Source organism: Maritalea myrionectae DSM 19524 (genome assembly GCF_000423365.1).
GTDB lineage: Bacteria > Pseudomonadota > Alphaproteobacteria > Rhizobiales > Devosiaceae > Maritalea > Maritalea myrionectae.
The window spans coordinates 781667-896736 of the sequence record NZ_AUHV01000002.1; the positions used below are offsets into that span (position 1 = coordinate 781667).

The 115070-nt window shown below is 53.7% G+C and carries 110 protein-coding genes, 1 other RNA gene and 2 riboswitches (2 of these 113 running past the window's edge); of the genes, 39 read left to right on the forward strand and 72 right to left on the reverse strand.

Annotated features, from left to right (window positions below; all coding sequences use genetic code 11):
* The 3 genes from G549_RS0104105 to G549_RS0104110 form a co-directional block, all read right to left on the reverse strand.
* Positions 1–491: the 5' end (the start) of a DNA polymerase III subunit gamma/tau gene (locus G549_RS0104105; RefSeq protein ID WP_027833950.1), read on the reverse strand. Its footprint begins 1279 nt before the window's first position; the window shows 491 of its 1770 coding nt (coding positions 1–491); it begins with the start codon at positions 489–491; its stop codon lies beyond the left edge, outside the window.
* A 92-nt stretch (positions 492–583) separates the two neighbouring features.
* Positions 584–679: signal recognition particle sRNA small type (gene ffs / locus G549_RS21640), an RNA gene on the reverse strand.
* A 69-nt stretch (positions 680–748) separates the two neighbouring features.
* Positions 749–1579, reverse strand: a complete 831-nt coding sequence (locus G549_RS0104110; RefSeq protein WP_027833951.1) for a prephenate dehydratase — start codon at positions 1577–1579, stop codon at positions 749–751.
* Between the two features lie 282 nt (positions 1580–1861).
* Here G549_RS0104110 and G549_RS0104120 point away from each other — a divergent pair, with 282 nt between their 5' ends.
* Positions 1862–2575: a c-type cytochrome gene (locus G549_RS0104120; protein WP_027833952.1), complete on the forward strand. Its 714-nt coding sequence runs from the start codon at positions 1862–1864 to the stop codon at positions 2573–2575.
* A 92-nt stretch (positions 2576–2667) separates the two neighbouring features.
* Positions 2668–3612, forward strand: a complete 945-nt coding sequence (locus G549_RS0104125) for a 2-hydroxyacid dehydrogenase (RefSeq protein ID WP_027833953.1) — start codon at positions 2668–2670, stop codon at positions 3610–3612.
* A gap of 2 nt (positions 3613–3614) precedes the next feature.
* Here the strand turns inward: G549_RS0104125 and G549_RS0104130 are convergent, their stop codons facing one another.
* Positions 3615–4967, reverse strand: a complete 1353-nt coding sequence (locus tag G549_RS0104130; protein ID WP_084633962.1) for a leucyl aminopeptidase family protein — start codon at positions 4965–4967, stop codon at positions 3615–3617.
* Positions 4968–5163: 196 nt separating this feature from the next.
* Between G549_RS0104130 and G549_RS0104135 the strand changes: the two genes are divergently transcribed.
* A complete protein-coding gene (locus tag G549_RS0104135) occupies positions 5164–5925 on the forward strand; it encodes a tetratricopeptide repeat protein (protein WP_027833955.1) in 762 nt (253 codons plus the stop codon).
* Between the two features lie 85 nt (positions 5926–6010).
* Here G549_RS0104135 and G549_RS0104140 read toward each other — a convergent pair whose 3' ends face one another.
* The 8 genes from G549_RS0104140 to G549_RS0104175 form a co-directional block, all read right to left on the reverse strand.
* Positions 6011–6994, reverse strand: a complete 984-nt coding sequence (locus tag G549_RS0104140) for a type II secretion system F family protein (protein ID WP_027833956.1) — start codon at positions 6992–6994, stop codon at positions 6011–6013.
* A 20-nt stretch (positions 6995–7014) separates the two neighbouring features.
* Positions 7015–8004 carry a type II secretion system F family protein gene (locus G549_RS0104145; RefSeq protein WP_027833957.1) on the reverse strand — a complete coding sequence of 330 codons (990 nt, stop codon included), beginning with the start codon at positions 8002–8004 and terminating at the stop codon, positions 7015–7017.
* Between the two features lie 4 nt (positions 8005–8008).
* Positions 8009–9508, reverse strand: coding sequence for a TadA family conjugal transfer-associated ATPase (locus G549_RS0104150; RefSeq protein WP_027833958.1), 1500 nt, complete (start codon positions 9506–9508; stop codon positions 8009–8011).
* 30 nt (positions 9509–9538) lie between these two features.
* Positions 9539–10798 (reverse strand): CpaE/TadZ family protein, encoded by a 1260-nt coding sequence (locus tag G549_RS18995; RefSeq protein WP_036220964.1) that lies wholly within the window; start codon positions 10796–10798, stop codon positions 9539–9541.
* A gap of 34 nt (positions 10799–10832) precedes the next feature.
* Positions 10833–12266 carry a type II and III secretion system protein family protein gene (locus tag G549_RS0104160; RefSeq protein WP_027833959.1) on the reverse strand — a complete coding sequence of 478 codons (1434 nt, stop codon included), beginning with the start codon at positions 12264–12266 and terminating at the stop codon, positions 10833–10835.
* 5 nt (positions 12267–12271) lie between these two features.
* Positions 12272–13213: a Flp pilus assembly protein CpaB gene (gene cpaB / locus G549_RS19000; protein ID WP_051213334.1), complete on the reverse strand. Its 942-nt coding sequence runs from the start codon at positions 13211–13213 to the stop codon at positions 12272–12274.
* 140 nt (positions 13214–13353) lie between these two features.
* Positions 13354–13896 carry an A24 family peptidase gene (locus G549_RS0104170; RefSeq protein WP_246778331.1) on the reverse strand — a complete coding sequence of 181 codons (543 nt, stop codon included), beginning with the start codon at positions 13894–13896 and terminating at the stop codon, positions 13354–13356.
* A gap of 97 nt (positions 13897–13993) precedes the next feature.
* Positions 13994–14164 carry a Flp family type IVb pilin gene (locus G549_RS0104175; RefSeq protein ID WP_027833961.1) on the reverse strand — a complete coding sequence of 57 codons (171 nt, stop codon included), beginning with the start codon at positions 14162–14164 and terminating at the stop codon, positions 13994–13996.
* A gap of 394 nt (positions 14165–14558) precedes the next feature.
* On the opposite strand from G549_RS0104175, the gene G549_RS19005 reads away from it, so the two are divergent.
* The 4 genes from G549_RS19005 (at position 14559) to G549_RS0104200 (ending at position 16914) form a co-directional block, all read left to right on the forward strand.
* On the forward strand, positions 14559–15041 hold the full coding sequence (locus G549_RS19005) for a pilus assembly protein N-terminal domain-containing protein (RefSeq protein WP_051213336.1): 483 nt from the start codon (positions 14559–14561) through the stop codon (positions 15039–15041).
* Positions 15042–15130: 89 nt separating this feature from the next.
* Complete coding sequence (locus G549_RS19010) at positions 15131–15679, forward strand: TadE/TadG family type IV pilus assembly protein (protein WP_051213338.1); 549 nt, start codon at positions 15131–15133, stop codon at positions 15677–15679.
* A gap of 10 nt (positions 15680–15689) precedes the next feature.
* A complete protein-coding gene (locus G549_RS21185; protein WP_169449601.1) occupies positions 15690–16247 on the forward strand; it encodes a TadE/TadG family type IV pilus assembly protein in 558 nt (185 codons plus the stop codon).
* Between the two features lie 46 nt (positions 16248–16293).
* The gene (locus tag G549_RS0104200) at positions 16294–16914 is read left to right on the forward strand and encodes an HAD family hydrolase (protein ID WP_027833962.1); all 621 of its coding nucleotides are present in this window, start codon (positions 16294–16296) and stop codon (positions 16912–16914) included.
* A 27-nt stretch (positions 16915–16941) separates the two neighbouring features.
* Here the strand turns inward: G549_RS0104200 and upp are convergent, their stop codons facing one another.
* The 16 genes from upp to G549_RS19020 form a co-directional block, all read right to left on the reverse strand.
* Positions 16942–17571: a uracil phosphoribosyltransferase gene (upp, locus tag G549_RS0104205; RefSeq protein WP_027833963.1), complete on the reverse strand. Its 630-nt coding sequence runs from the start codon at positions 17569–17571 to the stop codon at positions 16942–16944.
* Between the two features lie 10 nt (positions 17572–17581).
* Positions 17582–18799 carry a phosphopentomutase gene (locus tag G549_RS0104210; protein ID WP_027833964.1) on the reverse strand — a complete coding sequence of 406 codons (1218 nt, stop codon included), beginning with the start codon at positions 18797–18799 and terminating at the stop codon, positions 17582–17584.
* A 10-nt stretch (positions 18800–18809) separates the two neighbouring features.
* On the reverse strand, positions 18810–20126 hold the full coding sequence (deoA, locus tag G549_RS0104215) for a thymidine phosphorylase (RefSeq protein ID WP_027833965.1): 1317 nt from the start codon (positions 20124–20126) through the stop codon (positions 18810–18812).
* Positions 20127–20140: 14 nt separating this feature from the next.
* Complete coding sequence (locus tag G549_RS0104220; RefSeq protein WP_027833966.1) at positions 20141–20434, reverse strand: DUF6958 family protein; 294 nt, start codon at positions 20432–20434, stop codon at positions 20141–20143.
* Between the two features lie 11 nt (positions 20435–20445).
* Positions 20446–22815, reverse strand: coding sequence for an aldehyde dehydrogenase family protein (locus tag G549_RS0104225; RefSeq protein WP_027833967.1), 2370 nt, complete (start codon positions 22813–22815; stop codon positions 20446–20448).
* Between the two features lie 9 nt (positions 22816–22824).
* Entirely contained in the window at positions 22825–23814 is a 990-nt protein-coding gene (gene deoC / locus G549_RS0104230) for a deoxyribose-phosphate aldolase (RefSeq protein WP_051213342.1), read from the reverse strand.
* Complete coding sequence (locus G549_RS0104235) at positions 23811–24611, reverse strand: purine-nucleoside phosphorylase (RefSeq protein ID WP_027833969.1); 801 nt, start codon at positions 24609–24611, stop codon at positions 23811–23813. The genes deoC and G549_RS0104235 overlap by 4 nt, the downstream gene beginning before the upstream one ends.
* A 6-nt stretch (positions 24612–24617) precedes the next feature.
* Positions 24618–25019: a cytidine deaminase gene (locus tag G549_RS0104240; RefSeq protein WP_036220966.1), complete on the reverse strand. Its 402-nt coding sequence runs from the start codon at positions 25017–25019 to the stop codon at positions 24618–24620.
* Between the two features lies 1 nt (position 25020).
* Positions 25021–25989 carry an ABC transporter permease gene (locus G549_RS0104245; RefSeq protein ID WP_027833971.1) on the reverse strand — a complete coding sequence of 323 codons (969 nt, stop codon included), beginning with the start codon at positions 25987–25989 and terminating at the stop codon, positions 25021–25023.
* A gap of 3 nt (positions 25990–25992) precedes the next feature.
* Positions 25993–27111 carry an ABC transporter permease gene (locus G549_RS0104250; protein ID WP_027833972.1) on the reverse strand — a complete coding sequence of 373 codons (1119 nt, stop codon included), beginning with the start codon at positions 27109–27111 and terminating at the stop codon, positions 25993–25995.
* A gap of 23 nt (positions 27112–27134) precedes the next feature.
* Positions 27135–28712, reverse strand: coding sequence for an ABC transporter ATP-binding protein (locus tag G549_RS0104255; protein WP_051213344.1), 1578 nt, complete (start codon positions 28710–28712; stop codon positions 27135–27137).
* Between the two features lie 31 nt (positions 28713–28743).
* Positions 28744–29760 carry a BMP family lipoprotein gene (locus G549_RS0104260; protein WP_027833974.1) on the reverse strand — a complete coding sequence of 339 codons (1017 nt, stop codon included), beginning with the start codon at positions 29758–29760 and terminating at the stop codon, positions 28744–28746.
* 210 nt (positions 29761–29970) lie between these two features.
* A complete protein-coding gene (locus G549_RS0104265) occupies positions 29971–30615 on the reverse strand; it encodes an ATP-binding cassette domain-containing protein (protein ID WP_027833975.1) in 645 nt (214 codons plus the stop codon).
* Entirely contained in the window at positions 30616–32334 is a 1719-nt protein-coding gene (locus G549_RS0104270; RefSeq protein ID WP_246778332.1) for an ABC transporter permease, read from the reverse strand.
* Entirely contained in the window at positions 32334–33587 is a 1254-nt protein-coding gene (locus G549_RS0104275; protein ID WP_051213346.1) for an ABC transporter substrate-binding protein, read from the reverse strand. The genes G549_RS0104270 and G549_RS0104275 overlap by 1 nt, the downstream gene beginning before the upstream one ends.
* Positions 33588–33709: 122 nt before the next feature.
* Positions 33710–34207 carry an SRPBCC family protein gene (locus G549_RS19020; protein ID WP_051213347.1) on the reverse strand — a complete coding sequence of 166 codons (498 nt, stop codon included), beginning with the start codon at positions 34205–34207 and terminating at the stop codon, positions 33710–33712.
* Between the two features lie 144 nt (positions 34208–34351).
* Here G549_RS19020 and G549_RS0104285 point away from each other — a divergent pair, with 144 nt between their 5' ends.
* Genes G549_RS0104285 through G549_RS0104295 form a run of 3 tightly spaced genes read left to right on the forward strand, consistent with a single transcriptional unit; the run spans position 34352 to position 37992 of the window.
* Positions 34352–35539 carry an ATP synthase subunit B family protein gene (locus tag G549_RS0104285; protein ID WP_027833978.1) on the forward strand — a complete coding sequence of 396 codons (1188 nt, stop codon included), beginning with the start codon at positions 34352–34354 and terminating at the stop codon, positions 35537–35539.
* A gap of 37 nt (positions 35540–35576) precedes the next feature.
* Complete coding sequence (locus G549_RS0104290) at positions 35577–36506, forward strand: DUF6384 family protein (RefSeq protein WP_027833979.1); 930 nt, start codon at positions 35577–35579, stop codon at positions 36504–36506.
* 10 nt (positions 36507–36516) lie between these two features.
* Positions 36517–37992 (forward strand): hypothetical protein, encoded by a 1476-nt coding sequence (locus G549_RS0104295; RefSeq protein WP_027833980.1) that lies wholly within the window; start codon positions 36517–36519, stop codon positions 37990–37992.
* Positions 37993–38111: 119 nt separating this feature from the next.
* On the opposite strand, the gene G549_RS0104300 is transcribed toward G549_RS0104295, so the two are convergent.
* The 5 genes from G549_RS0104300 to G549_RS0104320 all read right to left on the reverse strand — a co-directional run bounded on the left by G549_RS0104300 (position 38112) and on the right by G549_RS0104320 (position 43764).
* Entirely contained in the window at positions 38112–38693 is a 582-nt protein-coding gene (locus G549_RS0104300; protein ID WP_027833981.1) for a hypothetical protein, read from the reverse strand.
* Between the two features lie 62 nt (positions 38694–38755).
* Positions 38756–40582 (reverse strand): phosphogluconate dehydratase, encoded by a 1827-nt coding sequence (edd, locus tag G549_RS0104305; RefSeq protein WP_027833982.1) that lies wholly within the window; start codon positions 40580–40582, stop codon positions 38756–38758.
* Between the two features lie 63 nt (positions 40583–40645).
* A complete protein-coding gene (gene pgl / locus G549_RS0104310) occupies positions 40646–41347 on the reverse strand; it encodes a 6-phosphogluconolactonase (RefSeq protein WP_027833983.1) in 702 nt (233 codons plus the stop codon).
* Between the two features lie 8 nt (positions 41348–41355).
* Positions 41356–42849: a glucose-6-phosphate dehydrogenase gene (gene zwf / locus G549_RS0104315; protein ID WP_027833984.1), complete on the reverse strand. Its 1494-nt coding sequence runs from the start codon at positions 42847–42849 to the stop codon at positions 41356–41358.
* Positions 42850–42897: 48 nt separating this feature from the next.
* Positions 42898–43764, reverse strand: coding sequence for a glucosamine kinase nucleotide-binding domain-containing protein (locus G549_RS0104320; protein WP_169449602.1), 867 nt, complete (start codon positions 43762–43764; stop codon positions 42898–42900).
* Between the two features lie 190 nt (positions 43765–43954).
* Between G549_RS0104320 and G549_RS22140 the strand changes: the two genes are divergently transcribed.
* Both G549_RS22140 and cobU read left to right on the forward strand, forming a co-directional pair.
* Complete coding sequence (locus G549_RS22140; protein WP_051213350.1) at positions 43955–44332, forward strand: DUF1636 family protein; 378 nt, start codon at positions 43955–43957, stop codon at positions 44330–44332.
* Positions 44325–44849: a bifunctional adenosylcobinamide kinase/adenosylcobinamide-phosphate guanylyltransferase gene (gene cobU / locus G549_RS0104330; protein ID WP_027833987.1), complete on the forward strand. Its 525-nt coding sequence runs from the start codon at positions 44325–44327 to the stop codon at positions 44847–44849. Before G549_RS22140 ends, cobU begins: the two co-directional genes overlap by 8 nt.
* A 16-nt stretch (positions 44850–44865) precedes the next feature.
* Here the strand turns inward: cobU and cbiB are convergent, their stop codons facing one another.
* The 4 genes from cbiB to cobA are packed head-to-tail and all read right to left on the reverse strand — an operon-like array spanning position 44866 to position 49440.
* A complete protein-coding gene (gene cbiB, locus G549_RS0104335; RefSeq protein WP_027833988.1) occupies positions 44866–45822 on the reverse strand; it encodes an adenosylcobinamide-phosphate synthase CbiB in 957 nt (318 codons plus the stop codon).
* 10 nt (positions 45823–45832) lie between these two features.
* Positions 45833–47314, reverse strand: a complete 1482-nt coding sequence (locus G549_RS0104340; RefSeq protein ID WP_027833989.1) for a cobyric acid synthase — start codon at positions 47312–47314, stop codon at positions 45833–45835.
* A gap of 6 nt (positions 47315–47320) precedes the next feature.
* Positions 47321–48610, reverse strand: a complete 1290-nt coding sequence (locus G549_RS0104345; protein WP_027833990.1) for a cobyrinic acid a,c-diamide synthase CobB — start codon at positions 48608–48610, stop codon at positions 47321–47323.
* Positions 48610–49440 (reverse strand): uroporphyrinogen-III C-methyltransferase, encoded by an 831-nt coding sequence (gene cobA / locus G549_RS0104350; protein ID WP_027833991.1) that lies wholly within the window; start codon positions 49438–49440, stop codon positions 48610–48612. Before cobA ends, G549_RS0104345 begins: the two co-directional genes overlap by 1 nt.
* Positions 49441–49486: 46 nt before the next feature.
* On the opposite strand from cobA, the gene G549_RS0104355 reads away from it, so the two are divergent.
* Together G549_RS0104355 and G549_RS0104360 are read left to right on the forward strand one after the other, a co-directional pair.
* Positions 49487–50590 (forward strand): cobalt-precorrin-5B (C(1))-methyltransferase, encoded by a 1104-nt coding sequence (locus G549_RS0104355; RefSeq protein WP_027833992.1) that lies wholly within the window; start codon positions 49487–49489, stop codon positions 50588–50590.
* A 21-nt stretch (positions 50591–50611) separates the two neighbouring features.
* On the forward strand, positions 50612–51352 hold the full coding sequence (locus tag G549_RS0104360) for a cobalt-precorrin-6A reductase (protein WP_027833993.1): 741 nt from the start codon (positions 50612–50614) through the stop codon (positions 51350–51352).
* On the opposite strand, the gene cobM is transcribed toward G549_RS0104360, so the two are convergent.
* The 7 genes from cobM to G549_RS0104395 are packed head-to-tail and all read right to left on the reverse strand — an operon-like array spanning position 51331 to position 57885.
* On the reverse strand, positions 51331–52137 hold the full coding sequence (cobM, locus tag G549_RS0104365) for a precorrin-4 C(11)-methyltransferase (RefSeq protein WP_027833994.1): 807 nt from the start codon (positions 52135–52137) through the stop codon (positions 51331–51333). The genes G549_RS0104360 and cobM overlap by 22 nt on opposite strands.
* Complete coding sequence (locus tag G549_RS0104370; RefSeq protein ID WP_027833995.1) at positions 52134–53930, reverse strand: bifunctional cobalt-precorrin 5A hydrolase/precorrin-3B C(17)-methyltransferase; 1797 nt, start codon at positions 53928–53930, stop codon at positions 52134–52136. Before G549_RS0104370 ends, cobM begins: the two co-directional genes overlap by 4 nt.
* Positions 53918–54622 (reverse strand): precorrin-2 C(20)-methyltransferase, encoded by a 705-nt coding sequence (gene cobI / locus G549_RS0104375; protein WP_027833996.1) that lies wholly within the window; start codon positions 54620–54622, stop codon positions 53918–53920. Before cobI ends, G549_RS0104370 begins: the two co-directional genes overlap by 13 nt.
* Positions 54619–55836, reverse strand: coding sequence for a precorrin-6y C5,15-methyltransferase (decarboxylating) subunit CbiE (cbiE, locus tag G549_RS0104380; RefSeq protein ID WP_027833997.1), 1218 nt, complete (start codon positions 55834–55836; stop codon positions 54619–54621). Before cbiE ends, cobI begins: the two co-directional genes overlap by 4 nt.
* Positions 55833–56570, reverse strand: a complete 738-nt coding sequence (locus tag G549_RS0104385) for a precorrin-8X methylmutase (protein ID WP_036220972.1) — start codon at positions 56568–56570, stop codon at positions 55833–55835. The genes cbiE and G549_RS0104385 overlap by 4 nt, the downstream gene beginning before the upstream one ends.
* On the reverse strand, positions 56570–57697 hold the full coding sequence (locus tag G549_RS0104390; RefSeq protein WP_027833999.1) for a sirohydrochlorin chelatase: 1128 nt from the start codon (positions 57695–57697) through the stop codon (positions 56570–56572). Before G549_RS0104390 ends, G549_RS0104385 begins: the two co-directional genes overlap by 1 nt.
* Complete coding sequence (locus G549_RS0104395) at positions 57697–57885, reverse strand: DUF6732 family protein (protein WP_027834000.1); 189 nt, start codon at positions 57883–57885, stop codon at positions 57697–57699. The genes G549_RS0104390 and G549_RS0104395 overlap by 1 nt, the downstream gene beginning before the upstream one ends.
* Positions 57886–58181: 296 nt before the next feature.
* Here G549_RS0104395 and G549_RS19025 point away from each other — a divergent pair, with 296 nt between their 5' ends.
* The gene (locus tag G549_RS19025) at positions 58182–58925 is read left to right on the forward strand and encodes a GGDEF domain-containing protein (RefSeq protein WP_169449603.1); all 744 of its coding nucleotides are present in this window, start codon (positions 58182–58184) and stop codon (positions 58923–58925) included.
* Between the two features lie 4 nt (positions 58926–58929).
* Here the strand turns inward: G549_RS19025 and G549_RS0104405 are convergent, their stop codons facing one another.
* From G549_RS0104405 to G549_RS0104415, 3 genes are read right to left on the reverse strand one after another with little or no spacing between them, the layout of a single operon-like run.
* Positions 58930–59460: a hypothetical protein gene (locus tag G549_RS0104405; RefSeq protein WP_036220975.1), complete on the reverse strand. Its 531-nt coding sequence runs from the start codon at positions 59458–59460 to the stop codon at positions 58930–58932.
* A 24-nt stretch (positions 59461–59484) separates the two neighbouring features.
* Positions 59485–59904: a MerR family transcriptional regulator gene (locus G549_RS0104410; protein ID WP_036220977.1), complete on the reverse strand. Its 420-nt coding sequence runs from the start codon at positions 59902–59904 to the stop codon at positions 59485–59487.
* A 59-nt stretch (positions 59905–59963) separates the two neighbouring features.
* The gene (locus G549_RS0104415) at positions 59964–60500 is read right to left on the reverse strand and encodes a DUF1697 domain-containing protein (protein ID WP_027834003.1); all 537 of its coding nucleotides are present in this window, start codon (positions 60498–60500) and stop codon (positions 59964–59966) included.
* Between the two features lie 28 nt (positions 60501–60528).
* Between G549_RS0104415 and G549_RS0104420 the strand changes: the two genes are divergently transcribed.
* Positions 60529–61263 (forward strand): HAD family hydrolase, encoded by a 735-nt coding sequence (locus tag G549_RS0104420; protein ID WP_084633970.1) that lies wholly within the window; start codon positions 60529–60531, stop codon positions 61261–61263.
* A 42-nt stretch (positions 61264–61305) separates the two neighbouring features.
* On the opposite strand, the gene G549_RS0104425 is transcribed toward G549_RS0104420, so the two are convergent.
* The 8 genes from G549_RS0104425 to paaG all read right to left on the reverse strand — a co-directional run bounded on the left by G549_RS0104425 (position 61306) and on the right by paaG (position 68672).
* On the reverse strand, positions 61306–62619 hold the full coding sequence (locus G549_RS0104425) for a TRAP transporter large permease (protein WP_027834005.1): 1314 nt from the start codon (positions 62617–62619) through the stop codon (positions 61306–61308).
* A complete protein-coding gene (locus G549_RS0104430; RefSeq protein ID WP_027834006.1) occupies positions 62612–63118 on the reverse strand; it encodes a TRAP transporter small permease in 507 nt (168 codons plus the stop codon). Before G549_RS0104430 ends, G549_RS0104425 begins: the two co-directional genes overlap by 8 nt.
* Before the next feature lie 71 nt (positions 63119–63189).
* Positions 63190–64206 (reverse strand): TRAP transporter substrate-binding protein, encoded by a 1017-nt coding sequence (locus G549_RS0104435; protein ID WP_027834007.1) that lies wholly within the window; start codon positions 64204–64206, stop codon positions 63190–63192.
* A 70-nt stretch (positions 64207–64276) separates the two neighbouring features.
* Positions 64277–64879 carry a TetR/AcrR family transcriptional regulator gene (locus G549_RS0104440; protein WP_027834008.1) on the reverse strand — a complete coding sequence of 201 codons (603 nt, stop codon included), beginning with the start codon at positions 64877–64879 and terminating at the stop codon, positions 64277–64279.
* Positions 64880–64883: 4 nt separating this feature from the next.
* Entirely contained in the window at positions 64884–66194 is a 1311-nt protein-coding gene (paaK, locus tag G549_RS0104445; protein WP_027834009.1) for a phenylacetate--CoA ligase PaaK, read from the reverse strand.
* 20 nt (positions 66195–66214) lie between these two features.
* On the reverse strand, positions 66215–67417 hold the full coding sequence (pcaF, locus tag G549_RS0104450; RefSeq protein ID WP_027834010.1) for a 3-oxoadipyl-CoA thiolase: 1203 nt from the start codon (positions 67415–67417) through the stop codon (positions 66215–66217).
* Positions 67414–67848 carry a hydroxyphenylacetyl-CoA thioesterase PaaI gene (paaI, locus tag G549_RS0104455; RefSeq protein ID WP_027834011.1) on the reverse strand — a complete coding sequence of 145 codons (435 nt, stop codon included), beginning with the start codon at positions 67846–67848 and terminating at the stop codon, positions 67414–67416. Before paaI ends, pcaF begins: the two co-directional genes overlap by 4 nt.
* Positions 67848–68672 (reverse strand): 2-(1,2-epoxy-1,2-dihydrophenyl)acetyl-CoA isomerase PaaG, encoded by an 825-nt coding sequence (paaG, locus tag G549_RS0104460; protein WP_210162391.1) that lies wholly within the window; start codon positions 68670–68672, stop codon positions 67848–67850. The genes paaI and paaG overlap by 1 nt, the downstream gene beginning before the upstream one ends.
* A 103-nt stretch (positions 68673–68775) precedes the next feature.
* Between paaG and G549_RS0104465 the strand changes: the two genes are divergently transcribed.
* The 4 genes from G549_RS0104465 to G549_RS19030 are packed head-to-tail and all read left to right on the forward strand — an operon-like array spanning position 68776 to position 74942.
* Positions 68776–70809 carry an FAD-dependent oxidoreductase gene (locus G549_RS0104465; RefSeq protein WP_210162392.1) on the forward strand — a complete coding sequence of 678 codons (2034 nt, stop codon included), beginning with the start codon at positions 68776–68778 and terminating at the stop codon, positions 70807–70809.
* A complete protein-coding gene (locus G549_RS0104470) occupies positions 70806–72023 on the forward strand; it encodes a cytochrome P450 (RefSeq protein ID WP_027834014.1) in 1218 nt (405 codons plus the stop codon). The genes G549_RS0104465 and G549_RS0104470 overlap by 4 nt, the downstream gene beginning before the upstream one ends.
* 10 nt (positions 72024–72033) lie before the next feature.
* Positions 72034–74073, forward strand: coding sequence for a phenylacetic acid degradation bifunctional protein PaaZ (gene paaZ, locus G549_RS0104475; protein WP_027834015.1), 2040 nt, complete (start codon positions 72034–72036; stop codon positions 74071–74073).
* Positions 74074–74078: 5 nt separating this feature from the next.
* Entirely contained in the window at positions 74079–74942 is an 864-nt protein-coding gene (locus tag G549_RS19030; RefSeq protein WP_051213354.1) for a PaaX family transcriptional regulator, read from the forward strand.
* 501 nt (positions 74943–75443) lie between these two features.
* Here G549_RS19030 and G549_RS0104485 read toward each other — a convergent pair.
* Positions 75444–75878 (reverse strand): PaaI family thioesterase, encoded by a 435-nt coding sequence (locus tag G549_RS0104485; protein ID WP_036220979.1) that lies wholly within the window; start codon positions 75876–75878, stop codon positions 75444–75446.
* A gap of 86 nt (positions 75879–75964) precedes the next feature.
* Here G549_RS0104485 and paaA point away from each other — a divergent pair, with 86 nt between their 5' ends.
* The 6 genes from paaA to G549_RS0104515 all read left to right on the forward strand — a co-directional run bounded on the left by paaA (position 75965) and on the right by G549_RS0104515 (position 80194).
* Complete coding sequence (gene paaA, locus G549_RS0104490; protein ID WP_027834017.1) at positions 75965–76966, forward strand: 1,2-phenylacetyl-CoA epoxidase subunit PaaA; 1002 nt, start codon at positions 75965–75967, stop codon at positions 76964–76966.
* Between the two features lie 12 nt (positions 76967–76978).
* Entirely contained in the window at positions 76979–77263 is a 285-nt protein-coding gene (gene paaB / locus G549_RS0104495; RefSeq protein ID WP_027834018.1) for a 1,2-phenylacetyl-CoA epoxidase subunit PaaB, read from the forward strand.
* A complete protein-coding gene (gene paaC / locus G549_RS0104500) occupies positions 77263–78015 on the forward strand; it encodes a 1,2-phenylacetyl-CoA epoxidase subunit PaaC (RefSeq protein WP_027834019.1) in 753 nt (250 codons plus the stop codon). Before paaB ends, paaC begins: the two co-directional genes overlap by 1 nt.
* A gap of 5 nt (positions 78016–78020) precedes the next feature.
* Positions 78021–78533, forward strand: coding sequence for a 1,2-phenylacetyl-CoA epoxidase subunit PaaD (gene paaD, locus G549_RS0104505; RefSeq protein ID WP_027834020.1), 513 nt, complete (start codon positions 78021–78023; stop codon positions 78531–78533).
* A 12-nt stretch (positions 78534–78545) separates the two neighbouring features.
* Positions 78546–79625, forward strand: a complete 1080-nt coding sequence (locus G549_RS0104510; RefSeq protein WP_027834021.1) for a 2Fe-2S iron-sulfur cluster-binding protein — start codon at positions 78546–78548, stop codon at positions 79623–79625.
* 65 nt (positions 79626–79690) lie between these two features.
* Positions 79691–80194 (forward strand): AAA family ATPase, encoded by a 504-nt coding sequence (locus tag G549_RS0104515; protein ID WP_027834022.1) that lies wholly within the window; start codon positions 79691–79693, stop codon positions 80192–80194.
* A gap of 341 nt (positions 80195–80535) precedes the next feature.
* Here the strand turns inward: G549_RS0104515 and G549_RS19035 are convergent, their stop codons facing one another.
* Positions 80536–83925, reverse strand: coding sequence for an indolepyruvate ferredoxin oxidoreductase family protein (locus tag G549_RS19035; RefSeq protein WP_156905474.1), 3390 nt, complete (start codon positions 83923–83925; stop codon positions 80536–80538).
* A gap of 110 nt (positions 83926–84035) precedes the next feature.
* Here G549_RS19035 and G549_RS0104525 point away from each other — a divergent pair, with 110 nt between their 5' ends.
* Positions 84036–84521: an Lrp/AsnC family transcriptional regulator gene (locus G549_RS0104525; RefSeq protein WP_027834023.1), complete on the forward strand. Its 486-nt coding sequence runs from the start codon at positions 84036–84038 to the stop codon at positions 84519–84521.
* A 12-nt stretch (positions 84522–84533) separates the two neighbouring features.
* On the forward strand, positions 84534–85376 hold the full coding sequence (locus G549_RS0104530; protein WP_027834024.1) for a GNAT family N-acetyltransferase: 843 nt from the start codon (positions 84534–84536) through the stop codon (positions 85374–85376).
* Here the strand turns inward: G549_RS0104530 and G549_RS0104535 are convergent.
* The 10 genes from G549_RS0104535 to G549_RS19040 all read right to left on the reverse strand — a co-directional run bounded on the left by G549_RS0104535 (position 85373) and on the right by G549_RS19040 (position 96699).
* Positions 85373–85762, reverse strand: a complete 390-nt coding sequence (locus tag G549_RS0104535) for a rhodanese-like domain-containing protein (protein WP_027834025.1) — start codon at positions 85760–85762, stop codon at positions 85373–85375. The two genes, G549_RS0104530 and G549_RS0104535, sit on opposite strands and share 4 nt — an antisense overlap.
* A gap of 10 nt (positions 85763–85772) precedes the next feature.
* The gene (locus G549_RS0104540) at positions 85773–86066 is read right to left on the reverse strand and encodes a GNAT family N-acetyltransferase (RefSeq protein ID WP_027834026.1); all 294 of its coding nucleotides are present in this window, start codon (positions 86064–86066) and stop codon (positions 85773–85775) included.
* Between the two features lie 74 nt (positions 86067–86140).
* Entirely contained in the window at positions 86141–87037 is an 897-nt protein-coding gene (locus G549_RS0104545) for an ornithine cyclodeaminase family protein (protein ID WP_036220982.1), read from the reverse strand.
* A 331-nt stretch (positions 87038–87368) separates the two neighbouring features.
* Positions 87369–87998 (reverse strand): cob(I)yrinic acid a,c-diamide adenosyltransferase, encoded by a 630-nt coding sequence (gene cobO / locus G549_RS0104550; protein ID WP_036220984.1) that lies wholly within the window; start codon positions 87996–87998, stop codon positions 87369–87371.
* Entirely contained in the window at positions 87995–91708 is a 3714-nt protein-coding gene (gene cobN / locus G549_RS0104555) for a cobaltochelatase subunit CobN (protein ID WP_027834029.1), read from the reverse strand. The genes cobO and cobN overlap by 4 nt, the downstream gene beginning before the upstream one ends.
* On the reverse strand, positions 91708–92757 hold the full coding sequence (cobW, locus tag G549_RS0104560) for a cobalamin biosynthesis protein CobW (protein WP_027834030.1): 1050 nt from the start codon (positions 92755–92757) through the stop codon (positions 91708–91710). Before cobW ends, cobN begins: the two co-directional genes overlap by 1 nt.
* A 45-nt stretch (positions 92758–92802) precedes the next feature.
* Positions 92803–93018, reverse strand: a riboswitch (cobalamin riboswitch).
* Between the two features lie 22 nt (positions 93019–93040).
* Positions 93041–93748 carry a tRNA (5-methylaminomethyl-2-thiouridine)(34)-methyltransferase MnmC2 gene (gene mnmC2 / locus G549_RS0104565; RefSeq protein ID WP_036220987.1) on the reverse strand — a complete coding sequence of 236 codons (708 nt, stop codon included), beginning with the start codon at positions 93746–93748 and terminating at the stop codon, positions 93041–93043.
* A gap of 132 nt (positions 93749–93880) precedes the next feature.
* Positions 93881–95185, reverse strand: a complete 1305-nt coding sequence (locus G549_RS0104570) for a TRAP transporter large permease (protein WP_027834032.1) — start codon at positions 95183–95185, stop codon at positions 93881–93883.
* Positions 95182–95679 (reverse strand): TRAP transporter small permease, encoded by a 498-nt coding sequence (locus G549_RS0104575; RefSeq protein WP_027834033.1) that lies wholly within the window; start codon positions 95677–95679, stop codon positions 95182–95184. The genes G549_RS0104570 and G549_RS0104575 overlap by 4 nt, the downstream gene beginning before the upstream one ends.
* A gap of 3 nt (positions 95680–95682) precedes the next feature.
* Positions 95683–96699 carry a TRAP transporter substrate-binding protein gene (locus tag G549_RS19040; protein ID WP_051213355.1) on the reverse strand — a complete coding sequence of 339 codons (1017 nt, stop codon included), beginning with the start codon at positions 96697–96699 and terminating at the stop codon, positions 95683–95685.
* A gap of 116 nt (positions 96700–96815) precedes the next feature.
* On the opposite strand from G549_RS19040, the gene G549_RS19045 reads away from it, so the two are divergent.
* Genes G549_RS19045 through G549_RS0104595 form a run of 3 tightly spaced genes read left to right on the forward strand, consistent with a single transcriptional unit; the run spans position 96816 to position 101590 of the window.
* The gene (locus tag G549_RS19045) at positions 96816–97265 is read left to right on the forward strand and encodes a MarR family winged helix-turn-helix transcriptional regulator (RefSeq protein WP_051213357.1); all 450 of its coding nucleotides are present in this window, start codon (positions 96816–96818) and stop codon (positions 97263–97265) included.
* Positions 97266–97294: 29 nt separating this feature from the next.
* Positions 97295–98362 carry a threonine aldolase family protein gene (locus tag G549_RS0104590; protein ID WP_027834034.1) on the forward strand — a complete coding sequence of 356 codons (1068 nt, stop codon included), beginning with the start codon at positions 97295–97297 and terminating at the stop codon, positions 98360–98362.
* Positions 98363–98374: 12 nt separating this feature from the next.
* Positions 98375–101590 (forward strand): 2Fe-2S iron-sulfur cluster-binding protein, encoded by a 3216-nt coding sequence (locus G549_RS0104595; protein WP_210162393.1) that lies wholly within the window; start codon positions 98375–98377, stop codon positions 101588–101590.
* A gap of 74 nt (positions 101591–101664) precedes the next feature.
* On the opposite strand, the gene G549_RS0104600 is transcribed toward G549_RS0104595, so the two are convergent.
* On the reverse strand, positions 101665–102342 hold the full coding sequence (locus tag G549_RS0104600; RefSeq protein WP_027834036.1) for an energy-coupling factor ABC transporter permease: 678 nt from the start codon (positions 102340–102342) through the stop codon (positions 101665–101667).
* Between the two features lie 80 nt (positions 102343–102422).
* Positions 102423–102657: riboswitch (cobalamin riboswitch) on the reverse strand.
* A gap of 55 nt (positions 102658–102712) precedes the next feature.
* Here G549_RS0104600 and G549_RS0104605 point away from each other — a divergent pair.
* Positions 102713–103828 carry an NAD(P)/FAD-dependent oxidoreductase gene (locus tag G549_RS0104605; protein ID WP_036220992.1) on the forward strand — a complete coding sequence of 372 codons (1116 nt, stop codon included), beginning with the start codon at positions 102713–102715 and terminating at the stop codon, positions 103826–103828.
* Between the two features lie 61 nt (positions 103829–103889).
* Positions 103890–104732: an IclR family transcriptional regulator gene (locus tag G549_RS0104610; protein ID WP_051213359.1), complete on the forward strand. Its 843-nt coding sequence runs from the start codon at positions 103890–103892 to the stop codon at positions 104730–104732.
* Between the two features lie 80 nt (positions 104733–104812).
* Here G549_RS0104610 and G549_RS0104615 read toward each other — a convergent pair whose 3' ends face one another.
* From G549_RS0104615 to murQ, 3 genes are all read right to left on the reverse strand, one after another.
* Positions 104813–106447 (reverse strand): peptide ABC transporter substrate-binding protein, encoded by a 1635-nt coding sequence (locus G549_RS0104615; protein ID WP_027834039.1) that lies wholly within the window; start codon positions 106445–106447, stop codon positions 104813–104815.
* Positions 106448–106672: 225 nt separating this feature from the next.
* Complete coding sequence (locus tag G549_RS19050; RefSeq protein WP_051213360.1) at positions 106673–107551, reverse strand: glucosamine kinase nucleotide-binding domain-containing protein; 879 nt, start codon at positions 107549–107551, stop codon at positions 106673–106675.
* A 6-nt stretch (positions 107552–107557) separates the two neighbouring features.
* Positions 107558–108508 carry an N-acetylmuramic acid 6-phosphate etherase gene (murQ, locus tag G549_RS0104625; RefSeq protein ID WP_051213362.1) on the reverse strand — a complete coding sequence of 317 codons (951 nt, stop codon included), beginning with the start codon at positions 108506–108508 and terminating at the stop codon, positions 107558–107560.
* 106 nt (positions 108509–108614) lie between these two features.
* On the opposite strand from murQ, the gene G549_RS0104630 reads away from it, so the two are divergent.
* The 6 genes from G549_RS0104630 (at position 108615) to G549_RS0104655 (ending at position 114958) form a co-directional block, all read left to right on the forward strand.
* Positions 108615–109466 (forward strand): MurR/RpiR family transcriptional regulator, encoded by an 852-nt coding sequence (locus G549_RS0104630; protein WP_051213363.1) that lies wholly within the window; start codon positions 108615–108617, stop codon positions 109464–109466.
* A 222-nt stretch (positions 109467–109688) separates the two neighbouring features.
* Positions 109689–110912, forward strand: coding sequence for an extracellular solute-binding protein (locus tag G549_RS0104635; protein WP_027834042.1), 1224 nt, complete (start codon positions 109689–109691; stop codon positions 110910–110912).
* A 104-nt stretch (positions 110913–111016) separates the two neighbouring features.
* A complete protein-coding gene (locus tag G549_RS0104640) occupies positions 111017–112108 on the forward strand; it encodes an ABC transporter ATP-binding protein (RefSeq protein ID WP_027834043.1) in 1092 nt (363 codons plus the stop codon).
* Positions 112109–112112: 4 nt separating this feature from the next.
* Positions 112113–113078 carry a carbohydrate ABC transporter permease gene (locus G549_RS0104645; RefSeq protein WP_084633974.1) on the forward strand — a complete coding sequence of 322 codons (966 nt, stop codon included), beginning with the start codon at positions 112113–112115 and terminating at the stop codon, positions 113076–113078.
* On the forward strand, positions 113078–113917 hold the full coding sequence (locus tag G549_RS0104650) for a carbohydrate ABC transporter permease (protein WP_051213365.1): 840 nt from the start codon (positions 113078–113080) through the stop codon (positions 113915–113917). Before G549_RS0104645 ends, G549_RS0104650 begins: the two co-directional genes overlap by 1 nt.
* A gap of 6 nt (positions 113918–113923) precedes the next feature.
* Complete coding sequence (locus G549_RS0104655) at positions 113924–114958, forward strand: serine hydrolase domain-containing protein (RefSeq protein WP_027834046.1); 1035 nt, start codon at positions 113924–113926, stop codon at positions 114956–114958.
* On the opposite strand, the gene G549_RS0104660 is transcribed toward G549_RS0104655, so the two are convergent.
* A protein-coding gene (locus G549_RS0104660; RefSeq protein WP_169449604.1) for an Nramp family divalent metal transporter crosses the window boundary here: on the reverse strand, positions 114923–115070 show its end. 1274 nt of this gene lie beyond the right edge of the window; only the last 148 of its 1422 coding nucleotides appear in the window; the start codon falls outside the window, past its right edge; its stop codon occupies positions 114923–114925. The genes G549_RS0104655 and G549_RS0104660 overlap by 36 nt on opposite strands.

A 115070-nucleotide genomic window follows, 5' to 3' on the forward strand; every position in this document is an offset into this window, starting at 1 on the left:
GCAAAGATAAACTTCACGTAAGGGGGTGGCTCTTCCAGCGTTTTCAGCAGCCCGTTGAAGGCCGCTTTGGAGAGCATGTGCACCTCATCGATGATGAAGACTTTATAGGGGGCGGACACCGGGCCATAGCGCACGCTGTCGATGATCTCACGAATATCATCAATGCCCGTATGAGACGCCGCATCCATTTCCACCACGTCCACGTGACGGCTTTCAATGATCGCGCGACAATGCTTGCCTTCTTCCGCCAATTCGAGATTGGGGCGCGGGCCATTGTCATCTTCAAAATTGAGCGCACGGGCCAAAATACGTGCTGTGGTTGTTTTACCCACGCCGCGCACCCCAGTGAGCATAAAGGCATGGGCGATGCGGTTGGCTTCAAACGCGTTCTTTAGCGTTTGCACCATAGCTTCTTGACCAATAAAGGTTTCAAAGCTCTCCGGGCGATATTTTCGCGCGAGCACCACATATGAGGAATTTTGATCTGCCAAACTCTGCCTGCCTAAAAGGATGTGCGTTTTATATTAAGACGCCTATTTGACACCGATTCTGAGGTGGGGCGCAAAATATTTGGGCAAAGATATAAAGGAGACTGGCAACGACCCGTTCCTAACTCGTTAGGGCTGCTTCCTTCCGGACCTGACCCAGTTGGCGAGCGGTTCGTCCGCGCCAATCTCCCGACGCCCTATATCATGCACTTTGCGCCAAAGTGCAAGGGGGTGCGCCGAAAGAATTTGCGCCCAAAAGCCTAATCCTGCTTCGTGGCGGCGGGATAGACACCCAAAATATCGATATGGTGGGTGAAAAAGGCCAGCTCTTCAAACGCGTCCTGCACGCCTGGATCATCAGGATGGCCTTCAATATCGGCATAAAACTGGGTTGCGGTGAAGCTGCCATCCACCATATAGCTTTCCAGCTTGGTCATGTTGACCCCGTTGGTGGCAAAGCCGCCCATCGCTTTATAAAGCGCAGCAGCCACGTTGCGCACACGGAACACAAAGGTGGTTTTCACCTTGTGCTTGGTGGGATCAACCTCGATCATATTGCGCGACATCACCAAAAAGCGGGTGGTGTTGTGATCAGCGTCTTCAATGTCGCTGGAGATCAGATCAAGCCCATAGATTTCGCCTGCCAGTTTGGATGCAATCGCCGCGCGGCTTTTATCGCCCCGCTCTGCCACTTCGCGAGCTGAGCCGGCGGTGTCCACGGCGTTGATCGCCTTCAAATTATGATCTTTGATAAAGTTGCGGCATTGGCCGAGCGCAACAGAAAGGCTTTGCACTTCCTTGATGTCATCAAGTTTCGCGCCCTTCACCCCAAGTAGGTTCATGTTCACCCGGTGAAAATATTCACCAATGATTTTCAATCCACTTTCCGGCAACAGATGATGGATGTCGGTGATGCGGCCATAAAGCGAGTTTTCCACCGGCACCATGGCATAATCAGCCGTGCCGTTTTGCACAGCGGCAACCGTTTGCTCAAACGTGGTGCATGGCAGTTCTTGCTCATTTGGAAATGTGGCGCGCACCGCCGCATGTCCGAAAGCTCCCAATTCACCCTGAAACGCCACTTTAAGCATCGATTTTTCCTCAAATTTTGATTTTTCGCCGCGCACTATTCATTTTTTTTGTTTGGGAAGTCAATTGAGGGGTGATTAATGCTGGAAATTAGGCAAATATTTATGCGAAATGTCGCAGAACGCCAATAGGCTGTTGCGCTGCAAGCGGCGAGTGGATATGGTCCGCGCGCAAAAGCATGACAATTTGGCATGCAAGAATCATTTTGGCCCTCTTTCTACCGAAAAGATGGGCTCAGGCGGAATTTGTCGCTGGCGGGGAAGCGACGCGGAGAAAGCTGAACAATGAATCGGATTGATCTGGAAAAGTTTATTGGGGCTGCATTGGGCACCCTTGTGTTTGTGTTTAGCGTTGGCTTCTTGTCAGACGCGATTTACCACACCGAAGCTGGCGCGGGTGGCGGATACACCTTGGAAGAGCCTGAAGAGGGCGGCGCTGAAGTGGCCGAAGTCGAAGAGGAAACTGTTCCTTTGGCTGATCTTTTGGTTGCAGCATCAGCCGAAGATGGCGCAGATGTCACCAAGAAATGCTCCTCATGTCACAGCTTTGAAGAAGGTGGCGCCAACAAGGTAGGCCCTGCCCTTTACGGCATCGTTGGCCGCACAATTGCAGGACTTGATGATTTCTCTTATTCAGACGTGCTGAATGAAATGGGCGCTGAGGGCAAAGTTTGGACCTATGAAGCGTTGAACGCATTCCTGGAAGATCCAAAAGGATATGCAGCAGGCACAAAAATGAGCTTTGCTGGTTTGAGAAAAGAAACAGACCGCGCAGACCTGTTGGCCTATATGCAGACTCTTAGCGCAGATCCTGTGCCTTTCCCAGCCGCTGAAGATGCAGCTGTGATCGAGGAAGAAGACGTGAACGCTGACGCCACTTCAACGGAAGAAGTGATGGAAGACAATAGCGAGGCGACCACTGAAGAAGAAATGGCGCCTGCGGCCGAAGAAGAAGCCGCACCTTCTGAAGACGCAAACGCTGAAGAAACAAACGGCTAACGCCGAAGCGAACAGCTTGAAAAATTTGCGAAGACCGTGCCATAAAGGCGCGGTCTTTTTTTATTCCAGCAACAATCGATTGGAGGGGCAGCATGACGCTTCTTGTACATTTGGGCGGCATTGATGAGCAGGAATGGGCTGACGCCTTCCAAGCCAAAATGCCGGATCTCAAAATTGTCACCTCCTCTGATGCGTTTGATCCTGCAGAAATCAAATATCTCTATGTGTGGAAGCCCCGCGATGATGTGTTTGATGGCCTGGACAATCTTGAAGCTATCTTCTCGCTCGGGGCGGGTGTGGACCCCATTTTGAAGCACCCCCATTTGCCCCAAAATGTGCCGATCACCCGATTTGTCGATGAGACGCTGACACAATGTATGAGCGATTATGTGATCGCCAATGTGACGATGCACCATCGAGAGCTCACGCACTATCGCCACGAGCAACGACAGCATTTCTGGACGCAATATTATCCTGCGCCTGCCACCGACATTGCTGTAGGCGTGATGGGGCTGGGCCAATTGGGTTTAGATGCCGCGCAAAAGCTCACCATGCTTGGCTATCAAGTTAATGGATGGAGCCGACGCCCAAAAGAAATTGAGGGCGTCACCTCCTTTTCAGGCGACGCGGGCTTTGACCAGTTTTTGGCCGCCACAGATATTTTGGTAAACCTGCTGCCCTTGACCTCGGATACCCGCGATATTTTAAACCGCCGCACGTTCGAAAAACTTCGGCGTGATGTCATGCCCCACGGACCGGTGATGATCAACGCGGCCCGAGGTGGCCATCAGGATGAGGATGATGTGGTCGCCTGCCTGAAAGACGGTACTTTGGGGGCGGCGAGTCTGGATGTGTTTAAAACAGAGCCATTGCCAAAAGACAGCCCGCTATGGGATCTCGACAATTGCTATATCACGCCGCACATCGCGGCCATTTCCTCATTTGAGGGGGGCGTTGAATTGGTGGCGCGGCAAATAGAAAGCTATGAGCGGGATGGTACCTTGCAACATGTGGTTGATCCCGTCCAAGGCTATTAGGACTATTTTTTGCCGTAACGTGCTTTGAGCACACGATAGGCCGCGCGCTGGCCTTGCTCTGTGGCCCCCACAGGGCGACCGGGGCGTGCCAATGGGGCCCAGGCCATAATGTCCATATGGGTCCAGCTCTTGGCGTTTTTCACAAAACGACGCAAAAACAACGCTGCCGTGATCGACCCCGCCAAGGGGCCATTTGAGATGTGGTTTACATCGGCAATGTTTGATTTGAGCATGTCATCATACTCATCCCAAAGCGGCATCTGCCAAAGGGGATCGGCGCTGGCTTTACCCTGTGCGACCAACTCTTGCGCCAGCTTGTCATCTGTTGAATAAAGCGCCCCCAAATCAGCGCCGACCGCCACACGGGCAGCACCTGTAAGGGTCGCCATATCAATAATCATGTCGGGCTTTTCTTCATCAGCGAGACTGAGCGCATCGGCCAACACGAGCCGCCCCTCAGCGTCGGTATTGCCGATTTCGACCGTCATGCCGTTGCGCGAATCCAAGATGTCACCAGGGCGGAACGCGTTTGCGGAAATGGAGTTTTCGACGACGGGAATCAGGACGCGCAAACGCACTTTAAGGTTGGCTTTCATGATCGCGTGGGCCAGGCCCAAAATGTTGGCTGAGCCCCCCATATCCTTGCGCATAAGCAGCATGGATTGTGGTGGCTTGATGTCCAATCCGCCTGTATCAAATACAACACCTTTACCCACAAGGGTTACTTTGGGATCGCTCTCGTCGCCCCAGGTAAAATCAAGCAAACGCGGCGCTTCATACGCGGCGCGACCCACCGCATGGATCAAGGGGAAATTTTGATCCAGCAAATCATCCCCAACGATAGAGGTAACCTTCGCCCCATGCTGTTTGGCAAAGTCGCGAATTTCTTTTTCGTAGGTTTCTGGCCCCAAATCATTTGCGGGGCGATTGGTTAGGTCGCGGGCCAAGGTGGCGGCTTCGACCAACAAATCAACTTCATCTTCATCTGCGCCTTTGAGCGAGGCAAGCTTTACGGTTTTGGGCGTTTTGCGAAACCGATCAAAATCATAGGCGCCAAGGCGGAAACCGGCGGCAGCTAAAGTTGGATCATTGAAATCACCCTCAAGGGCATATTCCCCTTCCGGCAGGCTAGCGGCAGCCAATCCGGTGACAAACGGATCAGCCTGTTCCTTTGGGCCCATACCGAAAAGATATGCGGAAACCTCACCGTCTTTTCCAGGTAACGCCACCAGTTCCCCCTTCTTGCCCGCAAAATTGTGGGCCTTTACCCACGCGCTTTGCTGCGCGTTGAGGGCACCTGGGAGATCTTGGTCCTGCCAAAGACAATGGACTGAAAAAGATTTTGAAACAGACATATTTCCGCTTTCGGTTGCATTGGTTTGACCAAGATTTAACGTGAAGCACGGGCCAATGCAAACGCAATGAGGATCGCACTTCGCAAGGCATTTTAACTGACTATTAGGGTTAATGATTTATTGCATAGTAAGGTTGCGCAGTTTGCGTACCGCTTGATTTTGTACAGAGGTTCGCATGTCTTATCGGCAAAGTAGCATGTCCAATAGAATAAAACTGCTGGCCCTTGCCGGTGTTGCGGCCATTGCGCTGAACGCCTGCGCCTCACCACGCGGCCATAGCGGCGGTACAGCGACCCCAGATTTCTCCAGCATGTCCAACGAAGCAAAACATGCAGCTGTGCAGGATTTAGGCGCAAAATTCCAACAAAACCCCAATAAACAAAGCGCGATCTATTTTGCCGCAGCTCTGCGTGCAATTGGTCAAACGGGGCAAGCTGTGTCCGTGTTGGAACAAGCGCAGCTTAAATATAAGAACGATCAAGATGTTGCCCTCGCCTACGCCAAGGCGTTGGCAGAAGATGGCAAGTTTAATCGTGCCATCAATGTGCTTGATGCGAGCATTCGCCTTGAACGGCCAGACTGGAATGCGCTGAGCGTTAAAGGCGCCGTTTTTGATCAGATGGGTCAGAACGCGGAAGCGCGCGCGCTTTACAATCAAGCACTGGTGATCGCGCCAAATGAACCCTCACTTTATGCAAATCTCGGCTTGTCCTATGCGATGTCGAACCAATTGGACCAAGCGGAAAAAGCGCTTCGCCGCGCTGTTTCGATGCCCAAGGCAACACGCAAGATCAGATTGAATTTGGCGCTTATTGTGGGCCTGCAGGGCCGATTTGATGAAGCCCGCAGCCTTTATGCCCGAGAACTGCCAGCAGCGGATGTTGAAGCCAACATGGCTTACATCAGGGCGCTATTGACCCAACAAAATAAGTGGGACCGGATCAAGAGCAGCTCTTAAGCAAGCTCTCTCCCCTTTCAACGCAAAACACCCAACTGGCACTACCAGTTGGGTGTTTTTGTTTGGGTGCCCACCTACGAGGTGATTAGCCCACGCTAGGCGCTGCAAAGATGGTGATCATTGCTGGCGACATAATAACGATGAACAGAACGGGCAAAAAGAACAAGATCAACGGAACGGTTAGTTTTGGCGGCAAGGAAGCGGCCTTTTTCTCCGCTTCCATCATGCGCATATCGCGTCCCTCTTCCGCCATTACGCGCAAAGAACTGCCCACGGAAGTACCGTACCGTTCAGATTGAATCAGTGCTGTCATGACAGATTTGACTTCATCAAGATTGATCCGCTGCGCCATATTTTCATAGGCTTTTGCGCGACTTTCCAAGAAGTTCAATTCAGCCGTCGTTAGTGTCATTTCCTCGCCCAGTTCAGGACTTTGGGTCACAATCTCAATCGACACTTTTTGAAACGCGGCCTCAATGGACATGCCACTCTCAACACATAGGAGCATCAAGTCCAAGCAGTCAGACCAGGCGCGGCGAATTGAACTTTGCCGCTTCTTGACCTTGTTGGTTAGAAGCAGAACCGGCAAATAGGATGAAATAATCCCCGCGCCCATCGCGTACGTTATCTGCAAAAACAGCAGCGCATCCGGCATAATGATGAATTTGATATAGAATAGCGCAAGGACGAACACGCCGAGTGGGATGGCAAAGCGCATGAAAACATATGTCATCACGGCATTGGGGCCACGATAGCCCGCGCGGGCCAATTTTAGGCTCGTTTGCTCATCCGCGAATGCTTTTTTCAGCGAGAAGCGCTCAACTGTCTTTTGAATAAAGTCTTTGCGACGACCACTTGCGCCTACTTTTTTGTCTTCGCCACGCAAACGAGCCAACTCATCGGTGCGAAGGCGTTCCCGCTCGCTCGCCACTCGGCGAATGCGGCTTTTCATATCCTTACCGTCAGCGAATTGGGCGCCAAAAGTAAACACGATCGCCGCCGCTGAAATTGCAGCCAAAAGTGCAATCAAAAACTGCCGGTCTGTTAGTGTTTCAACGAGCGCTTCCATGTGCTTACTTTCGTCCCAAATTAATATTCAAACTGAACCATGCGATACATGACAAACAAACCCGTCGACATCATCAAGCCCGCAACGGCGAGGCAAATGTTTCCAACCGGAGTTTGAAATAAAGGCAAAAGGTAGGTTGGGCTCACAAGTGAAACCAATGTCGCCACGATAAAGGGCAATGAGCCGATGATGCCTGCGGACGCTTTCGCCTCCGAGCTCATGGCCTTGACCTTTGCTTTCATCTTCTTGCGGTTGCGCAAAACCGTCGCCAAGTTGCCCAAAGCTTCGGACAAGTTGCCGCCTGATTGTTGCTGCACGGTAATCACCACAACGAAGAAGTTCACTTCCGCGATCGGCAGCCGTTCAAACATGATTGGAATTGCTTCCCCCATGTTCTTGCCCACAGATTGCTGCTCCACCACGCGGATAAACTCAGTTTTCACCGGCTCCTTCGCCTCAGCCGCAACCACTTTCATTGAATCATTTAGTGGCATACCGGCCTTCACGCCGCGCACAATCGCCTCAATCGCGTTGGGGAACTCGTCCAAAAACTTCGACCGGAATCTTTTGGTACGGTTGGCCAAATACCAACGCGGCAAAACATAAAAGCCAGCCAAGCCAAACACTAAGGCGAAATGGATCGGCACGCCGGTAAACCATGTGAATATAAACATGCACACGCCGACGATCACTGAATTGCGATAAAACGCAGCTACATTGCCCTTCAATCCAGCTTGGATAAGTCGCTTTTTGACTGTCCGCTTTTTTCGCTGTTTGTTGGCTTCGTTTTGTTCATCAAGGACTTCTTGCAGCGATTTCCGCCGTTTGTCGCGGTTTTTGCGACCGTCCGCTTCAACACGACTTTTTCGCCCGCTATTCTGTGGCCCCGGTTGGCGAAGTGCTTTCATGCGTTTGCTGGCACGGCCGCCCCCTGCCACGCCGGGAACAAATGCGAGACCGATGGCGCCTATGGCCACTGCCGTCAGCAAAAAGAGAACGATTGGCGACATCCGGCTAACCTCTCATTTCTTCATCATTTACAGCTGCGGCTTCCAGCGCTTCAACAAGGTTCAGCTCCTCATTGTAATAACGTGCACGCTCAGCAAACTTAGGCTTGGTGATGCCTGTTGAACGGTGTCTGCCAATCAAATTGCTGTTCGAGTCCTCACCGATGATGTCGTAAAGGAAGACATCCTGCGTGACGATGACGTCACCTTCCATGCCCAACACTTCAGAGATGTGGGTGATGCGCCGCGAACCGTCGCGCAAACGGGCGGCTTGCACGACCACATCGACGGACGACACGATCATTTCACGGATCGTGCGCGATGGCAGCGAATACCCGCCCATTGTAATCATTGATTCAAGACGGCTCAGGGCTTCACGCGGCGAGTTGGCGTGCAATGTGCCCATGGACCCATCGTGGCCCGTGTTCATGGCCTGCAAAAGGTCAAATGCTTCTGGTCCCCGCACCTCACCCACGATGATCCGTTCAGGACGCATCCGCAAACAGTTTTTCACCAAGTCGCGCATTGTGATTTCACCCTCACCTTCAAGGTTGGGTGGGCGTGTTTCCAGCCGGACCACATGCGGCTGTTGCAATTGCAGTTCGGCACTGTCTTCGCAGGTGATGATCCGCTCATCAGGTTCGATAAAGGCCGTCAAACAGTTGAGCAATGTGGTTTTACCCGAACCTGTACCACCGGAGATCAAAACGTTGGCACGAACACGTCCCAAAATCTCCAGGACCTTCGCGCCCTCAGGCGAGATCGATCCGAACTTCATCAACTGATCCAACGTCAGCTTGTCTTTTTTAAACTTACGAATGGTCAGCGAGGCGCCGTCAATGGCCAAGGGCGGCCCAATCACGTTCACACGAGAACCGTCAGGCAAACGCGCATCACATATCGGGCTGGATTCGTCGACACGACGGCCAACTTGGCTCACGATGCGCTGACACACATTCATCAAATGGGAATTATCACGGAACCGCACATTGGTGAGACGCACTTTGCCGTCCACCTCGATATAGGTTCGGCCAGCCCCGTTGACCATGATGTCGGCGATATCATCGCGGGCCAATAGTGGCTCCAACGGGCCATAGCCAAGCACGTCGTTACAGATATCTTCAAGCAGATCTTCCTGCTCTGAAATCGACATCACGATGGACTTCAGCGTGATGATTTCAGACACAATATCGCGGATTTCTTCGCGCGCAGAATCCTGCTCCATTGTCGCCAATTGGCTCAAATCAATGGAATCAATCAGGGCGTTAAAGACGGAGGATTTGGTTTTAAAATATTCGGAATCAACACCGCGGTCCTTGGGTGCTTTTTCAACATCCACGACCTCTTCTTTGCCTATGGTAGGCTTTTTGATTTTCAGGTCTGGCTTTGGCCCGCCCTGTGGTTTGGGCGTTGGTTTTTCAGCCGCAGGAATAGGGGCAGGCTTCGGCTGAGGCTTTGCCTGCTGCTGATTTGTATTTCCGCCAAAACTTGTGCGTTTCCCAAACATGACTAACCTTACTTCACGCTACGCCGTGGGTTATCCCAGCTTTAATTTTTTCAAAATGCCCGGCAGCAGACCGTTTGCATCCTGATGCGTCGCCGCATCACGACCGCTCACCCGCCGCGCCAGACTGTTAAATCCGTCGTTTAGTTTGTGCGTTGCATTTACTTCCGCGATCATCTGACCGTTGTTTGCCGCCGTGCCGAACAGAGCCGGTTCAAAACCAAGTTCAGCAAAAATGTCGACTTCGATTGTGTTCGCGAATTCAGAGGTGCTCAATTCTGGCCGTTTCGGCACACCCACTTTGTTCATCATCAAAATGGGCTCTGCCTCCGACATGCGCAATGATTTGAGCGTGTCCATCATGAATTTCACATTGCGCAAATTCGCCAAATCGGGCTCGGCCACAATCACAACTTCATCAACGGTTGATAAGGTGTGCCGCACCCAGCCGTTCCACGCATGTGGCAAATCAAGCACCACAAGCGGCATGTTCTTTTGACAAATCTCGATAATGTTCTCGAACGCTTGCTCATGAAAATCATAATCGCGATTTAGATTGGCTGGCGCTGTCAACAGATTGATGTGATTGGCACATTTAGACATCAAACGCTCAATAACGACATCATCAACATCATCATTGGAGAACACAGCGTCGGCAATGCCATGCGGTGGTTCCTGATTGAAATTGAGGCCCGCAGTGCCGAACGGCAAATCCATATCCATGATCAGCACATCGCGGCGCACTTGCTGGCTCAAGGCCCATGCAGTGTTGTGTGCGATTGTTGAAGAGCCGGCGCCGCCTTTTGCTGAAACAAAGGCGATGGTACGTCCAATAGGATCTGCGCCTTCGGCAGTAAACAAATCCGCAATTGTATCCACCAAGGCAGGCGTTTCCACTGGCGTCACCAAATATTCAGAAACACCATAGCGGATCAAGCGACGGTATAGTTCAACGTCATTCACATTCCCGATGACGACAACTCGGGTTGATGCGTCACACACCTCAGCCAAGCGATCCAAAGCTGACAGCAAATCATTGCCGGCCAGATTTGATTCAATAATGATCAGGTTTGGCGTTGGGTTGATCTTGTAGGTTTCAACCGCCGCTTCAATGCCGCCATTATGGGTCGTCAAGGCAACTTTGTGCATGCGACGATCATTGACTGCGCTTTCAACCGACTGCGCCGTCATGGCGTTTTCACAAAAGGCTTGAATGGTGATGTGTGGCACCAAACGCGCGCCCGAGGGAATATCCGAAGCGCCGCTCACGTTTTGACGAATATCATCTGACATAATTTATACTTCCAACTCGTTTTCGCGCTCGTTCTTAATCCAACACAAAGCCAACGCCGCCCTTGAGATCTTGCCCTTTAGGGCCGTCACCCACGCCGTATAGCTTCTCCATCCGTCCCAAGAAAATCGCCTCAGCATCGCCAGCGAAATCCATTTTATCCGTGGGCAAGGTGTAGTCGTTCATATGGCCCGGTGCGGTGAGATAAGGCGTCACCAAGATCAACAATTCAGTTTCGGCACGGACGAAATCACGTGACCGGAACAGCGCACCAAGCACGGGGATTTTCCCCAGGCCCGGCACTTCATTGAACCGTTGGCGAGATTTTTCCTCAATCAGACCGGCGATAGCCAAAGTCGAGCCCGTCGGCAATTTCACCGACGTTTTGGCCCGGCGTTCTTTTGTCGCCGGAATGGTAACAGGACCAGCCGTGTAGCCACCTTCTGCATTCAATTCGGAGACCTTTGTTTCCACATCAAGCGAGATGACATTGTTAGAATGCACAACTGGCGTGAAATTCAGCTCTACGCCGAATTGCTTGAATTCGTAAGTGATCTCACCCTCATCATAACCGACAGGTACAGGGAACTCACCACCGGCCAGGAATTCTGCGCTTTTGCCTGAAAGGGCCGTCAACGTGGGTTCCGCCAGAGTCCGCAATGCGCCACGGCGCTCCAATGCCTTAACTGTTGCATCGACCGAGAGGTTACCAAAGGAGAACCCTAGCTTGCCTGAGTTGGATGCAACCACATTGGATACACCGCCCAAACCGGGATTGGTCAACAAGGACGTTGCCACACCACCAACATTTAAGCTGGCATTGAGGTCGATACCCAATTGTTTAACGGTTTCACGCTGCACTTCCGCAACGATAACCTTGAGCATAACCTGCTGAGCACCGGCCACATTGATGACCGAAACCACTTCGTTTCCACTGAATTGTTTCGCAATTGAGATGGCTTTTTGCACATCATCGTCGCTGCGTGCTGAGCCCGACAGCACAACGCGCTCATTTGCGACTGTGGCTTCGATTGTCGAGCCGGGCAGCAAGCGCGCCAGAGTTGTTTCCAGTCCACCGCCGGATTGACCAACGGTTACATCCAAAATCGCAATTGGATTGCCTTTGGCATCCAAAAAGATCACATTTGTGTCGCCCGCTGAGCGCCCTTGAATAATGGCGCGGCGTTTTGTGCGCACAATTGCATTGGCGATAGATGGCTCTGAAACGATGACTTCTTTTGCAGAAACCGGCAAGTCAACGATAAGAGATTTGTTCTTCCCCACCGCAACTGCATATGTTTGACCAATCTGATTGGCTGAAATGCGCATCGTCGCATTTGCCATTGCAGCTTGTGTACTCAACATCTGCGGCATAACCAAAAGTGTCAGCAGCAATGCGCCTTTCGCCAGCAACTTTTTGGCTTGGGCAAATGCTTCTACATTAAAAATGGCTTGTACAGGCTTCGACATAACCATTACTCCTTCACCAATACTGGTGCATTATTTGGGCGGGTTTGCGCTGTGGGCACAGGCATTGGGGAGAACACGCTGCCCCCCTCGGCATTGCCTTGCTGCGCATCGCTATTTGCTTGTTCGTCAGACGTTTCCGGACCTGAATTTGCCAGCGCGCTCGATTGTTGTCCGGCGCGAATGAGTTTTACGCTGGATTGATCGGCCGTGCCGCCAGTTGCGGGACCGTTTACAAAATCAACGATTGACCGGAGTACAAGTGAGAGTGACCCGACCTCCGCCGCATTAATTATCGTTTCCGCTTGCCGCGGTGTCAGTTCGAGCGTTGCAATCGTTTTATCTTCAAACGCTTCTGGCGCGGCCTGTTCACCATTGCCACTGCCTGCATTTGGGCCAACTTCTCCCAAACGGTTGCCGATGGCCAACACGCGGGCATTATTGAGAATGGTTTGTGATGTATCGCCCAAGCGGCTCCGCTGCGTTAAAACCACATCCACTCGATCATTTGGCACGATAAAGCCGCCCGCGCCGCTTTCAGCTGAGACCTCAATCGATACGCCGCGCATGCCTTTGCCAATCACAGCTGACAAATAACCTTGACCGGTACGCACCAATTTGGCTTCCCGAATGGGCTCGCCGTCAAATATCTCGAACCGGGAAATTGTTCCTTGCATTTGCTCGGGTGCGTCGGGCAACCGCTGGTCCGTAATGAATTCAGCGCGGATCGCGTCTTCTGGCCAATCCTGCCAGGCTACGGAATTAGGGCCCAACCGCTCGCCAATACCAATGGTACGACTTGCGATCAAAACTCTTACTTTTTTAACAGGCTCAACTTCCGCCACTTGCTGCGTTGGTTCAGGGCTACCACCCGAATTCAGGGCGAAGAAGGCCGCCAAACCACCCGCAATCAATGCAACCAATACTAGAATCAAACGCGCCGGCTTCATCTCAATTTCCCCGGTTAAACTCAAAGTTCCGCACGCAACGCGCACAGCTATTCGGGGCTAGTATCGAGCTAAAGCGTCAAGGTTTGGTTAATAGGGCCTTTTCAAATAGAGTTAATGAAAAGTTGCATAAAATTAACCGCTTAGCTCACAATCAGCGCGGTGAAAATATTGGTGTGTGGAAACACAATCAGGGCTGCAATTGCCAATGCTATGCCATAAGGCACTCCAACTTTTGGATCATGCAATTTTTGGAGCCACTCCCATTTTGGTAACTGAGTGGCGTTCAGATATTTTCTAAACGCCAAAATAAGAGCCGTGAAGATACCGCCTGCGATGGCTGCATATAGTAGGTAAGGCAAGGCAAAACCCATGCCCATCCACAACACAGTACTGGCGGCAAACTTGGCATCACCGCCGCCAATCCAACCGGGAATAAACAAGAGAAAGCAAACAGCAAGTGCAATAGCAAAGGCGACAAAATGCATGCCGATCATCTCGAGGGGAAAACCTGCCAGAATTGCGGCTACTATAAATCCACCAATCAATACTGCGGATAACCAATTTGGGATGCGCATCGTCAGTAAGTCATAAGCAGCGCAAAATGCCATCATGACGGGAAAAATGGCAAGGACGATCATATTCATATTGCTCACACCTAATTCATCTGAACGCGTCGGCAGCATGCAGATTTATGGTTATCCAAACGTAAAGATTTGGCCGCAACGCAAAAAAGAGGGGAGCCGGAAGGCTCCCCTCTCTTCAACATAATAATACCTAGAATTAGGCAGGTGGTGTCAATTTTCCGGCGATGCCAGAGAATAGGGCATTCAAGTTGTTACCCAATAGAGTTGCGCCACCGATAATAATAACAGCAACAAGTGCGGCAATCAGACCATATTCAATAGCTGTCGCGCCTGACTCATCGTTCAAAAAACGTTTTACCAAATTCATTTCTTTGCTCCTTGCTCGTCGTCACGACACAACGTGTCAAAACATTGTCCGATCCTCACCATCGAACTCGACGTCAACGTTAGGCTCGGAGTCTTGAAATTGTGTTAATCGAAAACTTGCAATGGCCAATAACGACCAAGTTTATATTTATGATTATCAAATAGTTAAGAAGGAATATTTGCAGCTAATTTCGTGTGTTAGCCAAATATCTTTCTCGATAGGCGATCATTTTGCAGGCGCGTAACGACTAAACGCAGCGAATTTGCATATAAATTATAGGTATATTCTGTTCACAAGAGTTGAGTGAATGGACCGCGGCCCCATGCATTTGCACTTTATTCACCATTCTATCTCATGATGCTGAAAAGTTTTTGCTAAATAAAGGGTTAACGTCATGCTTGGCAAACGTGTTCTGAAAGTTTTGCATACATGGACCGCAGTCGGTGCTGTCGTGGCGGGCCTGCTGGCGTTTACAGGCACCGGCGCGGCCATTGCCGCTGACCCGCAAGGTCAGGTGGATGTTCAGGTCAATATGGCGCGCATTTTGCGGCTGCCTTCAGCGGCCTCAACAATTGTTATCGGCAATCCCGCTATCGCGGATGCGACCATCCAAGATCCAGAAACCATTGTTCTGACCGGAAAAACATTTGGCCACACCAATCTCATTGCGCTCGATGCTGTTGGAAATCCGATTGCTGACCTGAAAGTTGAGGTTGTTGCCCAACAGGACAATGTTGTGCTGGTCTATAATGGCATCGCGCGGAACACGGTGTCTTGCACACCTGAATGCGGCCCTGCTTTGATGATGGGCGACGATGTGGACTATTTGGGCAAAGTTGCTGGTTCAAAATCAATCGTTGAGAGCGCATCCGAATAGCCTTGCAACGTATAGATGTGAATCATTATCGAAAGAATTCAGTAATTATACGTCGCTATTCTTTCATCACTTAAAACAAGGGTGAAGTGATGACATTCGCACTACAATGTCGACGTGCTTATAAATTGCTGAAACAGAACCGTTTCAGGAAAGACGAGCGTGGCGTAACCGTCGTTGAATTCGGTCTACTGGCATTGCCGTTTTTTGCCATCATTGGCGCTATTCTGGAGACAGGTCTTGTCCTGTTGGCATCGCAAGTGCTCGATAGTGCGGTTCATGATGCAACTCGCATCGTGCGGACGGGTGAAGCGCAGCGCAACGGTTATAATATGCCTGAATTTCGCGCTGTCGTTTGTGATAAGACATTTGGGTTATTTGACTGCAATAAGCTGCGGATACGCGTTCAAGTCATTGATAATTTTGCCAACGCCAAATCAAACAACCCTGTCGATAAGGATGGCAATTGGATCGTTACAAGCAGTTTCCGGCCTGGGCAGCGTAATCAGGTTGTGCTGGTGGAAACATATTATAAATGGCCAACAATCTTAAACATTTTGGGCTTCCAACTTGGTAACCTAAATGGCGGCAATGCCATGTTGATGAGTTCATCTCGCGTCTTTATGAACGAACCATTTTAGGATGGGACTGATGTCTATCGTGCAAATCATCCGACATATTCGAGCGATTTGGCGAAATGATCACGGCATTTCTGCGGTGGAATTTGCGCTCATCCTGCCAGTGATGCTGACCCTTTATTTGGGCACCATCGACGTCAGCACCTTTATTATTCTTGACCGGAAGGTAGCTGTGGTCGCCGGTTCTGTTGCCGATTTGGTTGCGCGTGCGGAAGATCAAATTGCGACATCAACGGTGGACGATTATTTCAAGGCAGCCGAATTCACCATCAAACCGTATGATTCCGCCAATCTTCGCCAACGCGTCACCAGCTTGCGGATCGACGGAGATGCTAAAGCATGGGTGTTATGGTCACGCACGTATAATGGTGGATCGCCGCTGACCAAAGACAGCCAATATGTGCAAATCCCCCCGGAGTTCGCGGCGGCAAACAAAAATAAATATCTGATTATGGGCGAAGCATGGAATTCAGCTGATCCGCTTATTGGATATTTGTTCAACAGCACCATGAACTATCAACATCGGTATTTTTTCCGCTCGCGATTTGATGGAATCATCAACCTGATCTAGGTTGGCGTCTGTTACACTCTCAAACTTTCCTCACTTAAGGATTATTATGTCCGACTATTTGATCCCAGTATTTGATCTGGGCGGCGTTTTTATTGATTGGAGCCCGCTCAACCTATATCGCAACGTGTTTGATAGCGAAGAAGAAGCGGTTTGGTTTGTTGAGAATGTGTACTCCGGCCTGTGGAATCTAGAGTTTGATGCCGGAAAACACTATGCCGACGGCATTGCCGAACTTTGCGCCAAGTTTCCCGCCTATACGAACCAGATCAAGGCCTATGATGACCGATGGTTAGAGACCATCGCGGGTGTCTTTGACGGGACGATTGCTATTCATGAGGAATTGATTGCGCAGGATTTACCGACTTTTGCGATTACCAACTATTCAAAAGAGAAATTCCAGCTCACTTTGGAAAAATACGAATTTTTGCAAAAGTTTGATGGGATATTGGTGTCTGGCCAGGAGAAGCTGGTGAAGCCGGATTATCGCATCTATCACCGCTTTTTGGAGCGCTACAGCCTTGATGCCTCAAGCTGTGTGTTTATTGATGATAGCTACCCAAACGTGGTGGCCGCTGATCATATCGGCATGAAAGCGGTGCACTTTGAAAACCCGGAACAATTGCGGGAAGATCTGATCGAGTTGGGGCTACCCTTAGAAGCAAAATAGGGGCGCCAGAGCGCCCCAACTTGCAATTTAGCGGGTGCCATACATCCGGTCACCCGCGTCGCCCAATCCAGGCACAATATAGCCCTTTTCATTGAGCTTTTCGTCAATGGCCGCTGTGTAGATCGGCACATCTGGATGGGCTTCCTGAAAGCGTTTGATGCCTTCAGGGGCCGCCAACAGGCAAAGAAAACGCAGATTGTTTGCACCGCGGCGTTTAATGCGATCCACCGCTGTTACGGCTGAGTTGGCTGTGGCCAACATGGGATCGACGACCACGACCAAACGGTCGGCGATGTCGGATGGGGCTTTGAAATAATATTCAATCGCTTCCAATGTTTCCGGATCGCGGTAAAGGCCGATATGGGACACACGGGCGCTGGGCACCAAATCCAGCATCCCTTCCAACAGGCCATTGCCGGCGCGCAGGATGGAAGCAAACACGAGCTTTTTGCCCTTCAATGCTGGGCTTTGCATTTTTTGAATTGGGGTGTCGATCTCGATCATTTCGGTTTCAAGATCGCGGGTGACCTCGTAGCACAGCAAATGAGCAATCTCTTGCAGCAGCCGACGGAAACTCGCCGTTGATGTGTCCTTGTTCCGCATAATGGTCAATTTGTGTTGTACCAACGGATGTTCGACAACGGTTACGTTTTCCATATTCTACCTCTTACAAAAAGCTCTTACCATGTGGCCCAGCTGGCAATTTCAGCCAACTTGCCACGCTTTCACCAATATCTGCAAATGTTTCTCGCCCGCCTGCACTGGCTTTTTTCAAAATTGGGGAAAAACACAAAACCGGCACCTGTTCACGAGTGTGATCGCTGCCAGGCCAAGTGGGGTCACACCCATGATCTGCGGTTAATATCAACAGATCATCCGGCTGCATTTTTGAAACAATTTCGGGCAGCCGACGGTCAAAACGTTCCAGCGCCGCAGCATAACCGGGCACATCACGGCGGTGACCATATTCCATGTCAAAATCAACGAAATTGGTGAAAATCAGATCGCCATTTTCGGCCATGTCCATGGCATCCAATGTCGCGTCGAACAGCGCCATATTGCCACTGGCTTTGATTTTGTGGGTGACGCCTTGGGCAGCATAAATGTCGGAGATTTTGCCCACCGCCAGCACTTTGCGGCCCGCCTCTTTGGCGCGATCCAGCAAGGTTGGCTCTGGGGGCAGCACGGAAAAATCGCGACGGTTGCCCGTACGCTGAAAATCCTCACTATTGTTGCCCACAAAGGGGCGCGCAATGACACGGCCAATATTGAGCGGATCAAGCAATTTGCGAGCGATCTCACACATGTCGTAAAGACGATCCAAGCCGAAATGCTCTTCATGAGCCGCGATTTGAAACACGCTGTCGGCGCTGGTGTAGCAAATGGGCTTGCCACTCTTTATATGCTCTTCGCCCAATTCGGCGATGATGGTGGTGCCAGAGGCGTGTTTGTTGCCAAGAATGCCGGGCAACCCAGCCTTCTCAACAAGTTTTTCAACCAATTCGGGTGGAAAACATGGTTCGGTTTCGGGGAAATAACCCCAATCAAAAGATACGGGCACACCCGCGATTTCCCAATGGCCGGATGGCGTATCCTTACCTTTGGACACTTCGCTGGCGTTGGCCCAAACACCGCCGCGCTGCTCGCCTGATAGACCCGCAGGTATTTCACCGCTGGCGGCTTGCGCCGCAAGGCCGAGGCCCAGCATGTCCATGTTGGACAATTGCAGCGGCCCTTGTCGCAGTCCGTCCTGATCAGCCTCGCCAGCAGCACATTTTTCGGCAATATGGCCAAGCGTATTTGCGCCCTCGTCGCCAAATTCGGCGGCATCCGGCGCTCCGCCAATGCCAAAACTGTCAAGCACGCATAAGATTACGCGGGGCATTATCGCCTCCTTAGGGCTGTTCAATCACGCCGAAGAAAAGCTCAGGCGTTTGTGGCGCATCGCCGATGGTATAAGCGGCCTTCAAGCGCGCCGTTGCTTCATCTGCCAATGCGGTATCATTGGCATGTAAACGCGCGATAGGCGCGCCTTTTTCAATTTTTTCACCTATCGGTGCCAACCGATCAAAACCAACAGCATAATCAAGCATGTCGCCGGGTGCCTTGCGGCCGCCGCCCAGCACAACCACGCCCATGCCCACCTGCTTGGCGTCGATTTCTGTGACAAAGCCTGCCTGATCAGCGAACACATCGCGAATGATGTCGGCTTTTGGCAAATGGGCAGCGCAATTTTGCATAAAGTCTGACGGGCCACCAAGACCCGTGATCATTTTGCCAAATTGCTCGGCGGCTTTACCGCTATCAAGTACGTGGCTGGCTCGGTCGCGCCCCTCTTCCACATCTTTCACTAGCTTACCATGTACAAGACCATGGGCCGCCAATTCGGTCACAACTTGCTCAAGTCGCGGATCTCGATGTGTGCCGCTCAAAAAATCAACTGCATTTTGCACTTCAAGCGCGTTGCCCGCGGCACTGGCCAAAGGCTGGTTCATGTCGGTTATCAACGCACTGGTGTTAACGCCAGCGCCGTTGGCCACAAACACCAAGCTTTCCGCCAGTTCTTTTGCTTCATCCACTGACTTCATAAATGCACCGGAGCCGACTTTGACATCGAGCACCAAGGCACCCAACCCGGCAGCCAGTTTTTTGGACAGGATGGACCCCGTGATCAAGGAGATATTGTCGACCGTGGCGGTAACGTCGCGGATGGCATAAAGAATTTTATCTGCAGGGGCGAGATCATTGGTTTGGCCAACTATGGCGCAGCCCGCTTCACGCACGACTTTGCGAAAATGCGCATTGTCGACGCTGGTCTGATAGCCTGGTATGGCATCAAACTTATCGAGCGTGCCGCCGGTATGGCCCAATCCGCGCCCCGAAATCATGGGCACAAATGCGCCACAAGCTGCCCACATCGGGGCAAGCATTAAGGACACATTATCGCCCACGCCGCCAGTGGAATGCTTGTCGATTACGGGGCCATCGAGCTCGTCCCAATTGAGCACTTCACCACTGTCACGCATGGCCAAGGTGAGCGCCACACGTTCATCGATATCCATATTTTGGAAATAGACGGCCATGACAAAGGCCGCCGCCTGCTCAGGCTTGACCGTGCCGGAGACAATACCCTCAATAAAGGCATTGATTTCGGCAGGTTTAAGCGACTTACCATCACGTTTTTTAGCGATGATTTCAGCAGGCAAAAACATCTAAATCTGAACTCCTAGTCCAAGCGATAAAGCCGCACAGGCGGTTTTTCCGCCCGCGCGATTTTCTTTTTCGCTTCAAGATCAAGTTGCACGCATTTCACCCACCAGCCTGCGGTGCTGCCCCCGGGGAACAGATCATCCGGCAGATGCTTTTTGGCCTCGGCAATCACATCTTTGACGACCATACCGGGCGCCTCGTGGGGCAAAACCTGCATCATCGCTTTGTACATGGCGTTATACTTCGCCGCGTCAACGCGAGTGATTTTGCCCGGTGTGTTTACGTTTTCAACTTCGACCTTGTCGCTCATGGTTCAGGTTCCTATGCGCCGTAGGGCACCCAAACATTTTTGACCTGAGTGCTCCGCTCGAGGAAATATTCGCCTTCACAAATCTCGCGATCGGTCCAATCCATGGCTTTGCCTTTGTTGGTCCAAGTCTGTTTGAGATTGTGCACTGAATATTGCTCAACTTTTTTGCCGCCCTCAGCATCGCCGCAATAGAACATGGCGTCAACGCCATCATGTTCGGCCAAGGTTTTGGTCAGCTCGTCTTTGGCCCCGGTCACGATATTGACGACGCCACCAGGCACATCGCTGGTTTCCAAAATCTGATAGAAATCGGTCATCGCCAATGGTGATGTTTCGGACGGAACCAACACGCTGGTGTTGCCCATGGCCATGGACGGGGCAAGCAAAGAGATGGCACCCAAAAGCGGACTTTCATCTGGCGCGGCAATGCCGATTACGCCGATGGGTTCGACCATGGCGACCGCCATTTGGCGCACAGGTGGGTTATGCACCGCACCATCATATTTGTCTGCCCAGCCTGCGAAGGCGAACAAGCGCTCGATAGACAGGTCAACTTCCTTTTTGGCCGCTGGTGCGGTCACACCAGTCATCTCGCGTATCCGGTCCGCAAATTCATTGCGGCGATAGTCGAGATTTTCGCCCATATAATAAAGGATTTGCGCCCGTGTATGGGCAGGCTTGCTGCCCCAGCTCAAGGCACCGCGCGCGGCTTCCACCGCGTTGCGGATGTCTTTGCGATTGCCTTCACCAACTTCGCCAACCAGTTTGCCCTCGCTATTCACCACGGAGCGGGCATAGCCACCATCAGGACGGGATTGCTTGCCGCCAACATAAAGTTTGGCGGTGCGATCAATGCCGTCTGTCGCGAACAATTTGGGTTTCGCCGGTGCTGATGACTTGCCCAAATCCTTGAGCTTTAGTTCCCAGTTGGGGCGCAGATAGGCGCGCATGCCTTCTTTGCCGCCCTCGCGACCAAAGCCACTTTCTTTGTAGCCGCCAAAGCCCACGGCAGCGTCGAAATTGTTGGTGGAGTTGATCCACACAATGCCAGCTTGCACACGTGGGGCAATGTCTAAAGCGAGGTTGATGTTTTCCGTCCAGACGCTGGCGGAGAGGCCATATTTGGAATTGTTGGCCAAGGTCACCGCTTCGTCCGGCGTGCGGAAGCTCATCGCGACCAGCACCGGACCAAAAATCTCTTCTTCGGCAATAATATTGGCGGGCTGCACATTGGTGTAAAGCGTTGGCTTCACGAAGCAGCCATTGGACGGGATTGTGCCATCGGGCTGGTAGCGGACCGCGCCCTGCTCTTCGCCCTTTTTCATCAAATCCTGCACCCGCTCCACCTGTACCGGGGCCACGAGGGCGCCAATATCAATGGCTTTGTCGAGCGGATCGCCAATGCGCAATGTGTCCATGCGCGCCTTCAACTTTTTGATGAAGCGGTCTTCAATGCCTTCTTGCACCAAGAGCCGCGACCCGGCACAGCAGACCTCGCCCTGGTTGAACCAGATGGCATCCACCAGGCCTTCCACAGCGCTGTCCAGATCCGCATCCTCAAACACGATAAAGGGCGACTTGCCGCCCAGTTCCAACGACAGACCTTTGCCGGAGCCCGCCGTGGCCTTCCGGATGGCTTTGCCGACGCCAGTTGAGCCGGTGAAGGCGATCTTGTCGATATCTTTGTGGTTGACTATGGCTTCGCCCACTTCACCGTCGCCGGTGACGATGTTGACCACCCCTTTGGGCAGCCCGATCTCCTGACAGATTTCAGCGAACAACAGCGCCGTCAGCGAAGTGAATTCAGCGGGTTTAAGCACCACCGTGTTGCCAGCCGCCAAGGCTGGTGCGATTTTCCAGGACAACATCAAAAGTGGGAAGTTCCACGGGATGATTTGCCCGCAAACGCCATAAGCTGACTGATTGGGGAATTGGCGATCACGCTGCTGCGCCCATCCCGCATGGTGATAGAAATGACGCGCCACCAAGGGGATATCCAAATCCCGGCTTTCGCGGATCGACTTACCATTGTCGAGGGTTTCGAGCACGGCAAAGAGCCGTGAATGCTTTTGCACCTGACGCGCGATGGCGTAAAGATATTTGGCCCGTTCGTAACCAGACAAGCCTTCCCAATCGCCCTGCGCTTTACGCGCTGCGGCCACGGCGGCGTCAATTTCAGCCTTTTTGGCTTGGCTGATTTGCGCCAGTTCCTCGCCATTGGCGGGATTATTGGAAGCAAATGTTTTGCCGGGCTTGGTGAATTCGCCATTGATGAAGTGACCAAATTTGCGGCCATAGCCATCAAGCCATTCATGTGCTTCGGCGCTGCCTTCCGGCGCAGGACCATATTCCATGGTTTCAAAAATCTCTTTAACGTTCATGTTGCCCACCTAAACCAGAGGCTGACGATAATCGGCCGCATAGCGCCCGGTGACATTGTGTTCGAGTTGTCGCTCGATGTCGTTCAAAAGGCTGGATGCGCCAAAGCGGAACAGATGTGGCGAGAGCCATTTGTTGCCCAGCTCATCCTTCATCATTGCAAGATATGTGATCGCATCCTTGGCCTTGGAAATGCCGCCCGCGGGCTTATAGCCAATCTCGATGCCCGTTTCCTCATGGAACCAGCGGATCATGCGGATCATAGACAGGGAAGTCACCAAATCTGCGTTGACTTTTTCCTTGCCTGTTGAGGTTTTGATGAAGTCGGCCCCTGCCATCATGCACACCATCGACGCTTTAGCGACATTGGTTTGGGTGGCCAATTCGCCTGTGCCCAAAATGGTTTTCAAATGCGCGTCGCCACAAGCGGCGCGGAAGGCTTTGACTTGATCATAAAGGCCCTGCCAATCCTGCGTCAGCACTTGATGCCGCTCAATCACGATGTCGATTTCTTTGGCGCCAGCTTTCACTGAGGCTTCGATTTCCGCAATGCGGGTGTCCAAAGGCGTCAGACCTGCAGGGAACCCCGTTGAAACGGCGGCCACCGGAATGTTGGTGCCTTCAAGTGCGGCCACCGCGTCGGCGACAAAATTATGATAGACGCAAACTGCACCTGGGGTGATGCCCAAATCTTCAACGCCCAGCGCCTTCAAAATATCGGTGCGCACGGGTTGGCGCGCTTTGGCGCACAAGCGCTCAACGCGACCCTTGCTGTCGTCGCCATTCAACGTGGTCAAATCGATATTGGTGATGGCGTGGAGCAGCCAGGCGGCTTGCCATTGTTTTTTCACTGAGCGGCGGGTGCCGATGGTGGCGGCCCGACGTTCCAATGCTGAGCGGTTCATCCGCACATGGCGCAACCAGCCCAAATCCAAATCGAAACCGGGATTGCGTTTATGCTCTTCTGCCGCGTGCGGCATTTCAACTGCTTTTAAACTCATAGTTCTGCAATCATTTTTGTCAGCAAACTTTGCATGCGCTCTCCGCCAGATGCGACCATGGTTTGCGTATGGTCGTGAGAGAGATGTTCGTCCGACATGCCCGCGCCCATATTGGTGATGAATGAACATCCCCAGACGCGCATGTCGTAATATCGGCCCAAAATACATTCCGGTACGGTGGACATGCCCACCGCCTGTGCCCCAAAGCCCTGGATCATTCTGATCTCAGCGGGCGTTTCAAATGAGGGGCCAGAATACCATGTATAAACGCCTTGTTTAAGGCCCAAAGAATCGCGCTCGGCGATATCAAGGGCCTTTTGGCGCAACGTTGGATCATAGGCATTGGCCATATTCACAAAACGTTTGTCGCCCACTTCACCAATCAACGGGTTAAGGCCCGAATAATTGATATGGTCGGTAATCTGCATCAAATCACCGGGTCGAATATCCTCAACGATTGAACCCGCGGCATTGGTCAACATCAATGTATCAATGCCCAATCCAGCCAGCGTGCGCAGCGCCATTTTCATGGCTGCGGCATTGCCGTGCTCGTAATAATGGGCGCGCCCTGTGAGCAGCGCCACGCGCTTGCCTTCGAGATAGCCGACCAAGAGGTCTTTGCCGTGACCAGTAACGCCGCCGCCGGGAAAGCCTTGCAACGCATCATAATTGATGGTCACCGGGTCTTTCAGCATATCGCCAAGCGCGGCGAAGCCTGACCCTAGAACAAGTGCAGCGGCAATAGGTTCATCGCCCGCGCGTTCTTGGATCAAACGCATATTGTATTTTGCGGTCATGACGCCCTACTCCAGAAATTCCGGGCCAAAGGAATCCGGCAAAATCTCATCCATGGTGTAGCTTTTGGCGTCGCCATCTTCACCTGTGCAAATGATTTGCGTGTCAGGTGTGGCGAATTCGCGAATGCGCTGGCGGCAGCCGCCGCAAGGGGTGACGGGATCAACGCCTTTGCCGATGACAAAGATGCGGTGAATTTTCTTTGCGCCAGCGCCAATCATGGCGGAGATGGCTGCTGTCTCGGCACAGTTGCCCTGCGGGTACGCCGCATTTTCGATATTGCAGCCCGCATAGACTTGCCCGTCATCCGCCAGAATGGCTGCGCCAACCGGGAAGTCGGAATAGGGCACGTGCGCATGTTTGCGCACGGCCTGAGCGGCATCATAAAGAGCTTGGGTCACCGCATCCATCTTAGCGCTCCTTCACATAGGGTTGGCCGATGGCTTTTGGTGGATTGGCCCGACCGATAAAGCCCGCCAGAAGCACCACGGTGAGAATATAAGGCAACGCCTGAATAAACTGCACTGGCACTTCACCAATCATGGGGAACTCCACGCCTTGCAGACGAATTTGCGATGCGCTGAGCACGCCGAACAACAAACAGGTCCACATGGCCTGCCAAGGGCGCCATTTAGCAAAAATCAAAGCGGCAAGCGCGATAAAGCCACGGCCCGACGTCATGTTTTCAGAAAAGTTTGCGCCTTGGGCGGTGGATAGAAATGCCCCGGCAACACCGCACAGCAAACCTGTAACCACCAACGCCCGATAGCGCAGCATGGCCACTGAAATGCCCGCTGTGTCCAGCGCTTTTGGATTCTCCCCCACGGCGCGAAGGCGCAAGCCAAAGCGCGTGCGGAACAGAACAAAGGCCGTAACCGGCACCATCAGGAAGGCGAAGTAAACAATAATCGAATGGCCGGAAAGCAATTGCTCGTAAATCTCGCCAATAATTGGCACTTGGCCAAATTCTTGTGCGAAAGGCAATTCGATGTTGGCGAAACGCTCGTCCGGACGCAGATTTGGCGTAGTGCCCCCGCGACGGAACCAAGCATGGCCCAAAAATACGGTGAAGCCAGCGGCCAAGAAGTTCAGCGCCACACCAGAAATAATCTGGTTGCCGCGGAAGTTAATTGATGCCAAAGCGTGGATCATCGACATCACAACGGAAACGCCCATCGCTGCAGCGAGGCCAAGCCAAACCGAGCCCGTAACAGCGGCTGTGGCGGCAGCAGCAAACGCCCCGCCCAGCATTTTGCCTTCAAGGCCAATATCCACAATGCCCGACCGTTCAGAATAAAGCCCAGCCAAGGCTGCAAGCATCAATGGCACCGCAAAGCGAACACTGGAATCGAGCAAGAGAATGATATCTGTTGCACCCATGATCTATGCCTCCGTATCTGCGGTTGTTGGCGCCTCGGGCGACGGTTTCACCCTTCGGGCAAATATGCGCTCCAGCAATGGCCGGAACATATCGCCCATGGCACCCGTGAACAGGATCACCAAGGCTTGGATCACCACCACAAGGTCTGACGGCACAGCCGGCAATTCAAAGGCCAGTTCCTGCCCACCCTGATAGAGCGCACCGAATAATAGCGCGGCCAAGGCAATGCCCACCGGGTGGGAACGGCCCATAAAGGCAACGGCAATGCCAACAAAGCCAAAGCCATGCACATAGCCCACGACGAGCCGTTTTTGCACGCCCACCGCTTCATTGACCGCCATGAGTCCGGCCAACGCGCCGGAGATGGCCATTGCAATAATGATCACGGAAACGGCTGAAATGCCAGCATAGCGGGCGGCTTCCTTATTGGCGCCAAGGGTACGGATTTTATAACCGAGCTTGGTGCGCCAGATCAGCACATAGGTGAAGATCAGCGCGGCGATGCCGAAAAAGAATGTGATGTTCAGCGGCGAATATTGGAACGCGTCAAACCAGTCGGACATCAACGGCAGGCGGCCCTGTTCGTTGATTGTGCGCGTTTCCGCATTGGCACCCGGTGCTGTGATGACTTGCGCCAGCATGTAGCTCATAAACGCTGAGGCGATAAAGTTGAACATGATGGTCGTGATCACAATATGGCTGCCGCGCTTCGCCTGAAGCCAAGCAGGGATAATGGCCCAAAGTGACCCCATCATCATGGCCGCAAGGGTTGACCCGAGCAGCACCAGCGTCCAGTGGGTCTGATCAAGCCAAAGCGCCACCATGATGGCCCCAAGGCCCGCCACATAAGCTTGGCCCTCACCACCAATATTGAACATGCCTGCCTTAAAGGCGATGGCCACGGCAAGACCGGTGAAAATGAAGTTGGTGGCATAGTGAAGCGTGAAGCCCCAGCCCATCCCTGTGCCAAAGGCACCATAGAACAAGGCCCACATGGCATCGAGCGGATTTTCCCCGATGATGGCCACGGCCAAACCGCCGATCACGAAAGCCAGCAGCACGTTGAGCACTGGCATCAAAACAATTGTTACCCAATTGGGCAAAGGCTGGCGCGCACTCATAGTTTGATTACTCCAGACATTTGCTAAGCCCCCTCTTTGGGATCAACCCCGGCCATGGACAGGCCAAAATCTCGTTCGCTGGCATCAGGTGTCAATTCGGTGACGATTTCCCCGTCAAACATCACCAAAACCCGGTCAGACAGAGCCCGGATTTCATCCAGCTCCACAGAGACCAGCAAGACCGCAATGCCTTTATCCCTTAATTCAATAATGTGCTTGTGAATGAACTCGATGGCGCCAATATCGACGCCGCGCGTGGGCTGACCCACAATGAGCACGTCCAGATCACGATCCATTTCCCGCGCCAGCACCACTTTTTGCTGGTTACCGCCTGAGAAATTGGCTGTTTTCAACCGTGGATTGCGCGGGCGAATATCGAACATTTCAATACGGCGTTCGGCTTCTGCAATAGATTGCTTTGGCGACAGAAACGGACCTGAGCCATAGGCTTCAGAATCGTGATAACCAAGAATGGAATTTTCCCATTCTTCAAAATCAGTCACCAACCCCATCTTGATCCGATCTTCCGGCACGTGGGCCAATCCCATCTGACGCACTTTCGCCGCGCTATCATCGCCGTCGAACCGCACCAATTCGCCATTAATGCGAACTTCGCCCAGCAGAGGCGCTTCCATGCCTGAAATGGCGCGCAAAAGCTCGGACTGGCCGTTGCCAGCCACCCCAGCAATGCCCACGATTTCGCCAGCACGCACATTGAAGCTGACATCTTTCACCCGCGGCACGCCAATGTCGTCGGTTACCGACAGGCCATTAACTTCCAACACCACGTCTTTCGGTTCAGCTGGCGTTTTATCGACACGCAACAAAACGCGGCGGCCCACCATCATTTCCGCCAATTGTTCTGGCGAGGTGTCTTCGGTGGCTACGGTGCCGACCATTTCGCCCCGACGCATGACCGAAACCGTGTCGGTCACGGCCATGATTTCGCGCAATTTGTGCGTGATCAAAATGATGGTTTTGCCTTCTTCGCGCAACTGTTCGAGAATGCGGAAAAGCTGGTCGGCCTCGGTTGGCGTCAATACGCCCGTTGGCTCGTCCAAAATCAGCACATCGGCACCGCGATAAAGCGCCTTCAAAATTTCTACGCGCTGTTCCTGTCCCACAGACAGGTCTTCAATCAACGCATCCGGGTCGACATCCAACCCATAGTCTTTGGCCAGTCGCCCCAACTCTTCGCGCGCCTTTGCCATGCTGGATGCCAGAAGCGTTTCGCCTTCAGCGCCCAGAATAATGTTTTCCAAAACGGTGAAATTTTCCACCAGCATAAAGTGCTGGTGCACCATGCCGATGCCCAATTCCAGCGCGTGGCTGGAATCTTTGATTTTCACCAATTTTCCATCGACCCAAATTTCACCGCTATCGGCAGTGTAAAAGCCATAAAGAATTGACATCAGGGTGGATTTACCCGCGCCATTTTCCCCCACAATGCCGTGGATCGAATTGCGCTTCACCGCCAAATCAATGTTTTTATTGGCTTGGACCGGCCCAAAAGCTTTGGACACTTTTTTCAAGTCAATGGCAAATTCAGACCCAGCAGCCTTTGAAGGCTGCTGGGCGCTTGTTGTCTGGTGCTCAACCATGTCGAGTTACCATTCCAATTTTCAGTTTAGACTATGATACAGGGCAGGAATTATCTGACCGGTAGTCATGCACTTCAATCTCGCCAGAATTGATTTTTGCAGTCAATTCTTCGAGTTTGGCTGACATCTCATCGGTGATCAATTCTTCATTATACTCATCGACTGCAGCACCAACGCCACCTTCGGCAAGACCAAGAGATTGAACGCCTGATGACCATTCGCCATTGGCTTCGTCGTTGAATGCATCTTGCACTGCAACGTCAACGCGCTTGACCATTGAAGTCAACATGTTGCCTGGGAACAAATAGTTCTGGTTGCTGTCCACACCAATGCCGTATTTGCCAGCATCCGCTGCAGCTTGCAACGCACCTTCACCAGCAGCACCCGCAGCGGCGTAAATCACGTCAGCGCCACGCTCCAGCTGTGAACGGCCAACTTCGCCTGCAGTGTTGATGTCGTTAAAGGCAGCAAAGTCTGTGCCGATAAAGTTTTGCAGAACTTCAATGTCAGGATTTACAGCTTTTGCACCTTGCACATAGCCGCAACCAAAAGCTTGCAACAATGGGAAGTCAAACGCTGTGACGTAGCCGATTGTGCCTGATTCAGACTTCATCGCAGCCAAAGCGCCAACAAGGTATGAACCTTCTTGCTCTTTAAACAACACTGAACGCACGTTTGGCAAATCAACCACAGAGTCGATGATGGCAAAGTGCGTGTCTGGGAATTCTTGAGCAACTACGTTGAGCGGCTCGGCCCATGTGAAGCCTGGCACAACGATTGGGCTTGAACCCTGCTGTGCGAAACGGCGCAAGGCTTGCTCGCGCTGCGCATCTGTTTGAATTTCAAAGTCGCGGTAAGAATTACCGGTTTCTTCCTTGTATGCTTCGGCACCATTGTAAGCCATTTCGTTGAACGACTTATCGTTTTTGCCGGCAGCATCATAAATCAATGCAGGTTCTGCCAATGCGGTGCCTGTCATCAATGCAGCGAATACGGCTGTACCGAGAACGGCTTTCGCGCCGGTGAACTTTTTATTCTGGACTGACATGAATATCTCCCTTGTCAACTTATCCACACGTAACAAGACCTAGTGTAAGATCCAAATGTGGTGTTTTTAATTCAAGCGCTTTCTTGGTCCCTCCGCAAGTAAAAACGCCTAAATCCCCACGCAATCGTTACCTATCCCCTACAAAAAGTTCAAGATTTTTTTAACCAGACGGTAAAAATAATTGATTTTTTGACCAGACGGACGAAATTTTTATTTGTGATTCAACAAGTTAATGATCTGGGCCTTTGCCGCCTCTGCGTCAGCTTTGTCATGTGTAACCAAAACTACGGGTAAGTTGTTTTGCTGCGCTAATCCAAAAACAAAAGTGCGCACCCGATCACGCAACTCCACGTCAAGTGCGGAGAACGGCTCGTCCAGCAACAAGGCTTTGGGCTTTGACAGCAGAACCCGCATCAGCGCAATGCGGGATTGTTGCCCGCCGGAAAGTGTCAGCGGGTCACGCGCGCCCAAATCTTCAAGATGTACCGCCCGCAGCTTTTCGCGCACCTTTTCGCATCGCTCTTGCTTGGAGCCGCCGCGCGGCAAAGCAAACAGCAGATTTTCTTCAACACTCATATGCGGGAACAAAAGCGGCTCTTGAAACATCAGGCCAATTTTGCGGCGGCTTGGGTCTTCATGGGTGATGTCTTGCCCATCCAGGATGATCTGGCCGTGGCAGCTAAATCGCGGCGATAGGAACCCAGAAATGGCGTTAAGCAATGTTGACTTGCCTGAGCCTGACGGCCCCATAACCGCCAGCACTTCGCCCGGCGCGACTTCGGCATCGATATCGAGCAACGTATCACCGGCCAGCGAAATGCGAAGGTTTTTGAGAATGAGGCTATGTTCGGCCAATTAGGCCTCCCGCTGTTTCGAGAAATAGATTTTGTTGGGATAAAGCAATTTTGGCAAGACCAGCGCCAAAGCAAACCCGACCGCGGGCAGCAGCGTTTGCACCAGCGCGTAAATGCCAATCAAACGACGGTCACCACCAGAGGCAAGCGCCACCGCCTCAGTGGTGATGGTGGGCACACGTCCCGCCCCGATCATTAATGTGGGCAAATATTGCGCCACCGAGATGGCAAAGCCAAGCGCCAGCGCAGTGAGGATCGGTTTGAGCAACATGGGCAATTTGATTTGGAAGAAGATCCGATTTTGCGACTTGCCCAAAGCTGTTGCCGTTTGCATATAGCGCGGATCAAGATCATGAAAACTCGCTTCCAGCGCCAAGTAAGTATAGGGGAACACAAAGACCACATGCATGATGGTGACGGGCCAGAAACTGCCATCCAGCCCATAGCGCACCAAAAGAATTGAAATGCCGGAGATAAAGGCAATTTGTGGCACGATCAGCGGCAAATAGATAAGCCGCAATGCACTTTGGGTTAGGCGGATATCGTGGCGCTTCTCATTTTCAAGGCAAAGCAGTGTTTGCACCACAGAAATGAGGGCTGCCGCCACACCAATCTTAATTGCATTGAAGGATGGCCCCCACAGATTTGAGGCGTTGTCGAGCCATCGCATCAAATTCATCGCGCGTGGCAGCGCTTCAGGAAAGCGCCAGTAACCTGCAACCGACCAGATGCCCAAAATCACAATGCTCGCGGCCGATATTGTGACCATTGCCAACATGGCGATATTGAAAATTTGGCGCACAATCTGATCATTTTGATGGCGTGCGCCCTTTGATTGCATCTGGCGCATCAAATAGCTGCACAGCATTTCCAAAAGCCACCACGCCATCAATGCGACAAGCGTGGCACCGAGCTGGAACACGGCCCCCGCAGCGGCCACAAACCGCATTTCAATGTCCGGATCGTTCATCCAGCGCAATATTTGCACGGGCAAGCTGGGCGGCAGGTTTGGCCCCAAAATCAGCGCCACATCCACCACGGAACTTGAAAAGGCAATGACCGCAAAAATCGGCAGGCGGATTTGGCGGTAGAGCGCAGGCATCACCACGGTCAACCAGGCCCACACACGGCCATACCCCATGGACCGCGCCAACTTTAAGCGCTTATCCACATTGATCTGCGACGCCGCGCTTAAGCACATCAAAAACAGGAACGGCACTTCCTTGAGCACCAAGCCTGCCAGCAGCGCATAGCCGAGCGGATCATTGATGATCAGCCAATCTGGTGGGCGATCAAAGCCCGTCGCCCACGGCGACAGCAAGCGGATCAACCAGCCAGAGGGCGCAAACAAAAAGGCGAAACCGAAGGCGGCGGCGGCATGCGGCACGGACATGAGCGGCGAGACAAACCGCGAAATTCTGGCAAAGAAAGGCGCATCCCAAAAGGCGGCGAAAAAGCCAATCACGATGACAAAAGAAATGATGGTGGTGACCAGCCCAATCCAAATGGACAGATGCACAGAATGCCAAAAACCGGGGACGTGCATCGCCTTATGCAAATGGTCCCACGTCAGCTCCACCCCACCTAGTGTGGGGAAATAGCCAAATGCAGGCGCCGCCACACCAATCAGGCCCGCAAGTAGCGGGCCTGTGAGCAACAAAATCACAAGGGCGGGCGCTACCCAAAAAATTGCATTTAGCGCCCGATTGGTCATGGTCATTACATATCGCGCATAAAGCGTTTGGACCATTCTTCCTCAAGCATTGTGGCCCAGCTTGCGTGCGGCTCGAGTAGGGTTTTGCCAAACTCTTCGCCCTGCAATGTTGCGGGCCCAAGTTCCAGCGCGTCAAAATAGGCTTTTTGCGCCTCGGGCAAATCATTGATGGCGAGGACTGAGGGGTCGCCCCATACTTTTTCGTCTGCCTTACGGGCTTGCGCTTCGGCAGACAAAAGGAAATTGGCAACAACCATTGCGCCAGCTTTGGCGTTGGCATTGTAAGGGATCGTTACAAAATGAGAATTGCCCATTGAGCCATAATCCATCACGAAAGACCGGACGCTGGGTGGCAATTCACTTGCATTGATGGCTGATGAGGCTTCGCCGGGGTTAAATGTCATGGCGATATCAATTTCACCGTCGGCCAAAAGATTTTTGAGCTGCGTGGTGTCCGAAGCATAGACGACGCCATCGCGCCAAAGATTTGGCTTTAGCTCGTCCAAATAGGTCCAAAGCGGCGCCGTGACTTCAGCAAAGATCTCTTCGGTCGCTGGCTCGCGCAAAACAGATGGGTCATCTACGACGCCATAAAGCACCTGCTTCAAAAATGTGGTGCCAATGAAGTTTGGCGGCGCGGCATAGGTGAAGCGGCCGGGGTTTTCTTCCGTCCATTTGGCCAATTCCTCCAGCGTGGTTGGCGGCTCAGCCAAGATTTCGCTGTCGTAATAAAAGGTGAGCTGCGCCATGCCCCATGGGCTTTCCTGCCCATCAACCGGCACGGTGAAATCGTAAGTCAGGGTCGGTTTGCCCTCAATGTCAGCATATTCATAATTGGGCAGCTTTTCGGCCCAATTACTGTCAATCAGCAAGCCCTGCTCTTTCATGGCCGCAAAGTTTTCACCGTTGATCCAAATGAGGTCGACAGAGCCCCCCTCATCGCGACCAGCCGCTTTTTCGGTGATCACGCGGCTTACGGCGGTAGCGGTGTCTTCCAGCTTTACATGCTCGATGCTGACGCCATATTTGGCCTGCACCTGCTCGCCTGCCCAAGCGATATAATTGTTGATGTTGGGCGCGCCGCCCCAAGCATTGAAATAAACGGTTTGCCCTTTCGCCTGATCCAACACATTTTGCCAATCCGTTGGGTCCGGTGCGTTTTCTTGCGCCAAAGCAGGCGTGCCTGCGCCCATGGCCAAGATGGAGGCAAGAACAAGTTGTTTTGCTGATGGTGAACGGAAAAACCGACTTTTACGCATTAAATATCCTTCGCACATTGCGTGCTTAATGATTGATCATCAAGGATATTTGTTACGCGATTGCCAGCAGAAGTACAGCCCCTTAGAGCTACAACTCTCGCTCACATAAGTGTGAAATGCTTTTAGTTGTGTTCCGGCTCAGCGGTGTCTTCCGTATCAACCGGTATTGCTTGGGCATCAATTTGTGCCGCGAACCGATCAAAAAAGCGATCAATCACCCCTTGGGCACTTTTGCCCACCAGCTTTGAGCCCAGTTTTTCGATTGAGCCTGATACTTCACCATGGGCTTCAAATGTCAGAATACAGGCCTCATTGGCCAAGCCCCAATCCTGCAATTCAATATCTGCGGCGCCGCGCGCCAGCCCCAAAAGGCCGCCACGACCGCCACCCGAAAGCGTGTAAGCGCGGGCAGGTTCAACGTTTGAAAGTGCAAGGTCGCCCTTAAAAGTGGGCTTCATGATGCCCAAATTGACGGTGATTGAGGCTTCAAGATTTTCGCTATCCACCCATTCAATTCGGTCACATCCGGGAATGCAGGCCTTCAATACTTCTGTGTCGTTCAACGCCTCCCAAACCGCCAATCGCGGTGCTGTAATGCGATAATGTCCAACAAATTTCATAAAAGGCCTTTACCTCGAGCGAAACAATTCCAATATCTGCAACACATGGTAACATGCTTGCACAGTGTCAATTGATGACGATAAAAGAATTATCTAGAGTTTAAACACTAACATTTTTGGTTCTTAGGCTGAACGGGGAATAATATGGCAAACGAAATCGCAGAAAAACCATTGCAATATTTGGACAAGGCAATGGGCGCGATCCGCGAAATGGGCCTTTGGCCAGAAACTGTTGAAGAAGCACCGATCACAGGGCTCCTGCAAGAAATCACCGATTTGGATGAAACACGCGTCATTTTGATCGGCCGCACTTTGAATCAGGCCAGCGTGTTCAATGAAGTTGTGCGCGAGCAAATCGCGGCGATGAATATCGGCGAACGCTATGAAGATATCACCAACGGCTTTGACAGCATTCGCGATGATGCCAAGGGCATGGTTGATCAGCTAGAAGACGGCAAGCTGGATATGTTGGAGCGCGCCTCCAACGTTTGGATGAAAGTCACCCGTGGCGACATTCCAACTCGGTTTGAAAAAATCCGCACCACCTATTTGGAAGTCACCAAAGACACCAAAGATCAGGTCGACCGCGAACACACCATTTTGGAAGCCTATCGCGATTTCCGCGGCGCGCTGAAGCAATCAGAAGTGATGGCTTTGGAAGTGCTGGAAAAAGCGGAAGCCAAGCTGGAAGAGCGCAAAGAGCATTTGAGCAATGCGACCAAAGAACTGGAAAACTTTGCCGATGGCACACCTGCTGATCGGGCGCGCCTGGAAATGGCCCGCGACGAACGTTTGCGCGAAATGCAGCAAGAAGAGCGCCGCTACCAGATTGCGAAAGACCTTTCTGACAATCTGACCATTTCATACAACACGTCTGAAGTGATCATGGCGCGTCTGATGCAAACCACAAATGCCAAAGAGCGTGTGTACCAGCAATCAATCTCTTTCTTCTCCACCAACGAAACCGTTTTGACAGCGTTGAGCGCCTCTTTCACTGGCTTGTTTGGCTTGCATGAGAGCACAGAGACATTGAACGCCATGAAGGAAGGCATGTCTAAAAGCCTTGAGACGTTGGCCGAGATTGGCGACACGGTGCAAGAAGAAGCGCTTAAGGCCGGATATGGCCCGACCATTCGCGCCGATGCGGTGAAAAAGCTTGTCGACAGCGTTGTGAATTTCCAAGAAAAGTCACGTTCGATCATCAATGACATGCGCGAGCAAAGCACGAAGAATTCTGCTGAAATTCGCGATGCCGTGGAAGATGGCAAGCAGCGTCTGGCAAAATTGGCAGCGGAAGGCAACACGCTTTTGGCTGAACAAAAGCAAAGCTAATTTTGCTCTTTAGCAAAACGAGAAACGGGAATTTGTTTTGAGCAAAGACAAGTCTTTACCGCTTGATGATGTGATGATGGCGATGGACGTGGTGGATACGCTGCGCCATCGCAATGATCTGGTGACGCGGGAACTGAATGAAGAAAACCGCGCCTCCAGTTTGGTAGACCGCCTGCGCGAAGTCTACCACCAGCAGGGCATTGATGTGCCAGATCACATTTTGCAAGAAGGGGTCAACGCACTTAAAGAATCCCGTTTCAATTATGACCCGCCCACAGGTGGCTTTAGCTATCGGTTGGCGCGGGCCTATGTGTCGCGCGATCGCTGGGGCAAATGGGTTTTGGGCCTCGGCCTGGCGCTCGGCATTGGTCTATCTGGATATTTTCTGGTTTATCAGCCGATGCAGGCCAGCCAAATGGCGGCGACGCAAGCCTATCTCAATCAAGAATTGCCCGAACAATTTGACCAACTTGTCACCCAAATTGAAGCCACCGCCAAGGTCGAAACGGCCAACGCACAAGCCGCAGAACTGGCTGAACGCGGCAAACTGGCTGCTAGTGTTGGCGACCAGGTTGCGGCTGAAAAGTTTTTGGGCGATCTCAACGGCCTGCTCAGCACATTGCAAAGCGAATATCGGGTGCAGATCGTCAACCGTGAAGGCGCCGATACCGGCGTTTGGACCTATCCGGATGTGAACCAGGACGCACGCAATTATTATGTCATTGTCGAGGCGATTGGGCCGGATGGCAACGCCTTGCCGCAAAGCATCACCAATGAAGAAACCGGCATTGCAGAGACCGTTGAGCAATGGGGCGTGCGCGTGAGCGAAGTACAATTTGACGCGGTGCGCGATGACAAGCTTGATGATGGCATCATTCAAAACAATATTATGGGCCTCAAAGAATTTGGTTATTTGAACGTGGATTACACGCAGCCAGTTTTGGGCGGCGCGATAACAAAGTGGTAGGACAAGTATAATGGTAAAAGGTCCAGAAGCACTGCGCCGACTAGATCGCTCCATGCGCGATATTCGCGATGAAGAACGCTCACTTTCCCGCACATCTGCAGACGCATCGGCGAAGATCGCGCGATTGCGCGAAGTGGAAAGCGAACAGTTTTTGCATCTCGCCAAAGTGCGCCTTGATCCAAAGAAACGCGATGAAGTCACTGAATATATTTCGCGTGCGGAAAAAGAAGCCAACAGCATATTAAAACGCCATGCAGGCAAGTTGGATGAAATATCTGAGTTGCTGGCGGATGTGGATAAAGACATTGAAACCACACGCGCAAAGCGCGACGAAGCGATGTCTGATTTTGAACAGGCGCAGAAAAAGCTGGATCAACTGAGCACTGAAGTTTTTGCCGATTTGGACAAAAACCCCGCCTATGCGGCGCAGAAGCAGGCCGTTGAGGAAGCAATTGCCACTTTTGATCACGCCAACAAAAAGGCGGAGGTGGCCGAGCAGGATCGCGAAGAAAAAGGCGCGCCCTATCGCAATGATCCGCTGTTTATGTATCTGTTTGAGCGCGGGTTCAACACAGGGTCCTATCGCGCAAACAACATCACCCGGATGCTTGATGGCTGGGTGGCGCGCATGGTGCGCTATCACGATGCCAAGCCAAACTTTGTGATTTTGAACGAAATCCCCATGCGGCTGCGCGAGCATGCGGATCAGGTGCAGGACAAGATTGACGAAGAGCAACAAAAGCTTGAAGCGCTTGAGGATGCAGCCTTTGACGCTCATGGCGGCAAACAAGCCCGCGAAACGGCCGATCGCAGCGAAGAGATTATTGGTGAAATTGATGCGCGTCTGGTGGAGCTGGAAGATAAGCGCGACGAGTTGGTGCATCGCCAACGCAAGTTCACCCAAGGGCAAAATCCAGCCTACCGCGAAGCGGTTGACCTGCTTGCATCTGGATTGCAGCGCGAAGGGCTGGAAGATCTTTATGCTGCGGCGCGGCAAACAGCGACGCGCGAAGATGATCAGATCGTGCGCAAGATTGATGCGGTACGCTCGGAAATCATTTCGTTGGAGACTGAACTTCGGGCATGCAAGGACCGCTTAAAGGTCCTCTCAGAGCGTCGACGTGAACTGGAAGACATTGAATGGGAATTCAAACAAAAGCGCTATGATCGCCCGTCATTCGATTTTGACGACGATCTGGTCGAAGATTTATTGGGTGAGTTTTTGAAGGGCGCCATCACCGCCTCGAGCTATTGGGGCAAATGGCAAGACGCGAAAAAATATCGTGGCCCGAAACGCAGCCGCTCAAAAGATCAATATAGTAACCCTTGGGGTGGCAAATCCTATTCTTCAAAGAAGAAGCGCCGCTCAAAGGATTTCGGCACATTTGGCTCCAGCTCGTCGGAGTTTTCGCGCCCGCGCAGCACCCCGCGCGGCTCCAAAGGCAAGCGCGACCATGGTGGGTTTAAGACTGGCGGCAAGTTTTAAACCGTCTATGCAACTGCCACTTTGCATCGTGCAATAAATGACGGCTTCTAAACTGCACCCCGCCGATGGACGCATGCCTGCCTATGCCCAATATGGCACGCCAACGTGCCAATCCATTTCTAATGGCACATCGGCAGCGCGTTCTGCCCCGTCTTGTTTTCCAAGTCTGACACTTTTGCGCCCGCCAATAGGGGCATGAGCGATTCTTGTGTGGAGCGGGCGACAAAAACGCTGAACTTTGAATCGGACGCTACTTGTGGCGTGGTTTTACAAAATGCTGGCTCGACGCCGATGGAGAGGCTGCCTTTTATGCTTTTTGATTTAAACGTGCGTATTTGGGCCTGAACTGCGCGTAGCTTTTCTTTTTCAGCTTCAGGAAATACGAAGACGTGAAGAATCTTGCCTTGAGCGGCGGGTTTCGTGCCGCGCGGCATTTCGTTGGCCGCGGCCAGCCTCAGATTTGCGCGGGTCTTTTGTGTGGTGCCGCCCTCGGGAGTAAGCGAAAAGACAAACTGGGTCTGCTCTGGCAATGGCTTTAAATTTGCATCTGCCTCAACCGCAAAAACCATATCCTCAATAGGATCATTCACCACATCTAACTTGGACATGGTTTGGATTGTGCCTAGCGTGTTGAGTGACATACATCCCACCAGCAAGAAGGGGACGGCAAGAATGAACGCGATTTTTGGTAATCTAGGCATGGCAATTCCCTCTCAAAAACTATTGAGAGGGAATCTAGTTATTAATTTAAATATTTCAAGTCTTACTTGATTAATTCACCGAGCGCGCTGGCGCCATTGTCGGCGGCGCCGACCAATTGGCGCATGCCAGTGAACAGTTCACGCCCCAGTCCATAGTGCGATTCGCTCAAATCTTGCGTGGCCACCGGGCGGGCATCAAACTCTGCCTGATCGACCAATACTTCCAGCACACCATTTTCTGCATCCAAGCGGATGATGTCGCCATCTTTGATTTTGGCGATGGGGCCACCGTCGACGGCTTCCGGCGTCATATGGATCGCGGCTGGCACCTTACCCGAAGCGCCCGACATGCGACCATCAGTGATCAAAGCCACTTTGATGCCGCGATTTTGCAGCACGGACAGAGGTGGCGTTAGCTTGTGCAATTCTGGCATGCCGATGGCTTTTGGCCCAGAGAACCGCACCACGGCCACCACATCTTCGTTCAGCTCGCCCGCTTTGAACGCGTCATTCAGCTCATTTTGCGAATGGAACACTTTGGCCGGTGCTTCCACCACACGATGTTCTGGCTTGACCGCAGAAATTTTGATCACGGATTGGCCAAGATTGCCTTTGAGCAGTTTCAAACCGCCATTTTTGGCAAAGGGCTTGCTACACGGTGTCAGCACATTTTCATTGCCGGATTCTTTGGCAGCGGGTTCCATTTGGATGCGATCATCGATCAATTTTGGCTCTTGTGCATAAACATGCAAGCCAGAACCCCAAATGGTTTTTACATCGTCATGTGCCAAGCCCGCATTGAGCAGTTGGTCAATCAAGAAGCCCATGCCGCCCGCAGCGTGGAAATGGTTCACATCGGCCATGCCGTTTGGATAAACCCGGGTGAGCAAAGGCGCCACATCGGACAGGTCAGACATGTCCTGCCAGTTGATTTGAATGCCTGCAGCGGCGGCCATGGCGATCAAATGGATGGTGTGGTTGGTGGAACCCCCCGTCGAGTGCAACCCGATCATGCCATTTACAATCGCCTTTTCGTCCACAACGCGGCTGGCCGGGGTAAATTCGTTGCCCAATGCTGTGATCGCCAAAGCGCGGCGCGTTGCCTCTTTGGTAAGGGCATCGCGCATAGGGGTGCCGGGATTAACGAAGCTGGAACCTGGCAATTGCAGTCCCATAATCTCCATCAACATTTGGTTGGTGTTGGCGGTGCCATAAAAGGTGCAGGTGCCGGGAGAATGATAGCTTTCGCTCTCAGCTTTAAGCAACTCATCGCGCCCCACTTTACCTTCGGCATAAAGCTGGCGAATGCGGGCTTTTTCGTCATTGGGCAGGCCAGAAGGCATTGGCCCTGCAGGCACAAACACCGCTGGAATATGGCCAAAGCTGAGCGCCGCTATCACCAAACCGGGGACGATTTTATCGCAAATGCCGAGGAACATGGCCGCATCAAACATATTGTGGCTAAGGCCGACACCCGCTGCCAGAGCGATCACATCACGCGAAAAGAGCGACAAATCCATGCCGGGCTGGCCTTGGGTGACGCCATCGCACATGGCCGGCACACCGCTGGCGACCTGCGCCACAGCGCCTGCCTGCTCGGCTGCCGCCTTGATCTGATCCGGATAATCCTTGTAGGGCGCGTGGGCTGAGAGCATGTCGTTATAAGCGGTGATGATGCCGATATTGGGCGTAATCTCATCGCTTAGCTTGGCTTTGTCGCCCGCCCCGCAGGCTGCGAAACCGTGGGCCAGATTGCCACAAGAAAGCGCGGTGCGGTGAACGCCCTGTTTGGCAGCGGCATCCATACGGTCCAGATAAATCCGCCGGGTTTTCTCACTGCGTTTGGTGATGCGGTCTGTCACATCACGGATCGTTTGATGAACGCTCATTTGTTGCTCCTTTGGATTTATCAGTGCGACCTTACTGGGAACAAAGGATGTTTAGGTAATACCCTAGGGACACCAGAAGATATTGAGTTCTTTAATGGTTTGGCGCAGCACGGCGCGAATGGGCATATCTGCCACCTCGCCTTCGCCAAACGCCGATTTCAAAACGTCTTGCTTTTCATCGCCTTCAATATGCAATGCCAAGAAACTGGATTGCAGCAATTGCGGCAGTGTAAATGTGATCCGCGGTTCGCCAGCGCCCGGCGCCTCAATCGCCGTAAATGTATTTTGGTTTTTCAAATCAATCGCTTCCGCCAATTGATCGCCGCCGGGGAAGAAAGAGGCCGTGTGGCCATCCGTGCCCATGCCCAAAATCACCACGGTGAAGGGTTTGTGCACGCCTTCAAACTGTTTGCCGAGCGATGTTGCGCCTTCTTGCGCGGTTTGTCCGTCAACATAAAGCGGCAGGAAAGCGGCACCATTGGCCTTGTTTTGCAGCAAATATTCGCCGACTAATTTGGCGTTTGACCGATCAGAACTTGGCGGCACCCAGCGCTCATCCACCAATGAAATGGTGACGCGTGTCCAATCCAGCTCTTCTTCACTCAGGGCCGTAAAGAACGCTTTGGGTGTTGACCCACCGGAAACCAGCATACTGGCTTTGCCAGAGGCTTCAATATCGCGCTTTAGCTCAGTGGCGACGCGGAAAGCCAGCGCACGGGCCAGCTTATCTTTGTTTTCGAAATTATGGTCGATTACATCTGCCATTCGTTCACCTATATTGCTTTGGGATCGTCCAGCTCTTCATGCCATGTACGACCGTCGCGCTCGATCAGCGCAACTGAACTGGTGGGTCCCCATGTGCCAGAGGTGTAGCCATGCAATGGTGTTGCGTCATTGTCCCACGCTTCGCGGATCGGATCAATCCACGCCCACGCCGCTTCCAACTCGTCACGACGCATAAACAGGGTTTGGTTGCCGCGCACCACATCCATGAGCAACCGCTCATAGGCTTCTGGGGTCCGCTGGGTAAACGTATCAGCGAAGCTAAGGTTCAATGGTACCTGACGCAAACGCATGCCGCCTGGGCCAGGATCTTTAATCATCAGGAACAGTTTCACCCCTTCGTCCGGTTGCAAGCGGATCACCAAGCGGTTTGGTGTCGGCACGCCTTCTGTACGAGAGAAAATTGAATGCGGGATTTCACGGAATTGGATCACAATTTCGGACGCGCGGCGCGCCATGCGTTTGCCGGTGCGCATATAGAACGGCACCCCGTTCCAGCGCCAGTTTTCCACCTCGGCTTTGATCGCCACAAATGTTTCTGTGTTGGATGTCGCGCCATCGCCCAGCTCTTCAACATAGCTCGGCACTTTCGTGTCTTCAGCGCTCACGCCGCGATATTGGCCGCGCACGGTTTGCTTATGAACTGTTTCGCCCACGATGGGCTTCAGGGCGCGCAGCACTTTCAGCTTTTCATCGCGCAGGGCATTGGCTTCATCTGATGCGGGCGGCTCCATCGCCACCAAGCACAAAAGCTGCAACAAATGGTTTTGCACCATATCGCGCAAGGCACCTGATTTTTCGTAATAGGAGCGACCACCCGCCCCAACAGATTCGGCGGCGGTGATTTGAATATGGTCGATATGAGCCGAGTTCCAGATCGGCTCGAACAGGGCATTGGCGAAACGCAAGGCCAACAGATTTTGCACCGTCTCTTTGCCCAAATAATGGTCAATCCGATAGACCTGATCTTCGCGGAACACTTCGGCCACAGTGTCGTTGATTTCTACAGATGATTGCAGATTGTGCCCCAGCGGCTTTTCCAACACCACCCGCGCATCGGGTGTCCAATAGTTTTGGCTGGAGAGATAATCGCAAATGGGGGCAAATAGGAATGGTGCAACCGCCAGATAGAAGGCCCGCACCACGCTTGGATCATTGCGCAAGCGGTCACTCAATGCCGCCCAACCATCGCGGTCAGTAACGTCGTTGGCGATGTAGGAGAAGCAACCAATGAAATCGTCGAGCATTTGGGGCTCGATATGGTCTGCATCCACAAACTCATTCACTGCATCGCGGGCGAATTTTTGGAATTCTTCATCGCTCATTTCTGAGCGAGACACGCCGATAATGCGCGAGTTTGTGTCGAACTGCCCGTCATAAAAGCGATAATAGAGCGCAGGGATCAGTTTGCGCTGCGATAGATCGCCGGTGGCGCCAAACACCACATAATCAAAAGGATCGACCGGAATAATACGGGCGGACATAGGCATTCCTTTCATTGTTCGCGCATGACGCGCTGGCCCCAAGCGTGCTTATGCAGCTTTTTGCGCCATTAATAGTGCCCCATTTTGAGCGTCAGACTTTGCGGCTTGCACATAGTCGCCAAAGCGCTCAGTCAGAATGGGAATAAGCCGCTCACCCAACCCACCAACAATGGCAAGTTTTTGCGCGCCGCGGGCTTTAAACCAGTTGATGAATTGCTCGATCTGATCAAATTCAAACTGCATCAGTTCTAACGCTATCGGGTCATTCTTTTCGAAATGCTCCACCACGAATGGCGCAAGGCTGGCAAAGTCTTTTGGCCATGCCTTGAAGGACCATGCCATCAAGCTGTTTTGGGTGCCGCCAAGATGGTCAATAACCACGTCAGTCAGCGGTGAGCCTTCGCTCAAGCCATCCAACACTTCGATTGAACGGCGGGCCAAAGCGCGTCCCAAAATTGCGCCGGAGGCGGTGTCTGAGATATGATATCCCCAACCACCAACCGGGAAATATTCGCCTTTTACTTTGGCAAGGCCGGCGGATCCTGTACCCACAATCAGCACCGCGCCATCTTTGCCCAGATGAGCGCCTTCGCGGGCGGTTTCCACATCATTGTGCACAAGGGTTTTGGCAAAGGGATAGTCCCGCGCAGCAAAGTCGCGACGCGAGCTTTCCAAATGTGCGCCGGCGAGGCCCAAACAGGCGATGGTGCGGGCCATATCTGATTGGCTCAAACCCGCCTCTTGAAACACTTGGTGGCTAACATCAATGATGGAATTGTAGGCTTGCGACCCGTCACCAATTGTGGTGTTGGCCGGACCACCGCGCACTTGCGCCAAAATATTCAGATTCTCGTCCGCAAGCCGCGCCCTGCAATTGGTGCCGCCGCCGTCAATTCCGAGAAACAAGTTTTGCACGCAGTCCATCCTTTAGTCAAAACGTTGAAATTTGCGCGGACCATAAACGCAATTCGTCTTATACGAAAGTATTAATCCGCGCAAATTCGCTCGTTTTTTCGCAAAAATGCAATTGCAAGCCATTGGCTTTATCTGCGGCATGTTTTATTGAGGGCGTTCGTTTGAAAAAGGTGATGAATTGGCGTCCTGTTTGTTTATCTGTTCTACGTGCAAATTTAGCTCCACCAGCGCTTTTAACGATAAAGGCGAAACCGGCGGCGAGTTGCTTGCCAATTTGGTGGAAGCAGAGCGCGACAATCGGCAGATGGAGCTTATGATTGTACGCCACCCCTGCCTTTGGAGTTGCAAACAATCCTGCGCAATACAATTGCAGGACGATGAAAAGATTGGCTATCACGCGGGCGGATTCACCCCAGACCAACCCACCGCAGAAGCCATTATAGATTGGGCGGCAGCGCATCAACGCACCCCGGATGGCGAAGTGCCATTTGCAGCTTGGCCCCGGGCCATGATGGGACATTTTATTGCGCGCCTGCCCACAATGAAGAAAGAAAAAGAAGATGACTAATCACTCACTTATTCTTGGCGGTGCCAAGTCGGGCAAAACCGGATTTGCCGAAGGCGTTGCCCTGAAAGGCAACCAAAAGCCTCTCTATGTGGCCACGGGCCGCGCCTATGATGACGAAATGAAATTGCGGATTTCTGCCCACCAACAGGCGCGCGGCGATCATTTTGATACGGTGGAACAGCCCATCAATTTGATTTCAGCGCTTGAGCGCGCACGCGGCAAATATGACCGCGTTTTGGTGGATTGCCTGACCCTTTGGATCACCAATTTGATGATGGCCGATTATGATGTGGATGAAAGCGTTGAGGCCCTCGCCCATTGGTTGAGCACCAATAATGATATTTCAGTTATCTTGGTGTCCAACGAAGTTGGCCAAGGTGTGGTGCCCGACAACAAAATGGCCCGCGAATTTGTGGACCATGCCGGTATTGCCCATCAAGAGTTGGCCCGCATCTGCCAAAATGTGGTGTTTGTCACCTCAGGTATCGCGCAAAATCTAAAAGGTGAATTGGCGTAAGCCACCAGCATGCTGGCTAGTTGAAGAACGCCGCCAGCACCAGCAGCGTGCCCAAGATCAGCGTGAGGGCAAACCAGTAAAGCGCCACGGCGCGGTCAATATCGTCCGCGTCCACATGCTCTTTGCCCTCGCCCATATAGGCCAGTTCCACTGTTTCCCCATCATAATCGCGCGGGCCGCCCAGTTTGACGCCGAGGGCGCCGCCCATAGCCGCTTCCGGCCAGCCTGCGTTTGGCGATTTGTGCCATTTCGCATCCCGTTGCACCGACCGCCAGGCCGCTTTTGCGTCAAACCCCTCTTTGAATTTCGCAGCCACGGTGAAGAAAAAAGCAGTGATCCGCGCTGGCACAAAGTTGGCCCAATCATCGAGCTTGGCGCTGGCATAGCCGAAGTCCTTAAAGCGCTCGTTCTTGTGGCCCACCATGGAATCGGCCGTGTTGATCATTTTATAAAGTGCAATGCCCGGCAGGCCAAAAAGCATCAGATAGAAAATCGGCGCGACCACACCATCTGAGGCATTCTCGGCCAAGGATTCCACCGCACCGCGGGCCACCCCGTCTTCATCCAAATCATCCGGATCGCGCCCAACAATGTGGGACACGGCTTCGCGGCCTTCATCCAACGAGCTGCGCAGGCCCTCAGCCACGGCTTTCACCGCGCGGCCCAGTTCCTTTTGTGCGATCAGGGTGCTGGCGAAGAAGATTTCAAAAATCCAACCGAAAGGGGCGCTGCGAGTGATGGCAATGATGATCAGGCTGATCAGCAAGGTTGCCGCCAATGCCAACCCGATCATTGCATATCCATTTTGCCGCCGTCTTTGCTCGGGCAACTCCGGGTGATTGCCGCGCTCTTCCAAAATGGTAATGAGTTTGCCCATCCACATCACCGGATGCCCAATTGCATCTAGCAACTGCCGGGGATAACCCACCATTCGTTCCAACAGCATGGCGAGAAAGGCAATGGCAAAGCTCATGATCAATTTCCTATAATGTCATGTCGCGCGGCGTGGCGAACAGGCTGATTAGCTTGTCGCCATCAATGTGGCGTTCAATATGATCGGCAAATCCGTCTAAAATCTGGTCAATGCGGGCTTCATATTCAAGGTCGGTGCTCATCATGGCTCCGAGATTTTGCAAAAAGGCGCGGCGGAACTGGTCGCTGGCGAACAAACCATGCAGATAAGTGCCCATGATCCGGCCACTGCGCGCCATCGCCCCGTCCGTTTCATTACCAATCTGGCTAAAGGGCCGCGCCCGATCAGGTCCCTGCGTTTCGCCCATATGCATATGGTAGCCGCGCATGGTTTGTTGGGACGCTAAATGGAGAGCTTCCTCTTCGCGCAGCTGCTTCTGGCTGGCCATGGTGGTTTCAATATCCAGCAGGCCAAGCCCATCGATTGAGCGCGGCGTGCCTTCGACACCCTCTGGGTCATATATTTTTCTGCCCAGCATTTGATAGCCACCACACAAGCCCAGCACAGCGCCGCCCGCGCGGGCATGGGCGAGAATATCAATGTCCCACCCTTGGGCTTTCAGCGCTTCAAAGTCAGCGATGGTGGCTTTGGAACCGGGCAACAAAATCAAATCGGCGTCGCGGGGCAGCGGATTGCCGGGCTGCACGATCTCGACGCTCACATTGGTTTCCTGCCGCAGCGGGTCCAGATCGTCAAAATTGGAAATACGCGGCAGGCGGGGCACGACAATTTTCAACCCATCGCGCTTCACCAGTTCCGCATCATCCAGCGCCAGCGCATCTTCGGGCGGCAGCAATTTTGCATCGGCATAGAAGGGCAGCGGGCCAAAACAGGGTCGCTTGGTGTGCGTTTCGATAAAGGTTTTGCCCTCTTCAAAGAGCGATGGATCGCCATGGAATTTGTTGATCAGGCTCGCCTTGATCAGGGCAACATCTTCCGGCTGTGCAACAGCAAATGTGCCAACGATTGACGCGATCACGCCGCCGCGGTGAATATCACCGATCAATGTCACGGGCAGATCGAGCGCTTGAGCAAAGCCAAAATTGGCGATGTCGCTGTCGCGCAAATTCACTTCGGAGGCGCTGCCCGCGCCTTCGACCAAAACAAAATCATAGGTTGCGCTCAGTTCCTGAAAGGCTTTGATGGCTTCGGGCAAATATTCAATACGGCGTTTGAAATATTCTCGTGCACTCATGGACGCAACGCGCCGGCCGCGCACGACCACTTGCGCACCCGTTTCATGCTCCGGCTTGAGCAACACCGGATTCATCGCCGTGGTGGGCGCAATTTTCGCGGCGCGGGCTTGCAGGGCTTGAGCACGGCCAATCTCACCACCATCAGCGGTCACCGCCGCATTGTTGGACATGTTTTGGGGCTTGAAGGGTGCTACGGAAAAGCCGCGATTGTGCAACAGGCGACAAAGCCCGGCGACCACAAGGCTTTTGCCCACATCCGAGCCGGTGCCCATAAACATCATGCTTTTGGCCGTCACGCGCCGCTACTCCCGCACATCAATGATGTGGGCATAGGAGCCCAAAATACGGTTGCGATGCAAGCCCATTTGCCCCACCGCATTGGCTTCCGCATCGCTGGCGCGGAACAGGGCATCGCCTTCGCGTTTCAGCTCGGTCGAATAGTGAAATTCATGGCCGAGCAAATCGCTTGGCCAAGGCAGGATGCTCTTATGGCTCAGGCGGCGATAACCCAATTGACGACGAGGTCGGTTGATTGCGGTTTGCAGCGGCAGCAAGCCTGTCATTTCAAAACTGTTGCCGGATTTGTCCGTCAGGCTTTCGCCCAGCACCATATAGCCGCCGCACTCGCCATAGATCAGCGCATTGCGTTCTGCTGCTTGGTGCATGCCCTGTTTGAAGTGCTGTGCATTGGCCAACAAGGCCCCATGTAGTTCCGGATAGCCGCCGGGCAGAAATACCGCATCGGCATCATCGGCAGGAGCTTCATCAGCAAGCGGCGAGAAGAAATGCAATTGGGCGCCTTGCGCCTGCCAATCGGCCAGCAAGTGCGGATAGAGAAAGGCAAACGCCGCGTCGCTGGCAATTGCAATCTTTTGACCCAATGGGGCCAGTTTGGGACCCGACTGTGTCGCGAGGATAGGTTTGGCCAACTGCAACAGCCCATCCAGATCCAACCGTTTTTTCACCTCACTGATGGCGAGCGCCGCCACGGTTCGGCTTTTGGCGAAATCCTCCGGCAAGGTCAGCCCCAGATGGCGTGAGGGAATGTCCAGTTCTGCATTGCGGCGCAAGGCGCCCAACACTTCGATGTCCAGCTTGGCGAGTGCTGATTTCAGCATTTTCTCATGCTTGTCGCTCGCGACACGGTTGAGGATCACCCCGGCTACATCAATATCCGTGCGCAAATTTTGAAAGCCATACACAAGGGCCGCGATGGATTGTGCCATGGAGCCACAATCCACTACCAACACAACTGGCAATTGCAGATTTTTCGCCAGATCGGCAGTGGAGCCTTTGCCGCTGGCGGACCCGTCAAACAGCCCCATCACCCCTTCGACCAGCACCAAATCTTGGCCGCCGGCTTGCTGGCTCAACAGGCTGCGCTGGCGCGATTGGCTCATGGCCCATGGGTCGAGATTGATGGCGCTTTGGCCAGTGGCAAGGCCATGCACCTGCCCGTCAATATAATCCGGTCCGGTTTTGGCTGAGGCGACTTTCATGCCCCGCTCCTTCAGCGCGCCCAAAAGCGCGGTGGTGAGCAAGGTTTTGCCGGAGCCGGATTGGGTGGCGGCGATGATCAATCCTTTGGCCATTAATCCTTGTCCTGCCAGTTCAGAATCTTTGCGTAATCAACCACGGGTCCCACTACTACAATGGCGGGGGTGGGCACCTCGTTTTGCTGCACAAATTCGCCTGCTTCACCAAGTTGGGTGACCATCAGGCTTTGGTGCGGCAAGGTGGCGTTGGAGACAATGCCCACCTTGTCATGCGGGTTGCGCCCACCTTCCACCAGCTTTTGCGCGATCGATGGCAAATGTTTGACCGCCATATACATCACGATGACGGGGGCCGCTGTGGCCACCGCATGCCAATCCACCGCTTGCGGCACATTGCCTGATTCATCATGCCCGGTGAGGAAAATCACGGCTTGATTGGTATCGCGGTGGGTGGCGGGAATGCCCGCATAAGCCAGCCCGCCAATGCCTGCGGTAATGCCCGGCACGATGCGGAATTTCGCGCCTGCATTATATAGCGTTTCACTTTCTTCGCCGCCGCGACCAAACATAAACGGGTCGCCGCCCTTAAGGCGCAGCACGCGCTTATTTTGTTTGGCCCATTCGATCAGCTTGAGCGAAATGTCATTTTGCTTCGGCGATGGTTTGCCGCCCCGCTTGCCCGCATAGTGCAATTCAGCCTGTGGGTTGGCGTAGGTGAGAATTTCTTCTCCCACCAGCGCGTCATAGACGATTACATCGGCTTGGCCGAGGGCATAAAAGGCGTGGAGCGACATCAGGCCTGGATCGCCCGGCCCTGCGCCGACTAGCCACACACTGCCTGGTGCAAAATGCGGAAAAGCACGGGAATCGAGCCGCGCAAAATGATCCTGTTTTTTGCCAAAGAGGTGCTTAAACCAATTCCGCATTTAATTAGCCCTTTGCCTTTAAAGGTGCGTGACCTATAGAGAATATATGGTTGCGTCCACACAAGATAGCGTCAATGAAAAAGGTACGGCCCTGAAACGCGGCTGGACAACCGGCGCGTGCGCCACGGCAGCCACCAGCGCGGCGCTTTATGGCCTGTTTTCCGACGCGTTTAAAGACCCCGTTCAAATCACCCTGCCCGGCGGCCAAACGCCTGACTTTGCCCTCGCTGCCGAAGAACGCGGCGATGATTTTGCCATGTGCGGCATTGTGAAAGATGCGGGCGATGACCCGGATGTGACCCATGGCGCGATGGTGCGCGCGACGGTGCGGCAACTGCCCGACGGCAGTGGCGTTCAGTTTAAGGCGGGCAAAGGCGTTGGCATGGTGACCAAACCCGGCCTGCCCATTCCGCCCGGCGAACCCGCGATCAACCCGGTGCCGCGCAAGATGATGATTGAGCATTGCGAAAAAATCTGCGCGAAATTGGGCCAGCGGGCCGACATTGAAATCACGATCAGCGTGGACAATGGCGAAGCGCTGGCGCAGCAAACCTGGAACCCGCGTTTGGGCATTGTCGGTGGCCTCTCCATCTTGGGTACCACGGGCATTGTTGTGCCCTTTTCCTGCGCGGCATGGATTCACTCGATCCATCGCGGCATTGATGTGGCGCGGGCGGAAGGGCTGACCCATGTGGTCGGCTCCACCGGCGATGCCTCGGAAAAGGCGGCACAGAAACACCTTGGCCTGCCGTTGCAAGCCTATTTGGATATGGGCGATTTTGCCGGCGGTCTGCTGAAATATCTTAAAGCCAACCCCGTGCCCAACCTCACCATTTGTGGCGGGTTTGCCAAAATCACCAAGCTCGCGGAAGGCCATCTGGATTTGCATTCAGGCCGCTCCCAAGTTGGTTTTGATTGGTTGGCCGAACAGGCGCAAAGCCTTGGTGCCGATGAGGCTTTGTGCGATGAAATTCGCGGCGCCAACACGGCGAAACATGTGTTGGAACTGTGTGCGGAAGCGGACATCGATATTGCGGAGCGTATTGCAGTTTTGGCCGCGGCAGTTGCCCAGCGTGTGCTGCGGAACAAAGATATCCATGTCAGCGTTTTGGTGACAGACCGAAAAGGCGTTATAATCGCTCAAAGCTAACACCAAACGGGAGGCAGGTTTATGCGCATTTTGATTTTTGGCGGCACGGGCGAAGCGATTGATTTGGCCAACGCGCTGGTGCGCCAGGACCATGAAGTCACCACCTCCCTTGCCGGGGTTACCCGCAAGCCGCGCCTGCCGAACGGGCATGTGCATCGCGGTGGTTTTGGCGGCGTGGACGGGCTTAAGGATTATATTGGCCGCAATGATTTTCAACTGATGATTGATGCGACCCATGCCTTTGCCGCTACCATGTCGAACCATATTGTCGAGGCATGCGAACAACTGAACAAGAGCCATTTGCGCCTGACGCGGCAACCGTGGCGTGCGGGGCCGGATGATCAGTGGCAGCATGTGGAAAATTTGGCCCAAGCAGCTGAGCGATTGCCCGAAGGTGCCAACGCCTTGGTGACCATTGGGCGTCAACATATTGAACCCTTTGTGCTGCGCGAGGATTGCCACATTGTGCTGCGCGCCATTGAGCATCCTGAAATGGTGTTGCCCGCGCGCGTGACTGTGATGCTGGAGCGACCGCCCTTCAGCCTTGAAGGCGAGAAAGAACTGATGCGCCGCTATGAGATCAGCCATCTGGTGACCAAAAATGCCGGTGGCGATCAGACGGTGGCGAAACTTGAAGCCGCGCGGCAATTGGGCGTTGAAGTGATCATGATCGAGCGCCCCGCCCTGCCCACGGCACCGGAAGTGTTTTCGGTTGACGGCGCGGTGAAGTTTGTGGCCGATCATTCCGCCTCTGCCGCCTGACTTTTAGCTTTTTTGCGGTCCTTCTTTTTGCCCTTGTTGCGCAGCACATGGGCAAAGTCGGCTGAATAAAGCTCGCTATCTTTAAAGCCTTTGGCATCGAACACACGGCCCACAAAAATCAACGCGGTGCGGGTAATTTTCGCGGCCCGCACATCAGCGCGCATCTCTTTTAGCGTGGTTTGGATGATCTGTTCGTCCGGCCATGTGGCGCGGTAAATCACCACTACGGGGCAATCGTCACCATAATAGGGGCTGAGTGTTTCTTCGATATATTTGAGATTGCGGATGGAGAGATGGATCGCCAAGGTTGCGCGTGATTGGCCCAAAATCTCCAGCGTTTCATGCTCGGGCATGGACGAGGCCTTGCCGCTGGTGCGGGTGACAATCACGGTCTGTGCAATCTCGGGCAAGGTCAGCTCGGTTTTCAACCGCGCCGCCGCCCCTGCGAAGGCCGGCACGCCGGGCACAACTTCATAATCAATGCCCATTTCATCCAGCCGCCGCATCTGTTCGGCAATGGCGCCATAAAGCGAAGGATCGCCCGAATGCACCCGCGCCACATCCAAGCCATCGGCATCCGCCTTTTGAATTTCTTCAATGATCTGATCCAGATGCATGGGCGCGGTGTCCATCACCAAGGCATCGCTCGGCGCGGCTTCGACAATTTCAGTGGGCACCAGTGAGCCTGCAAAGAGGCAAACTTTGCAGTTTTCGATCAATTTCAGTCCGCGTACGGTGATCAAATCAGGCGCGCCGGGGCCTGCGCCGATAAAATAGACAGTCATTGTGCGGCCTCTTTTGCTGCTTTTTTGGCGTATCCGCGCGGGGTATAGGCGACCCGTTCGCCGGAACCGCGCACAAAGCTTTTGGATTGAGAAGACCCGAACAGCACGATGGTGAGCATGTCGATTTCTTCCGGGTTGAACTCGGCCAATGTGACCACACGCACCTTTTCCGCCGGCCGACCAAGGTTGGAGGCGATGATCACGGGGGTGTCGTCTGGCCGCTCGGCGAGGAACTTCTCCTTCGCGATTTCGATCAGATCGGTGCGGCGCATGGAGCGTGGATTGTAAAAGGCGGTGACAAAATCGCCGGTCGCTGCCGCGTCCAGCCGCTTCAAAATATCTTCGCGCGGGGTCAGCAAATCTGACAGCGAAATGCAACAGAAATCATGGCCGATCAACGCGCCAGACTTGGCCGCTGCTGCCTGGAAGGCGGAAATGCCGGGGCAGGTTTCAATCGCCACGCGCTTTGCTGCATCGGAGATGGCACGGTCGCCTTCGGCCACCAGCAATTCATAGATCAGCGCGCCCATGGCAAAGATGTTCGCATCGCCAGAGCAGATCAGTGCCACATCGCGGCCGGTGCCTGCCAGCTCCAACGCGTGACGCACGCGCAATTCTTCCTCGCCCAAATCGAACCGATGTTCGGTTTGGTGAGTTTTGGCGTCGGCCGCCAAATCCAGATAGAGGCCATAGCCAACCCAATCACTTGCTACCCGCAAGGCGCGGTCTGCTTCTGGCGTGCGCAAAGTGGCGGTGCCCGGCCCCAATCCAACAAGATAAACTGTGCCCAAAGCGCGACCTAGAAGCTGCGGATCGATCACCTCGTCGGCGATGCCAATGGCGCAGGTGGCTTGTTTGTTCTTTTGCTTCTCGACCAGCAAAGACCCGGCTTTCAACGCGGCGGCTTCGGCCACGGAGGGGGTGCCCACTTCCTGCTCCACAATGACGGAAGGGTTCGGCACACGCTCGCGCTCCGCCGCCAATTCTTCTGCGGTGAAGATGCGTAAGGGCACACCGAAATGGGCGGCGGCTTGCTGCAAGCCCACCTCATCCGCTTTCAAGTCGATGCTGGCCAGTGCCGCAATGGCTTTGGGGTGCAGCTTGTTGGCTTTGAGCGTTGATTTGATCAGGTCAATGATTTTGTCTGCCGGACAATGACGCTCACATCCCACGCCGACCACCAGCTTTTGCGGCACATAATGCGGCGCATCCTGCTCTTCACGATGGTGGATATGGGCGAGCAATTGCACCTCGCCTGCGGGATCATGGGCCGGATGTTTGGCCAGCCAATCGGCTTCGCCCTTGATGTGGAATTTTGCCCCCGCCAACAAAGACGCCATGGCCCGCTTGGCGGATTTGGGATTGACCAAGGTCCAGCCGAACGGCACCTCATCCAGCCCGGCACCAAAGATGTTTTCGCTCGCCGTGGTGATCGCCGCATGGGCGTTCAAGTCCCGCGCAAGATCGTTGGCCAATTGATTGGCGCCATGGTGCCCGCCCAAGAGCGGCACAATGCTTTTGCCATCGCTGGACACCGCCAGCACCGGTGGATCGGTCTTTTTATCGGCCAAAAACGGGGCGAGAAAGCGGATCAGGATCGCTGCCGCGCAGATACCAATGATGGGACGTCCCTGCTGAAAGCCCCGCTCGACAGCGGCGCGGGCCGGGTCCATCTCGCCTTTTTTATAAGGCTGTGCTTCAACAGAAAGCGCGGTCGCGATTTTCTCAGCGACCTCATTGCCGCTTTCCGAGAAAGAAATCACCAATGGCGGGTTTTGGCTTAGTTGCCCCATGCTTCGTCGCCTTTATAGCTGAGGATAATCGAAAAGTAGGGCCGTTCTCCCTGCGGGTAGTCGGCCAGTTTGGTGATTTTTTGCGCATCGCGGGTGGCATATTCCACAACCATCGCACTGTCGCCGTGCCCGGTTTTGTTGAGCGCATCGCGCACCCGGTCAAAATGGCGGCCGATCTTGATCAGCGCCACGGCTTCGCTGGCCGCTAGTTCAGTTTCCAGCGCGGCGCTTTCCATGGGTGCAGGCAGCACTTTTAAGCGCTCATTGCGCGCGGCAAGGGGCCGTTTGATTTCAGCGGCGGCGGCGGTCAATGAGGTGATGCCGGGAATGATTTCGATTTGCGCGTCGGGCAAGCGGTGCAACAAATACATGGCCGAGCCATAAAAGAGCGGATCGCCCTCGCACAGATAGCCAATATTTTGCCCGGCAGCCAATTTGGGTGCGAGTTGTTCCGCCATTTGATCATAGGCCGCTTGCGCCGGACCACGGTCCACCGCCATCGGCACGTCAAAAGCAAAATGCTCGACGCCATTACTCAAATGCATTTCGGCAATGGTGAGGCTTTGCGAAATGGTGCCCGGCTTTTGCGGATAGGCCACGCCATCCAGCGCACTCAACACACGCGCGGCTTTCAGGGTCAATAATTCAGGATCGCCCGGCCCGGTGCCGATCAAATATAGCGTGCCGCTCATTCATCTGCCTTTTTCACGATGGACCATTGGGTCACGGTCATTTTGGGGCGCAGCACTTTATGGGCGCCAACATGGTCGAGATGGGAGACATCAATTCGGGCCAAGTCACCGCCTTTTTGCTCCAAACGCTGCATCAGCGCGGCCTCGCCGTCCAACGTCACCGCATTGGCGACAAAGCGGCCACCGGGTTTAAGCGCCGCCCAAAGCGCGTCAAACAATTCAGTGTTGCCCACATCGCCGCCCATAAAAATCGCGTCCGGCATTGGCGGCGCTTCGTTCAAATGCGCCAGCGCTTCGCCCTCCACGATCGTAAGGCCGGGTGTGCCCAACGACTCCCTGTTCTTTTTGATCATTTCGATGCGGGCGGTACTTTTCTCAAAAGCCGTGGCCGTGGCGCGGGGGGCGGCGCGCATCCACTCAATGCCGACAGAACCAGACCCAGCGCCAATGTCCCACAAATGTTGGCCCATCAGCGGCACCAGCTTGGCCAGACTGGCGGCGCGCACTTCGCGCTTGGTCAATTGACCGTCGGACACAAATGCGCTGTCCGGCAAACCCGGCAAGGGGGGCAACAACGCTGCATCCTCATCCGCAACGCAGTCAATGGCGACGGTGTTGAGGTTGCCAATGCCGCGGCTTTCATAGGCGTTGGCGGTGAACTCCACCTTGCTTTCGGTGTCGCCACCCATGGCGTTCAGAATAGTCATTTGGCTTTGGCCAAATTTGCGTTTCACCAACAATTTGGCAATGGCCTCAATGGTGGTCGCATCGCTGGTAAGGGCCAAAATCCGGTTGCCCGGCACAATATGCGCATTGAGCAGTTCAACGGGGCGGCCATGCACCGAGACGCAGGCAGTGTTTTGCAGCGGCCATTTCATCCGGGCGGCGGCCAGGGAAAAAGCCGAAGGTGCGGGATGGATTTCAAATTCGTCCAAGGGGATATATCGGGTGAGCGTGGCGCCAATGCCGTACCAGGTGGGGTCGCCCGTGGCCAAAATCACGGTCTTTTTGCCGCTGAACGACAGGATTTGCTCGATCATATTGTCGAGCGGTGCTTGCCATTCCACATAGCGCGGATCATCGCCGCGCAATTTCGGCAGGCTGCGGGGTGGGCCAACCACAATTTCGGCGTCGTCGACCAGCTGCTGCTGTTCGCTATTGAGTGACGCCAATCCCTTGGCGGTGACGCCCACCACATCTAACCATTTGCTCATTGTTGCTGCCCTCCCAATGCAATCGCGTTCATCGCGGCGCTGGCCATGGCCGAGCCGCCGCGTCTGCCCGTTACGGTGATATAGGGCACACTAACACGGGTTTGGGTGAGTGCATCTTTCGATTCTGCCGCCCCAACAAAGCCAACGGGTGTGGCGATGATGGCGGCAGGGTGCATGTGCCCGGCCTCAACCATCTCAATCACCTTAAACAAGGTGGTCGGTGCGTTGCCGATCACAATGATTGCCCCGTCTGCCGCGTCGCCCCACAGCTCAACCTGTGCTGCCGAACGGGTTGTGCCAAGCTCCTTGGCCAGCGCTGGTGTGCGCTCATCGTTGAGGCAGCACTGCGCCTGACTGGTCTTTGCGCTCACGGCAGTTTCGCTTCGCTCAACGCCTCCGCGGGGGCGGGCAAAAAGTTGCCCGGCGGCACTTGTGCCGCTCGGCGCATCATCAGAAGATGCTCCGCCTCTGGGCAAGAACCGTTTGGTGATGCCGGAGCGGACCATTTCGCAGTCGCATAGGATGGGTTTGCCTGCGGCAAGCGCCGCCTGCCCGGCCTTCATCACGTCGCCGCGAAAGGCAATATCCTGCGTCAAATCCACCATGCCGCACGCATGGATCATGCGCACCACGACAGGCCGCAAAGAAGGCGGGTACTGATCCAGCGCCGCCTCCTTTTCGATGATCTTAAAGCTCATTTCATAAATAGCTTTAGGGTCACGCAAATAGTCCATCAGGACCCCTTTTTCTCCATGGTTTTCGGACCCAATGGATGGTCCTTAAACGGATAAGGGTGGTGATGGTGATCATGATGATGGTGGTGCCCATCGCCATGGTCATGTGAATGACCGTGATCATGATCGTGGTCATGCTTATGCACCGGGGTGAAAGGCAGCCCGTGCTTTTTGCAGAACTCTTCATCACGACAGGATGCATCGCAATCGCCATTGCAGGGGCAATCTTCCATGCCGCCGCCAATGCCTTCCACATGGTGGTGATGGCTTTCTTGCGCTTGACCCACTTCGGCTTCAAACCCCAAAACCTGCTCGCGATATTTGCACATCTGGCAGTTCATATTGTTTTCGCCGTCCACCACTTCGCGGATGCGATCGATAAAGGTTTCCACCACCATGTCATGGTCGTTCAAATAGCCCGCTTTGATAAATTCAATATCGGGATGTTCGGCAGCCACTTCATCGGTATATTTGTAAATCCGCTTCACCAGCACGCCGGTGAATAGGAAATAGGGAAACACAACGATCCGTTTATAGCCCAGCTTTGCCGCATGTTGCAGCGCCGGGGCGGTGAGCGGGAATGTGACACCGGAATAGGCCACTTCGGCCCAGCCAAAGCCCATACCTTCCCACAACATGCGCATCACTTTTGCCACATTGGAGTTGGCATCCGGGTCAGAGGCCCCCCGACCCACAACCACAAGCAGGGTTTCTTCGCGCGGCACATCGCCACCTGCTTGTTCCAAGGCTTCTTCAATGCGGGCGCCAGCTGCACGGATCATTTTCAAATCCACGCCAAGCTCGCGGCCATAGATGACCTCCATGTCAGGGTTTTGCGCCTGATAGGTATTGAGCACCGATGGAATATCGTTTTTCGCATGGCCCGCGGCAAACAACATGCCCGGCACAGCGATCACTTTTTTCACACCCTGCTCTTTGAGCTGATTGAGGCCGTGATGGATTACCGGATCGGCAAATTCCAAATAGCCATATTCAACCGGCACATCGCCCAAGCGTTGTTTCAAACGATCTTTAAGGTGCGCGAATTCATCCACGGCCAGCTTGTTACGGCTGCCATGGCCACACAGCATCACCGCTGTGTCTTTATCCAATTTCAATTGTGCCATTATTTGTTGCCGCGGCGGGCAAGAGCAACAACACCGATAAATGCCAAAAATACGATGACGGGAATAGCGCCATACGCCATCAGATCCGCCAATGTGTGCGTGTGACCGCTCACCACTTCAGTGTGCCCAGGGTGCGCCAATGCAAGACTTGGCAAAAGTGCAAAAATGGAAGCTAGGATATATTTCATTGTTCTACCTCTTCGGTTTTTTGAATCGTGAGAGGCAGAGTTCGCAAAAAACCAACATCGAGCAGCTCCGGGCTTGGCCCCCTGTTTGGGTCAGCCGCACCAGAATCGCTTTCAGTTCCTTTAATTGGAACGCTGCAGGAAAAGTTTTAGGCGCTCGCGTACCACCCGTCAACAACCGCCATTTCGTTAGATAAATTTTTATCTATTTCGCCTGATAATATTTAAAGCAGGTCCTGCATAGTGGCAGGATAGTCGGTAGCTTCAGGATTATCGGGGTAAAGTTGTTTAGTCGTTTCTTGACATTTTTAGGCGTGAGAGCAGAAGACCATCATTTGGTGCGTCCGGCGTTGTTAAGGTCGCTCGCCATCACGCTTATTGCGCTGGTCGCCGCAGAAATAATGACGTGGCTGTTCTATTTTGGCGCGCCATGGCAAGAAATGGCGAACGTTCTGCGCATTACCGGGATTATTACACCGACCGTTGCGGTGCCGCTGATCTTTTATTTGTCCTGGCAGCGGATCAAACTCAACAAATTGAGCGTGCAATTGGCGCGCCTGGCCAGCACGGATGAGCTATCTGGCTTGCTCAATCGCACCAGTTTTATTGAGGCGATGAGTGACCGGATTATGCACCCCACAACACCCGACGGCCGTGGCGCATTTCTATATATTGACGCAGACCATTTCAAAAAACTGAATGATGATTTTGGCCATGCTGCCGGCGACGAGGCCATCAGCTTTATCGGCAAAGTGATCAATCAAAATATTCGCGAAACAGATTTGGCTGGTCGGCTGGGTGGCGAAGAATTTGGCGTCTATCTAAGTGGCGGCAATTCAAGCCTTGCGCGTTCTATTTCTGAAAATATTCGCCAAGACATTACGCACTTAAAGTTTGACGACCACAAACATCGCTACACGCTAACCGTGTCCATCGGCATTGCCACACATAGGGCTGGTGAAATGCCCTCTGAGTTTATGAAAATTGCAGATAAGAATCTTTATCTCGCCAAAAGCAATGGCAGGAACTGCATCGCAGCCTAGCGATCTAACCCTGCAGTTCAAAGAACTGTTCAGCCAGCGGTGCCCAGCTCTCTACTGGCAATTCCTTGTAAAAATCATGGCCATATTCGGCCACCTCATATCGTTCCACTTGCGCTTCTTTGTGCCAATCGGGCTTGGGCTGATAATCATCATGCTGGCCGAAAAGACAAAGAGACGGCACCTTGAAGTGGCTGGCCGTTAGATGCCGCAGACGGGTTGAAGAGACAAACAATTGTGCTTCAAAAATCTGCACCACACTGTTGGCCATTGCGCCCACCGTGCCGCCAGCGCTGTAGCCCACCAAAAGAGATGGCACATCAATTTGAGCAATCAAGCGCTCTGCCGCATCAATGGCTGCGCCGCCCTCAAAAAGGGTTTGGTGCAATTCTTCCGCAGGCAAGTCCGGTTTGCCGGCCAACTCGGGCAGAGAGAAGCGCTTGTGTGACAGATTATATTTCGCAGCCAAAAAGCCAGCTAAACAATGGTCCATATCTGGCCCATTATGAATATCAGAAATTGAAACAAGTGCGGTCATGAACGCCCTTACTGCTTGTGATGTTTAGTGCTGCGTTTGGCACTGATCATGGTCAGACAGCACCTGCAAGATTCGGCAATCCGCCACCTGTCCATGATCACAGCTTTTCAGCATGGCGGTCAATTCGGTTTCCAATGCCTGTAGCTTTTTAATCCGCTTTTTCACATCATTGAGGTGCTTTTCGGTAATCTTATCCAGGTCAACGCAGGGCGCCGTTGGATGATTAGACATGCGAATGAATTCTCGAATCGCGTCGATAGAAAAGCCTAAATCACGGGCATGAGCGATCATGGATAGCCGCTCAAGCGCAGATGGGGGATATCGGCGCTGACCACCCGCAGTGCGGCCCGGCGGATCCAGAAGTGCTATTTCTTCATAATAGCGAATGGTGGGCACTTTCACATCGCACTGTTTTGACAATTGCCCGATCGAATATTCTTTCATCGCATCCACTCCAATACCTCCAAAGACTAGAGCATTTTACCTCGACCGATTCAAGTGGATTAGAAGTCGGCTGCCATTTCAATCAGCTTGCTTATCGTGCGCCGATTTCGGACGGTTAGCGCCGTGCCGATTTTCTTTTCAAAGTTTAGATTGGCGACTTTGGAGCGGGCAGATCCGTTTCCATAGTAAAAGAAGAATTCGTTGCCGCTTTGTGCGACCAGCTCACCCTCAGCCAACAAAACTTCCAATACAGCCAGCGCATCAGTATTTGGATTTTGCCGCGCAAATCCCGTCATCATGAACTTTTGTTCGCGACCCTCCCGATCAAAAGGATAAGCCGTATGCGCGGCTTCCAGTTCGGGCAAGGTGCGCAAGATGATTTGGCTTGAAAATCCAAACTCTTTTTCAAATGCTGGCTCCAATCTTTGTGCCAGATCGTGGACCTGTTCATCAGAGTGAAACACCAAATTGCCAGACTGAATGTAGTGTTTTGTTTTTTCGCCACCTTGCCGGTTGAGAAACGCAACTAAATCGGCCATCTTAATTTTATGACTGCCGCCCACATTTAAGCCACGAAACAACGCAATATAGATCATCAAGCCATCCAATTTCTGAAAGTAGACTATGTCACACGCTGTACGGGAAATCGACAACACCATCAACACGCCGCATCTTGCAGATTGGCCTCACCCAATCAAAGGCGTGGTGTTTGATATGGATGGATTGTTGCTGGACACAGAACGGCTTTACAAACAAGCCATGACAGACATCTGCACAGAATGGGACCTTGAAATGAGCGATGAGATTTTTATCTCGCTTGTCGGTATTCCGAGCAACAAAAGTGCAGAAATCTATTATCGGCACTATGGCGACAACTTTGACGTTGATGCCTTTAACACGCTCTGTTTCGAACGCATCACGGCCATGTGCGAAATCGCGGTCCCGCTTAAAGTTGGCGCGTTGATGCTGGTGGAGCAATTGAGCGCACGGAATGTGCCCATGGCGGTTGCCACTTCAACCGGGCGCGATATGGCGCACAATTTTCTGGATCGCGCGGGTTTGAAGCCCCACTTTGATCATATTGTAACGCGGCATGATGTGACCCATGGGAAGCCAAATCCAGAGCCGTTTTTGACCGCGGCCAAACGATTGGAGCTGGCACCGGAAAACTGCATTGCTTTTGAAGATTCCCACAATGGGGTTCGCGCTGCACATGGCGCGGGCATGGCCACTGTTATGGTGCCGGATATTTTGCAGCCGATCGATGAAATCGCCCAACGTTGCGCCGCGATTATGCCATCGCTTTTGCATTTTAAGACTGAACTGGATCATTTTTTTGCGCCAGTTGAGGCAAAATAAAAGGGCCGCCAAAGCGACCCTTTTTTGATTTGTTTCCAGTCCCTACATCTGACTTGGCAGGAACAAAGACAGGGCTGGGATACCCACCAACAAAGCTAGCCGGATAATATCGGCGATCCAGAAAGGGGTAACCCCTTTAAAGATCGTGCCCGTGGTCACGTCGCCAACAACATTTTTCAAAATGAACACGTTGAGCCCAACCGGTGGTGTGATCAAACTTATCTCTGTCACCACAACCACAACCACGCCGAACCAAACCGGGTCAAAACCCAACCCGATCACGAGCGGGAAGAAGATCGGCACGGTGAGCAACAGCATGGACAGACTTTCGAAAATCATGCCCAAGAAGATATAGATCATCAAGATCACGGCCATCACCATCCATGGGGCCAAGTTCAATGTCGCAATCATATCGCGCAAGCCTTCGGTCAGCCCCGCAACATTGACAAAGTTGGAAAAGATCCACGCCCCGATCAACACACTGAACAAAGAGGCAGTGGTTACGGCCGTTTCTTTGAGCACCTCGCTCACCGCCTTGAAGTTCAGATTGCCCCGGAACAGTGCGATCAAAAATGCGCCTGCGGCGCCCATGCCTGCGGCTTCAGTTGGTGAGAAGGTCAAGTAAATCGGCCAAACATTAAGCACACCATAGAGCCCGCCAATGACCAAGAAGAACAGCAACAGCACAGCCCAAACGCCGCGCAGTGCCGCGAAGCGCCCTGCCCAGTTGGTGCGTTCACCCGCAGGTCCGGCCTCAGGATTGCGGCCAACCGTGAAGCGAACAGCCAGAATATAGAATAGGATGCCCAAGACGCCTGGAATGATGCCGGCGATGAACAGCTTGCCAATCGAAGTTTCAGTCAACAAGCCATAAATGACCAGGATCACCGATGGCGGGATCAAAATACCCAAGGTGCCGCCCGCCGCGATGGACGCGGTGGAGAGGCTATCGGCGTAGCCATATTTACGCATTTGTGGCATGGCCACTTTCGACATGGTGGCTGCTGTGGCCAATGATGACCCGCAAATCGCCGCGAAACCACCGCATGCCACAATGGTTGCCATGGCCAAGCCGCCGCGCAAATGCCCCAAAAAGGCATAGGAAACCTGATAAAGCTCGCGCGAAATACCGCCTTTATTGACGAATAGGCCCATGAGAATAAAGAGCGGGATGACGGACAGGCCATAATCCTGCGAGGTGTCAATGATCAAGCGAGAGACCATGGACAAGGCGCCACGGAAACTTGTTTCGTACATATAGCCGGCCATGCCGACCAACCCCATGGCAAAGGCGATGGGCATGCGCAGCAATACCAGCACCAGAACAATGCCAAATCCAATAGCGGCTTCAATCATTTGACGGCTCCAAGAGTTGCGGGGCAATCAAGACGATCAGACCCCGGACCAGCAAAACAATCGCTGTAATAAAAGTCATGATCGCGATAAACCACTCGATATAAAATTGCGGCAAAGCGAGATATTCCGTGACATCACCATATGAGCGGGCCCGCTCGGCCAAAACGACCACTTGACGTGCAGGCCAGATCAGCATCGCGCCACAGGCGAGATTGACCAGGCCATCGCGAATGCGCGCGGCCCAAGCATTGGTGAAAAATGAGTCGGTTAGGTCCACCACGATATGATCTTGCTGGCCGGAGATAATCGGCAACATCAAAAATACAATGATGGCCATAAACCACCTTGTGAGCTCTGTTGCGGCTTCAAATGGTGCGTTAAACGCTGACCGCATCATCACATCAGCAAAGATCATCACCATCAAGGCAAAGAGCACGATGGATGCCAAAGCGATAGGCAACTTGGAGAGCTGCCGAAAGAGTTTTAAAGCAGATTGCATGTGTTTTCCTAAGCACCTAGTGGGGTGGCGCAGGACCCATTGGCCCCGCGCCTGTTTGTCTTAGGGATGCGCTATTGCGCAGCCATTTCGGCTTTCACCATTTCGTACGCAGCTTCTGCGTCGATGCCTGCGGCGTTCAGCTCAGCCAAAACCTGCTTGGTGATCAGGTCTGCATATTGACCATAAAGCATTTGGTCTTGCTCTGACGCAACGGTGATGGTGTTGCTTTCGGCCGCCACGGTCGCTTCACGACCAATGCGGTCGATCTCGTCCCAAGCTTGACCCAGCATACGGCTGGCTGGCTCACCAAACACTTTTTCGTCCAACGCTTTTTGCAAATCTTCAGGCAAGCTGTCGAAAGTTTCCTGGCTCATCAAGAAGGCGAAAGACCCGCGGTAGAAACCACCTGGCATTTCGTACACATTCTCAGCCACTTCGGTCAGCTTGAAGCCAACACGACCCTCGTAAGGCATCGCCACGGCATCGGCCGCATCTGAAGCAAGTGTTTCGTAAACCTTAGGCGCAGGCACCTGAATGCCGATCATGCCAAGCTCGCGACCAATATCGCTGGCCACACCACCGGGCAAACGTGTTTTCAAGCCATCCAAGTCTGCAATTGAAGTCACTTCTTTGTTGGAGTGAATCTGGCCGGGGCCGTGGGTTGATAGACCCATCACTTTCACGCCGCGGTGCTCATCCAAGGCAGCGAGGTGCTCTTCATATACACGCCAATAAGCGACTGAAGCAGCTTCCGCATTGCCTTCATAACCTGGCAATTCAATCAGCTTTGTACCCACAAAGCGACCCGGCTGATAGCCGTGGAAGATGATGGTCATGTCCGCTGCACCATCCATCACCAAATCCATTTGGGCTGGTGGTGGGGCAAGGCCCAATTTCACTTCGGCAGTTACTTTGCCATCAGTGGCTTCCTCGATCATTTCGATCAGGCCCGGCCACATCAACGCGTTAATACCGTGATTAGGTCCAGTCCAGCTTGAAATGGTGAGGTTATAGTCAGCCGCCCAAGCAGCGGTGCTGGTCGACATGGCAACTGCTGCAGCTGCAGCAAGTTTGATAAATTTGTTCATTTCTTCCTCCCTAAATGAACCTTCCTCTAAACTCGGCCGGACGGCCGAGCATTCCTTAGCGCACCAAAGACTAGGATTCCTCCAGGCCTTTGATGCCGCCCAATAACAATTCGGTGGCTAAATCGGCATATTGCGGACGCGTCATCCCCTTACCGCGCCGATACCACATGTAAAACCAGTTCAGCATACCAAACAATGACATAGTGACTGGTCGCAGCGTTTCCTGACGATTCTCAAAATAGTCAGGTGACACTGATTTTATGACAGTTGAAAATGTAACTACCAACTGTCTTTGTAGATCAGCAAGCTGATCCTGATCAACCTTTGGTAGTACTTTTGTGGCTTCCAATTGCAGTTTGTGCTCGGCATCCGCATCGCGATATTGATTTAGGATTGCGTGTACCAAATTGCGCAAATGCTGTTCGGGGTCGTCCACTGGCTCCACCGCTTCCACCGCTTCCACAAGGTCCTTCAAGTGGGTGTGGATGATATCATACAGCAAAACTTCCTTGCTGGCATAATAGTGATAGATCAGGGCTTTAGAGATACCGCATTCGCTTGCCAATTGGCTCATCGACGCGCGATCGAAGCCGTTCTCTGCAAAGAATGTTGCAGCGGTTTTCAAAATCGCATCGCGTTTTTCGCCATGATCTTTGGCAATGGTTCTAACCACTGGACTATCCTTTATCCCGATTATCGATCACCCGCACGGCCTTGCCTTGCGACCGTGGCACACCACCCGGCTCATTGGCGACGACCCGTGCAGAAATGCCGATATTGTCTTTGATTTTCTTGGAGAGCAATTTGCTCAGTTGCGCCCGGTTTTCTTCCGCCGCCGCGCTGGCAATAGCTTCCACATGAATGGTCATTTCGTCCATGCGGCCGTGATGGGTCAGCTCAATCTGGAAGTGCGGCGCAAGACCTTCAACGGCCAAAACCTGCACTTCAACTTGTGTCGGGAACACATTCACGCCGCGCAAAATAATCATATCGTCCGAGCGACCGGTGATCTTTTCCATCCGCCGCATCGAGCGGGCGGTGCCCGGCAACAGCCGCGTCAAATCGCGGGTGCGATAGCGAATGATCGGCAGTGCTTCTTTGGTCAAAGAGGTGAACACCAGTTCGCCCTCTTCCCCATCTTCCACCAGCTCGCCCGTCTCCGGGTTGATGATTTCGGGGTAGAAATGATCTTCCCAGATATGCAGCCCGTCTTTGGTTTCCACACATTCATTTGCCACGCCCGGCCCCATCACTTCGGACAGGCCGTAAATATCCACCGCATGCATGTCGAACGCGTCTTCCACTTCCTTGCGGGTGGCGTTGGTCCATGGCTCGGCCCCGAAAATACCGACTTGCAGCGAGCTTGCGCGGGGATCGATGCCCTGCTTTTTAAACTCGTCCAAAATCGCCAGCATGTAAGACGGCGTCACGGTGATGGCGCTTGGCCTAAAATCTTCGATCAGTTGCACCTGCCGTGCGGTCATGCCGCCGGATACCGGCACAACGGAACAGCCCAAGCGCTCGGCCCCATAATGGGCGCCCAAACCGCCAGTGAACAGGCCGTAGCCATAGGCATTGTGCAAAATATCACCTTTGCGCACGCCCGACGCCCGCAAAGACCGCGCGACCACATCAGCCCACACATCGATATCGTTTTTGGTGTAGCCCACAACGGTTGGCTTGCCCGTGGTGCCGGAAGAGGCGTGAATGCGCACCACCTCTTCGCGCGGCACAGCAAACATGCCGAAAGGATAATTGTCGCGCAGGTCTGTTTTCACCGTAAACGGGAATTTCGACAGGTCGCTGAGGCTTTTCAGATCGCTGGGGTGCACGCCTGCTTCGTCGAATTTGGCCTTGTAGAACGGCACGTTCTCATAAGCATGGGCGAGCGTTTTCTTCATCCGCTGCAATTGCAACGCGCTGATTTCATCGCGCGAGGCGATTTCAATCGGTTCCAGATCATCTTTTTTTGGCGATAAGTCTTTCATCTCTCTCCCCCCATCAACGCCTATGGGCGCTCCAACATCAAGGCAATGCCTTGGCCAACGCCGATGCACATGGTGCACAATGCGCGATTGACACCTGTGTTCATCATCTCAACACCTGCGGTCAGCGCCAGGCGCGCGCCGCTCATCCCCAGCGGGTGACCAAGGGCAATCGCGCCGCCATTTGGATTGACGAAATCCGCATCTTCCGCCACGCCCAATTGGCGCAACACGGCAATGCCCTGCGACGCAAAGGCTTCGTTCAACTCGATCAAATCCACATCGGAGATTTTCAGCCCCAAGCGATCCAGCAGTTTTTCAGAAGCTGGCGCGGGGCCGATGCCCATAATGCGCGGCTCGACGCCTGCAGTGGCGAGGCCCGTGATCCGTGCCTTCGGGGTCAATCCATATTTTTCAACCGCCGCTTTAGACGCGATGATCATGGCCGCCGCGCCGTCATTGACGCCAGACGCGTTGCCGGCGGTGACGGAACCGCCTTCGCGGAACGGCGTGGGCAGACTGGCCAATTTTTCCAGCGTGCTTTGACGCGGATGTTCATCCGTATCAAACACAATCGGGTCTTTTTTGCGTTGTGGAATTTCCACTGCCACAATTTCCTGCGCTAAACGGCCAGAGGCGATGGCTTTGGCAGCCTTTTCCTGTGAGCGCAGGGCAAAAGCGTCCTGATCTTCACGGGAAATGTTGAAATCCTCAGCAACATTCTCGCCGGTTTCCGGCATCGAATCTATGCCATATTGCGCCTTCATCAGCTTGTTGACGAAACGCCAGCCGATGGTGGTGTCGTAAATCTCTGCCTTACGTGAAAAGGCTGTGTCAGCCTTTGGCATCACAAACGGGGCGCGGCTCATACTTTCCACACCGCCCGCCAAAATCACCTCGGCTTCACCTGCCTTGATGGCGCGGGCTGCCATGCCCACCGCATCCATGCCAGAGCCGCACAAGCGGTTGATGGTGGTGCCGGGCACTGAGGTTGAAAGACCTGCCAAAAGGGTCGCCATGCGCGCCACGTTGCGGTTGTCTTCCCCCGCTTGGTTGGCGCAGCCCATATAGCAATCATCGATGGCGCTCTGGTCCAACCCGGGCGCGGCTTCGATGGTCTTTTTGATCACATGCGCCAGCATATCGTCTGGCCGCACTGCTGCCAGGGCGCCGCCAAAACGGCCAATCGGCGTTCTAAATCCTTCGCACAAATAGGCTTCTGTCACGCCTCATTCTCCTCAAAATGGGTTCCCTTCACGGTGCGCGAATGGCCGCGAAAATGCGCCAATGCCTCGCCGTTCTGGTTGGTGATGGTTACATCATAAATGCCTGCACGCCCTGCCTTGCTGACTTCCACCGCTTTCGCAGTCAACACGTCACCTTCCATGCTGGGCTGCACATAGGTAATTGAATTTTGGTAGGCCACAGCCAATTGATTGTAGCTGTTGCACGCAAAGGCAAAGGCGCTATCGGCCAGCATGAAAATATAGCCGCCATGGCAAATTTTATGGCCGTTCAAATGTTCGGGCCGCAAAGGCAGCGACAAGGTGGCGGTGCCCGGCCCCACATGATCCAATGTCATCCCGACCCGTTGCGAGGCGGAATCATTGTCCCACATGGCTTTGGCAGCGCGTTCAGCGCGCTCTTGCGGGCTCATTATTCAATGCCCCCAAATTGGGTTGGCCGCTTATCCAAAAAGGCACTTACCCCTTCGGCATAATCTTTTGAGCGGCCACAACGGCCCTGCATTTCAGCTTCCACATCCAAATGCTCGTCGAGCGTGTGATCATGTGAGGTTTGCAGCGCTTGCTTCATTTGCCCCAAACCAAAGGTTGGGCCTTCGGCCATTTGAGCGGTCAGCTTGCGGGCCTCATCCATCAATTGATCATCAGCCACGGCCTGCCAGATCATGCCCCATTCGACTGCCTGCTTGGCCATAACGGGCGTTGCAGTCATGCAGATATATTTGGCGCGGGCTTCGCCGATCAGGCGCGGCAAAATCCAACTGCCCCCGGCATCAGGCACCAGCCCGACCTTGGCAAAACTTTGAATGAATTTGGCGCTCTCAGCCGCCAACACAATGTCGCAGCCCAATGCGATATTGACCCCGGCCCCCGCCGCGACGCCATTGACGGCGCAGATGATCGGCTTGTTGATGGAGCGAATCAAACGCACCAGCGGGTTATAGAAATTGGAAATGGTGGCGTGCAGATCTGGCGGCGTTTCCATCTTGCGCGGATCGCGGGCATCCAAATCTTGCCCGGCGCAGAAACCACGACCTGATCCAGTGAGCAGAATCGCCCGCACAGAATCATCATTTTTTGCCTCATTCAGCGCCTTTTGCAGCGCCTCATGCATCTCGTCATTGAACGAATTTAGACGGTCTGGACGGTTGAGAGCGATCTCAACCCAAGCCTCATTTTTGGTGACGATGACTGTATCGCTCACGCTAACCTCCCCTAAGTACTCGCTTTTTTCCATTTCGAACAAGCGAGAACAATCTCCATTTGAAAATTAGCTTTACATAAACCGACTGGTTGGTCAATATATGTTTCAACGAAGATCGAGGATGGGGGAGCGACAAGTGTCAGAAGTGGTACGGGTCGATATTCAGGATCAAGTGGCGCGGGTGGAGATCAATAATCCGCCGGTGAACGCGACCGGGCAAGCCGTGCGCCAAGGGCTGCTGGATGCGGTGGCGCAGATCGAGCAGGCTGGCGCGAACGCGGCCATTGTATATGGCGCGGGGCGCACTTTTGTAGCGGGCGGCGACATTTCAGAATTTGGCAAGCCCCCGCAATTGCCGCACCTTCCAGATGTTTATCAAGCGATTGAAGACAGCAGCGTGCCGTGGATCGCGGCGGTGCACGGCACCACTTTAGGCGGCGGCTTTGAATTGGCCATGGCCTGCGCCTTCCGGTTGGCGCAAAAAGGCACGCGCTTTGGCTTGCCGGAAGTGAATTTGGGCCTTGTGCCCGGCGCTGGCGGTTCACAACGTTTGCCGCGCTTGATTGGTGTGGATGCCGCCATTGATCTGGCGACCACAGGCAAAATGATCGATGCCGCCGAGTTGCAAGAATTAGGTGGCTTAGACGGCATTTTTGAAGGCGATCCGCTAGAGGCGGGCCTTGCTTTTGCCGCCGATTTGCCCGCGCGCCCTACCAAGGTCAGTGCCCGGGATGTTGCGCCGGTGGATCGCGACTATTTCGCGCAAAAACACGCGGAGACCAAAAAACGCGCCAAGGGCCAATCGTCGCCGCTCGACAATCTAGCGGCTATTGAATGGGCGGTGACGCTGCCTTTTGCGGAGGGTCAACCCAAAGAGCGGCAATTGCATTTGGATTTGCGCGACAGCGCCCAAAGCCAGGCCTTGCGGCATGTGTTTTTTGCGGAACGCGCGGTGAGCAAGCCGAAAGCCATTGAGGGCGGCACGCCGATTGAGATCAACACGATCTGTGTGGTCGGCGGTGGCCTGATGGGCGCGGGCATCGCTTTCGCCTGCTTGCAGGCGGGCTATCAGGTGATTTTGATTGAGCGGGATGATGATGCCGCGAACGCTGGGCAAGACCGCATTGCAGGCCTGATTGAGGGCGGCATTAAACGCGGCAAAATCTCGGAGGAGAAAGCGGCGAAGCTGCGTTCAGCGCTCTCCGCATCATCCGATTATGCGGCATCTACGCCAGCAGATTTGGCGATTGAAGCTGTGTTTGAAGACTTGGCGGTGAAGCAGACGGTGTTCCAATCGCTGGCGGCGCATATGCGCGATGATGCGATTTTGGCCACCAACACTTCCTATCTCGACCCGACCGATATTTTTCAGGGCATTCAAAATCCGGACCGTCTAATCGGCCTGCATTTCTTCTCGCCGGCGCACATTATGAAGCTGCTGGAAATCGTCAAACTGCCCACCACGTCAAAAGATGTGCTGGCCACGGGCTTTGATCTGGGCAAGCGCTTGCGCAAGGTCGGCGTGCTGTCGGGCATTTGCGACGGCTTTATCGGCAACCGTATCCTTTCCGCTTATCGACGACAGGCCGATTATTTGCTGATGGATGGGTGCACCCCGCGCCAAATTGACCGCGCCATGCGCGATTTTGGCATGCCCATGGGGCCTTATGAGCTACAAGATTTGACCGGGCTGCAAATCGCCTGGGCCAACCGCAAGCGGCAGGCGGAGACACGCCCTGCTGAAGAACGCTATGTGCGCATTGGCGATTTGCTGTGCGAGGCAGAGCGGTTTGGCCAGCGCAGCCAAAAAGGCTGGTACCAATATGAAGAGGGCGACCGCACGCCGCAAGATGATCCATTAGTGACAGACCTGATCGCGGAAGAAGCCGCGCAGGCAGGTGTCAAGCGCCGCGACTTTACCGATCAGGAGATCGTTGATCGGTTGATGGCGGTGATGATCAATGAAGGCGCATTGATTGTTGAAGAAGGGATTGCCGAGCGCGATCTCGATGTCGATCTGGTAAAAATTCACGGCTATGGCTTTCCGCGCTGGCGCGGCGGGCCCATGCATTATGGCGAACAGATTGGCATGGACAAGGTGAAACAGGCCATGGCCGATGTTGTGGCGCAGAGCCCCAATAGCTGGCGCGTGGCGGGGAGGCTTTCATGAGTGAAATTGGACGTGATTTGATCGATGGGTTTGATCTGAACCATCCCCCTGCCGGGTTTATTCAAGACCCGTTTCCCTATTATCGTGCGATGCTGGCGCATCAACCAGTTTTGCCGCAGCCGGATGGCTCGTTTATCCTGTCGCGCTTTGCCGATTTGGATCGCATCTATCGCGATACAACGCTTTACTCGTCGGACAAGAAGCAGGCCTTTCTGCCGAAATTCGGTAGCGATGCGCCGCTTTATGAACATCACACCACCTCACTGGTGTTTAACGACCCGCCTTTGCACACCCGTGTGCGCAAAATCATGGTGGGGGCGCTTAATGCCCGCGCCATCGCCAACATGGAGCCGGGGCTGATCGACACGATCGATATGCTGTTGGCCGACATGGCTGATCGCAATGAGGTGGATTTGATCGAGGATTTTGCCAGCAAAATCCCGATCCAGATCATCGGCAATATGTTTAATATGCCGATGGAAGATCGGGAACCATTGCGCGACTGGTCTTTGGCGATTTTGGGCGCGTTGGAGCCGACACTCACGCCGGAACAACAAGCGTGGGGCAATCAGTCGGTCAAAGACTTTAAACTCTATCTGAAAGACCTGGCTGACCATCGGCGGAAATATCCGGGCGACCCGGAAACCGATGTGTTGACCCGCTTGATTGAGAGTGAAGAAGGGCAATTGTCTGAGACCGAATTGCTGCAAAACTGCATTTTCATTCTCAATGCCGGGCACGAAACCACGACCAATTTGATCGGCAATGCCTTGGCGGTGCTGCACGAATTTCCAGATCAGATGCAGGCGCTGAAACAGGACCCGGATTTGATCAAAACCGGGGTTGATGAGTTTTTGCGCTTTTTGTCGCCCAACCAGTTTGGCAACCGCGAAACCACCGAAGATATTGAGTTGGACGGGTTCAAGTTCCCCAAGGGCACAAACTTACATTTGTGCATTGGCGCGGCCAATCGCGATCCGGTGCAGTTTGATCAGCCAGACCAATTGATCCTGTCACGCAAGCCAAATCGACATTTGGCCTTTGCGGGCGGGCCGCACCTTTGTGTCGGCTTTCAATTGGCACGGATGGAGGGCCGCATTGCGGTCAACCAGTTCCTCAAGGCCTATCCGAATTACAAATTGACGGGCGAAGCAGAGCTGGGCGGACGCATCCGCTTCCGCGGCTATGCGAAACTGCCTGCGACATTAAAATAGAGGGTTTAAAATGACTTTGATGCAATTAGAAAGCTTTGCTGCAGGCCAATGGGTGGCCCCTTCCGGCAAGGTGCGCAAGATTTATTCGGCCGTGACCGGTGAAGAAATCGCCGAAGCGGGTTCTGATAAGCTCGACTTCCAGCAGATGATCGATTTTGCCAAACAAAAGGGCGGCCCGGCGCTGCGCAAAATGACCTTTCATGATCGCGCGCGCATGCTCAAAGCTTTGGCGACCTATCTGAATGAGCGCCGCGATCCGCTTTATGAATTGTCCTATAAGACAGGGGGAACGCTGGCCGACCATAAAATCGATATTGATGGCGGTATCGGCACAGTTTTTGTCTACGCCTCCAAAGGCCGCCGGGAAATGCCCGATGCGCATATTTACCCCGATGGCGACCTCGAAATCTTGTCGCGCAATGGCACCTTTTTGGGTCAGCATTATTGCACACCCTTGTTAGGCGTTGCGGTGCATATTAATGCGTTCAACTTCCCGGTTTGGGGCATGTTGGAAAAGCTCGCCCCCACCCTGTTGGCGGGCGTGCCGGCGATTGTAAAACCCGCTACTTCCACCTCGTATGTCACCGAGGCGTGCGTGAAAATGATGGTGGAAAGCGGCATTTTGCCGGAAGGCGCGATCCAGTTGGTGATGGGCGGCACGGGCGATTTGCTTGATCGTTTGGATTGCCAAGATGTGGTGAGCTTTACTGGCTCTGCCGCCACAGCATCCTACCTCAAATCCAACGAAAATATTCAGAAAAATGGCGTGCGCTTTATCGCCGAGCAAGACAGCTTGAACGCCTCTGTGCTTGGCCCGGATGTGACACCGGAGACACCAGAATTTGACCTGTTCGGCAAAGAGGTTTTGCGCGAAATGACCGCCAAGGCGGGCCAGAAGTGTACCGCCATCCGCCGGATGATTGTGCCGGACGCGCAGGTGCAGAATGTGATTGATGCATTGAGCGCCAAGCTGGCCAAAAATGTGATCGGCGATCCAACCGCCGAGGGCACCCGCATGGGGGCTTTGGCGTCGCTGGATCAGAAAAAGGATGTGCTGGAAAAAGCGGCCGAAATCGGCACCGAGTGCGAGCTTGTTTTTGGCGATCAGGACAATTTGCAACTGAACGGCGAAGGTTTGGAAAATGGCGCTTTTGTTGCGCCGATGTTGTTCCATTGTAAGGACCCGGACAAGGCCACCATCGTGCATTGCACTGAGGCCTTTGGCCCCGTGGCCACGGTGATGGGCTATCGTGACCTTGGCCATGCGATTGAATTGATGAACAAGGGCGGCGGCTCGCTTGTGGCTTCTGTCATCACCCACGATGCCGATGTGGCGCGGGAGATGACTATGGGCGCGGCGGCCTGGCACGGGCGGCTCTATTTCAACAACCGCGACAGCATGAAAGAATCCACCGGGCATGGTTCTCCCCTGCCCCATATGGTGCATGGCGGCCCGGGCCGCGCGGGCGGCGGCGAAGAGTTGGGCGGCGTGCGTGGCGTCACCCATTATATGCAGCGCACCGCGGTGCAAGGCAGCCCTGACCTGTTGACCGGCATTGGCGGCACTTATGTGAAAGGCGCGCGCTTTAAAGAAGGCCCTGCCCATCCGTTCACCCGCACTTTCCACGAGTTGGAAATTGGCGAAACCATCAAGACCAAATCACGGACCGTGACGCTTGAGGATATTGAGCATTTCGCCCATTTCACCGGCGACACCTTCTATGCCCATATGGATAAGGAAGCGGCGGAAGCCAATCCGTTCTTCCCCGGTCGCGTGGCCCATGGCTATTTGCTCTTGAGCTTTGCGGCGGGCTTGTTTGTACAGCCCGATCCGGGCCCAGTTTTGGCCAATACCGGGCTGAATGATCTTAGCTTCCAAAAGCCTGTGAGCCCGGGTGATGAAGTGCGCGTGACCCTGACCGTGAAGCGCAAAACCAAGCGGACTGACGAATATGGCGAAGTGCGTTGGCACGTGAATATGTTCAATCAGGATGATGAACAAGTTGCCGAATATGAGCTTTTGACCATGGTGGCGTTTGAGCGTACATAAGGTGCATGAGTGCACCGCATAAGCTGATTTCACCTTTGATCGACCATCTGCATTCAGATGGTCGATTGCGCGTTTGGTCCGTGGTCATCACCATTTTCGGTGATGCCGTGCAGCCCCATGGCGGCACGGTGGCCATGGCCGATTTGCAATTCATTTTGGGCCATATGGGCGTGGAAAATGGCGCCTTGCGCACCGCTATGTCGCGCCTGGCGAAAGAAGGCTGGGTGACGCGCGAGAGGCAGGGCCGCAACAGCTTTTATCGCTTGTCGCCAGCCGGGCTGAAAAGTTTTATCCCGGCCACCGAAAAGATCTACCGCGCCCAATACGCGCCGACACCGCAAAAGCTAGTTTTTGCCGTCGGCCCGGATGTGATCGGCACCGCCCGCGAACAGCTGAACGCGCTGCTGGCCGGATTTGGCGGCATGGCGCTGCGCAATGGCGTGGCGCTGTTTGCTGACCCGAGCGAACATTTGCTGCATCAATTGCGGCAAGCCGATCTTATGCTGATCGATGCTGATCTCAACGAATTGCCAAGCTGGGTTGCCGAGAAGTTGGAACTCACCGAGATTGAGGCGGATTATCAAGCGCTGCTCAATCGGTTCACCCCACTGGGCGAGCAAGCCGAACAGCTGGCCGCACTCTCCCCGATTGATGCTCTTTGCGCCCGCATTTTGTTGATCCATGAGTGGCGGCGGCTGATTTTGAAACAACCGCCCCTGCCCGCGCATTTACTGCCTGAACACTGGCCCGGCGCCGCCGCCCACCATCTGGTGAGCGGGCTTTATCGGCAATTGATTGAGCCCTCTGAAAATTGGTGGTCCAACGGTAATGGCGCTGCGGCGCGGAAGGTGTTGGCGAAGCGGTTTTAATTTCACGCAGACCATCCCGGCCCTGGCCGCGCTCCCAACAAAACCCCACATCAAGTCCGGGGTGGTGTAGAGGGTGCAACAAATGCGTCCTGGATTTCTCCGCGCCTAACAAACCACTCTTACGTCATTACCGGGCTTGACCCGGTAATCCATGCAGCTTTTTAGTCGGCCACTACCCTCGCGTCTGATCGCCAACACTGCTTGGACCCCGGATCAAGTCCGGGGTGACGCTGTGGGGTTGCGCGACTCAATGCGAAATAATTGCGCCGCAAAGTCCCTCCCATTGATGGGGAGGGATTTAGGGTGGGGTGAAAGCCCGCCCCATCCACAGTCGTCACCCCAAGACTTGATCTTGGGGTCCAATTCACCTGTCCACTCGCGAAAGAGTGCAATGCTTAGACGACGTGCCGTTTGGCCAGCCTGAAATGGATTACCGGATCAAGTCCGGTAATGACGTTTGAGTTTGTTGTCTAAGCTGGGTCTTAGACCCGCACAACAGTTTTACTCCTCAATATAAGCAAACACGCCCGTCGAGGTAGTTGCCACTTTTTCGCTGCCTTCGGCCATAATGTCGATGCGGGTGGTGGCGAGGCGTTTGCCGTTGGAAAGGACTTTGGCGTCAAAAATCACATTACCTTCGGGCAAGGGCCGCATAAAGTTGGTGGCCATGTCCACGGTGACGCAGTTGCGGAAGCGGCCATTGAGATAGCTTAGGGCCAAAAAGCTAACCGTATCGGACCCGGCCATCAGCGCCTGCCCACTCACCAAACCACCATTTGGTCCCCTATGCCGCAAGATTTTTTCGGTCGCTGGCATCACGAATCGGGCGCCATTTTCCCCAAGGTCCAGCACCTTAATCCCAAGCTCCTGCACCCATGGCGCACAAATTTCGACGATCAGCGCTTCCAGCGCTGCTGAATCTAAGCGATTTTTCATCCCCACCTCTCCAATATGTTACGAAAAATACTTGATATGTTAAATTTCGTGACGTATTATTAACATCCAGAGAGAGGGATGCCAATATGTATTCACAAGGATTAATTGGCGCGGATGGCGCCACGGAAGAAACTGAAGAGTTTCTGGCCAAGTTTCAGGCCCGCATTGACCGGGAAGAAAAGATTGAACCCAATGATGCCATGCCGAATGGTTATCGCAAAACATTGGTGCGCCAGATCGGCCAGCACGCCCATTCAGAAATTGTAGGCATGTTGCCTGAAGGCAATTGGATTACCCGCGCGCCAAGCCTGCGCCGCAAGGCCGCATTGCTGGCGAAAGTGCAGGATGAAGGTGGCCACGGGCTTTATCTTTATTCTGCGGCCGAAACGCTGGGCGTCACCCGCGAACAGATGACCGAAGAACTGCTTTCCGGCAAAGCGAAATATTCGTCGATCTTCAATTATCCCACGCCAACCTGGGCCGACATCGGCACCATTGGCTGGCTGGTTGATGGCGCGGCGATTATGAACCAAATTCCGCTGTGCCGCTGTTCTTATGGCCCTTATGCCCGCGCGATGATCCGCGTGTGCAAGGAAGAGAGTTTTCACCAGCGCCAAGGCTACGAAATTCTGATTTCGCTGTGCAACGGCACCGAAGAACAAAAGCAAATGGCGCAGGATTCCATCAATCGCTGGTGGTGGCCATCTCTGATGATGTTTGGGCCACATGATGCGGAGTCCAGCCATTCTGAACAGTCCATGAAATGGAAAATCAAACGCTTTTCCAATGATGAGCTGCGGCAGAAGTTTATCGATGCGACGGTGCCACAAGCCGAATATTTGGGCCTGACCGTGCCGGACCCCGAACTGAAGTGGAATCCGGAAAAGAATGGCGGCAAAGGTGGTTATGACCATGGCGAAATCGACTGGGACGAGTTTTGGCGCGTGGTTAAAGGCCACGGCAAAATGAACCGCGACCGCATTAAAGACCGCAAAAAAGCATGGGACGATGGCGCATGGGTGCGGGAAGCTGCCCTGGCGCATGCTGAAAAACGCGCCGCCCGCCAAACCCAACACGCTGCCGAATAGGGAGGAATTTTCATGTCTAACGAAACACCACTTTGGGAAGTTTTTATCCGTCCACGCAACGGCTTGTCCCACAAGCATTGCGGCTCTTTGCACGCCGCTGACGAAGTGCTGGCGCTGCAAGCCGCACGGGACACCTACACACGCCGCGGCGAAGGCGTTTCCATCTGGGTAGTGCCCTCAAAGGCCATTTTCGCCTCTGATCCTGATCAGGCAGCGGAAAATTTTGAGCCCGGCGTCGACAAGGTTTATCGCCACCCCACCTTTTATGACATTCCAGAAGAAGTGGGGCACATGTAATGAGCGCGCCTTTGTTCAACGCTTTGCTCGAACTGGCTGATGATCATTTGATCCTTGGCCATCGGGTTTCAGAATGGTGCGGCCACGCCCCCTTGCTGGAAGAAGATTTGGCGATGCCAAATATGGCGCTTGATATGATCGGCGCCGCCCGCAGCCTTTACACCTATGCTGGTGAAATTGAAGGTGAAGGGCGCGACGAGGATCAACTCGCCTATTTGCGCTATGACCGTGACTATAAGAACTGCCTGCTGGTGGAACGGCCAAATGAAGATTTTGCCCACACCATGTTAAAGCAGCTTTATTTTGCGGCCTTTATGCACCCCTATTGGGAAGCAGCGTTGCAATCCAGCGATGAGACGGTGCGCGGCATTGCCGGCAAATCGGTCAAGGAAGTGGCATACCATATCCGCCATGCGGGCGAATGGGTGGTGCGGCTTGGCGATGGCACCGAAGAAAGTGCGCAGCGCATGCAAGCTGCCGTAACGGAACTGCACCCCTATGTGGAAGAACTGTTCCACATGTCTGCCGATGCGCAAGCAGCGGCTGATACGGGCGCTTTGCCAGATCGCGAAGCCATGCGCACCCAATGGACCAACACCATTTCCAATGTGTTTGACCAGGCCAAACTGACCATGCCAGAGGTGGAATACCCACAATTGGGTGGCCGCACCGGGCATCATGGTGAAGAGATGGGCCATCTGCTCAGCGACTTGCAATATATGCAGCGCGCCTATCCGAATATGAGCTGGTAAGGGCAATGGCGGACGTACATCAACTTAAACCACCCCGCTCAGCCGACGCGCAAAAGGCATGGGAGGCCGCCGCGCTGGTGCCCGACCCGGAAGTACCGTGCGTGAATGTGGCCGAGCTGGGCATTTTGCGTGATGTGCAAATGATTGATGGCAAAGCGGTGGCCTATGTGACGCCGACTTACACCGGATGTCCCGCTGTGTTGGCCATTGAATTGGCCATTGAGGTGGCGCTGCGCGAAGCCGGGTTTGACCCGCAAATTGAGCGTGTTGTGTCACCACCCTGGACCACAGACTGGATTAGCGATGAAGGCCGCGAGAAATTGCGCGCCTATGGCATCGCACCCCCGGTTGATGGCTCCAACTCCAAGCTGGCTTTATTTGGCGAAACCGTTGTCGGCTGCCCCAAATGCGGCAGCACCGACACGGAAAAGCTATCTGAATTTGGGTCCACCGCGTGCAAAGCACACTATCGCTGCTCGAGCTGTCGTGAACCTTTCGATTATTTCAAATGCATTTGAGGGCCTAAAAAGATGACCCCTAAGTTTCACACACTGACGATTTCAAAAATTGAAGAACTGACACCAGACGCAAAAGCGATTAGCTTTGCCCTTAATGACGATTTACGCGACGCTTATGCGTTCAAGCCGGGGCAATATTTAACCCTGCGCAGCACGATTGGCGGCAAGGATGTGCGTCGGTCTTATTCCGTCTCCTCTCCCCTCGGTTGCACCGACCTGACGGTGGGCATTCGCCGGGTGGAAGATGGCGTGTTTTCCAGCTTCGCCGCCAACGATCTTAAAGTGGGCGACCAGCTTGAGGTGATGACCCCTGACGGGCGTTTTGTCGCCGATATTGGCGGCATGAAAAAGGCGCTGTTGATCGCCGCAGGTTCCGGCATCACACCGATGATGTCCATCGCGCAATCCTTGTTGGAAGGCGATGACGAGGCGGAAGTGACCTTGGTTTATGGCAACCGCGAAACCGGCACCATCATGTTCCGCGAGCAACTTGAGTTTTTGAAAGACCGGTTTATGGATCGCTTCACGCTGATCCATATTCTCAGCCGTGAAGATCAGGACGTGCCGATTTTGAATGGCCGTATTGATGCGGATAAAATCAAGGCCTTGGTGAACACAGGTGCGATTGATCCCAAAGCCGCCGATGGCGTGTTTTTGTGCGGCCCCGGCGAAATGATTGAAGTGGCCCGCGAAAGCCTTGAAGACATGGGCGTGGCGCACGACAAAATCCACTATGAATTGTTCACCCCCGCCGATGGCCAAACCCCACGCAAAGCGCCCACCAAGGCACAACGCGAAGCGGCGGAACAGGGCGTGAAGGTCGAAGTGGTGCTGGATGGCACCACCCGCAGCTTCACCCTCTCCAATCCGGAAGACACAGTACTGGAAGCCGCGCACAAGCACGGGCTGGAACTGCCCTTCTCCTGCAAAGGCGGCATGTGCTGCACCTGCCGTTGCAAAGTGGCGAAAGGCAGCGCCGAAATGGATGTGAACTATTCACTCGAACCGTGGGAAATTGAAGCCGGCTTCACCCTCGCCTGCCAAACCCGCCCCACCAGCGACGAACTGACGCTGGATTTCGACGAGAGCTAAAATTAAGGAGGGCATCGCCCTCCTTTTTTATTTATGGATTTGCCCCTATTTGCTAGCTTCGCAATATGGGTACTTATAATTATTTGATTGAAGGCATTTCCTGCACCGGCAAAACATCAGTTTGCCAGCTGCTCGCGCAACGCGGCTATCACGCGCTGAATGGTGACAATGTATTTGCCTATTGCGGCGACCCCGCTACAGGCGCACCGCTTTCCAGTGGCGGGCACCACACACATATCTGGGATGTGGCACAGGTGGAAGAATTGGTGCGAGGCCAACAGCATCGAGCCACCTTTTTCTGCGGCGGCAGCCGAAATTTTGAGAAGTTTATCCATCATTTCGACAAGGTCTTTGTGCTGGAGATTGACCTTGAAACCCTCAATCGGCGCTTGGCCAAGCGCCCAGCTGACGATTGGGGCGGTCGCGAATCCGAACGCGAAATGGTGCGCCAATTGCACGCTTCTGGCGGCGACGTGCCGAAAAATGGCATTCACATTGATGCAACCCAACCGCTTGAGCAGGTGGTGGATGAAATTCTGACGCAATGCGGCTTGCCGCAACATCTTTAGCGTTGTGCACGCTAGGTATGATCCCGGCTCGAGGCCTGGATGGTCAATTCGAGCTCGCGCCTATTCCCCAAACCACCCCGGACTTGATCCGGGGTCGGGTTATTTCAGGCATCCATTCACCCCCGTCATTCCCGCGAATGCGGGAATCCAGGTGGGCGTTTCCTGCGGCAATTAGTGAGCGATGTGCCTCTTGGTTTGCGCTGCTTGGATCCTCGGGTCAAGCCCGAGGATGACGCAGTGCACGTAGAAGTGCCCTGCCCAAGACAGACGCTCTTTTCCCTCCCCTTGATGGGGAGGGATTAAGGGTGGGGTGCTATCGCCCCCAAATTCGCGCCTATCCCCTAGGCCAGTTCTGCCAATGCCTTGTTATACTTCTCAAGCGCCTGCTCCTTCACCACACCATAGCCTTTGACCATATCCACCAGCTTGACCTTTTTCATCGCATCGCTGTGGCTATCCGCGGTCAGGTTAGCCGCCAAATCTTCCACCAGCGCGATATAATCATCGCGCAGTTTGCGTTCGTCGCGGCGGTCTTTGCTGATGCCGAACACGTCAAAGGCGGTGCCGCGCAAGGGGCGCATGGCGTTGAGCAGTTTTAAGCTCGGCAGGGCGACAGCGCCGGGAATGGCGAACTTTTTCGGGCGACCATTGGGTTCCTTGATCCAATTCAGCATCGGCGGTGCCATATGGAAGGTCATTTTTGCACCCGCTTTAAACCGACCCTTCATCTCGTTGAGATGGGCCGTTTCAAGATGCAAGCGGGCGACTTCATATTCGTCCTTATAGGCCATCACCCGCGCCAATTGATGCGCGACTATTTCGGTTAAACCGGTTTTGCCGAGGGCATTTTCTGCAGCCTGCACTTTGCCCACGGTATTCCTGTATTGGTCGGCATATTGAGCGTTTTGATAGCGGGTGAGGAAGTCGGCGCGATCAGCGATCAATTGCTCCAGCGTTTGCTCAAACTCAGCATCCTGATCTTCGGCAAAAAGTTCTGGTTGATCAGCGATCAAACGCCCCAATTCAAACGCGTTCAAATTAGCTTCGATGGCCTTGCCGTTCAACTCAATCGCGCGGCGGATGGCATCGCCATCCAGCGGGATCTGCCCTTTTTGCCACGCCATGCCGGTGAGCATCATGTTGGAAAAGACGCTGTCACCAAACAGGGCTACGGACAGATCGGTCACGTCGAAATAGTCCACCTGTTTTGCACCTTCATTCAATTTTTTGAGGCGCATTTCTTCTTGGAAATCTGCCAAGCCGCGCAGCACAAAATCTGCTGTCGGCAGGATTTTCGTATTGGCGATCACGTGGGTTTTGTTCGGGTTTAGGCAGGCCATCGGCTCGGGCATATTGGCCACCACCAGATCGCACGCGATCACTGCATTGGCATCGCCCTTGTCGATCCGCACCGGTGTATCCAGCCCCGGCTTTTCCAAAATTTTGAGGTGAGAGATCACCGCACCGCCTTTTTGCGCAAAGCCCATAAAGTCGAGCACCGAAGCCCCCTTGCCTTGCAGATGCGCGGCCATCGCCAACACGGCCCCCACGGTCACCACCCCAGTGCCGCCAACGCCAGTGATCAGCACTTCGCCGGTTGTGGCAAATTTGGGCTCGGGCAGGCTGGCAATATGGGTCAGCAAATGGTCGCGACGGTGTTGGTCGCCGGTTGCTTTTTCCTCGTCGCCTTCGATGGTGACAAAGCTGGGGCAAAAGCCTTCAACGCAGGAAAAGTCTTTGTTGCAGGAGGATTGATCAATCGTGCGCTTCACGCCCCATTTGGTTTTCACCGGGCTGATGGAAATGCAGTTTGATTGCACCGAGCAATCGCCACAGCCTTCACACACATCGGGGTTGATAAAGACCCGCTTTTTCGGGTCTTCAATCAGCCCGCGCTTGCGCTTGCGGCGTTTTTCGGTGGCGCAGCCCTGATCATAGATCAGAGCGGTGACGCCTGGAATATCGCGTAGTTCGGTTTGGATGGCATCTAGGTTTTTGCGGTGGTCAAGGCTCAAGCCTTTGCCGCGCATCAAGCCTGAAGCAAACCGTTCTGGTTTATCACTCACCAGTGCGATGCGCTCCACGCCTTCGGCCCTGAGCTGCGCCACGATGGCTTCAACGCTCAATTCGCCATCAACATCCTGACCGCCTGTCATGGCCACTGCGTGGTTGTAGAGAATTTTGTAGGTCACATTGGCTTTGGCAGCAATCGCCTGGCGAATGGCCATCATGCCGGAATGGAAATAGGTGCCGTCGCCCAAATTCTGGAAAATGTGCTTTTTCCCAGTATAGCTTTCCATGCCGATCCAATTGACGCCTTCGCCGCCCATTTGCACAATGCCGCCTGTGTCGCGGTCCATCCAGGAGGCCATGTAATGGCAGCCAATGCCGGGCAGCGCAGTGCTGCCCTCTGGCAGTTTGGTGGATCGATTGTGCGGGCAGCCTGAGCAGAAATAAGGCACTCGGCCCGCCACGTCGATCTCGTCAAGAGTTGGCGCAGGTGAGGCGGAAGGAGGAAGGCCTTCAAGGTCCAAATATTCATGAACAACCTGCGCCAAAATGGAGGGGCGCAGCTCACCCGCTTCAGGGATAAGCGGGGCGCCCTCAAGGTCTTTTTTACCGATAATGGTGAAGTTGCGCTGGTTGAAAAACAGCTCTTTCAGCTGGGTTTCCACCACAGCACGCTTTTCTTCCACCACCAGCAATTTTTCGGCTTTCGCCATAAAATGTTGATAGCCCGTTGGCTCAATCGGCCACACCAGCCCCACCTTATAAACCCCAAGCCCCATGCGCTTGGCTTTGGCTTCACTGATGTCCAGATCGCGCAGGGTTTGCATCAAATCAGCAAAGGCCTTGCCCACGGCAACGATGGCGATTTTGGGCTGTTTGGCGCCAAACGCCACTTCGTCAATCGGGTTGGCTTTGGCAAAAGCGCGCATCGCGTCCAGCCGGGCGAGCAGTTTTTGCTCCAGAACCGGGCCAAAACTTGTGGCGGGGTCATGGTTTAAGCCGAAGGGCGGCGGGGTGTAGTCTTCTGGGTCTTTGAAGCGACGGGGTTCCGGCACTTCAATGGCAGCACTGCTTTCCAACACTTCGGAGATGGTTTTAAAGCCGATCCATGCGCCGGTGTAGCGGGAGGCGGCGAAGCCATAAAGGCCAAACGGAATATAGTCGGCCACGCCGGCCGGGTGCAGCACCGGCATCATATAATGCTCGCCGGCCTGATCCGACTGGTGCGGCATTGAAGAGGAGACGCAGCCATGATCGTCGCCGAAAAAGGCGATCACGCCGCCATGTTTGGACGCGCCAAGGGCGTTGCCATGCTTCAAGGCATCGCCAGAACGGTCGACGCCGGGGCCCTTGCCGTACCAGATACCGAACACACCATCGACGGTCTTTTCCGGATCGCTGGCGACTTCTTGCGTGCCGATCACCGCCGTGGCGGCCAAATCTTCATTGATGGCGGGGAGGAAATCAATTTTGTGCTCATCCAGCACTTTTTTGGCTTTGCCTAAAGCCTGATCATACGCGCCTAGGGGTGAGCCGCGATAGCCGGAAATGAAACCAGCGGTATTGAGGCCATTCGCCTGGTCAATTTTGGCCTGCTCAACGGGAATACGCACCAGAACGTCGGTGCCAGACAAAAAGACCCGCTCGCCCACCATGCCGTGGCGCAGTTCATAATCAGGATAAGCGAAAATATCGCGTTTAAGCGTTGTTAAATCCATCATGTCCCCCTCTAATCTAGGAGTATTATCGCCTATTTTGCTTGACAAAGCTGATCAGATTTGCAGGTGATTAACATGATAAATGCATAATTTTTTCATGATGAGGCGTAATTTTGAACAACTCACTCAAGATCGATCAAATTGATGGAAAGATTCTCGAGCTACTGCAAAAGAACAGCCGCATCTCCAACCAAGAGATTGCCAACCAGGTGGGTAGCTCCGTTTCCTCCGTCTGGCGCCGCATCAACGCGCTTGAAGAATCAGGTGTTATTCAAGGCTATGGCCTCACCGTCTCACCGGAAAAAATGGGATATCAGGAGACCATTTTGCTGCAGGTCAGCCTACAGCGGCATAGCGATGACTATATCGAACAGTTCATCCATCTCGTGGAATCCATCCCGGAGATTTTGGAATGCTACGCCACCACAGGCGAATATGATTATGTGCTCAAAGTGCTGGCCACCGACATGCGCGCCTTCCACCGCTTCGTTCGCAACAGCTTGATGCGGCAGCCCTTCATTTCCAAAACCTACAGCCAAGTGGTGATGGAGAAAATCAAGTTCCAAAAGGCCGTCCCGGCGATTGTGAACAAAGGGTAAGGCTGGCTTTAGATGGCAGACGATCCAAAATTATTGATCGAGACCTCAGCACCCGACGCATTCATCCGCGCATACCGAAAAATTTGGTTGGCTGAAGAACTGGAGCATCGACCCCTTTTGCGGTTGTCAGCCAACTCAATGGCCACAAGGCACTGCTTAACCGTGTATGCAGAGACAAAACCCATCGGCTTTGCCTGCCTTACTCAGGATGATCAGATCATTTTGTCACCGCTGCCGAAAAGAGCCATTCCGTTACTTGCAGAACATCTCGTTCAGCACGGGCTGTACGTTCCTGGAATATTTGCCCCGCAACTCGCTGGGTTGGCCCTTGCAGATGCATTGGGCGGACTTAGTGGCGTGCGCTACCGCCTCGCCAAGCGCATATTGCATTGGGAAATGGCAAGCCCCGTCGACCCGCCAGAAGTTGAAGGCAAGCTGCGATGTGCAACAAAAGGTGATCGAGATGCACTTGTTGAGATGTATATCGCTATGCAAACTGAAATGAACACACAAAGACCGTTCGACGCCGACGCTATGGTCGGGACCGCCATCTCAAGCAAAACACTATTTGTTTGGGAAGTCGGAAACGGCAAAGTCGCCTGTGCAGGCAAAGTAGATTTAGGCGACGCTGGCAGCAAATATGGTGAAGTCGGCAACATATATTCTGTTCCGGCCTTTAGGGGACGCGGCATAGCCAGCGCCTTGGTCGGGTGCATGACCAACAAAATTTTGAAGCAAAAGTCTGCGGTGTTTTTGTCGTCAGACGCGGCAGATGCGCCGTCATCTAAGCTCTACAAAAAAATAGGGTTTAATGTTGAGGTTGAGATGGTCAATCTGCGTCAGTTGGAAAGTTAATTCTTTTTGGGCGCAATAATTTCACCTTCCGCATCGCGCCACGCCCCAAAGCCGCCCTCCATATGGGCGACATGGTTAAAGCCCATATCTTTTGCCGTTTTGGTGGCCAAGGCCGAGCGCCAACCGGCGGCGCAAAAGAAGATGAGCTTTTTGTCGGTCGCTAATTCCGGCTTGTGATAGGGCGATGTGGGGTCAATCCAGAATTCAAGCATGCCGCGGGGCACATGCACCGCGCCAGCAATGCGCCCTTCCCGGTTCAATTCCCGGATATCGCGAATGTCGACAAACTGAGCCTCGCCCGCAGCGACAGCGCCTTTGGCCGCGTCGACGGACAAGGTTTCAATTTCTGCCGTCGCGGTGTCGACCAGCTCTTTGACGGTTTTCATCGCATCCCCACTATGCCGCGATGTCATCCCAGTCTTTATGACGCTTAAACTGCATCACCACATAGGGGCACACCGGCTCAATTTTTTTGTCATGGTCACGGGCATATTGAACGCCGGCCTTCACCAGTTCAAGGGCAATCCCCTTGCCTTCAAAGGGTTTGGGCACGCCGGTATGGTCGACCACAAAGGTACCATCGCGGTCCAAAAAGGTCATTTCAGCCTCCTGCCCACCGCCAAGATTGATAAAGAAACGGCCACGATTGCCGGACTGTTCAAATTGCACGTCATGTTCCAAATCGGCCATAATATACTCCGTGAATGATCACTATTCTCAGTACCATAATGCATAGGCACGCCAGATGTTGCATCACATTTGTTTTATGCCAAGGCATCAATTGCTGCCGACAAAAGCGCAACTTCGGTACCCGCCAAACCGGCCGAAAGAAACAAGGTCAGGTCTCCTGGCCCCCGCTCATCCTGATATTCGCCCAAATGCTGAATGTTAAGAGACTGCCCGAAAAACATGTGGTTTTCGCCTTGGGCCGCGATTTGCTGTGGGCTATCGGACGCACAGCTGCGCACACGCGGCAAAATATCCAACGGCAATTCATGTCGGTTTTTGAATTTTGGACCTAACGTGGTGAGGTGACAGCCTTGTCCAAGCCAATCGGTTTCGATCACCGGTTCGGCTGCATTGGTGGCCAGCACCACAAAGTCTGCATCCATCACCGCTTGGCGCGGGTCGTCCACTGCCGCAACGGAAACACCCAGCTGCGCGGTCATCCGCTCTGCGAACGCGGTTCGCTTGTTCGCATTGCGGCTAAAGGTTTGTACCTGTTCAATCTCGCGCACAGCGGCAATGGCCAGCAATTGGGTTTCGGCCTGGGTGCCCGTGCCGATCAGTCCCAGCTTTTTGATCGGCTTTTTCGCGGTCATCACATCTGCCGCCACACCGCCCAAACAGCCGGTGCGTAGCGCGCCCAGCCGCTCACCAACAAACAGGCCGTTGAGCCTTGCGGCGGCACGATCATAAGCGATCACCACCTGATCTTCGTCGACCCCTTCGGCTTTTGGAAAAGTGTCATACACTCGAAACCCGGCCAGCGTGTCATTGCCGCCGCAGGTAAAGGTCAGCCCGCCATCGCCAAAATCCACATTATGGCGCGGCGGCGCGACGGCGCACCCCTCAGCATCCGCAACGATCTGCGCCCGCACGGCGTCGACCAGAATGGACATCGGCACTTTGTTCAGTTCGGCTTCGGTCAGGAGGCGCATGGTGGGGTCCTATTGATGATTTTTTGAACTTTGGGACATTGTCCGGGCTCACGCAAGACCCGCCATCGTTTTGGAGCACCCCACCCCGGCCCTCCCCATCAAGGGGAGGGAGAAGAGGGCGCATCGCCTTAGGTGCTCGCCCCATCAAATCAGCAGGGCCTATTTCCCTCCCCCGCCGTGGGGAGGGATTAAGGGTGGGGCGCAGCCTTTGCGTTGGGCACCGAAACCATCTGTGGCCGTCCCGGACTTGATCCGGGACCCCGCAACAAATACGGGGTGGTGCCGTCGCGGTTTCGCCTACTTTAAAACACAGCGCTATTGCGCTGGCCGTCTAAAACTCAATCCCCACTTGCGCCTTCACGCCAGAGCGGAACGGGTGTTTCACCTGCGTCATATCGGTCACTAGATCAGCGGCCTCGACCAGCTCATCCTTGGCGTTGCGGCCGGTGATGATCACGTGTTTCATCTCAGGCTTCTTATCGAGCACCTCGAGCACTTCCTCGATCGGCAGATAATCGTAGCGCAGCACGATGTTCAGCTCGTCGCAAAGCACCATATCGTGCTCATCATCCAGAATGAAGTTTTTCGCCTGTTCCCAGGCGGCGCGGGCGGCGTCTATATCGCGTTGACGGTCTTGAGTTTCCCAGGTGAAGCCTTCGCCCATGGTGGCGAGGGACACTTGATCGGGGAATTTGTCGAGCACGTTGCGTTCGCCCGTGCCCCATTTGCCTTTTACAAATTGCACCACAGCCACTTTCATGCCGTTGCCCAGGGCGCGGAACACCATGCCGAAGGCGGCTGTGGATTTGCCTTTGCCCTTGCCAGTATGGACGATGGTGAGGCCTTTCTCGATGGTTTTGGTGGCGATGATTTTGTCGCGCGCCGCCTTTTTCTTTTTCATTTTTTCCGCGTGGCGGGCGTTCAATTCATCTTCTGTCATATTGTCAGTTTTTTTGCTCATCCGTTCCCTCCATCGAGAAATGCATAGATCGAATTGCGTTTTGGCGACCAAAAACCGCGCCGCACCGCCTCGTTAAATTTATCAATCAACTCATCATAGCCATATTTGTTGTTGGCCTGAATAAAATCGCGCACCTCATCATTGAGCACAAAGGCTTCAAAAGCCAGATCAAAATGGTGCGACTTGACCGCACCTGTGGTGGCGGCAAAGGCGAACATATAATCGGTGGTGGCGATGATTTCGAACGCACCCTTATAGCCATGGCGCATGACGCCATTGATCCATTTCGGGTTCACCACGCGGGAGCGCATCACCTTGGCGATTTCTTCCTCCAGCGTTTTGGCCACTGGGCGCTCCGGGCGCGAATGATCATTGTGATAATTGGCCGGGGCGACCCCCTGCAAATGTTTGGCAGTGGCGCTTAGGCCGCCTTCAAACTGGTAATAATCATCACTGTCCAGCAGATCATGCTCGCGATTGTCCTGATTGTGCACCACCGCATCAATATTTTTCAGGCGGTTGATCAGTGCGCCGCGGGCCACGGTGCCATTGGCTTTGGTGCCGTAGGCATATTGCCCCCAATTGAGAAAGGTTTCAGCAATGTCGCCCAGCTCGTTCCAGCGGCCCGAATCCATAATGCCTTGCAGCCCGGCGCCATAGCTGCCGGGTTTGGAGCCAAAGATGCGATAGCCTGCCTCCATGGCGGCGGCGTCTTCATCACGACCCTTCTGCATCAGCTGCAGTGCATCGCTGCGCATGCGGGCGGCGATCGGGTTCATGTCTTCCGGTTCATCCAGCGCCCCAATGGCGCGGATGGCACGGTCAAACAGTTCGATCTGCGCCGGGAAGGCATCGCGGAAAAAGCCTGAAATGCGCAGGGTCACATCCACGCGCGGTCGGTTCATTTTCGCCAGCGGGATGATCTCATAACCGCTGACGCGGGTGGAGCCGAAATCCCATTTCGGCTTGGCCCCGATCAACGCCAGGGCTTGGGCGATATCGTCGCCGCCGGTGCGCATATTGGCGGTGCCCCACACCGACAGGACGATGGATTTGAGATAAAGTCCATGATCCTGAAAATGGCGGGTGACCAGATTTTCGGCCGACTTTACGCCCAGCTCCCATGCGGTCTGTGTGGGCACCGCGCGGTTATCGAGCGAATAGAAATTACGACCTGTGGGCAGCACATCCAACCGCCCGCGCGTTGGTGCGCCGGACGGGCCTGGGGCCACAAATTTGCCGTCTAACCCGCGCAGCAGATTGGCTTTTTCCAACGCGCCGGACTGATCGAGCTTCGGCGCGATGTCGCTTTGGATCGCGTCGAGAATGGCGCGGGTCGCGGTCCAGTCCGCGTCGGGCTCAATCTCGCCAGCGACAAGGGCAAAGGCGAGTTGTTCCAGCCGTTCCACCGTGTGGCCCGTATGTCGCCAATTCTCGTCCAGTTGGGACTGCAAGATTTCGGGACGCGGGCCTGTCCATTCTTTGCCCAGCTCGGCCGACAACGGATCGAAGCCAAGGCCCAAATCATCGGCCAGCGCACGGATGATGGAATGGTCCTGATCGCGTTCGCTGCCGCGCGGCACGCGGGTGAGCGCCACCAGCAGATCGTGCTTCAGCCGCCCCTCTGGTGCTTGGCCAAGTATATGCAATCCATCACGAATTTGCGCTTCTTTCAGTTCACACAAAAAGGTGTCGATGGTTTGCAAGGCGTCATCGTCTTGCGCGTCACCCAGCCCCATATCGGCGGCCAAGCTGGTGTCGGCGCATAGGTCGAAAATGCGCTGCTTCAAGTCTTTGATGCGGCGTTGGTCCATGCCGGAGGCGTTGTAAAATTCGTCCGCCAGCGCTTCGAGATCTTTGAGCGGGCCATAGGTCTCAGCGCGGGTGAGCGGCGGGGTCAGATGGTCGATAATTACCGCCCCGGTGCGGCGTTTGGCCTGTGTGCCCTCGCCCGGATCGTTGACGATGAAGGGGTAAAAATGCGGCAGTTGCGCCCACAGCACGTGCGGGTAGCACGCGTCAGAAAGCGCGACGGCTTTGCCCGGCAGCCATTCCAAATTGCCATGCTTGCCATTATGGATCAGTGCGTCGGCGGCAAATTGGTGCTTCAGCCAGAAGTAGCCGGCGAGATAGCCATGGGGCGGCACCAGATCGGGATCGTGATAGATCGCTTCTTCATCCAAATCATAACCACGGGCGGGTTGGATCAAGATGGCCGCATGGCCAAATTGGATGGCGGGCAGCTCAAAATGATCATCGCGGAAGAAGGGATCAGTTTCTGGAGTTCCCCACCGTTCTTCAATAGAATTTTTTAGAGTTTCAGGCAGAATTTCATAGAGTTTTCTATAATTTTCTAGAGTTATCTGCGCCTGACTGATGCCGCGTTTTGGGGCGGCATTGGTGGGGCCGTTTTGCAGCATTTCAATCAGCGCATTGCCGCTTTCGGGCAATTGATCAAGCGCGTACCCCGCCTCTTGCAAAAACTGCAAAATATTGAGCGTTGAGGCCGGGGCGTCATAGCCGACGCCATTGGCCAAGCGGCCATCGCGGATTGGATAGTTGGCCAACACGATGCCGACCTTGCGCTCGGCAACTTGCTTTTGCCGCAAGGTGACCCAGTTTTTCGCCAGCTTGGCGGCGGCGTCAATGCCCGGGACATGGGGTTCGTTGACGGATAGTGGGCACTCGCTGGCATCGTGCCAGATGTTTTGCGCCTTGTGGGCAATCAGAATATTGCCTGCACGACCATCCAGTTCCGGCAGCACAATTTGCATCGCCAAATCTTTGGCGTTGAGGCCCTGAATATCGTCCTGCCACACTTCCTCAGCACGGCCCGCCTGCACCAATTGCAGGATCGGCGCGTCGGTATGGGCGAAGGGATTATCTTCATCGCTGAGATCATTGACGCCCAGGGCGAAGCCGGTGGCATTGAGGATTACTTGTGGGTCGAACCGCGCGAACAGTTTTTGGGCAAACTGCACGGGTTCCGCCTGTTTCAAGCTGGTCACCAGCAGGATCAGCGGGGTCAGCCCCTCTTTGTGCGCTGCCCTTGCCATGCGTTCGATGGGGCGCAGATTGCCGCCATCCATCAGGGCGCGATAGGCGATGATGGGGGCATATTTTGCGGCGGGGTCGACGGTGATTTCATCTATATTGCTCACCAATTGCCGCTCGTGCCAGATGGCGGCATTGGGGGCGGGTTGTGGTGCGGGCAACTCTGCTGCTTCGCCTTTGGCGCGGTGACGCAGAAAAGTGAGCAAGCTGCTTAGATTTTGCGCCCCGCCTGCGATAAAGGCTTGATGCAATTGGTCGTAAATCTCGCCATCAATGGTCGAGCGGCTTTTCAAATCCGGGTCCGGATTGGCATCGCCGGGCAGAAGTGCCAGTTCGATGCCGCGATCGGCGCAAATGGCGGTGAGTTGATCGACGCCATAGGTCCAATAGGCCCTGCCACCGAGCACGCGCACCACGATCAATTTGGCATGTTGTGCTGTGTCGTCGAGCCAGAGGTCGATGGAATAATTGTGACTCAAGCGCATGGTGTTGGCGAGGCGCACATCATCAGCGCCTTGGGCATCAACCGCGCCTGCGAAGGCAGCCAGTTCGCTATCGGCTGCCGACAGGATGAGCAGCGGCGCAGGCGATTGGCCTAAGTCAATCGCCTCCCCCTCTTGCTGGATGGCCCCAGCTTGGGCTGATAATAAATGCATCAGGAAAAGGCTTTTTCGAGCCGTTCTGAGATTGCGGCCTTATCCAATGGCGATTGTCCAATCACCACCAGCGAGGTTTGTTTTTCCTCGTCGCTGGTCCAAGGCCGATCAAAATAAGTGTCGACGCGCGGACCGACGGCCTGCACGGAAAGCCGCGCTGGTGCATCTTTAATGGCCGCGAAGCCTTTGAGGCGCAGAATGTCGAAATCCTTGATCACATTACTGATCGCATTCCCCAGTTGCACCTTGTCTGCCGCAGCGGGCAGGCGAATGGAGAAGCTGTCAAAATCATCATGTTCGTGATGGTGGTGTCCATCTTCATGATGATGTTCATGGTGGGACTTACGCCCATCCATATCCAGTTCGCTGCCCGCTTCAATGCCGAGCAAGGCGGCCATATCAATTTCGCCTTTGTGGGTGCGTACCAGCTTTACACCGTCGCGCAATTCCTTGCGGATGGCGGCTTCGACTTTTTCCAAATCGTCGGGCGACACAAGGTCGGATTTGTTGAGCAATACGAGATCGGCACAGATCAATTGATCTTCGAACAATTCGCCCAATGGGGTTTCATGGTCGAGCATTTCGTCTTGCTGGCGCTGGGCATCTACCGCCGCCTCGTTTGAGGCGAAACGGCCCGCCGCAAGGGCTGACGCGTCAGCGACGGTGACCACGCCATCGACGGTGACGTCGGCTTTGATCTCAGGCCAGTTAAAGGCGCGCACAAGCGGTTGCGGCAGCGCCAAGCCGGAGGTTTCAATCACGATGTGATCTGGGCGATTGTCGCTTTGCAGCAGGGCGGTGATGGTGGGAATAAAATCTTCGGCCACGGTGCAGCAAATGCAGCCATTGGCCAGCTCGACCATATCAGTTTCGCTGCACGCTTCGTCGCCACAGCCTTGCAGCACGTCGCGGTCCACGCCGACATCGCCAAATTCATTGATGATCAAGGCGATGCGCTTGCCTTTAGCATTGTTCAACACATGGCGCACAAGGGTTGTTTTGCCCGCGCCAAGAAAACCGGTGATCACCGTTGCTGGAATCTTTTTCATTTTTGCTCCTTGAGGCATTTGCCTCACCGTCCACCCGACGGCATTCGAGTTATGTTGGCGTCGGCAGGTCTCCTGGCTCGCGATTCGAGCGATCTCAACCAGCCTTCCCGAAATTTCAGTGGCACATTGGTTGCGATCTCATCGCTTACAGTTGCGGGGGCAGCCTTGGATTCGTTCCCCGAATTGGGTCGAACTCACCATGTTCCCTTTTCACTTATAAGGTGCTTTTGCACCCATAAGACCGTCGCATGAACCTTATGAATTGCACGTGCAGCAAGGGGCGTCAATCATTCAATTGGTCAGTGGCTTTTAATTGACCGCACATCATTTGCCGCTTGCCCGCATGACCCTTTTTGCGGGTTACGTCAAAACCTGCCGCCTGCAAATTGCGGCGCACCCAGCCCGCTGCCGTGTAGGTGGCGAATGTGCCTTTTGGGTGGGTATGCGCTGCGAGTGCTTGCATCAATTCTTCGCCCCACATGGCCGGATTTTTGGCGGGGGCAAACCCGTCCAAATACCAGGCGTCCGCCATGCCCTGCCATTTGGGCAAGGTTTGGGTGACATCGCCAATTTGTAGCTGGAGTACAATTCCCGGTTCAATCTCCACCGCGTTGCCAATAGCGACTTGATCCCAATGGTGCAGCATCAGGTCGCGCAGTTCCGTCAGCATCGGCCATGGTTCGAGTGCGCGCTCAATCTGCGCTGCGGTCATGGGATAAAGCTCGAAGGAGGTGAAGTGAAGCACTTGGCCATCGCCTCGCACGTCGCGCCATTGCCACCATGTTTCGAGAAAGTTTAAACCGGTGCCGAAGCCGAGCTCGCCGATGGAAAATTGATCCGTCTGCGTCCAACGCTCGGGAATAGTGTTGGACTGGATAAAAACATAATCACATTCCAACCGCCCGTCGGCATGGGAATAGAAATGATCGCCAAATTCGGGTGAAAACGGCATGTCATTTTCATGCCATTCAAGATGGGGAGGTTTGGTCATTTTAACAATCCTGCACCGTAGGTTGTGCGGACGCTTAGCATAAAATTCTGGTGACGTCGCGGTGCGTTTCAGTTGGCCTGTTTCACCTCACCTCAAATCCCTCCCCTTGAAGGGGAAGGACTTTTGCGAAGGTTAGTTGAACATTGCGTTGGGCAACATGAGTGCGATTTCTGGGAAAATCACAATCAGCGCCAAGGTAACGATCATGGCCAACCAGAACGGCATGATGCCCGCAAAGATGGTTTCGATCTTCACATCTTGCACCACGCTTTTCACAATGAAAACATTGACGCCAACTGGGGGTGAGATAAGCCCCATTTCCAAAACGATCACCATCACCACGCCAAGCCAGATTGGATCAAATCCGAGACCCACGACCAGCGGGAACACGATCGGCAGGGTGATCACCAAAAGCGACAAGCCTTCAATAAACATGCCCAAAATCACATAGCCCAGCAAGATGAGCGCCAAGGTACCGTATGTGCCCAAGGCCAAGCCTGCCATGCCCGTAGCGATGGTTGCCGGCAGGTGTGACAGGGAAACGAAGGGCGCAAACACATTGGCGCCGATCAAGATGAAGAAGGCCATGCCTGTGGTTTTGAGCGTTTCGGCGCTGACATCATAAAGTGTTGCCCACGTGCATTTGCGGCGGATGATCAGCATGAACAAAGCGAAGAAAGCGCCTACGCCTGCCGCTTCGACCGGGGTGAACAACCCGGTATAAATGCCACCGATGGTGATCAACACAATGCCAGCAATGCCTGTGGCACGAAACAGGCTGGTCAGTTTTTCCTTTGCTGTGAATTTAGGCCCGCGTGGTCCTTCCTCTGGCCAGAAAAAGGTGACCACGGCAATGGCCAGCAAAAACATGGTGGTGAGCAAAATGCCGGGCAAAACGCCCGCCATAAACAGGCGACCGATGGATTCTTCGGTGAGCACCGCATAGATCACAAAACCAGTCGAGGGCGGAATAAGGATGCCCAATGTGCCACCCGCAGCGATGGACCCGGTGGCCAATTTGGCACCATAGTTGAAACGCCGCATTTCGGGATAGGCGACTTTGCCCATTGTGATTGCCGAGGCGATGGACGAGCCAGACAAGGCGGCGAAGCCGGCACAGCCAACAATCGTGGCCCCCGCAAGTCCGCCTTTAAATCGACCAATCATTTTGTGGGCCGCTTCGAACAAATCACGACTCAGACCCGCTGCCGACGCCAAATTGCCCATGAGAATGAACAATGGAATTATGGTCAGTTCATAGACGGTGACGGTGGCAAAAACCTGCCCGCTGAGCGTGAAGGCGGCGGCTTGGAAGCCCGACAGAAAGATGGTGCCGACAAAGCCCACCACAAGCAATGCGATCGCCACCGGCGCGCCCATTGCTAAAAAGGCGAATAGGGCGACAAAGCCCAAAATACCATATATTTCGGGGCTCATCGCAAGACCCTTTCGACCAGCAACAGAACGGCGCTTAAGCCGCTGCCCGCGGCAATCGCGTAATAGGAAGGACCAAAGGGCAATTGCAGCAACAAGGTGCTTTCGCCAAAGGTAGCCGCTTCCAGCGCATTGGAAAAGGCACGCCATGTCAGGTAGCTCAGAATAACAACACCCATGATCGTGACGACCCAATCCAGCAGGTTTTGCACCGCGTTGGGCAGCATATTGGTGATGGTATCAATGGCGATTAGCCGCCCCGAAAGCACACAGAGTGGCAGGCATATGGCGACGGCAAAGGACAACAATATTTGCGCGTAATCATTGGCCCCAAAGATGGGCATATTAAAGAGCGACCGCAGCAGGGCATCAGCAAAGGAAAGCCCCATCAGCATGAACACAAGGGCGGCGCCACAGATCACCAATGGCGCCTCCACCCAGCGGCGCCAGGCAGCATTTTGTTGCTGCGCTGGCGCCCCAAATTTTTCGTTTTCCATGGCTTAGTTGCCAGCCAATGCGTCAACAATCATTTGACCGTCAACACCCTTTTCCTGACCAACTTTTTCGATAAATGCGTCCAGCGTCGGCTTCATCGTTTCCCGGAACTCGGCATCTGCTTCACCATCAATCTGGATCAGTTCAACACCACTTTCGCGTGCCAGTTCCAGCCCGGCTTGGCCCGCCTCATAAAAGGCCTGTGCACCGCGGAGGCTCAAATAGCGCCCTGCAAGTTCGTCCAGTTTCGTTTTATGCTCATCGCTTAGTTTGTCCCAGCTTGATTGGTTCATCAGCAGGTAAAAGCTATCCAACGCAGATGGGATATTGGTTGTGACATATTTGGCGGTTTCATTGAGCTTGTAGGATCGAATGCCTGATGGCCCGATCATAACCGCGTCAATCACACCGGTGTTCATGGCGTTATAGGTGTCTGTGGTGGGCATAGACACTGGAATGCCGCCCCAGGCTTTGACCAATTCGGCCATCACCGGGTTCGGCGTGCGGATTTTCATGCCTTGCATATCAGCAACCGTGCGCACTGGCTTTTCGCGGGTGATCAATACTGAGGGGTTGTTGGCCCATAGGCCGAGCAACTTCACCTGCGCATATTCATCCTTGATCAGGTCCAAATTGTCCCACAATGCATGGGTTGCGGCTGTGCCATCCGGAAACAGACCCGGAATGTGTACCATCGCCGTTTTACTGAATTGTTTTGGTGTGTATTCAGGAATGCCAAACACAATATCGGCCACACCAGTGACCACTCGTTTATATTGCTGTACGGGGCCTTTGCCCAGCTCACCCGATGGGTAAATGCGGATTGTCAGTTCGCCATCTGTTGCCGCTTCCAACTGCTTGGCCAATGGCGTCATCACCCCTTGGTCCATTGGGTGCATCGACGGCATAAAGTGCGCCAGCTTCAACTCCTCCGCTTGAACTGACACAGCGCCCAACATCAGCCCAACACTGGCCAAACCGACCGAAATGGCCTGTCTAAAATTCGTGAATTCAATTCGCATGATCTCTCCCCCTCATTTGAATCTCGTTTAGTACTTAACATAGATAGTTATCCATGTTAACTACATAAAAGAATATGATGTGGGGCAAGTCAACTGGTTTGTTATGGAGGCGATCATTGGCTGAGGAATTTACACTTCATAATCGCGTCGGGTTCAAAGTCACCCGGTTGGCGCGGATTATGGAAGCAAAGTTGGAGAAGCAACTCTCCGAGCACGGCGTGACGCGCCTCATGTGGTGCGTGTTGCGCGGCGTGGGCATGGAGGGGGTGCATTCACCTTCTGGGCTTGCCGATTATATCTGCATCGCGCGGCCAGCTGTTTCACGTCTCCTTCGCGACATGGAAAAGCGCGGCTTTATCGAACGCAACGGCATTGATGACGATAAACGATATCGGGACATCGCACTAACACCATTAGGCGAGGAAAAGATGAAAGCGTGCCACGTGTTGGTGCGCGAACTGAACGAGCACTTTGCAAGCAAATTGGACGCGGAAACTTACGCGATCATGATGAACGCTATCGACCAAATGACCGAAGGTGAAGACGTAAAATTGATGCGACTTTGAGGCTTTGTTTAGGGGGGGGATGATCGAACGTGCCAGATAGGGAAGCTGTGATTGACTTGCGCTCCGATACGGTGACCAAGCCGTGTGCGGGCATGTTGGCCGCGATGGCTGAAGCACGCGTGGGCGATGATCAATATGGCGAGGATATTGAAACCAACTTGTTGCAAGACGAGGTGGCGCAGCTTTTGGGCAAGGAGCGCGCGCTATGGCTGCCGTCGGGCACCATGGCCAACCAAGTCGCCATGAAAACAACAACCCAACCCGGCGATGATGTCATCGTCGCTAAGCAAAGCCATGCGGTGTGGCATGAGACAGGCGGCAGCGCAGCCAATGCGGGCGTGCAATTCTCCGAAATCGGTGAACAGGGTTGGTTCATTGTGGACGCATTTGACGCCGCCATCAAACCGAAAAACCACCACATCTTTCCGCCCACCACCATGGTGCAGGTGGAGCAAACCCACAATCGGTGTGGCGGCACGCTTTTTCCGCCAGAAGTGGCGCAAGAGATTTGCCAATTGGCCAAAGAACGCAACATTTTCAGTTATATGGATGGCGCACGGCTTTGGAATGCGGCGGTTGCAAGCGGCCAAACGGTTGCAGATTTAGCAGCGCCATTTGATGCCGTAATGGTGTCTTTTTCCAAAGGGCTGGGCGCGCCCGGCGGCTCTATGCTGGTCGGCGATAATGACTTTATTGAACGCGCCGTGCGCTTTCGGCGCATGTTTGGCGGCGCGATGCGCCAAACAGGGTACTACGCCGCAACGGCACGATTTGCCTTGTCCCACAACATGGCGCGATTGACAGATGATCACGCCAACGCCAAAGCGCTTGCCGCACGTTTGGCGGAGTGCCCACACCTCACACTGAACCCCGACAGCGTGCAAACCAACATTGTGGTGTTCGAATTGACAACGGAGGCGATACGCGCGGGCGAGTTGGTTCGTGCAGCAAAAGCGCATGGTGTTTTGATCAATGCCCTCGGCCGCAACACGGTGCGGCTTGTCACCCACAAAGATGTATCCCGCGCAGATTGTGAACATGCTGCCGATCAAATCATCAAAATCCTTTCCCACCAGCCGATTCCAAACGCGGCATAGAGGACGATTGAGTTGAAGTATTTTTCGAATAAAAAACGCCCGTTTCACCTTGGCTCATTTCCGCTGGAGCGGCTTAAGCGCGTCGACCAAGCTGCCCATTTGGACAGGCTACCCAAATTTGAGCAAATGCGGTTTCGCTATGATGCAATGCCGGAAAACATCATCAATGCGATGGCGGAAAGCCAGGCGATGCTCGACGCAATCCGCGATGGGTTGGTCAACAAGGCCAAAGCAGAAGTACCCAATGATCTGACCGAACGGCAAAACCATTTAAAGGCATTTGGCTATTTCTCTGATGTGGCCATGGCCGGGACATGTGCGTTCACTCCCGAGATGTCGCTCGACGTGCCGTTTCGCAATCCTGACATTGAACGTCTGGCGCAAAAATTGCGGACGGACCAAACCAAATCACTCGCGTCTGGCGTCGATATGATCATGGCGGATTTGCGCGATGCGATGAACGCGCCGCCGCGTGAAATGACCCATCATCGGCACGCTCTTGTGTTTCTGGTAGAGCATCCGCGCAAGATTTGGCCGGACGAGCCCGGTGCTGAGTGGCTGAATGGGGCGCAGGCGCACCGTTCTGCCCTGCGCGCCAATGAGGCCGCTGTGGTATTGGCGCAATATATCAGGCTGCTGGGTTATGATGCCCGTGCCCACTCCCACTCTACCAGTGATGTGGATTTGAACCGACTGGCTGTGGAAGCCGGGTTAGCAAACGTCGAAAATTGCTGTCTGATCAATCCGTATTTGGGACCGCATTTTTCCATCGCGGCGGTGACCACCGATTTCGAGTTTGCTCATGATCGTCCATTGGCACCGCTTACAGAACAGCCGAAATCTCAGATGAAAGGTTGGGCGTGGCAGCTGGGCTATGGCACCGGCAAAAGCGCGAAGAATGCTGATCCTTATGCGCGCCGACGTTTTATGGATGGTGCCCATCCATTTGAAACCTTGAAGCGGGTGGATGAGCCGACCACTTTTATCGATGAAGACCGCGTGCCGCGCGTGCCGAAGCGTACGGATATGTTCGCCCGCTCGCTTTTTGGCGATATGGGCAAACGCAATCAAGAGGCGTCGCGCGGGGGCAAATATGTGCGCAAATCTGCGCCTTCCATGGCGCAGCGGCGGGCTTTGGGCGCGTTCGTGCTGTTGCAAGATGGTGAAGCGTCGGAAACACCATCTCGCACAACATCAGATGCGCAGCGAAATGCAGATAATGTAAAAGCCATGTCGCATTTTTTGGGTGTCGACGCCGTGGGCATTTCGCGTTGTCCTGACTGGACATGGTATTCTCACGACGCGGTGGGCGACCCGATTGATCCGCCGCATGATCAAGCCATTTCCATGGTGATCGACCAAGGATATGACACAATGGAAGGGGCCTCTGGCGACGATTGGATTGCCGTATCGCAATCTATGCGCGCCTATTTGCGCTTTTCGATCTTGGGCAGCATTGTGGCCAAACAAATCCGTTCGCTTGGCTACGGCGCCCGTGCCCATACGGTGATGGATGGTGAAGTATTGCAACCACCATTGATGCTTCTGTCTGGCCTTGGGGAAGTGAGCCGCATTGGCGAAGTGATCCTCAACCCGTTTTTGGGGCCAAGGCTCAAATCTGGCGTGGTGACCACCACCATGCCCCTGACCCACGATAAGCCCATCTCCTTTGGATTGCAGCAATTTTGCGAAAGCTGCAACAAGTGCGCCCGCGAATGTCCCTCCGGGGCGATTACTGCCGGGCCGAAGCTGATGTTTAATGGCTATGAGATTTGGAAATCAGATAGCCAGAAATGCACCACCTATCGCATCACCAATGAGGGCGGCGCCATGTGTGGTCGCTGCATGAAAACCTGCCCGTGGAATTTGGAAGGTGTTTTTGCTGAAGCGCCCTTCCTCTGGGCCGCAATGAACATCCCCAAAGCCGCGCCTGCCTTAGCTAAACTGGATGACGCATTGGGCAATGGCGAGCGCAATTTGGTGAAAAAATGGTGGTGGGACATTGAGCTGCATGAGGATGGTGGCTATCGCCCCACCCCACACAAGGTGAATGAGCGCGATCTGCAAAAGGATTTGGATCTGAAGTTTGAAGACCAAACCTTGGCGGTTTATCCGGCCAATCTGGCGCCGCATCCTTGGCCATTTCCCTTCCCCATGGATCGGGAAAAGGGCATTGAAGCCTATCAGGCAATGATCACGGCGGAGCAATATAAGGTAAAGCTGGCGCGGGGCGAGACGGAAGGATTGGCGCACGAATATCGCATTGAGGGCGACGCGCCGGTGATCCGCGTACAGATCACCAAGGCCGAAGCCATGACCGATAGCGTCACCAAATATGAATTTAAAACGCTTGATGGCAGTCCCCTGCCCGAATGGACAGCGGGGGCGCATCTGGACATTGTGGTGGCGCCAGAATTTTTGCGGCAATATTCCATGTCCGGCGATCCAGCAGACAATTCGAAATATCAAATTGGCGTGTTGCGCGAAGATGAAGGGCGCGGCGGTTCGCAATTGCTGCACCGCATTTTCACTGAAGGGCGGAAGATTTTTATTTCCAAGCCGATCAATCATTTCCCCTTAGAGGAGCAGGCCAGCAAGAGCTTTTTGATGGGCGGCGGCATTGGGGTGACCCCGATGATCGCCATGGCCCACCGTTTGCATGCGATTGGCGCTGATTTTGAGTTGCATTATTGCTGCTCGTCTCGCAAAAATGCCGGTTTCTTGGACGATCTAGCGCAGTTTGAATGGGCGGATCGGGTGCATTATCACTTTAGTGATGAGGGCACGCGTGCCGACCTTGATGCGGTTTTGCGCGACTATCAGCCGGGGCAGCATGTTTATTGCTGCGGCCCCGACCGCTTTATGGCCGGGGTGATGGAAAGCGCCGAACGGCACGGTTTTGCCGAAGACGAGCGGCATCTTGAATATTTCAACGTGCCCGAGCTGCCCGAATATGAAAACCACCCCTTCACCTTGAAACTGGCCAAGTCAGGCCAAGAATTCCTGGTGCCAGCGGATAAATCCGCCACCGACGTGTTGCAGGAAAACGGCATTCAGATTGATGTGAAATGCTCGGACGGGATTTGCGGCGTGTGCAAATGCGGTATCGTTTCTGGCGAGGTGGAGCATCGGGATTTCGTGTTGTCGAAAAAGCAAAAGGAAGACAGCATTATCCTTTGCCAATCGCGCGCGGCAGATCCTGATGGTGTGTTGGAAGTGAATTTATAGTCCCGCGCCTTGCGCAATAAAAAGGCACCCGGCGCGGGGCCGGATGCCTTTCACATCTTCAATTTGCAAATCGACTATGCGCTGGCGAAAAGACGTTTTTCAAACAGGTCGCTATCTTTGAGATGGTGCGCATTTTTGGCGATGGCCAATGCGCCCAAATCAACCAGTGGCTCGACAATCACCACCAGCATGTAGGCTGCGCCAAAGCTGAGCACTTGCGCCACATTTTCAGCGCCGAAACCCTGACCGTAAAAAGCCCAGAACATGACCCAAGCAACGATGCCACCCTGATACGTGGTGGAGAGCTTGAGCGCCTGTGTGTAGCTGACATCTTTATAGGCGGTTTTTGCGGGAATGATGCGTTGCGCCAAGGCTGACATGGCGAACAGCGGCACCAAAAGCGTTGTGACATTGATGCCATATTGCGGCAGATCAAATGGGGCAAACAGGAGGCCCTGCAACATCAACCCGGCCAACAGGCCAATGGCGGCAGGAGCTGCACCAAACAATAAAAGCAAAGTGGAGCCCATGATCAAATGGACCTCTGAAACGCCTACCGGGTGATGGGGCAGCACTTGGAAATAGGCAAAAACCATCGCCGTGGTGATGATTGACCGCACGGCCAAGGCGGCGACGCCATCCGCTTTGATCGTGTCCAAAGCGATTTTGGCGCCATAGCCGATGGCGGCGGTGGCGGTTGCATAGCTCAGCACCATTTTGGCGCCATCTACAATTCCGGGTTCAATATGCATTTTGTTCCTCGAACATATTTCACAGGCGCAACGTTTCCCCGTGCGCGTGCGAAGGCTAAAGACTGGCTTTCTCATTGGAAAACCGCTTATGCGTTCAGGCCGGTCTCCGGACTTGCAAGCATGGTTTTCACCATCGGAGTTCAGCCACCTTCCCATCATCATGACAGTGGTTTTTGGCCGGTCCTTAACTTGCCTACCGTTGCGGGGGCAGTGCCGGAATTGATCCCCGAATTGGGTCGATCGCACCAGCTTCCCGTTTCACCCAGAGAATCGTTAAACAGCAGATTTCTGGGCACCTGATCGCCGAAGTAAGCTAGTTAGGCCAAAACAACCTTGTCAATTCCATTTTTTTCTGGTCAATCCCATAGCCATGGAAAGATTTGACCTGATCATTATCGGTGGCGGCATTGTGGGCCTTTGGAGTGCCTATTTTGCAGCCCAACGCGGGCTCAAAACTGTGCTCGTGGAAGAGCATGGCATTGCCGCTGGCGCGAGCGGCGGTGTGTTGGGTGCATTGATGCCGCACAGCCCGGATCGATGGAATGCGAAGAAACAATTCCAGTTTGAAGCCCTGAACCAGTTGCCCGGCCTGCTGCAAGAAATTGAAGCGCGTACGGGGCAAAATGTCGGCTATCGTCGCGTGGGTCGCATTGCGCCTATTTTGAAAGAACATCATGTGGACGACGTGGCGCGACGGGCTGAAGGCGCAAATGAGTTTTGGCAGACCGAACAGAGTGCCTTTGCCATGCAGCATATGGACGCCGGGCCTGCCGCCAACTGGCCCGCTGTTGAGGCGATGCCATTTGGGGTCGCCGCTGATAATTTCAGCGCTCGGCTTTCGCCGCGCAAACTGATTATGGCGCTGGCCGGTTCGCTACATGGCAGCATTGATATGCGCTTTGCCACCCGCGCCGCATTTCTGGGCGAAAAGCAGGTGACCTTGGGCGACGGCAGCATTTTGCATGCTGACAAGGTTTTGGTGTCTGCTGGTTTGGCCAGCTTTGACATGTTGCGGCCCTATGCACCCAGCATCTCCGGGCGCGGCGTGAAGGGACAAGCCGCCGTGTTGGGCACGGATTTAGATCCGAACTTGCCGATCATTTATTCGGACGGTGTTTATTTGATTGTGCATGATGATGGGACCACAGCTATCGGCTCCACCAGCGAGAAAGAATTTACCGAAGGGCGCGAAACCGATCACTTGTTGGACGATGTGGTCGAAAAAGCGCGCGCGCTTTGCCCATTGGTCACGGACGCACCCGTGATTGAGCGTTGGGCCGGTGTGCGCCCACAAGCGCAGGGGCGCGACCCATTGTTAGGCGTAATACCTCAACATGATTGGCTTTACGTGGCCACTGGCGGGTTCAAAATTAGCTTCGGCATTGCGCATTTGATGGCACAATCTGTTTTAGGCGCCTTATGTGGCGATGAAACCGCCCCTTCCATCCCAAAAGAATTCACTCCAGGCAATAGATTGCTTCGATGACAATTGCGGCTGAAATTTTATTTGTGATAGGATCGCACTTGGCAAATCTTAGGACGTATAAATGACCAATTCTGACGGACTCTCCCATCGCTTGAGAGAGTCGCAACAATCTGTAAATGATGGCAAACCCCGTGACGCGCTATTTGTCGGTTCCGTGGAGAAAGCATTCCGGGTGCTTGAAGCATTTCGCGGCCATAGCTCGCTTAGCCTATCTGAGGTGGCGATCACCACAGGTTTAGGAAAAAGTGCCGCCCAGCGGTTTTGCCACACACTGGTGGAATTGGGTTATTTAAAACGCGATCCGCGCAGCCGCCAGCTTAAGCCAGCTTTGCGGCTGCTGGAGCTGGGCTTCAGCTATTCCATTTCTGAGCCAATCATTTCTACCGCGGCGCCATTTTTGCTGCGGGCGCGGGAAAAGTCGAACAAGGCTGTGAACCTGGCGCTACCGCGGGGCACCGACGTTGTTTATGTGATGCGGCAAACCTATGAAGACAGCCCCTATGGCAACCCGCCGGTCGGTGGGCGCGTGCCCATGTTTTGTACGGCGAGCGGTCGCGCTTATCTTTCGGCTTTGCCAAGGGAAGAGTGTGATGCCATTTTGGCGCAATCGCCTTTGCATCCCTTCACTCCACACACCTTGACGGACCTTGATCAACTCAACGAAGCATTGGAGATTGCGCGCAAACGTGGCTTTGCCAGCGCAGATCAAGAATGCATTGTGGGTGAGCGCACCATTGGCGCACCGATCTATGATCGGTTCGGACGGGTCATCGCCTCCATGAATATTTGCGTTTATGGTAATGACTGGACCATGGCCAAAGTGGACAAGACCTATGGTGATTTGCTGTTGCGCACAGCACAGCAGATTTCAGAAGCGGTATCGAACAACCCCAATTTTAGTTAAGCCGACTAGCGATCAGCCATGAAAAAGGGCCAGCCCGAAGGCCGACCCTTTGGGGGTTAGTTTTTGGGAGAGTGTGGCTCTTATTCGGCCACTTTATACAAATCGCGGCTGTACCAGTTTTGTTGAATATTGTTCATCGGCCAGCCTTTCACCTGCGTATTGAGCATAATCACCGACGTGTAGTGATAGATCGGAATCACCGGCATATCGCGCGCCAGGATTTTCTCAATTTCCGTGTAGATCGGGCCAGGCTTTGAAGACACTTTGGCGTCGGCCATCATCTGATCGACCTCGTCATTCACATAGTTTGCCCAGTTTTGGGGACTATTTGAGGTGTAAAGGTCGAGGAAAGTTGAAGCTTCGTTGTAGTCGCCAATCCAGGCATAACGCACCATGTCGAACTCATCATTACGTGCTGTTTCCAGCATGGTCCGCCATTCCATATTGTTCAGCTCAGCATCTACATTCAGCTTTTGCTTCCACATTTGCGAAATGGCTGTCGCAATCTTTTTGTGGGTTTCCGACGTGTTGTAGAGCAGCTTGAAGTTGAGTGGATTGTCGTCGCCATATCCAGCTTCTGCCAAAAGCGCCCGCGCTTTTTCATCGCGTTCTGCTTGAGACCAATTGCCATAATCGGTGTCAGGATCGGTAAAGTCTGCTGTGGCCAAAGGCACCACATTATAGGCTTCGCGCTGACCGCCTTGCAGGATATTCTCCACAATCACCTTGCGATCAACCGCATAGGAGAGGGCTTTACGCACCCGCACATCTTTGAAGGCTTCAGGGCCGTTATCAGCCAAGTTGAAGCTGTAATAATAGGAGCCGAGATAAGGCAAAGACAGCGTTTCGTCCGGGCGTTCTTGCTTAAGTCGCGTGAACTGGCCAGACGGCACCGCAGTCATATCCAACTCGCCCGCATTATAGCGCGTGAAGGCGACATTTTCTTCGCTGATCACATAGGTCAAAACCTTATCAATGATGGTTTCATCATTGTTCCAGTAGTAGGGGTTGCGCTCACGTACGGTCCGCTCATTCAACACCCATTCGGTCAGCTTATACGCCCCGTTTGAGACCATATTCTCTGGCCGGGTCCAGTCGTTGCCATATTTTTCAACGGTCGCTTGGTGCACTGGGAAAACGGTGGCCAATACGGTCATTGATGCGAAATAGGGCAACGGTGTGGTGAGGCGCACTTCAAAGGTATAATCGTCAACAGCGCGGACGCCCAACTCTGATTTATCCTTCTCACCAGCTAGAATTTCGCTGGCATTTTCAATTGCCATCAATTCAACATACCAAGCGTAGGGCGAGGCCAGTTCCGGATCAATTGAGCGTTGCCACGCATAAACGAAGTCGTGGGCCGTGACAGGATCGCCATTGGACCATTTTGCATTTTCACGCAAATGGAATGTGTAGACATCATTCGTGTCGTTCACGTCCCAGCTCGTGGCCACACCAGGCACCAAATTGCCGTCTGCATCTTGATTGAGCAGGCCCTCAAACAGATCGCGCGCGAAGGCAAAGCCCATCACTTCTTCCATCATTTGTGGATCAAGCGTTGGAATGCCGTCCAGCAGGCGGTAGGTAAAAACTTGTTCCTCAGCAAGTTTTTCGCCCGTGTCAGGGTGCGTCATCGCCGCAAGGCTTGGCGCAGCGATGCCAGTGGCCAACAACGCGCCCAAGGAAACGGCTCTCAGTAATTTAGAAAATTTCATATGTCCCTCCATTATTTTTCGTGCTTTGTATCAGCACTTAATTGCAAGTATTGTATTGCAATTTATGTTATTGTATTTAAATAATTGGAGTCTGACAAGACGTGTTTTGATGTCGACACGGCAATCGTGGGCCGCGCAAATTGCAGCAAAACGGAACGCACAATTTGTCAAATTTGGATTGAGGGATTTTCTGCTCGACGCTCGCGCATCGCGAGGCTCATCGCCCTAGAGCGCAAATTCTTTTTGTGCCAGCCAATAGGCCCCATCAAGCGCGGTGCCTTTGGCAGCATGGCAAATCGCCTGATAGGCCGCTGGCATAAGTTTTTGATAAGTTGGACCGAGCCCACCCAAAAAGCATAAATGTTGCCCCGGCACGTCAGCAGCAGCGCCGATCGTTTCGCACAGCATGGCGACAGCGCGGTCAAAAATTTCAACCGCAACTTTATCCTGTTTTTCATAAGCTGCGACCAGGAGCGGAGCGAGTTTGGCAAAATCTGCAGCGTGAGCGTCGCGGGCAAAAGGCACCATCGCTTTGGGCGTTCCCTCGAACCGGTCCAACATTTGAGCGGTTAGCTCACTTCTGGGTCCCACATCATCATAGGCGTGGATCGTCGCCCGCAGCATTTCACGCCCCAACCACGCGCCACCACACTCGTCACCCAGGATAAATCCCCAGCCGCCAACCCGGCGCACCTGGCCTTGATTGCGCCAGACGAAAAATGAGCCGGTGCCCAACATCGCCACCAACCCATCCTGCTCGGTGCCCAATGCGGCGGCCAAAGTCACATCTACGTCTGTGGCCAGCTGCATTTTTTTAAAGCCGAATGAATTGATGAGGTCTTGTCGTTTGGTGCTGGCCCCTGCCCCGGCTAACGCCACATAGGCATAGTCCTGCGACCAGCAGGATGTCGGCCGGCCCGCCTGTTGATATACTGACTGGGCCAAAGCATGAAGGTTGGCCGATGCGGCCGCAAAGTCTGTGCTTAAATTGGCTGGCCCACCATTGCCCGTGGCCAACACGTCACCGTCGATAGTGCAAAGCCGCGCCCGTGCGCCGCTGCCGCCCCCATCGATCAACAGCAAACAAGATTGAATATTGTTCATGCCGCTTTATTTTGCCTTTGCCAACGCCTGACGTAAATGTCCACCTGCTTGGTCGATTTTTGCACGCGCCGCAGCCGCATCCAAGCCAGTTTTGCAGATCAATATCGCCACTTTAACGTCCCAATTGGCCGCCACCAAGGCGCGCAAGGCAACTTCTTTGTCTGCCTCGGTCAATTCACGCACAAGATTCAGCGCACGCGCGCGCAATTTCTCATTGGTGACATTGAGATCAACCATGCGGTTTTGGTAGCATTTGCCATAACGCACCATCGCCCCAGTGGAAATCATATTGAGCACCATTTTTTGCGCGGTACCAGATTTTAGGCGTGTTGATCCCGCCAGAATTTCCGGGCCAACTTCTGGCGTGATGGCGATGTCGGCTTGCTGATCCAAAGCACTGCCTGTATTGCACGAGACACCAACAGTGACCGCACCGCGCTTTTTCGCCTCGTCCAGTGCCGCCAACACATAAGGCGTGCGGCCAGAAACGGCGAGGCCAATCACAAGGTCATGTTCGCCGACTTTGGCCGCATCAAGGTCTAGTGCCCCTTGCTCTCGGTCATCTTCGATGCCTTCCTGGGCCTCGAAAATCGCGGCTTCCCCGCCTGCAATAATCGCATGAAACATGCTCGGGGATGCCGAAAATGTGGGGGGAATTTCTGATGCATCCAAAACGCCGAGGCGGCCACTGGTGCCTGCGCCGACATAAATGATGCGCCCTCCAGATATGAGGGCATGGTGCGCTGCATCAATAGCTGCGGCGATAGGTTCAAGCACCTTTTCGACCGCCGTTGCAACAGTTTGGTCTTCGCTGTTCATCACTTTCGCGATATCCAGCGCAGACATTTGATCAAGCCGTTCAGACCGGGCATTATTGCCTTCTGACGCCAACCCCTCAAGAGTAGACGATAGAAGCAATAGATTATCTTCGGCGGTTTTGTTATGGTCAGCAGTCATATTGGAATTATGTATTCCTATAAAATTTACGTCAAGAATTTATTATTCTTTGCCGTTCTTTTTGCACGCTTCGGTTAAAACATCAAGAAACGAAAGCACGTCGCATATGCAGAATGCCCAAAATCTGATCTCTCATCTAAATGCCATTGTTGAGGATTTATCGCAAAATGAACAGCGAATCGCCCATTGGATTTTGAACGAGCCGTCAAAGGTCACCACCATGACCTCGCAAGATTTGGCGCAGCAGTGCGGTGTGAGCCAGTCCAGCATTATTAAATTTTGCAAAAAAGTCGGCCTATCTGGATTTCCAGCGCTTAAGATTGCTTTGAGCGCGGACGTCGCACGCGCCCAAGATGCGGAACAGATTCACGGCGATATTTTTAGCGACGACCCGCTGAGCGAGGTGGCGCAAAAAATGTACAACAGTAAAGTTGCAGCACTATCAGAGACGCTAAGGGGCAATTCGAGCGAACAATTGGCGCAAGCTGTGGATAAGCTTGTTGAGGCAAATCGAATTATCATTCTCGGTGTTGGTGGCTCCGCACTTGTCGCGGCCGACTTCGCCTCGAAATTGACCAAACTGGGCAAAGCTGTCGTGCAAGGCAATGATGCGCATGTGCATTTGGCCAATTTGGCACGCTTTGATGAAAATGATTTGCTGTTCCTTATCTCTTACTCTGGTAAAACCAAGGAGATCTTGGTGGCGGCAGAATATGCTCGGCAACATGGTATTCCCACGCTCTATCTGGTTGGTCCCGGCACGAATATAGAACCCATGGCCCATGAACTGCGCTTGCGTTGCCTGGCCAGTGAAAACCTTGTCCGCTCCTCTTCCATCGCGACGCGCACGGCGCAATTGGCAATCACAGACCTCCTTTTCATTCTGCATGCCCAACGGGCAGAGGACATGCCCAGCAAGATACAAGACAGCCAGGCCCTGGTTAATCGAATTAAATAATCTTTCCCAACAGCCCGTCAGTGATTTTTTATTATTGACATAATGAAATAAGAATTTAATATTCCTAACAAGAAGAATGGGACGTAAAGCTGGGCGTTCAGCGCGGGCGATTGGAATAAAAAATCACTTCGCCAGGTTTAACCCTACTTTTCGACCATTCTCTTCACCCCAACTCTTGGCACCCCTAAACGCCAGTTTTCACTTTGAGGGAGGAAACCAAAAATGAAATCAATTCGTAAAATCGCCAGCATGGCGGTACTCGGTGTGGCGACATTCGCCTATGCCGGTACAGCACTGGCCCAAACAGAACTCGACTTCTGGTCTTGGAGACAAGAAGACGTAAAAGCTTACAATGAAATCATTGCAGCTTTCGAAGAGCAGAACCCTGACATTAAAGTCACGTTCACTGCGCATGAAGCCACAAGCTACAACACCATCTTGACCACTGCGCTGGCTGGTGGTGCGGGCCCAGACATTATGCACACCCGCTCATATGGGTCGCTGGAAGCGATTGCCGCGCCTGGTTATTTGGAGCCATTGGATGGCCAGATCGATTTGTCTGCTCTAAGTGCAGATGAGCTTTTGGGCACCACTTTGCGGGCCGATGGCCATGTTTATGCGGTGCCTTTCGCGTCGCAAACCATCGTTGTTTTCTACAATAAAGATTTGTTTGAAGAGCACGATGTTGCTTTGCCTGAAACTTGGGACGAGTTTTTGGCCGCATCACAAAAGTTTAAAGATGCTGGCGTGATCCCATTGGCCAACGGCCTTGCAGATGCATGGACCATGGAAATTATGTCTGGTGCATTTTTGCCGAACTTTTATGGCAAAGATTTCTTTGGCGAAGTCACATCAGGTGCGACGGACTTTGAAGACGAGCGTTTTGTAAACGCTTTGGAAAAGTTCTCAACGCTGAAAGAATTCATGCCGCAAGGTTATGAAGGCGTTGACTACGCAACCATGAAGCAATTGTTCAATGTTGGCCAAGCTGCGATGTTTGTGGGTGGCTCATTTGACATCCCAACCTTTGTAAATGCTGGCGTGAACTTTGACATTATGCCTGGCCCTGCTGCTGAAGCAGGTGGCCCGCGCATGGTCGCCACATGGCTCGATGGCGGTTATGGCGTGAATGCCGCTTCTGAAAACAAAGAAGCTGCGCTGAAATTCATCCAGTTCACCGCAACACAGCCTTTCGCGCAAATGTTGACCGACAAATTGGCCAACGTGCCTGCGGTTGATGGTGCCGAAATTTCTGATCCAATGTTGGCGAAAGTTTCCGCCATGCATGAAGAGGCAACGCCTTACATCATGTTGGTTGCATTCCGCTTCAACACACCAACGGGTTCAACGCTGCTGCAAAACGGCTTGCAAGAATTGTTCACAGGCAAAAAGTCTGCTGAAGAAGTTGCTGCTGACATCAGCGAAGGCATCAAAAGCGCCGAATAAGGCGACATAAACACGACCGAAGGGGATATGTCCCCTTCGGTATTTGGCCTAGGCTTTGAGAGCGGCCACACCTCATTCCATTCAAGATTTAGGGCAACAGAAACATGGCAACAATTGAATTGCGCGACGTGACCAAAGACTTTGGCGGTGTACAAGTTATTCATGGCGCGAACCTGTCGGTTCAGGACAATGAGTTTGTCGTTTTTGTTGGTCCCTCTGGCTGCGGCAAGTCAACATTGCTGCGCCTTCTTTCCGGGCTGGAGGAGCTTAGCTCCGGCGAAATTTATATTGATGGCGAACGCATTGACCACTTGCCCCCTGCACGGCGCGGCTTGGCGATGGTGTTCCAATCCTACGCGCTTTATCCGCACATGAATGTGCTTCAAAACATGTCCTATGCGCTCAAAGTTGCGAAAAAGAGCAAGCAAGAAATTGAAGAAAAGGTGCATGCTGCGGCGGAGATCTTGCAGCTCACTGAGTTACTGGACCGTAAGCCCAAGGCGCTTTCCGGCGGCCAGCGACAAAGGGTTGCGATCGGCCGCGCGATTGTGCGTGATCCAAGCGTATTTTTGTTTGATGAGCCTTTATCAAACCTTGATGCGAAATTGCGGGTGCAAATGCGCCTTGAGCTGACGAACCTACACAAGCAATTGCAGTCGACCATGATTTATGTGACCCACGATCAGGTGGAAGCCATGACCATGGCCGACAAAATTGTGGTGATGCGCGCGGGCAATATTGAGCAAGTTGGCCCTCCGCTGGAACTGTTTAACAAGCCAGCCAACAAGTTTGTCGCGGGCTTTATCGGATCGCCTGCCATGAACTTCTTCCATGGGCAGGTGGTTGGCGTGAACAACGCCACCTATGAAGTGAAGCTGGAAAATGGTGCGCAATTTACCTTCACTGCCCAAAACAGCAATTTGGCAGAAGGCGATGAGGTCGATCTCGGCGTGCGGCCCGAAGATTTACAACCCGGCACAGGCGGCCATGGCACAATGGCCGGCACCGCGACAGCGGTTGAGCGACTGGGCGCACAGACTTACGTTTATTTGCGCTCGCCCATCGAGGAAAGCATGATCATCCACCACGCAGGCGATCTGGACGTGCAGTCAGGCGAACAGATTGATGTGAGCTTTGACTTGAAGAGCTGCCATCTGTTTGGCCCGGACGAGCAACGCATCGAGTTTGAGGGGTAAAGGGATGGCACAACTTACCAAATCTATCAAAACCCCGTTTGACAATGCGGTGGTGCGACGCCGCCAGATGCGCAAGCTCTGGCTGGCGTTTTTGCTGTTCCCCGCCATGGCGATTTTGCTGACCTTCGTGTTCCTGCCGATGGCCTCGGCCATTTGGTATTCGGTTTACGAATGGGACGGGCTGGTGCGCGGGGAATTTATCGGCTTGGGCAATTTCCAAGAGGTTTTGTTCGACCCGCGCAACAACAAATTTTTGATCAATGCGTTTTTCAACAATGTGAAAGTGTTTATCGCCCTCATGGTGTTTCAAAACGGGTTGGCACTCATTCTCGCGCTATTCCTGGCGCGTGAGCCTAAGGGCTACCGCTTTTATCAAATTGCGTTCTTTTTGCCGGTGATCCTGTCGACGGTGATTATTGGCTTCCAGTGGAAATTGTTCCTCAACCCCATCTTTGGCTTGGTGAACACTTTGCTGCGCAATGTGGGGTTGGGCGACTGGGCTGTGCCGTGGTTGGGCCTGCCTGAAACGGCATTGGGCGCGATGATTTTGGTAAATGCTTGGCACTGGGTGGGGTTCCCAACCCTAGTGTTTCTTGCTGCCATCCACCGCATTCCAAAGGATTTGATTGAGGCGGCGCGGCTTGATGGCGCCAGCGAATGGATGATTGCCCGCGACATCATTTGGCCGTTGATGGCCCCTGCGGTCACCATCATTGTGGTGTTGACCTTTATTGGCTCGTTCAACTGGTTTGAAATTCCCTATATTATGGGTGGTCTTGAAGGCTCGCCTTCCTATTCCACCGACATGTTGGGCCTTCTGTTCTATCGTACAGCCTTTGGTTCTGTGAGCGCGGGCAATTCAGATTTCGGCACAGGTTCCGCCCTTGCTGTACTGATCTTTATCTTCATTTTCACCTTCTCGACGATCGCCACGCGCTATCTCACCAGCCGCGAAGTGGAGCTGAGCTAATGGCCAATGTAATTAAAAAACCCGGTGATCTCGGCAGCTGGTTGATGCATATTTTTCTCGGTGCAAATGCCGTTATTATGCTCTATCCGATCCTGATGATGGCCCTGTCGTCTTTCAAGACGAACAAGGAGATTTTCACGTCGCCATTCAGCCTGCCGCGAAGCTTTAGTCTCGACAATTTTGCGGTGATCTGGTCGCAAACCAATGTGCCACGCTATTTTATCAACTCCACCATTGTAACCGGCTTGTCGGTTTTGGTGTTGCTGGTGGTGGGCACCATGGCTGCCTATGCATTGTCGCGTTATAAGTTCAAAGGCAATATCATGATTTCGCTGTTCTTTTTGAGCGGTCTTATGCTGCCTTTGCGCTTGGCGATTATCCCGCTGTTTATTCAGCTTAAAGCCCTTGGATTGGTGGACAATCTTTTGGGTCTGATTTGCATTTACACGGCCATGTCTTTGCCCGCCACCGTGTTTATCATGACGGGCTTTTTACGCTCGTTGCCTTCTGAATTGGAGGATAGTGCACGCATGGACGGGGCCAGCGAGTTCCGCATTATGGTGGAAATCATGGTGCCCCTGATCACCCCTGCGATGGTGATTGCGGGCATTTATAATGCGGTGCCGATTTGGAATGATTTCTTCTTCCCGTTGATCTTTATCCAGTCACCCGAATGGAAAACATTGGCGCAAGGGTTGACCGCATTCTTCGGCGAATATTCGGTCAATTATGGCGTGCTTTATGCCGGACTGACGCTTGCCGCCCTGCCGATCATGTTGGTGTTTATTGTGCAGTCTCGTCGCTTCATTGCAGGCATGACGGCCGGGGCCATCAAGTAGGACAACATGGCCACGATTGAAGATTTGGTGCAGCGCCACATCGCTAAGGGCACATTTCCCTGCGCGGAGATATTGGTGGCAACTGGGGACAAAGTACGCTTTCATCAAGCCTTCGGTTTTATGGAGGGGAGCGATATTGCCCCGTTGAAGAAAGGCGCAATGTTTGATCTTGCGTCGCTCACCAAACCATTGGCCACGGCCAATCTGCTGGTGCAATTGGTGCGGGAAGGTCGTATCGGATTAGACGACCCTGTCAGCGATTATCTGCCCGAATTTATCGCCGGGCGGCACACTTCCATCAGCGTACGCCAACTGGCCTTGCACCAAGCCGGCTTGCCCGCAGAGGCCCCTTTGGCCAAACAGGCAGACAGTGCTGACGCCGCATGGCAATTGATCTATCGAATGCCCCTCGCCTATGCGCCGGGCAAAAAGGTGATTTATTCTTGCCTTGGCTATTTGTTGCTGGGGCGGATTATTGAGCAGGTGCTCGATATGTCGCTTGATGAAGCCTTTGCCGCGCGTATTGCTGGGCCACAAAAGCTACAACACACCTTCTTCAGTCCTTTGGAAGCCGCGCCGCATTTGCCCGAAATTGTGCCAAGTGTGCCTGCCATTCGGTCCAGCGGATTTATCCGCGGTGTCGTGAATGACAGCACCGCTCGCCGATTGGGCGGCAAGGTGGGCAATGCGGGCCTCTTTTCAACTGCGCCAGACGTACAGAAAATGACGTGCGCACTACTAGATGCAGCAGATCCGTTGATTTTTGAAAACGGCAACGGTCCAGGTCTTACCCCACGCACAATCGGCTTTGAATTTAATGATCCCGACATTTTGGGCTGCAGTTGTGGCGATCAGTTTTTTCCCGGCGCTGTCGGCCATACCGGATTTACCGGAACGTCTTTGTGGATGGAGCCGCATTCCAAACTGATTGTGATCGCGCTCACAAACAGGGTCTATCTGTCGTACCGCGATACAATTGAGGCGATGCGCACATTCCGTGCTGAATTACATGCCACCGCTAAAAAAGTTTATGGCGTATAGCACCATAAAGACGGTGTAAAACAATCCCGCCGCAACCATCAGCCCATTGGTGACCAGTCTTGGGCGCACGCCCTCGGGCAGATTGAGATTGAGCGCAAAGGTGGTAAACACG

Bases quoted from the DNA above. Each gene is read 5' to 3' on its own strand.
- G549_RS0104110 (WP_027833951.1), bottom strand. From the start codon at position 1,579: ATGCTTAAAGTGGCGTTTCAGGGTGAATTGGGAGCTTTCGGACATGCG.
- G549_RS0104120 (WP_027833952.1), top strand. From the start codon at position 1,862: ATGAATCGGATTGATCTGGAAAAGTTTATTGGGGCTGCATTGGGCACC.
- G549_RS0104125 (WP_027833953.1), top strand. From the start codon at position 2,668: ATGACGCTTCTTGTACATTTGGGCGGCATTGATGAGCAGGAATGGGCT.
- G549_RS0104130 (WP_084633962.1), bottom strand. From the start codon at position 4,967: ATGTCTGTTTCAAAATCTTTTTCAGTCCATTGTCTTTGGCAGGACCAA.
- G549_RS0104135 (WP_027833955.1), top strand. From the start codon at position 5,164: ATGTCCAATAGAATAAAACTGCTGGCCCTTGCCGGTGTTGCGGCCATT.
- G549_RS0104140 (WP_027833956.1), bottom strand. From the start codon at position 6,994: ATGGAAGCGCTCGTTGAAACACTAACAGACCGGCAGTTTTTGATTGCA.
- G549_RS0104145 (WP_027833957.1), bottom strand. From the start codon at position 8,004: ATGTCGCCAATCGTTCTCTTTTTGCTGACGGCAGTGGCCATAGGCGCC.
- G549_RS0104150 (WP_027833958.1), bottom strand. From the start codon at position 9,508: ATGTTTGGGAAACGCACAAGTTTTGGCGGAAATACAAATCAGCAGCAG.
- G549_RS18995 (WP_036220964.1), bottom strand. From the start codon at position 10,798: ATGTCAGATGATATTCGTCAAAACGTGAGCGGCGCTTCGGATATTCCC.
- G549_RS0104160 (WP_027833959.1), bottom strand. From the start codon at position 12,266: ATGTCGAAGCCTGTACAAGCCATTTTTAATGTAGAAGCATTTGCCCAA.
- cpaB (WP_051213334.1), bottom strand. From the start codon at position 13,213: ATGAAGCCGGCGCGTTTGATTCTAGTATTGGTTGCATTGATTGCGGGT.
- G549_RS0104170 (WP_246778331.1), bottom strand. From the start codon at position 13,896: ATGCTGCCGACGCGTTCAGATGAATTAGGTGTGAGCAATATGAATATG.
- G549_RS0104175 (WP_027833961.1), bottom strand. From the start codon at position 14,164: ATGAATTTGGTAAAACGTTTTTTGAACGATGAGTCAGGCGCGACAGCT.
- G549_RS19005 (WP_051213336.1), top strand. From the start codon at position 14,559: ATGCTTGGCAAACGTGTTCTGAAAGTTTTGCATACATGGACCGCAGTC.
- G549_RS19010 (WP_051213338.1), top strand. From the start codon at position 15,131: ATGACATTCGCACTACAATGTCGACGTGCTTATAAATTGCTGAAACAG.
- G549_RS21185 (WP_169449601.1), top strand. From the start codon at position 15,690: ATGTCTATCGTGCAAATCATCCGACATATTCGAGCGATTTGGCGAAAT.
- G549_RS0104200 (WP_027833962.1), top strand. From the start codon at position 16,294: ATGTCCGACTATTTGATCCCAGTATTTGATCTGGGCGGCGTTTTTATT.
- upp (WP_027833963.1), bottom strand. From the start codon at position 17,571: ATGGAAAACGTAACCGTTGTCGAACATCCGTTGGTACAACACAAATTG.
- G549_RS0104210 (WP_027833964.1), bottom strand. From the start codon at position 18,799: ATGCCCCGCGTAATCTTATGCGTGCTTGACAGTTTTGGCATTGGCGGA.
- deoA (WP_027833965.1), bottom strand. From the start codon at position 20,126: ATGTTTTTGCCTGCTGAAATCATCGCTAAAAAACGTGATGGTAAGTCG.
- G549_RS0104220 (WP_027833966.1), bottom strand. From the start codon at position 20,434: ATGAGCGACAAGGTCGAAGTTGAAAACGTAAACACACCGGGCAAAATC.
- G549_RS0104225 (WP_027833967.1), bottom strand. From the start codon at position 22,815: ATGAACGTTAAAGAGATTTTTGAAACCATGGAATATGGTCCTGCGCCG.
- deoC (WP_051213342.1), bottom strand. From the start codon at position 23,814: ATGAGTTTAAAAGCAGTTGAAATGCCGCACGCGGCAGAAGAGCATAAA.
- G549_RS0104235 (WP_027833969.1), bottom strand. From the start codon at position 24,611: ATGACCGCAAAATACAATATGCGTTTGATCCAAGAACGCGCGGGCGAT.
- G549_RS0104240 (WP_036220966.1), bottom strand. From the start codon at position 25,019: ATGGATGCGGTGACCCAAGCTCTTTATGATGCCGCTCAGGCCGTGCGC.
- G549_RS0104245 (WP_027833971.1), bottom strand. From the start codon at position 25,989: ATGGGTGCAACAGATATCATTCTCTTGCTCGATTCCAGTGTTCGCTTT.
- G549_RS0104250 (WP_027833972.1), bottom strand. From the start codon at position 27,111: ATGAGTGCGCGCCAGCCTTTGCCCAATTGGGTAACAATTGTTTTGATG.
- G549_RS0104255 (WP_051213344.1), bottom strand. From the start codon at position 28,712: ATGGTTGAGCACCAGACAACAAGCGCCCAGCAGCCTTCAAAGGCTGCT.
- G549_RS0104260 (WP_027833974.1), bottom strand. From the start codon at position 29,760: ATGTCAGTCCAGAATAAAAAGTTCACCGGCGCGAAAGCCGTTCTCGGT.
- G549_RS0104270 (WP_246778332.1), bottom strand. From the start codon at position 32,334: ATGACCATGACCAATCGGGCGCTAAATGCAATTTTTTGGGTAGCGCCC.
- G549_RS0104275 (WP_051213346.1), bottom strand. From the start codon at position 33,587: ATGCGTAAAAGTCGGTTTTTCCGTTCACCATCAGCAAAACAACTTGTT.
- G549_RS19020 (WP_051213347.1), bottom strand. From the start codon at position 34,207: ATGAAATTTGTTGGACATTATCGCATTACAGCACCGCGATTGGCGGTT.
- G549_RS0104285 (WP_027833978.1), top strand. From the start codon at position 34,352: ATGGCAAACGAAATCGCAGAAAAACCATTGCAATATTTGGACAAGGCA.
- G549_RS0104295 (WP_027833980.1), top strand. From the start codon at position 36,517: ATGGTAAAAGGTCCAGAAGCACTGCGCCGACTAGATCGCTCCATGCGC.
- G549_RS0104300 (WP_027833981.1), bottom strand. From the start codon at position 38,693: ATGCCTAGATTACCAAAAATCGCGTTCATTCTTGCCGTCCCCTTCTTG.
- edd (WP_027833982.1), bottom strand. From the start codon at position 40,582: ATGAGCGTTCATCAAACGATCCGTGATGTGACAGACCGCATCACCAAA.
- pgl (WP_027833983.1), bottom strand. From the start codon at position 41,347: ATGGCAGATGTAATCGACCATAATTTCGAAAACAAAGATAAGCTGGCC.
- zwf (WP_027833984.1), bottom strand. From the start codon at position 42,849: ATGTCCGCCCGTATTATTCCGGTCGATCCTTTTGATTATGTGGTGTTT.
- cobU (WP_027833987.1), top strand. From the start codon at position 44,325: ATGACTAATCACTCACTTATTCTTGGCGGTGCCAAGTCGGGCAAAACC.
- cbiB (WP_027833988.1), bottom strand. From the start codon at position 45,822: ATGAGCTTTGCCATTGCCTTTCTCGCCATGCTGTTGGAACGAATGGTG.
- G549_RS0104345 (WP_027833990.1), bottom strand. From the start codon at position 48,610: ATGGCCAAAGGATTGATCATCGCCGCCACCCAATCCGGCTCCGGCAAA.
- cobA (WP_027833991.1), bottom strand. From the start codon at position 49,440: ATGCGGAATTGGTTTAAGCACCTCTTTGGCAAAAAACAGGATCATTTT.
- G549_RS0104355 (WP_027833992.1), top strand. From the start codon at position 49,487: ATGGTTGCGTCCACACAAGATAGCGTCAATGAAAAAGGTACGGCCCTG.
- G549_RS0104360 (WP_027833993.1), top strand. From the start codon at position 50,612: ATGCGCATTTTGATTTTTGGCGGCACGGGCGAAGCGATTGATTTGGCC.
- cobM (WP_027833994.1), bottom strand. From the start codon at position 52,137: ATGACTGTCTATTTTATCGGCGCAGGCCCCGGCGCGCCTGATTTGATC.
- G549_RS0104370 (WP_027833995.1), bottom strand. From the start codon at position 53,930: ATGGGGCAACTAAGCCAAAACCCGCCATTGGTGATTTCTTTCTCGGAA.
- cobI (WP_027833996.1), bottom strand. From the start codon at position 54,622: ATGAGCGGCACGCTATATTTGATCGGCACCGGGCCGGGCGATCCTGAA.
- cbiE (WP_027833997.1), bottom strand. From the start codon at position 55,836: ATGAGCAAATGGTTAGATGTGGTGGGCGTCACCGCCAAGGGATTGGCG.
- G549_RS0104385 (WP_036220972.1), bottom strand. From the start codon at position 56,570: ATGGACTATTTGCGTGACCCTAAAGCTATTTATGAAATGAGCTTTAAG.
- G549_RS0104390 (WP_027833999.1), bottom strand. From the start codon at position 57,697: ATGGCACAATTGAAATTGGATAAAGACACAGCGGTGATGCTGTGTGGC.
- G549_RS0104395 (WP_027834000.1), bottom strand. From the start codon at position 57,885: ATGAAATATATCCTAGCTTCCATTTTTGCACTTTTGCCAAGTCTTGCA.
- G549_RS0104405 (WP_036220975.1), bottom strand. From the start codon at position 59,460: ATGACCGCACTTGTTTCAATTTCTGATATTCATAATGGGCCAGATATG.
- G549_RS0104410 (WP_036220977.1), bottom strand. From the start codon at position 59,904: ATGAAAGAATATTCGATCGGGCAATTGTCAAAACAGTGCGATGTGAAA.
- G549_RS0104415 (WP_027834003.1), bottom strand. From the start codon at position 60,500: ATGATCTATATTGCGTTGTTTCGTGGCTTAAATGTGGGCGGCAGTCAT.
- G549_RS0104420 (WP_084633970.1), top strand. From the start codon at position 60,529: ATGTCACACGCTGTACGGGAAATCGACAACACCATCAACACGCCGCAT.
- G549_RS0104425 (WP_027834005.1), bottom strand. From the start codon at position 62,619: ATGATTGAAGCCGCTATTGGATTTGGCATTGTTCTGGTGCTGGTATTG.
- G549_RS0104430 (WP_027834006.1), bottom strand. From the start codon at position 63,118: ATGCAATCTGCTTTAAAACTCTTTCGGCAGCTCTCCAAGTTGCCTATC.
- G549_RS0104435 (WP_027834007.1), bottom strand. From the start codon at position 64,206: ATGAACAAATTTATCAAACTTGCTGCAGCTGCAGCAGTTGCCATGTCG.
- paaK (WP_027834009.1), bottom strand. From the start codon at position 66,194: ATGAAAGACTTATCGCCAAAAAAAGATGATCTGGAACCGATTGAAATC.
- paaI (WP_027834011.1), bottom strand. From the start codon at position 67,848: ATGAGCCCGCAAGAGCGCGCTGAACGCGCTGCCAAAGCCATGTGGGAC.
- paaG (WP_210162391.1), bottom strand. From the start codon at position 68,672: ATGGAAAAAAGCGAGTACTTAGGGGAGGTTAGCGTGAGCGATACAGTC.
- G549_RS0104470 (WP_027834014.1), top strand. From the start codon at position 70,806: ATGAGTGAAATTGGACGTGATTTGATCGATGGGTTTGATCTGAACCAT.
- paaZ (WP_027834015.1), top strand. From the start codon at position 72,034: ATGACTTTGATGCAATTAGAAAGCTTTGCTGCAGGCCAATGGGTGGCC.
- G549_RS19030 (WP_051213354.1), top strand. From the start codon at position 74,079: ATGAGTGCACCGCATAAGCTGATTTCACCTTTGATCGACCATCTGCAT.
- G549_RS0104485 (WP_036220979.1), bottom strand. From the start codon at position 75,878: ATGAAAAATCGCTTAGATTCAGCAGCGCTGGAAGCGCTGATCGTCGAA.
- paaA (WP_027834017.1), top strand. From the start codon at position 75,965: ATGTATTCACAAGGATTAATTGGCGCGGATGGCGCCACGGAAGAAACT.
- paaB (WP_027834018.1), top strand. From the start codon at position 76,979: ATGTCTAACGAAACACCACTTTGGGAAGTTTTTATCCGTCCACGCAAC.
- paaC (WP_027834019.1), top strand. From the start codon at position 77,263: ATGAGCGCGCCTTTGTTCAACGCTTTGCTCGAACTGGCTGATGATCAT.
- paaD (WP_027834020.1), top strand. From the start codon at position 78,021: ATGGCGGACGTACATCAACTTAAACCACCCCGCTCAGCCGACGCGCAA.
- G549_RS0104510 (WP_027834021.1), top strand. From the start codon at position 78,546: ATGACCCCTAAGTTTCACACACTGACGATTTCAAAAATTGAAGAACTG.
- G549_RS0104515 (WP_027834022.1), top strand. From the start codon at position 79,691: ATGGGTACTTATAATTATTTGATTGAAGGCATTTCCTGCACCGGCAAA.
- G549_RS19035 (WP_156905474.1), bottom strand. From the start codon at position 83,925: ATGATGGATTTAACAACGCTTAAACGCGATATTTTCGCTTATCCTGAT.
- G549_RS0104530 (WP_027834024.1), top strand. From the start codon at position 84,534: ATGGCAGACGATCCAAAATTATTGATCGAGACCTCAGCACCCGACGCA.
- G549_RS0104535 (WP_027834025.1), bottom strand. From the start codon at position 85,762: ATGAAAACCGTCAAAGAGCTGGTCGACACCGCGACGGCAGAAATTGAA.
- G549_RS0104540 (WP_027834026.1), bottom strand. From the start codon at position 86,066: ATGGCCGATTTGGAACATGACGTGCAATTTGAACAGTCCGGCAATCGT.
- G549_RS0104545 (WP_036220982.1), bottom strand. From the start codon at position 87,037: ATGCGCCTCCTGACCGAAGCCGAACTGAACAAAGTGCCGATGTCCATT.
- cobO (WP_036220984.1), bottom strand. From the start codon at position 87,998: ATGAGCAAAAAAACTGACAATATGACAGAAGATGAATTGAACGCCCGC.
- cobN (WP_027834029.1), bottom strand. From the start codon at position 91,708: ATGCATTTATTATCAGCCCAAGCTGGGGCCATCCAGCAAGAGGGGGAG.
- cobW (WP_027834030.1), bottom strand. From the start codon at position 92,757: ATGAAAAAGATTCCAGCAACGGTGATCACCGGTTTTCTTGGCGCGGGC.
- mnmC2 (WP_036220987.1), bottom strand. From the start codon at position 93,748: ATGACCAAACCTCCCCATCTTGAATGGCATGAAAATGACATGCCGTTT.
- G549_RS0104570 (WP_027834032.1), bottom strand. From the start codon at position 95,185: ATGAGCCCCGAAATATATGGTATTTTGGGCTTTGTCGCCCTATTCGCC.
- G549_RS0104575 (WP_027834033.1), bottom strand. From the start codon at position 95,679: ATGGAAAACGAAAAATTTGGGGCGCCAGCGCAGCAACAAAATGCTGCC.
- G549_RS19040 (WP_051213355.1), bottom strand. From the start codon at position 96,699: ATGCGAATTGAATTCACGAATTTTAGACAGGCCATTTCGGTCGGTTTG.
- G549_RS0104600 (WP_027834036.1), bottom strand. From the start codon at position 102,342: ATGCATATTGAACCCGGAATTGTAGATGGCGCCAAAATGGTGCTGAGC.
- G549_RS0104605 (WP_036220992.1), top strand. From the start codon at position 102,713: ATGGAAAGATTTGACCTGATCATTATCGGTGGCGGCATTGTGGGCCTT.
- G549_RS0104610 (WP_051213359.1), top strand. From the start codon at position 103,890: ATGACCAATTCTGACGGACTCTCCCATCGCTTGAGAGAGTCGCAACAA.
- G549_RS0104615 (WP_027834039.1), bottom strand. From the start codon at position 106,447: ATGAAATTTTCTAAATTACTGAGAGCCGTTTCCTTGGGCGCGTTGTTG.
- G549_RS19050 (WP_051213360.1), bottom strand. From the start codon at position 107,551: ATGAACAATATTCAATCTTGTTTGCTGTTGATCGATGGGGGCGGCAGC.
- murQ (WP_051213362.1), bottom strand. From the start codon at position 108,508: ATGACTGCTGACCATAACAAAACCGCCGAAGATAATCTATTGCTTCTA.
- G549_RS0104630 (WP_051213363.1), top strand. From the start codon at position 108,615: ATGCAGAATGCCCAAAATCTGATCTCTCATCTAAATGCCATTGTTGAG.
- G549_RS0104635 (WP_027834042.1), top strand. From the start codon at position 109,689: ATGAAATCAATTCGTAAAATCGCCAGCATGGCGGTACTCGGTGTGGCG.
- G549_RS0104640 (WP_027834043.1), top strand. From the start codon at position 111,017: ATGGCAACAATTGAATTGCGCGACGTGACCAAAGACTTTGGCGGTGTA.
- G549_RS0104645 (WP_084633974.1), top strand. From the start codon at position 112,113: ATGGCACAACTTACCAAATCTATCAAAACCCCGTTTGACAATGCGGTG.
- G549_RS0104650 (WP_051213365.1), top strand. From the start codon at position 113,078: ATGGCCAATGTAATTAAAAAACCCGGTGATCTCGGCAGCTGGTTGATG.
- G549_RS0104655 (WP_027834046.1), top strand. From the start codon at position 113,924: ATGGCCACGATTGAAGATTTGGTGCAGCGCCACATCGCTAAGGGCACA.